Genomic DNA, 90,952 nt, shown 5'->3' on the forward strand with positions numbered 1-90,952 from the left:
AATATGAATTCCAGCCAAAATAGCGGATATCCTCATGCACAACAGGCTCATTTTTGCTCTGCTCAGTCAGCCTTTTAAGCGCTATGCTCATATCTGCGCAGCAATGGTGATATTGCTGGCATCCAGCCTTTCATATTCTCATGCAGCACCGCCCCATCTGGCTGGCACCGATCAAAAACCGGCAAAGCCCGATCTCTCTCAAAGAACACAGATACGGTTTTTGACGGGCACAGATTTTGCGCCCTTTAACAGCCTTTCACCGCAAGGGCGCTTAACCGGCTATAACATTGATCTCATTCGTGCAATTTGTCAGGAACTGACAATTACCAGTCGTTGTCAGATTGAAGCACGGCCGTGGAACGAGCTCATTCCCGCCATGCAAAACAATGAGGCTGACGCACTGATTGCCGGACTGGTTCCCGATCGCGAGAAGCGGGCAGTTTTTAATTTCAGCCGTGCTTATTTCAGCCTGCCAGCGCGCTTTGTGGCAGCAAAAACCACTCAAACGAACGGAAAACCGTTTTCACCGGATGACAAAACGGTTGGCGTCCTCAGCGGCACTGCCCATGAGGCATTGCTGAAAACCTATTTTCCCAAGGCGAAGGGCAGCTCTTATGCGAATGCGGAGCTGATGTATAAGGATCTGAAAGACGGCAAAATTCAGCTCATTTTCGGCGATGCCATGAGCCTGTCGCTCTGGATGAACCCTGCTGCCGCAGCATCTGAAACGGGCAGCCAACAAACAGGAGCCTGTTGTCAGTTTGTTGGCGGGGCTTATCCCGCTCCGGAATTTCTGGGAGCCGGTATGACGATTGCAGTGCGCAAGCAGGACACGGATTTACGCATTGCCTTTAACAGCGCGATCAACGCGCTCGAACGCAATGGCTTTTTGGATGATTTGTATTTGCGCTATTTTCCGGTCGACTTTTATTAAGGGAAAATGAGCACATCCCGGAAAAAAGATGCGCTCATCACCATATTACAGCTTGCGGAAACGCACGCGCGCACTGCGTTCAATTGCAGCCACACTCAGCTCGTCAAGGTTCCACAAATCACGCATCAGCTGCAAAAATGCCAGCTCTTCCTGCTCAACATGCAGATCGGCAGCGGCAACCTCAACAGCCAGCGCATAGGCTGTTTCATAAAGCTTTTCCGGCAGAGCCTGATGCGCAATATCCAGAATACGATCCAAGCCATCATCTTTGGTCAGTAATTCATAGCAACGCTCGGCGATTTCCGGCACTCTTTGGTCGTCGAAGCCGGTAAAAACCGGCAGACGATGCACCAGATTGCCAATCGAGGACAATTCCGCATCTGTCATCCGCGTATCCGCAGCCGATACCGTTACCATAATATAGATCAGCGCATCCTGCGGCGTGATTTTCATTTTTCAGAACTCCTGCATGGGCTTTTTCATGACTTTGAAACTATTCTATAGGGCTTAACAAGTGCTCAATTCCGCTTTTACAGGCGGATAATGCACCAACCAGCCCCCAATTTTCATATTACCCCTATACGGCAAGGATAAAGTGCAGCAAATCCCCCATACGCCTGTAAAGAAAGCAAAGCACATCATTGACGAAACTCGCATCTCACCATAGACCTGACTATTCGCACCGGTAAAAAGTGCGGATGTTTAAAACCAACACCTCCTATCAGGAAAGATATTATGACAACCGACCATTCAAACCACATCGACCTTGCGCCCGACCTTATTGCGGCAGCTGCACAGGCGAAAGCGTGGCCCTTTGAAGAGGCGCGGAAAATCATAAAACGGTACGAGAAAACCGGCTATCCTGAAGTCGTGATTTTTGAAACCGGCTACGGCCCGTCCGGTTTACCGCATATCGGCACATTCGGTGAAGTTGCGCGTACATCTATGGTGCGTCACGCCTTCCGTGTACTGACCGAAGATAAGGTGAAAACCAAGATCATCTGCTTCTCAGATGATCTTGACGGTATGCGCAAAATTCCGGAAAACGTGCCGGATCGTGCAGCCCTTGAGCCATTCTTGCAGTTGCCGCTGTCGGCTGTGCCCAACCCGTTTGGCGGTGACTTCAAAAGCTTTGCCGATCACAACAACACCATGTTCTGTCGCTTCCTCGACACGTTCAGTTTTGATTATGAGTTCGCCAGTGCGACCGACTATTACAAGTCCGGTCGCTTTGATGAAGTTCTGTTGCGTGCTGTTGAGCGTTATGACGACATTATGGCCGTGATGTTGCCGACACTGGGTGAAGAACGCCGTGCGACCTACAGCCCGTTCCTACCGATTTCGCCAACCACTGGCCGCGTGCTTTATGTACCGATGAAAAAGGTTGACCCACAAGCAGGCACCATCACTTTCGACGATGAAAACGGTGTTGAAACCACACTGCCGGTGACTGGTGGCAATGTGAAGCTGCAGTGGAAGCCGGATTTCGGTATGCGCTGGGCAGCACTTGGCATTGACTTCGAAATGTTTGGTAAGGATCACCAGACCAATCAGACGATCTATGACAAGATTTGCGAAATTCTTGGCGGTCGTGCGCCGGAGCATTTTGTCTATGAACTGTTTCTCGATGATCTCGGCCAGAAAATCTCTAAGTCAAAAGGCAATGGCATCAGCATTGATGAGTGGCTGACCTATGCACCGACCGAAAGTCTCGGCCTGTATATGTTCCAGAAGCCGAGAACAGCGAAGAAGCTGTATTTCGATGTGATCCCGAAGGCGGTAGATGAATATTTCACCTATCTGGCGGCTTATGAAAAACAGGATTGGGCTGCCCGCCTGAACAATCCGGTCTGGCATCAGCATTACGGTAATCCGCCGAAGGTTGATCTGCCGGTGCCGTTTGCCATGTTGCTGAACCTTGTCAGCGCATCCAATGCGGAAAATGCCAGCACCTTGTGGGGCTTTATTTCCCGCTATGCACCGGGTGCCTCTCCGGCAACCCATCCGGAGCTCAATGCTCTGGTGGAATATGCCATCCGTTACTTCAATGATTTCGTGAAACCGAGCAAGAAGTTCCGCGCACCGGATGAAGTTGAACAACAGGCATTGCGTGATCTGGATACAGCACTGGCCGCTCTGGATAGCGGTGCAGACGGTACCACAATTCAGAATGCCATTCTGGATGTGGCGCGCGTTATCGAGCGCTATCAGGATCACAACAAGAAGAGCCCTGACGGCGGCCCTGGTGTCTCCGTCTCGTTCTTCCAGATGCTCTATGAAGTACTGATCGGACAGGAACGCGGCCCGCGTTTCGGTTCATTCGTAGCACTTTACGGCATTGATGAAACACGTGGCCTGATTGCCGAGGCGCTGAAACGCGCCTGATATAATCCAAACAAATAAAAAGCCGCGTTTTTCTGAAACGCGGCTTTTTTGTTTTTATTATTGCGGCACAGGCGGAAACGGTAAATTCGGTTCCGCGGGCTGACTTTCCGGTTGCGGCTGAACCGGCGGAGTACTGTCAGGCACTAAACCCTCCAAAGGTATCGGAGCCACTCCCGTCGCAGCGCCAGATGCGCCGTTCAGTGATGGCGGCAGCTCAGCGACCGGCTTACGCCCGAAAACGCCGAGCAGCATTTTCTCAGCCTGTGTCTGGCTGTCTGCATATTGCCCGCCGAAGGTTGCCCGCGCCCAGCCATTTTCCACCAGCCAGCGGGCAACATCCGTACCGGCCAAGGTGCATTGCGTGCGGATTAGCTCCTGATTTTGGTCAATACCTTCAACATCACAGCTGACCGCACGGCCACGCAGCCATGACCGGAAAGCTGTGCGCGCCTGCATACCGCATTGCCAGACGTCACCGTTAATATCCGAACAGGATCCGTCCGGCTCAACAATATCAATGCCGTTGAGTTCAATCGTGCGATTGCCGACAGCCAGTCGTCCAGCAGCGAGCGCCACGGGGCGGTAGAATAAGCCACCCTCAGCGGCTTTGTCTTCGGACGGCACGCTCTCAGCTGGTTTTTGCTCTACAGGCGCAGCAAGCCCGAGATCACTCAGTGGCGGACGCGGTTCAATGCGCTCCAGCGGCTTGTCTTGCATGCTTCCTGAAACATCCGGCAAAGGATTGCCAGTCGCAGTATCTTCACTGGTCGTTCCGGACGGCAACCGTTCCGGTGGCATATCTTCCGGCAGATCAAAATTTTCAACAACAATGGCCGGTTCACCACTACCGGCTTCACGGTCAAGTGCGCCATAAAACGGAGCGACATAGGCTGCGAATAAAGTAGCACCAACACTGAAAGCGAGGATCGGCGGCAAAATTGTACGAAGGGTTGCCGGTTTACGCATACTCACTCCTGTTCATTGTCATGCTTATTCTGCTGTGTATTAAGAGATTTTTGAATAGCCAGCAATTGCGCGAATGTAATCATATCTGTTTCGGTAATTTCAAGGATTTTAGCCAGAGATTCCGTTGACGGCCAGCGCGGGCGCCCGTCTGATGCAAAGCGCTTGGACTTGTTGAATATTGTCGGATCAAGACCCGCACGCCGCGCCAGACCGGACGGGGTTAATTGCGCCCGTTTTGCCAGTACATCTATGGCCGACCAAAGTTCCGCGTGGGTAAACATAAGCCATCCGAAGGAATAAAATCCTTCTAAGTATACCTCAGTCCGTACATCAGAACATCAACAAAAACGAAAATGGCGCAGAGATATCCGCGCCATTTTATCATTCCCGATCAAAACTGCGTGTTAGAGCATTTCCATTTTAATCTGAATCATCAGAAATGCTCTATCTATTTGTTTTTACGCATTTCCGGACGCAAAACCGGTTCCCACTTTTGCTCAAGATGCTTTAAGCAGCCTTTTCAGCCTGCTTATACGGATTGAAACGCTGATAGAAAGTCTCACCGCTCTCAGCCATATCGGTCAGAAGTTTCGGTGCCTTGAATTGCGCGCCGTAATCCTTCTGCAGCTTCTTCGTCAACTTGACGAAAGCTTTTGCGCCCATACCGTCGATGTAAGACAAGGTGCCACCGGTATAAGGTGCAAAACCGAAGGCGAGAATAGAACCGACATCGGCTTCACGCGGATCGGTCACAATTCCCTCTTCCATCACACGGGCGGCTTCCAGAGCGATTGTGACGAGGAAACGCTCTTTCAGCACTTCCACATCTACCTTGTCTGCATCCTGCTGCGGATAGAGCGTGCTCAGCTCCGGCCACAGATGCTTCTTGGCAGGTTTCGCCGGATAATCATAAAAGCCCTTGCCGTTCTTGCGGCCAAGGCGGTCATATTTATCCACCAGCGTGTTGACCAGTTCGACATGGCGCGGATCAACGGCCTTGTCACCCAGATCAGCCAGTGTGACTTTGAGAATTTTCTGCGACAGATCAATCGCCGTCTCATCATTAAGCGCCAGCGGGCCAACCGGCATACCGGCCATTTTGGCGGCATTCTCGATCATCGCAGGCGGTACGCCTTCCACCAGCATATTATAGGCTTCAGACATATAACGCAGTACACAGCGATTGACGTAGAAACCGCGTGTATCATTGACCACAATTGGCGTTTTCTTGATGGCACGCACATAATCCAGCGCCGTTGCCAGAGCTTTTTCACCTGTTTTCTTGCCCATAATCACTTCAACCAACATCATCTTATCGACAGGCGAGAAGAAGTGCAGACCGATGAAGTTTTTCGGGCGCTGAGAAACTTTGGCAAGGCCGGTAATCGGCAGGGTCGAGGTATTGGACGCAAAAATTGCATTCTGCCCCAGCACCGCTTCCGCCTGTTCTGTTGCCGCCTGTTTTACACCACGATCTTCAAACACTGCTTCAATCACCAGATCGGCACCATCCAGCGCCGCATAATCGGCAGACGGCGTGATGAGTGCCAGCAGCTTGTCTTTATCTTCTGCTGTCATCCGGCCTTTCTGCATCTCTTTGGCAATCAGGTCGGCAGAATGCGCTTTACCCTTTTCTGCCGCTTCCAGATTACGGTCGATCAGCACCACCGGAATACCGGCCTTGGCAGTGACAAAAGCAATACCGGCACCCATGAAACCAGCGCCGATAACACCGATTTTCTTGAACTTGGTTGGCTTAATATCAGCTGGCCGACGCGCGCCTTTGTTCAACTCCTGCAAGGAGACGAAGAGCGAGCGGATCATCGATTGCGCTTCTGTGGTCTGCAAAATATGCGTGAAATAGCGCTGTTCAATCTTCAGGCCGGTATCGAACGGCACCAGCAGACCTTCATAAACGCATTTCAGAATGGTCAGTGCCGCCGGATAATTACCAGAGGTTTCGCGACGCAGAATAGCCGTCGCTGCAGGCCAGAGATTGGCACCGGCAGCAGAATAAATCGCACCGCCCGGCAGTTTAAAGCCCTTCTCATCCCAAGGCTGAACAGGCTTCAACCCGTTGCGGATCATCTTTTTAGCGGTTTCCACCAGCTTCTTCGCTGGCGCCACTTCATGCACCAGACCCATGCCTTTGGCACGCGCTGCGGTCAGGCTCGAACCGGTGGTCATCATCTGCAAAGCATCTTGTTGATTAACCAGACGCGGCACACGCTGCGTGCCACCGGCACCCGGAAACAGGCCGACTTTGACTTCAGGCAGCGCCAGTTTCACGCCTTCCGCATCGGAAACAACACGACCATGACAGGCCAGCGACAGTTCCAGCGCCCCGCCCATGCAAGTACCGTTGATTGCCGAAACCCAAGGTTTGCCGCTGGTTTCCAGCTTGCGGTAAAGGCCGGTCATACGACCGACATTATCAAAGAGGTTCTGAACAGCCTTATCGGCATCCTGCTTCTGCTCTTTCTTAAAGCGTGCGAGCATTTCCTGCATCATGGTGAGATCGGCACCGCCGGAGAATGTATCCTTGCCGGAGGTAATCACCGCACCTTTAATTGCGGCATCCGCAACAACCTGATCAATAATCTGATCAAGCTCAGTCATCACCTCAACGGTCAGCACATTCATGCTTTTGTCAGGCATATCCCATGTGACAACAGCAATACCGTCAGCGCCGGTTTCAACCTTAAAATTCTTGTAATTTGTCATTGGTCTACCCTCCCTCACACACGCTCAATGATGGTTGCCGTACCCATACCTGCACCGATACACAGGGTAACCAGTGCCGTATTGAGATCACGTCGTTCCAGTTCATCAAGCACAGTGCCGAGAATGATTGCACCGGTTGCGCCCAGAGGGTGCCCCATAGCAATCGCGCCGCCATTTACGTTGATTTTATTGTGAGGAATATTGAAGGCCTGCATATAGCGCAGCACCACAGCCGCGAAGGCTTCATTGAGCTCGAACAGATCAATATCCGAGAGCTTCATCTTGGCGCGATCCAGCAGCTTTTCTGTCACATCCACAGGGCCTGTCAGCATCAATGCCGGATCGGAACCGATATTGGTGAAAGCGCGGATACGGGCACGCGGCTTGATATCCAGCATTTTACCGGCGCGTTTGGAACCGACCAGTACACCTGCTGCGCCATCAACAATACCTGATGAATTACCGGCATGGTGGACGTGATTGATAGTTTCGACTTCCGGATGCGCCTGAATACCGACAGCGTTAAAGCCACCCATTTCACCCGGCATGACGAAAGACGGATTAAGGCCGGACAGCGCCGCCAGATCGGTAGTCGGACGCATATGCTCGTCATGGTCAAGAATGGTCAGACCGTTGATGTCTTTCACCGGAATGACGGAGTTTTTGAAATAACCCTTCTTCCAGCTCTCCCCTGCACGGCGCTGGCTTTCCACTGCGTAAGAATCCACATCCTCACGGGAGAAACCATATTTGGTGGCGATCAGATCAGCAGATACGCCCTGCGGCATGAACCAGCCCGGGAAACCGACCGACGGGTCCATATACCATGCACCGCCGGACATCCCCATGCCAACACGGGACATGCTTTCAACACCACCGGCAATCACCAGCTCATCGGTACCACCTGCAATTTTGGCAGCAGCAAGATTAACCGCATCAAGACCGGAGGCACAGAAGCGCGAAATCTGCATACCCGGTGCTTTGAAGTCATATCCGGCTTCAAAGGCACTTGATCGCGGAATAACCGCACCGGCTTCGCCCACCGGATCGACACAACCGAAAATAATGTCATCTACTTTTGCAGTATCAATACCGTTACGGTCGCGCAGAGCTTCCAGCACTTTAGCACCAAGACGTACCGCAGGCACTTCATGAAGACTGCCGTCTTTCTTGCCGCGGCCGCGCGGTGTGCGCACATGATCATAAATAAAAGCATCAGCCATAGTTCAATTAACTCCCAAATTCGCAAGTGTTTTAAGAAGCGCTCGGAGCAGCTCTTAAAAAGCACCTTCCGGTAGTGTCATCAGAGTTTCAGCGCCGGTCTGGATGCGAGCCAGACGCAACTGTGTTTCCGGCATGATACGCTCCATATAGAAACGGGCTGTGACAAGTTTAGCCTCAAAATAGGCTTTGTCACCATCACCGGCATTCAGCTTCGCCTGTGCGGCTTTTACCATTTTTGCCCACATATAACCAAATGCAACCAGACCAAAGAGATGCATATAATCTGTTGAAGCGGCACCGGCATTGTCAGGATTAGCCATCGCATTCTGCATCAGCCACATGGATGCTCCTTGCAGATCGTTCAGACCTTTTTTCAGATGCTTGGTGTAGAAAGACAGTGCTTCATCTGCACGGTTTTCTTCGCAGAAATCACCGATTTCTTTGAAATAGGCCATCAAGGCACGACCACCATTGGCAGGCAGCTTGCGCCCCACCAGATCAAGCGCCTGAATACCGTTGGCACCTTCATAAATCATGGTGATGCGGGCATCGCGCACATATTGGCTCATGCCGTTTTCTTCAATATAGCCATGACCACCAAAGACCTGCTGCGCCATGACCGCATGATCAAAACCTTTATCGGTCAGCACACCTTTCAGCACCGGCGTCAGCAGCCCTACCTGATCATCTGCCAGTTGGCGGGCAGTTTCATCCGCAGAGTGATGGGCGATATCGGATTGCAGCGAGGTTGAAAGCAACAAGGCACGACCGGCTTCGTTAAAAGCACGGATGGTCAAAAGCGTGCGGCGGATATCCGGATGCACGATGATCGGATCGGCTTTCTTGTCCGGATATTTCGCCCCGGTCAGCGCACGACCCTGCAAGCGATCACGGGCATAATCAGCGGCATTCTGATAGGCGGTTTCGGAAATTGCCAGTCCCTGCAGCGCCACGCCAAGACGCGCTTCATTCATCATGGTGAACATGGCACGCAGGCCTTTGTTTTCACCGCCGATCAGGAAGCCCGTCGCCTCATCATAATTCATCACGCAGGTTGAGTTGCCGTGAATGCCCATCTTTTCTTCTATGGAGCCGCAAGCCACGCCGTTGCGTGTGCCCGCCTCACCATTGGCATCAAGATTGAACTTCGGCACGATAAACAGCGAAATGCCTTTATTCCCCTCCGGTGCGCCTTCGATACGCGCCAATACCAGATGGATAATATTATCGGTCATGCCGTGCTCACCGGCGGAGATGAAAATCTTCGAGCCGGTAATCTTGTAGGAGCCATCCGCCTGCGGCACAGCTTTGGTGCGCAGCAAACCTAAATCCGTACCGCAATGCGGCTCGGTGAGGTTCATGGTGCCGGACCAGCGGCCTTCAATCATCTTTGGCAGATAGGCCTGTTTCTGTTCATCTGTACCGTGGGTGATGATGGCGGCAATCGCGCCCTGAGTCAGACCCGGATACATCATCAGCGCCATATTGGCCGAGGACATATATTCACCAACGGCAGCATGCAGCAGATATGGCAGCCCCTGACCGCCGAATTCCTCCGGCGCGGCCAGCCCGACCCAGCCACCGGCGCAATATTGGTCATAAGCTTCTTTGAAACCCTGCGGAACTTTCACAGAAGCATCAGGCAGACGCTCGCAGCCTTCGCGGTCACCACTATAATTGACAGGGAACAATGTCTGCTCGGCGAGCTTTGCGCCTTCCTGCAAAATAGCCTCAACGGTGTCACTGCTCATTTCCGCATAGGATGGCAGATCATTGCGGCTTTGTACGCCCAGAACATCGTTCAGAATAAATTGCGTATCCCGAACCGGCGCGCGATAGACTGGCATGCACTTCCTCCAAGTTTGACGTCGGCAGATAATGCATCTGCCGGAATGCGGGCGGAGGTGCTCATCAAGAAGTCACACCGACCCGCGCGTTTTCATTCAAACATTCAAAGCACAGGATGGCCTGCGCTCTGTGGTGCCATTTGCTCTTCTGTTCAGACACTGATTGCAGCCACCCCTCTCCGGCAGCTTCATTTCAGTCTCCCCGCAAAAAGGTATAGCAACCTATCACGAGACAGGATGACAGTATGCACTATCCGAGTGAAAACCGGCATCTTTGTGAAACCATTGAAGACAAGTCTGGCACCTTCAGGCAGTAGCCTAATAAATTTTGACGTTTGCGTAAACGTCAAAATTCAATTTCAAAAATTTTTAATTCTGCTCTTCATTCACTTTCATGTCAGTGAAGAACAGAATTCCAATAATCGAAGTCGATTTCATACATATTACAGGCTGGCGGCTTTGATTCACAAAACACACAAAACAGTGAAATTTGAGCTGTGATTCCGCAAAATCAGGCTTTTCGCCTGATCCTCGCTCCTTTTTTCAACAGAAATGCGTTATTTTGGACAAGAAAGCGGGACATTTCTGCAACACCGCATAGGGCAAAACATACCGGCAATAAATTAAAACGCGCGATAATTTTTTATCAAAAAGCAATATTACTTAATTCTAAAGTAATTTAATAAACTGATTTTCAATAGATAATTCATTCAGAAAAAATATTTCTTATCCGGAACGACGGAAAATAAGAAATTTCAACGGCTTGGCAAAATAACGTTAGTAAATCCTAAACCGTATTTTTAATCTTTCTATTAATTTTCTTCACGCTATTGTCGGTTCAAATTATTAACGAACGGACTTTTGATATGAAAAAAATCGTAGCCCTTCTCGCCATGACCGTATTGTCCGGTCAGGCTTTCGCCGCAGATGCTATCGTTTCTGCTCCAGAACCAGCACCGGTTGAATATTCAGCATTCAGTTGGACAGGTGGTTATATCGGTGCGCATGCCGGTTACGGCTGGGGTCGCTCACACGACGTACACAATCCAAAAGCAAACGAACAGAAAACCAAAGGCGGTTTTGGTGGTCTGCAGGCTGGTTACAACTGGCAGTTCGACAACAATGTTGTTCTCGGTGCAGAAGCTGACGTTTCTTTCGGCTCAGTTAAGAAAAACTGGGGCGGTGCGAACGTAAACGATCCTTATTATGGCTCTGACAAACTCAGCACCAACGGTACAGTTCGTGCGCGTCTTGGTTATGCTGTAGATCGCTTCCTGCCATACGTAACTGGTGGTTTTGCTTGGGGTCAGACAAAGTATTCTCTCGGCTGTGATACTGCTCGCGTAGGCACAACAATCGGTGGCTGCACTCGAGTTGGCGCATTTGAAGACTCGAACAAGAAGACTGTAACTGGCTGGACCGCTGGTGCGGGTCTCGAATATGCAGTTACCGACAATTGGACTGTTAAAGGTGAATATCTGTACAAAGACTTCGGTAAAAATGGCGTTCGTTTGACAGATATCAACTTCCCAACTTCAGATGTGAACAACCGTAACTTTAAAACTAAAGTTAACGAAGTTCGTCTCGGTGTAAACTACAAGTTCTAATCTGCTGATCGTTAACGATCACAAGCGGAACTGAAAGCCCTGCCTCTATGAGGCGGGGCTTTTTCATTGAGCGCGCTACATTTCTTTAAATCAGCGTCAGCTAAAAAAGCGTAATTGTTTCAAATCACAAAGCGTGCAGCACCTTATGCCGCCACACCCATCCTGTTTCAGCAGGTCAATTACAGCCATCAAGCCCCTGAAACATATAAAGTTAATAAATATCACTGAAAATTAACCGCTTATTTACCACGTTTCGACAAAACTGTTTTCACGGCAAAGTCTGTGTTTCGTGTGATTTCTCAACATCACCAAACAAAAGTTTTGCTTCAGCATTCCGCAAACCCGGCGGATGAAAGCAAAACGGACAATGTGGCCAGCCTCCAGAACATGGCGGCACAGTTTGAAGAGTGTAAACGGCGATGACAAACCAGCGGTCTCCTCTCGATAACCTGAACATGCGCCGTGAGCGTCGTCCGCTTGCATCGCTGGATGAACTGAACCGCACTTTGTCCGCGCTGGAAAATCATCTTCTCGACAAACAAAATCCGGATAGCTTTACCGCTCCGCAATCTGCGGCCGATGAAATTGCGGAAACGGATGCACTTGAATTTTTGCGCCATGAGCAAGCAGCACAGCATCGTGCGCCGCAAACACCGGCAGCCGCTGATAATCCTCACAAGGAAGCGCTTGCAGCCATCGCCGATGAATTGCAGCGCCTGCGTGCCCGTACTGAACTGAGACAGGCAGCGGCTATTACTGAAAAACTGCATACTACTGATGCAAACACACATAATGCTGTGCGTGTTTCAGCTGCCGAGCGTTTTATCGCCGGCACCAGCAGCTACACATCCATTCCGAGCCATACCGCAGATACCGATGGTGTTATGCGTCGCGATTTTGAAGAACTGAAGCGCACAGTGGAAACACTGGCGCGTGAAGAGTCTCTGCGTCGTATGAGCCATCGCTGGGACGCACTCGATGAGCGTTTCGATAATTTTGAACAGAAACAGTCTGAAAAACTGCATTCCAGCCAGTCTGTGTCGATTGATCCGGCACTGGATGCAATCAGCGCGCGCCTTGAAGAACTGCGCAATGCTGTTGAACATTTGCCGGACAATCAGGGCAATGCCCTGCGTCAGCTGGATGAACGGCTTGACGAAATCAGCCGCGCTATTCTCGCAACCAGCTATCAGCGTCAGCAGCCGGAACAGGAACGCGCTGTATTCGAAGAGCTTGACCGCCGTTTTGCCGATCTGACCAATCATCTGGATGAGCAGTATCACAGCAGCACTCAGAAAAATGCGCTGAATGACGACCGGTTTATTCAGGCGCTTGAAAACCGCCTTGATCATATTACCCGACAGGTCACTGAACAGACTGCAGCCATTCAGGCCGTGCCTGCTGCTGCTCCGCTCGCAGATCAGCAGTTGTTGCGTAATCTTGAAAAGCAGCTTGGTTTCATCACAGAGCATTTAAGCAAGCCTGAAAGCCTGATGCCGGAACTGGCTGAGATTAAGCCGCGTCTGGATGTGATTGAGCGCGCGATCGACATTAATCGCGACACCGTTCTCAGCGCTGCCCGCGAAGCTGCGGAAGAAGCGATCCGTCAGGTTGTCGATAAAGGCTCTGCCCGCGACACCGGCTTTGCGCGCCAGCTTGCAGATGACCTCAAAGCGCTGGAACAGCTGACCCGCGATACTGACGAACGTAACAACCGCACCTTTAACAAGGTTCATGATACATTACTGAAAATTGCTGACCGTCTGGGGCAGATCGAAAAAGACAATCTTCAAAAGCCACCGCATGCACAGGCTGCTCGTTCTGCCGGACAGCGCGAACAGGACAATGCAAACCGCTTTACCAGCCAGTTTTCTATTCCCGAATGGGGCAATGACACTGAGCAGCCTTCAGGCAGTGCATTCGCGGAATTGCGTGGCAATACGTCCCGCGCAACGCCTTTTGCACCCGTGCCCTCACCTGCCGCTGCCGCAATTGAAGCCGCACGCGCCGCGGTAAAATCTGCCGCAAATCCGGCCGGAGACAGGGCAGGCGATCGGGTGAGTGCCGTTGCAGACACTGAAAGCACCAAAGAAACACCACGCAAATCCCTGCTCGGCGGTCTTGCACAGGCCGTGCGCCGCACAAAACCAACTGAACAAGCACCAGCAGATACGACCGGCGCATTTCAGATCGAAGATAATGATCTGCTGACACTCGACACTGTTCAGGAAATGCATATTCCGCAAATTAAAGCGGAAGAAGAACGCACAGATCAAACACTTGCAGCAATGCCTGACCTCAACGCCATCATCCGCCGTGTTCGCGATGAGCAGCGTGATCGTGGCACAGAGCAGGTTTCCGGCAGCGGCAAATCCGATCTCATCAGCGCTGCACGCCGCGCAGTACAGGCTGCAGCGGATGAAACCGGCCGTCTGCGCGATCAAAATCTGAGTGACGGTAATCTGAACGGTGATATTACAGGCGATGAAGATCGTTTATCCGGTACAGACAAGCCAAAGCGCTCCCTGCGCAAGCCGCTTTTGCTGGCAATCGGCGCGGTTATTATTGCAGTAACCGGCATGCAGCTTGGTAACAGCTATATGGCAGCCAATGCAGACCGTACAGCACCGCAGTCACCGGATCTGGCGAGCATCCAGCCTGCACCTGCCAGCACAGAGCCGCTTATTATTGAAGATAAAAAGCCTGTCCTGCCAACGATCACCACGCTCGACACCAAAACAGATATGGCAGATCAGAACGGCTCAGCACTTCAGATCACCAGCCTGAACCATGCCCCGCTTTCAGATATGCCTGAGGCGCAGCCGCTTGGCTCACGTCCGTTCCCGACACAACCTTTATCTGCCACCCCGATGGCTGGCAGCACTCAGGCCATCATCAAGCCGGTTGTTATTACACCGCCGGTCACATCTACGCTTGATATGCAGCCAATGCCTGCACCTGCCGACAGCAACGAACTGGCCGCTTATGTTGCACCGGAACGCATGCCAGCGGCCACAGCAATGCCGGATCAAAGCACCACTCAGAGCTTGCCGCAAAGTGTTGAAACGTCTGCACCTGTTCAGCTATCAACCGTCCCTGCTGTTGCCAAAGAAGCGGGTCCGATTGCCCTGCGCAATGCAGCTGAGGGTGGCGATGCACGGGCACTCTACGAAATCGGCATGCGCTACACCGATGGCCGCGGCGTTGCCAGCGACTTTGCAGAAGCTGCCAAATGGTATGCGCTGTCTGCCGAGCGTGGCTTTGCACCGGCGCAGTATCGTCTTGGTAATTTTAATGAAAAAGGCCTCGGCATGCCACGCGATGCAGCCAAGGCAACAAAGCTTTATGAACAGGCCGCCGCACAAGGTAATGCCAGCGCAATGCATAATCTTGCTGTGCTCTATGCAATGGGCACCGGCGGAAGCGCTGGCGGTGAAGCCGATAATAACAATGCTGCAAAGTGGTTCTTTAAGGCCGCCGAACTGGGCGTAAAAGACAGCCAGTATAATCTCGGCATTCTGACCGCCAAAGGTCTGGGACGCACGCAAAATCTGGAAGAAAGCTATAAATGGTTTGCTCTGGCCGCTGAGGCCGGTGACACGGATGCAGCAGAAAAGCGCGATCAGGTTGCCAAATCTCTCAAGCCTGAGCAACTGGAACGCGCCATCAATCTGACAAAGCTCTGGAAGCCTAAAGATATGATTGAAGAAGCCAATTCTGCCAGTATTCCTGATGCATGGAGCGACGACAAAGCCGTCACCACCGCCTCAGTGGATATGAAAAAGGCTGTGCGCAATATTCAGCTGATCCTGCAGAAAAACGGTTATGACGCAGGCACACCGGACGGCGTGATGGGCAACAAGACCAGACAGGCTATTTCAGCTTTCCAGAAAGCCAACGGTATGAAGCCGACAGGCGAAGTCGATCAGCCACTGGTTGAAGCCTTGCTGTCCAAAAACAGCTGATTTGTTGAAGCGACAATCAAAAATCATGCCCCTCTGCACGCATTGCAGCGGGGCATTTTTTGTATTGCCCTCACATAAAATTGCGACCTAACTGCAACACCTGCCCGACACAATATGCCCTCGTCATAGACGCTGCTGGTTTCGCATCATCTTATGCACAGTGATGGTTTGACTTGGCGTCGCCAAAGGCGCAGAAAATTAACAGTTTTTTGCGACGATTACTGCGTTGCATGCAAGTAGCACGCAAAAAGCGACACCAGCATAAGTAATAATCAGGTTTAACGTCGCAAATGGCGCTTAAACATATAATTCTGTCAGGTCACGGATAATAACCGCCCGCCGCCATCGAAAAGCTGCAAAGTCTGCTGATAGGCCGGGTATTATTTTCGGGAGCACTCTGCGGGGAGCTTAACTGTAAACCGGACACGGTGTTACAGGCGATCTTCCGGCAGTGTCATATAAGCGGTAATGCGAAGTGGGTATTTATCTGCCAATAGCTGAAATTTCGGTCAACATGCTGGTACTTCTCGGCATGGGGGCTGCTGTCGGCTTTTTGTCCGGCCTGTTCGGCGTTGGCGGCGGATTTCTGATTACCCCGCTGCTAATTTTCTACAATATCCCGCCAGCTATTGCCGTTGCCACCGGTGCCAATCAGGTGATTGCATCTTCGGTTTCAGGTGCACTGACCCATTTCAAACGCCGGACGCTGGATTTTAAACTGGGCATATTGCTGGTGATCGGCGGTCTCGTCGGCTCTCTGGTCGGTATTTATATATTTTCGCTGTTGCGTGATCTCGGTCAGCTCGATCTGATTATTTCGTTGCTTTATGTGGTCTTTCTCGGATCAGTCGGCGGCCTGATGGCTGTTGAAAGCTGGCGCACCCTGCGCCGGAATAAAGACGGCAAAGCGCCGGATGTGCGCCGCTCAGGCCAGCATAACTGGATCCACCGCATGCCGTTTAAAGCGCGCTTCCGCGCTTCAATGATCTATGTCAGCATCATTCCTGTTCTGATTATCGGCTTTTGTATCGGCCTGCTTTCATCTGTCATGGGTGTCGGCGGCGGCTTTATCATGGTTCCGGCGCTGATTTATCTCCTGCGCGTACCTACCAATGTGGTTGTCGGCACCTCGCTGTTCCAGATCACTTTTGTAACCGCCTTTACAACCGTTATGCAGGCCACCAACAACCATACGGTTGATATTGTGCTGGCCTTTCTGCTGATGGTCGGCGGGGTGATCGGCGCTCAATATGGCGCACGAGCCGGTCGCAAACTGCGCGGTGAGCAATTACGCATGTTGCTGGCACTGCTGGTGCTCGCTGTTGCCCTGCGACTGGCTTTTGGCCTGTTCATCCAGCCGGACAATCTTTTCTCCATCGGCTTTGCGGATGAGTAAGATGAAACAACTGCTCCGCAAAACTCTGTTCGCAACTGCCATGTTCACCGTCCTGATGCCTCTTCAGAGCGCGAATGCAGCTCCGAATGGCAAAGAACGCGGGCAGGAAACCGTTGCCGCAGCCAATCTGCAGGAACCACAGCAGCTGCCGGAAACCATCGAGATTGGTCTTTCAACAGAAACGATTGCCATTGCTTCGAACTTCAGCGGAACAAATCTGACGATTTTTGGTGCGCTGGACAATGCCGACCCACTGATCCGCAGACAGGGACGCTACGATATTATCGTGGTTCTGGAAGGCCCGCAGCGCAATCTGGTTGTACGTGAGAAATCGCGTTATCTCGGCGTTTGGGTCAATGCGGACTCTGAGACTTTCCTGTCTGTACCGCTGTCCTACTCACTCGCCTCCACAAGGCCGCTGCAGGATATTACCGACGAGAAAACCTACAGACAGCTTTCACTCGGCGTGAATTACTTTTCACTGAACCCTGAGTACGGCACACTGGCCGATCCGAATGCCATACGTTTCGGACAGGAACTGCGCAGCCTCAAGTCGCGTCAGGGGCTTTATTCACAAAAAGTCGGTTCGGTGGAATTTGTCTCACAAACTTTGTTTCGTGCGACACTGGCACTTTCAGCCAATGTGCCGGTGGGGCGGCATAAAGCCCGCGCATTGCTCTTCCGGCACGGCGTGTTTATCGGTGAAGCCAATACCCATCTCAATATTGTCAAAGCCGGTCTTGAGCAACAGATTTTTGAAGCAGCACATCAATACAGCTTCTTATATGGTTTGTTTGCCGTTTTTCTTGCCGGTTTCACCGGTTGGCTCGGACAATTACTGTTCCGCAAAGACTGATTTAATCAGGCCGCAAAAACCGTTGTTGGATAGAGAATATCCGCGCTTCGCCGCGCAGATGCACATCAAAGCCTGACGCGGAAAACAACCGGCTGAAAGCCTTGTCCAGTACATTGAGTTTGCCCGTATAAGCCCCGAAGGCCGGCATAATCAGGCGGTGCCCGTCACTGACAAAACAGGAGCGGCGCACACTGCGTCCCTGCCGCACGATCTTAGCTGCCGGATGCAGATGTCCGGCAATTTCGCCAGCCCCTGCATTTGCAAGCGGCTCATGCCGGAAAACCAGTTCCCCAAGTCTGAACTCCGCCATACCGTCGCCTTCAAGACCGGACGGATGCACCGGATCATGATTACCTTCAATCCATAGCCACTGACGGTTCTGCATCATCTGCCGCAACAATGCAGCAGCCTCATCAGACAAACGCCCTGCGCCCTGACAATCATGAAAACTGTCGCCGAGACTGATCACACAAAGCGGTTGATAATAATCAACCAGTGTTTTCAGCTGGACCAATGTTGCCAACGTATCATAAGGCGGCAGCATCATACCGCGCTTTGCAAAGAATGAGCCTTTTTCCAGATGCAGATCAGAGACAACCAGTGTCCGGTATGACGGCAGATATAATGCTCCGCGCGGATCAAGATGGCAGAGCATGTCATTAACGAGAATGTCTGTGCCGCCCTGATGGGTTTGCCTTGTATGTTCCATCACAGTTCCAGTGCCTCGCGGGTCATATCTTCCAGCAGATCATCACCGCTGCCTGCCACCCGTTCCTTGCCGATTTCCAGCATCACAGGCAAAGCCAGAGGGGAAATATGCGGCAGATCACGATGGACAATATGATTGCGGATACGTTGCAGCATGGTTCCAAGGCGGGCAATATCCAGCAAGCCTGCGGCCGCTTCCGCCCGCGTGGCCTGTAACAGAATATGATCCGGCTCGTGGCTGCGCAACACATCATAGATCAGATCGGTGGAAATCGTCAGCTGCCTGCCGGTCTTTTCCTTGCCCGGATGGCGGCGCTCAATCATACCTGAAATCAGCGCACAATTGCGGAAGGTGCGCTTCAGCAGATAGCTCTCATTCAGCCACGCCTCCAGATCATCGCCAAGCATATCCTGATCAAACAGCGCATCCAGTGATAATTCGCCATCATCCATCATCGCATTCAGATCACGCGCCGCCCACAACCCCAGAGAATAGTCTGTTGCGACAAATCCCAGCGGACGCACCCCTGCCCGCTCCAGACGCCGTGTCAGCAACATACCCAGCGTCTGATGCGCCAACCTACCTTCAAACGGGTAGCACACCATGTAAAAACGGTTTTGCCGCGGAAATGTCTCAACCAGCAATTCATCAACAGCGGGCAGCAATGAACGATCACGCTGCAATTGCAGCCAGTCCCGCACCTGATCCGGCAATTGCTGCCAGCGCTCAGCATCGGCCAGCATCGCGCGAACCTCTGAGGCCAGATAGGTTGAGAGCGGAAATTTTCCGCCCGCATAGACCGGTACCTTCGCATCCTCACCGGAAGCCTGAGACACCAGACATTCATTGTCGCGGATACCTTCAAAGCGCACTGTCTGACCGGCAAAAAAGAACGTATCGCCATAGTTCAGTGTTTCGAGAAAATATTCTTCAATGCGCCCTAATATCCGTCCGCCGCGCATGGGCGTAGCGGCACTGCCTGCCAGTTTACGTCCCTTACGGATCATGCGGATATTCAGCTCCGGTGCCTCAACAATCGTACCGATATTAAGACGGTATTGCTGGGCAACTTTACCATTGCTGACCCGCCAGCGGCCATCCGGCATTTGGCGGATTTTTGCAAAACGCTCATAGACCCGCAACGCATAACCGCCGGTCGCAACAAAATCCAGAACACGTCCGAACTCAAGGCGGGATAATTGCTGATAAGAGGCTGCAGAACAAACCTCTGTATAAAGGGCATCCGCATGAAACGGCTCAGCACATGCCATGCCGAGAATATGCTGCGCCAGCACATCCAGCGCACCATCAGCCAGAGGCGGCGTGTCCTGCGCCCCTTCCATATTGGCCACCAGTGCTGCATTGCATTCCAGCACCTCAAAACGATTTGCAGGCACCAGCACAGCACGGCTCGGCTCATCCATGCGATGGTTGGAGCGGCCGATACGCTGTGCCAGCCTGCTCGCCCCTTTCGGTGCGCCTATGTGAATGACCAGATCGACATCACCCCAGTCAATTCCCAGATCAAGGGTCGAGGTTGCCACAACAGCCCGCAGAGCATTGCGGGACATTGCCTCTTCCACGCGACGGCGCTGTGTGGCGTCAAGCGATCCGTGATGCAGGCCGATCGGCAAAGTCAGTTCATTGATGCGCCAGAGTTCCTGAAAAATCCGCTCTGCCTGCGATCTGGTATTCACGAAAATCAGTGTTGTACGGTATTTCTGGATCAGCTGATAAACATCGCCAAGCGCATAGCCTGCACTGTGACCGGCCCAGGGTATCCGCTCACCGGATTCCAGAATTCTGATTTCCGGTTTTGCCCCGCCATGAACAGTAACCAGCCCCGCCAAAGCTGGCACATCCCTCTGGGCAACCAGCCAGCGGCGCAAATCATCCGGTTCCGCAACTGTCGCCGACAGGCCGATGGTCTGCATTTGCGGTGCAAGATTGCGCAGCCGTGCCAATCCCAGCGCCAGCAGTTGCCCGCGCTTTGAAGTGACCAGCGCATGCAGTTCATCAAAAATAACAAACCGCAAATCCGCAAAGAAATCAGCCGCATCTTTGGCGGCCAATAACAGCGCCAGCTGCTCCGGTGTGGTGAGCAATATATCCGGCGGCAGGCGCTTCTGCCGCTGGCGTTTATGCGCTGGCGTATCCCCTGTGCGGGTTTCAATAATCACCGGCAGTGCCATTTCCTCAACCGGCGTTGCCAGATTGCGCTGAATATCAACGGCCAGCGCTTTGAGCGGTGAAATATAAAGCGTGTGAATACCGGAGCGGCGTGGCTGGTTGCGGGCACCGCTCTGCGCCCGCAAGGTCAGATCAGTCAAAGCAGGCAAAAACCCCGCCAGCGTTTTACCGGCACCCGTAGGTGCAATCAGCAAGGTTGACTGACCGGTCAGGCTGCGTTCCAGCAGTTCACGCTGATGCTGACGTAACTGCCAGCCTTTATCAGCAAACCACTGCGCAAAGACAGCGGGCAGCAAATCCGTATCTGAATGATTATGCGCTGCGGATATCGGTTTCACACGGTCAATTTAGTGCGCAACCTGAACAGTGTGAAGTCCTATTCAGACAGGAGGTGCTCTGGTTCAGAGTTTTTGTGCGACGAAAACATAACCGTCGAGATAGGCGCCACGATCAAGACGCAAGGCAATATGCTGATAGTCCAGCACTTCAAAACGGCTGGCCTGCAATAAGTTCTGAATATATCGGGCAGAATGGGTAAAACGTAAGGAAGGTTGCAAAATCATATCATCACATGAGCCGTCTGAATTGGGCAATTCAGGCCGGTCATGCGTTTCCACCGAGAAGGCAAACACCCCTCCTCTCCGCAGACACTCCGCCGCCAGAGTAAACGCCCGTTCCAGCTGGCCGATATAAATAAACAAATCCACAGCAAGGATCATGTCCGGTTGCGGCAGTGCCTCATCAACAAGATCGGCTTTGCGGCTCAGATTAATATCGGCCTTGATCAGCCGCGTATAAATCTGCTTATCCTCTGCCTTTTTCAGCATGGCTTCCGAAAGATCGGCACCGCTCAGCAAACCGCAATGCTGATGGATTTCCTCGCCCATCAGGCCGGTGCCGCAGCCCAGATCCAGCACATGCTGATAATGGCGCTCAGGAAAATGTTTTGTAATCAGCTCCGCCAGCTTTTGTGGCCCGCAATAATGAAGTTTATCGACCAGAGCCTCATCGAAATCCGGCGCATAAGCATCAAACAACGCCTCAATATAGGCGGGCGGCGCTGTATCCGGTGTTTCTCCCAGACCGCATTGTGCCAGTTTCAGCCCCGCACCAAAACGATCCTTGGGATCCAGTTTCAGAAGCTTGTGCCAGAGTGCTACGGCCTCGTCTGTTTCCCCGGCATTTTCATGCATCTCGCTAAGCACAAACATGCCGGCCGGCCACTGCAAAAACTGTGCATTCAGATAATCAAGCGACTGGCGCATCAGGTCAGCCGCTGCGGAATGGTCTCCCGCCTCAGACATCATGACCGCATAATGAGCACGGCGATCCGCTATCAGATCACCGGAAGAGAAAAATGCCCGCGCCATTGTTACCGCATTTGTTGCAGAGCACGCGATATGCAGTGATGCGGGGCATTTGACAAGATATTTTTACGCTATCGCCCGCCGCATAAGCATTTTTCTGCTTTGCCCCTGCCTTGTTAAAAACGGCTGCTGATCTATCTTTGATCCATGCGCCCAGAAGAATTACTGTATCCGGCTCCGCAGGGGCTTTACTGTCCGGCAGGCGATTTTTATATCGATCCCGTGCGCCCTGTTGACCGCGCTTTGATTACGCATGGTCACGCCGACCATGCGCGTGCAGGGAGCCGCCATGTACTGGCCACCAGCCAGACACTGGACATTATGCGCATTCGGTTTGGTAAAAATTTCGCACAAACCAGCCAGATTGCTGATTACGGCAAACCTCTCGATATCAATGGCGTTAAGGTCACCTTTTATCCCGCCGGCCATGTACTGGGCTCCGCACAAATTGCAGTGGAATATAAAAACCTGCGCATTGTTGCTTCGGGCGATTACAAGCGCGTTGCGGATAAAACCTGCCTGCCGTTTGAACCCGTTGCCTGCGATATATTTATAACTGAGGCAACTTTCGGATTGCCGGTCTTCCGACACCCGCGACCGGAAGATGAGACAGCCAAACTGCTGCACTCTTTGCAAATATTTCCGGAGCGCAGCCATATTGTCGGAGCCTATGCGCTTGGCAAAGCACAGCGTGTCATCAGTCTCGTGCGGCAGGCCGGTTATGATGCGCCAATCTATATCCACGGGGCATTGGAAAAATTATGCAGTTACTATCAGTCACAGGGCATTGTTCTCGGCGATTTGCGTCCTGCAACACTGGAAACTGCCGCCGACAAACAGCATTTCGCCGGAGCTCTCATCCTTGCGCCACCGTCAGCTCTGGCTGACCGCTGGTCACGACGTTTCAATGATCCTGTCAGCTGCTATGCATCCGGCTGGATGCGTATCCGCCAACGCGCCAAACAATCAGGCATTGAGTTGCCGCTCATCCTTTCCGACCATTGCGACTGGGATGAATTGACCAATACAATCACCGAACTATCCCCCGCGCAGGTCTGGGTAACACACGGGCGCGAAGAAGCGCTGGTACGATGGTGCGCGCTCAACAACACCCCTGCGAAACCTCTGCATCTGGTGGGTTATGAAGATGAGGGCGATGTATGAAGGCCTTTGCCGAACTGCTTGACCGGCTGGTGCTCACGCCGCGCCGCAATGAAAAACTGGTCTTGCTCGCCGATTATTTTCGCACACGGGCCGATCCCGACCGCGGTTATGCGCTGGCAGCACTCGCAGGCACCCTTGAGTTAAACACCGTTAAACCCGCTTTATTACGCGCACTGACAATGGCGCGTGTGGATAGTGAACTATTCGCCTATTCCTATGATTATGTCGGCGATCTGGCAGAAACGATCTCGCTGATCTGGCCCGAGAATAAAACGGCGCATCGCCTTAATGACCAGTCTCTCGGCGCAGTAATCAGCGCCTTACAACAAAGCTCGCGCAGTACCGCTCCGCAACTGGTTGAAAATTTGATGGATACGCTGGATGTGTCTGAGCGCTATGCTCTTCTTAAACTGGTAACCGGCGGTCTGCGCATCGGCGTCTCAGCACGACTGGCAAAACAGGCACTTGCTGACTTTGGCAAAGTTGATCTGAGTGAGATTGAAGAATTATGGCACGGACTAAAACCACCTTATGTAAACCTGTTCAGCTGGCTTGAAGGCAAAAGTGACAAGCCGGAAAATCTTCACCCTGCCCCTTTTCGCCCTATGATGCTGGCAACACCGCTGGATGAAGCGGAAGCAGAAATGCTGATACCGGAGGTTTTTGCAGCCGAGTGGAAATGGGATGGTATCCGCGTCCAGGCCGTTTCAGAAACCGGCGTTAAAAAACTCTACTCACGAAGCGGAGATGATATTACGCATGCTTTTCCCGATATTGTCAGCGCTATGGATTTTGAAGGTGCGCTGGACGGGGAGCTCCTGATCCGCCACGCAGACGGGGAAACCGAACCGGCCTCGTTTAATGCTTTGCAGCAAAGGCTGAACCGTAAAACCGTCTCTGCGAAACAATTGCAGGACTATCCGGCATTCATCCGCGTTTATGACCTTCTGCATCAGGGCGCCCGCAAACATGGTCAGGATTTACGCGGTCTGCCGTTTGATGCAAGGCGGCGCCATCTTGAAATTTTTATCAAGGCGCTTGATCCGTTATATTTTGATTTGTCACCGCTACTTGATTTCCAGACACCGGCAGAGCTGAAGCATTTGCGCACGACCCGGCCCCATGCGGTGATTGAAGGACTGATGCTGAAACGTCATGACAGTGTTTACAGTGCCGGTCGCCCCAAAGGCCCGTGGTTTAAGTGGAAGCGTGATCCGCATGTTATTGATGCCGTTCTGATTTATGCCCAGCGCGGACATGGCAAGCGCTCCAGCTATTATTCAGACTTCACTTTTGCTGTCTGGTCAGACGGCAGTGAAGATGCGCAATTGCTGCCGGTCGGCAAAGCCTATTCAGGCTTCTCTGATGAGGAAATGAAGCTGCTCGACAGATTTGTGCGGGAGAATACCATTCAGCGTTTTGGTCCCGTTCGGGCTGTACGGGCAGAGCGTCAGCATGGCCTTGTGGTAGAAGTCGCCTTTGAAGGGCTGAACCGCTCCACACGTCATAAATCAGGATTGGCAATGCGCTTTCCGCGCATTTCAAGACTACGCTGGGACAAGCCACCGGCAGAGGCGGATATTCTGGAAAATCTGATGCGCTTATTGCCGGAGAAACCGGCAACAGCATGATTATTCGACCGCTTTTACACGAATTGCATAAACATCAATGCTTTTGCCTGTGCCGCTGATATCACTCGTCAGAACAAGACGACCGGAAGCATTTGCAGTCTGCGTTTCAGGAACAGCAAGATCAAACAACAAGCTGCTCTGCTGATCTGTCACATCATAGCGTTTACGCCCGCAATCACCCAGTGTGCCCAGATCACAGCTGACCGACATCTGCACTGTTCCGCCATCGTCACTGCGCAGGATCACTTCAAATGTCGCCTGTTTGCCTTCAAGCTGATCAAGCACACCTTGACCGATATCAAAGCTGGCAGTGTCCGTTGCAGTTGGAGATTTGATACGGGCATAACGCGCATTACCGGAACCACCTATTTCAACTGTCGCTCTGCCCTGCACAGAAATACGATCAGGCTGAGCCGGCGTAAAGATTGTGACCCAATCCTTGCTGTCTGCATCAGTGCCTTCCAGCGCCGGCCCGACATTGCCGGACTGCGAAAGGCTTGCATTGCCAACAGGCCCGATCGTTACAAAGCTGTTATAGAGCGACCAGCCGATAAAACCGGCCGTCAACAGAACTGCCACCGGAAGCACAAAAGACAACAGGCGGGATTTTTTACGCTTTTTCGGCTGAACAGGCTGGCTCAAACCCTGCTCGTAGCCAAGGTCAGGCTCTGCTTCCACTTTATTCCGGCGCTTGCCGGATCCTTTAGTTCGGGACTGCGTATTGCCGCGATCAAGCTCAGGCACACCCAGCCCGCCGTCATATTGTGGTGCAGCCGTCAGCATTTCTTCCGCGGAAGCGCGACTGCTTGCATCACGCATTTCCTGTTCAACATGGGAGATTGCAGCCTTCAGCTTCTCACGACGCTCCATACGTTGCGGGTCTGAAAGATTCGCATTCGCTGCCATAGCGCGTTCATGTGCACTCCAGACAGATTCATAAATCCGCTGGCGCATAGCCGGATCAGAAGAATCCGCTTTGGTTAAAGCGTTGCGTATTGCACTTTCGATGCCCTGCAAAACTGTCCCTTCCTTTTACCGGCCGCATTTTCTGATTGCACATTAATGCATGAATAAGCAGATATACGCATTAACTGATTTTTAAGCTTTATAAAATCCCATCACTCGGCCCAATATAAAAAGATTGTATACGATCTTAACATATTGTTCCACAAAGACTATTTTTCAGCCTTTCATTATCCCGCGCTATTGTCCCGCATCATTTCACGACATGAAGCTGAATACAGGCATAAAAATGTAATATCAGGCAGATTTGACAGTAATTATTACACATAAGTCAACCGGCAAGCTCTTGTCTTTCGGGATATAACATTTTTATATTTTTTGCCTTTGACATCACGCCTCTCCTGCTACCAATATGCCGCTTACGTTTACGTCAATTAACAGGACTGCAAAATGGCTCTTCCTGAAATTCTTAAAAATCACCTGCGCTTACCGGCAATCGGTGCTCCCCTGTTCATTATTGCCAATCCTGCACTGGTTATAGCGCAGTGTAAAAGCGGCATAATCGGGGCGTTTCCGGCTTTGAATGCACGAACACCGGCACAGCTGGATGAATGGCTTGCAGAGATTACCGAAGAACTTCAGCGTCATAATCAGGCTCTTCCTGAGCTGCCTGCCGCTCCGTTTGCAGTTAACCAGATAGTGCACCGCTCAAATCTGCGCCTGCAGCAAGATCTTGAACTCTGTATCAAGTATAAAGTGCCCGTTGTTATCTCCTCTCTCGGCGCTGTACCGGAGGTCAATGCCGCGATCCATTCTTATGGGGGCATTGTACTGCATGATGTGATCAATAACCGTCACGCCAATTCCGCAATCCGCAAGGGCGCAGACGGGTTGATCGCGGTTGCAGCAGGCGCCGGCGGACACGCCGGAACCTTGTCACCTTTTGCATTGATCGCAGAAATTCGCGAATGGTTTGACGGCCCCGTAGCACTATCCGGCGCCATTTCCAGCGGCAGTGCCATTCTGGCAGCGCAAGCAATGGGGGCAGACCTCGCCTATATCGGCTCGCCATTCATTGCAACGAAAGAGGCCAATGCCGTTGATGGCTATAAAGAAATGATCGTGCAATCCAGCGCGAAAGATATTGTTTATTCCAATTATTTCACCGGTATTCACGGCAACTATCTGCGTTCTTCTATTGAGGCAGCCGGGATGGATCCTGACCAGTTGCCGGAGGCAGACCCCAGCAAAATGGACTTCGAAAAAGCTACAACCGGTGCCAAAGCATGGAAAGACATTTGGGGCTGTGGTCAAGGCATTGGCGCAATTAAAGAAGTACTACCGGCGGAGGAATTGATAGCAAGCTGGGTGAAGCAATATAAAGAGGCAAAATCCGCGCTTTGCCAAGCTGAGTAAGATCGTAAGTTAGCTTAAAAAACAGTGCTATAGCTGAGATTTACTCCCTGAAGGAAAAAGCAAGATTGTTCATTTTATCAGGGAGTTTTAAATCCCTCGAATGACATAACGGAAACCATTTCTTTTTGCTTTTGCGCCTTGCAATCAGAATGAGATTTCGCTATCACGCGCCCGAACAGACTGCATAAAATCAGCGCATTCTGTACGGGAGCATCTCCCTGCCGCTTTAGCTCAGTTGGTAGAGCACATCATTCGTAATGATGGGGTCACGTGTTCGAGTCACGTAAGCGGCACCATAAAATCAATGACTTAGTATAAATTTCAATACGCTAAAATTAAGCCAACAATCAAATAGCAATCAACATTGAAAAACGAAGACAATTCCAGCAATCAGGGATTATCCGTGATTGCCAGGGACACAAAATAAATTGTCATTTAGCTTGAATTGGTAAAACAGCAGTACTGAGCAGTTGCAGCGTCATCACCTAAACAAGACGCAATGCTTTTATCTTAATACGATTAGCGTGCTTTTTTATCGATAGGTTTACGCCCTGCCCTCATTGGCTTCGGCTCATTTGCGCCGTCAGGCAACATAACCCAGCACGAACAACCCTCTCAACCAATTAGAGAAAATTGCTTCATTACGTGCCGCTGGCGCAATCGATGAAGACGAATTCAGCAGCTTAAAGCTGATGTACTTGCACATACAAACCAGTAAGCGAGAAAGACAATGTTCATACTTAAGCAATAGTTTTTGAGTGTGTTTACAGTAAAGTTTCTTATGTCTTTAACAGTACCCGTTTTTGACATGATCATGACCGGAGCGCCGATCTCAGAAAAGCAGAAAATCCCGCATTTACATAATAGCAAATGCGGGTCTATTGGTACAGTTCAGCAAAAAGATTAGCTGTGTGTTTCTGCTGCCACCCGCTTAGTGCGACGCAATTCACGCGCAAGCGCCATACGCCGTACTAAAACATAGAAAACCGGTGTCAGCACAAGACCGAACAACGTCACTCCGAGCATACCGGCAAAAACAGCAATACCCATGACATGACGCATTTCTGCTCCCGCCCCTGTTGCCAGCATTAGCGGAACAACACCGGCAATGAAAGCCAGCGATGTCATCAGGATCGGTCGCAAACGCAGTCTTGCAGCTTCCAAAACCGCATTGAGCGGATCGACGCCTTCATCCTCTTTGGCTCTGGCAAATTCCACAATCAGAATAGCGTTTTTAGCGGCAAGCCCCACCAGAACCACGAAGCCGATCTGCGTGAAAATATTGTTGTCACCGCCTGTGAGCCACACACCGGCAATCGCTGACAACAATGCCATTGGCGCAATCAGCAAAACCGAGAAAGGCAACGACCAGCTGTTATATTGTGCCGCAAGAATGAGAAAAGCGAGCAATACAGACAGCGGGAAAACATACATGGCTGCATTGCCTGCCTGTTTTTCCTGATAGGCAAGTTCCGTCCATTCAAAAGCCATACCGGCCGGCATTGTTTCCAGAGCAATGCGCTCTATTGCTGCCGTTGCCTGTCCGAAAGAATAACCCGGTGCAGGACTGCCGCTGATATCCGCTGAAGGGAAACCGTTATAATGCATGATACGATCCGGTCCCGAACTATCCTTCACTGTCAGCAAAGCTGATAGCGGGATCATATCTCCGGCGGCATTACGCACTTTCAGGCGTCCGATATCCTGCGGCTGCATACGGAAGGGAGCATCGGCCTGCACCATCACACGATAGGTACGGCCAAAACGGTTGAAATCATTGGCATAGAGTGAGCCGAGATAAACCTGCAATGTTTCAAATATTGTCGTGAGCGGTACGCCTTGTATTTTGGCTTTAACGCGGTCGATATCCACCTGCACCTGTGGTGCATTCACTTGGAAACTGGCCAGCATACCTGCCAGCTCCGGTGTTTGCATCGCCTTGGCCATGATCTCACCCTGCGTTTTTGCTAATGCCTCAAAACCAAGTCCGGCGCGATCCTCAAGCTGAATTTTAAAGCCACCGGTCGAACCGAGACCTGGCACAGGCGGCGGCGGGAAAATACCGGCAAAACCTTCAGGTATCTGACTGAATTTACCCATCAGCCGCCCTGCAATCGCAAAGGCAGACAGAGACGGATCCTTACGCTCATCAAAAGGCTTGAGCATTGTAAACATCACGGCAGCATTCGGAATATTGACCATACCATTCACCGAAAGCCCCGGAAATGCGACAACACTTTCTACCCCCGGCTCTGCCAAAGCGATTTCGGACATGGTTTTGACCATAGCCTCCGTGCGATCAAGCGAAGCGCCGCTTGGCAATTGGGCAATACCAACCAGATAATATTTATCCTGTGCCGGTACAAAGCCAATTGGCACTGTCTGAAAACCAAGCCATGTCGTACCGACCAGCGCCACATAGAACAACAGAACAAATCCGCTGAACCGGATAGCGCGGCGTACCGACCAGACATAGGCATTGGAGGCACGATCAAAAAACAGGTTGAAGCGACGGAAGAACCAGCCGAAAAGCCGGGCAATGATCATGGTAAGTCTGTCGCGTTTCACTTCGCCATGATGCGGTTTCAGCAAAACACCAGCCAGTGCCGGAGACAATGTCAAAGAATTGATTGCGGACAGAATGGTTGAAATAGCAATTGTCAGGGCGAATTGCCGGTAGAACTCCCCCTGCAATCCGGTGAGGAAGGCGGACGGAATAAACACTGCCGACAACACCGAGGTAATGGCGATAATCGGCCCTGTCACTTCATCCATGGCTTTACGCGCAGCTTCTTTGGGCGTTTCTCCCAAGGCGATATGGCGCTCTGCGTTTTCCACAACCACAATCGCATCATCGACCACGATACCGATAGAAAGCACCAGTCCGAACAGCGACAATGTATTTAGCGAGAAGCCGAACAGATACATCAGGGCAAATGTACCGACCAGTGATACCGGTACGGCAACAAGCGGAATAATCGAAGCGCGCCATGTCTGCAAAAACAGCACGACCACAAGAACCACCAGTACGATGGCTTCAAGCAATGTCACGACCACAGCTTCCAGCGAGGCCTTAACGAAAACAGTCGGATCATAGGCGATGCGGGATTCTATACCCTCCGGAAAATCCTTTTCCAGTTCGCTCATCGTATCGCGAACAGCCGCTGATACATCCAGTGCATTCGCGCCCGGACTTTGAATAATCTGAATGGCCAGCGCAGGCTTGCCGTCCAAGAGACTACGCAAGGCATAGGCGTCCGCACCAAGTTCGATACGGGCAATGTCCCGCAGGCGGGTTACCTGTCCCTCAGAACCGGTTTTAACAACAATATCGCCGAACTGCTCCTCATTGGACAATCTGCCAAGCGTGTTGACTGTCACCTGAAATGCTGAGGAAGCATCCGGTTGCTGCCCGACCGAACCGGCAGCAACCTGCACATTCTGTTCCTGAATTGCCGCAATCACATCGGACGCGGTCAGACCGCGTGCCGCAACTTTATTCGGATCAAGCCAGACCCGCATCGAATATTCACCGGCGCCCCAGACCAAAACATCACCAACCCCCGGCACGCGCGCCAGCTGATCACGCACCTGCAAAAGCGCATAATTGGACAAGTACAGCGGGTCATAACGCTGATCCGGCGATACAAGATGCACAACCATCAGAATATCTGGTGAGGTTTTTTGCGTCACCACGCCGATGCGCTGCACTTCCTGCGGCAGGCGCGGCAGCACACGGGCAACACGGTTTTGCACCTGAATTTGCGCCATATCAGGATCAGTGCCCTGCTGGAACGCAATTGTCAGCGTCATACGCCCGTCGGTTGCAGCCTGCGAACCCATATAGAGCATATTCTCAACACCGTTAATCGCCTGTTCCAATGGCGCGGCGACGGTTTCAGCAATCACTTCCGGATTGGCTCCCGGATAGCTCGCCGTGACCTGTACAGTCGGCGGTGTGACCTGAGGATATTCACTCAGCGGCAGTTTCAGCAGGGTCAGTCCGCCTGCAATCAGCATCAGGACAGAAAGCACGACCGCAAAAATCGGGCGATCGACAAAAAAACGCGGGATATTCATCGACGCACCTCCTGTTGAGAAGCTTCTGCCTGAGCGCTGTCAGAAACCCGCTCCGGCACCATTGAAATCATCTGTGGTGTGACCTGCATGCCCGGGCCAACAAGCCCCTTCACGATGATTTTTTCGCCGGCCTGAAGACCAGAAGAAATAACGCGCAAACCATCGACTATCGTCCCGATTTCAACCGGACGAAATTCGGCTTTATTGCCCTCACCTAAAACCAGCACATAACGACGCCCCTGATCTGTACCGATGGCCTGATCATCAATCAGAACTGTTTGCAGTGGCTCTGAGGTCGCCAGTTTTATGCGTGCAAAAAGTCCGGGGGCCAGTATGCCTTCAGGATTTTCAACGACAGCACGGGCACGGATGGTGCCGGTGCGTCTGTCGATACGATTGCTGAGAAAATCCAGTGCCCCGTAATAGGTGAACTCCTTATCCGTCATCAGTGCGATCTGCACCGGCAATGCGGCGTTAGCTTTGCCATGTTCCTGAGCCCAGGCACGCGCGACAAAGCTGAGATATGTTGTCTCATCAATGTCGAAATACACATAGAGCGGATCGGTGCTCACGATGGTCGTAAGCAATGTCGCATTGCCAGCATTTCCCCCTGTTACCAGATTGCCTTCATGCACCAAAACGCGGTCAACGCGCCCGTCAACAGGGGCAGTCACACGGGTAAAGGACAAATCAAGTTCGGCAGCTGCAACCGTCGCCTTAGCGATAGCAACCTGAGCCTTACGCTGACTGCGCGCAGCTTGAGCATCGTCAAAAGTCTTTCGGGAGACTGTGCCGTTTGGCGCAAGACTGGCTGTGCGCTTGAAATTGGTTTCAGCATGCTCCAGCAAAACTTCCGCCTGCTGCAACTCCGCCTTGGCGGCATCAAGAACGACCTGAAACGGTCTGGCATCAATCTCAAACAGAGCTTGCCCCGATTGTACAAGCTCCCCTTCAGGAACACTTACTGTTTCAATTGCACCGCCAACACGCGGGCGCAGTTCCACCAGCCTGCTTGCCTCCAGATGGCCGGTAAATTCTGTAGACAGAGCAACCTTACGTGTTACGACCTCTGCTACCGGCACCTGCGGTGCGGGCATTTCTCCCGATTGTGCGGCAGCATAAGGAATAGCGGCCGACGAGAGAAATGTGAGGAAACGGCTGACATACAGCTCTGCTTTATCGGGATAAAATAATGCCCCGCCGATAATAACGACACCGGTCAAGTACAGTGCCGTAATTTTCTTTTTCATTTCAGCTTACCTTCATAAAGGCATCTTCAGGGGATGCCACGTTCAATTTTTATGAAGGTGGTGTTTCCAACGCTGGAAAGGTCAAGAGCCTTAAAAGCATAACAAAGAATTTCTGTCTTGCTTCGATAAACATCCCTCCCCGCTTTGCTGCGTTCCGGTTTTTCTGCCCTAAACAGCTCTTGACCTTACAAGCGCTGGAAGCCGCATCGTGCCTGCAATGTTGCTCTGTCAGCACAATTCAGTCGCTGTTTTCAGAGGAACCTTGTCCCATTCAGAGAAAGGCAAAAAGATGAATGCCGGTACACCGCAACTCCTCATCTATACAACTCCGACCTGTCCCGATTGCCATGCGCTCAAACGCTGGCTCGCCCAAAAAAAGGTTGCCTATCAGGAACGCGATCTCAGCGATCCGCTGATCGCAGAAGAAGCCAAAACACGTACCGGTGTGCGTGTTGCACCGATCAGCATTGTCGGCGATCAGGTTTTTTACGGCACATTTTTGAGCCAGAAACCCGGTTTGATGAAGGCACTTGGTTTGTCAGATGCACAGATGGAAACATCCGAGGTGCAGCCATGACCTCAAAACGCATTGACATCCGCCAGACCCGCAGCAGCATTACCTGTGCTGGCGGGCAAACTCTGCTGGAAGCAGCTCTTGCAGCAGATATTTCCTATCCTCACGGTTGCAAATCCGGCCGCTGCGGCTCCTGTAAATCCCGCCTTATCGAAGGGGAAGTGGAAATACTTCAGCATTCCCGTTTTGCCCTGTCTGATGAGGAAAAAGCAGATGGTCTGATCCTTGCATGCCGCTCGGTGCCGCTGACAGATATAACTGTCGCGTGGCTGGGCACCGAGCATGAAGAACTGCAACCTGCGCAACGTTTAAAAGGCATTGTTACCCGTATTGAGGATCTCACCCATGATATCAAGCTGGTGCAGGTCACGCCTGAAAATGGTTTGCCGCTGCATTTTTCAGCGGGGCAATATGCTGAACTCAGCTTTAACGGCGCACCTTCCCGCAGCTATTCCATGGCGAACCGCTCCGGTGAGAAACACCTTGAATTTCACATCCGCCATGTGCCCAGAGGCATTACATCCGGCTATGTGCATAAAACCTTGAAAATCGGTGACGCCGTAAAGATGGAGGTCGCTTTAGGGTCTTCGTTCCTGCGTCAGCATCATGGTGACCCGATCCTGTGTATCGCCGGAGGCTCAGGGCTGGCGCCGATCAAATCCATTGTAGAAACCGCTCTTGCTCATGGTATGAAACAGAGGATTCATGTCTATTTCGGCGCACGTTCCGAACACGATCTTTACCTCACTGAGCATTTCCGCAGCCTGACAGAAAAGCACCCTAACCTGTCTTTCACACTGGTCTTATCAGAGACACGCTCTGAACTTTACCGGAGCGGTTTTGTGACCCGCGCGGTTGCAGAAGACATTTCTGATTTCAGCGGCTGGAAAGCTTATGTCGCGGGGCCACCATTGATGGTGGATGCAGCAATGGCTGTTACTTTTGCCCGCGGATTACAAAAAGAAGATATGCATGCTGATATCTTCTTCACGCCGGAAACATTACCAATCGTGGCTGTAGCCGAATAAAATACGACAAAACCCGCTGCGAAATTATCGCAGCGGGTTCTTCATGATGCGGGTATAGCGAACCCTCAACACACGACCAGCTTATTGTCACGGAACCGGTTTTGGTTCAGAAGACGCCTCTTCTGTCCGCATTGCATGATCCGGCATTGTCATACCTTGCATGGAATGCCCTTGCATCCCGCCTTTCATTTCCAGCCGGTTTTGTGCAAATACCAGCCCGACACTCACAGCAAGTGCGCCTGCAATAAGAATAAGGCTCAGCTTGTTCATAATCATTCCCCTGTTTAGTTCACAGCTGCGGGATAACCTGCCTCTTCGAGAACTTTCTGCAGTGCATCAGAACTGACTGCAGTTTCAATTCTTACCAGCCGTGTTGCCGGATCGGTTTCAATCTTCGCATTGGCATCCACCGACTGAATGGCTTTGGTAACGGATTTAGCGCACCCGCCGCAGGTCATATTTTCGATCTTCAGTTCCATGAGACTTCTCCTTTATTTGGCTCTCATGACGTCAAGATGAGGTTTCCAACCATGGAAAGGTCAAGAGTGAAAACAAAGAAATTTTTGCTCTTGACCTTCCAATTGTTGGAAGCCTCATGCTCACACCGAATTTAAATTTTCGGAAAGAAAAGGAGGCGGCTATGAATGCCCCCGTTCGAGCAAAAGACTTATCTGAAACTGTGTCCTTACCTGTTGAAGGAATGACCTGCGCATCCTGCGTCGGCAGTATTGAACGTGCACTCAAAGCTGTGCCCGGAGTTGAAACCGTGTCCGTTAATCTGGCAACAGAGCGCGCGAACATCACAACCGATTCAACTGTCCCTCGCGTGAGATTAATCGAAGCCATCGAAAAGGCCGGCTACTCTGTGCCTGCGCAAATGCCTGCGGCAACCGGCCCTGTAGAACTCTCCGTTGAAGGCATGACCTGCGCATCCTGTGTCGGCCGTGTTGAACGCGCATTGAAAGCTATTTCGGGCGTTACAAATGCTGTGGTCAATCTGGCAACAGAACGCGCAACTATTCACGGAACAGCGAATACCGCAGACCTGATCGCTGCAATTGCTGATGCCGGTTATGAAGCCAGACTGATTGCAGGCTCAGGTAGCCAGAGCAGCAATGAGGATGACGCACGGGCAGAGCGAAAAGAAACTGAACGGCGTGAGCTGACCCGCGATTTCACCATAGCGGCGGTTCTGACGCTTCCTGTTTTCCTGATGGAAATGGGATCGCATATTATTCCGGGTGTGCACGGGCTGATTGAATCAACCATCGGCATGCAATGGAACTGGTATATCCAGTTTGCTCTGACGACTTTGGTGCTCTTCATTCCGGGTATCCGGTTTTATGAAAAAGGACTTCCGGCGCTTATGCGTTTTGCACCGGATATGAACTCGCTGGTGGCTGTCGGAACACTGGCAGCTTACGGCTATTCTCTGGTCGCTACTTTTGCCCCCGGCTTTCTGCCTGCCGGTACAATCAATGTCTATTATGAAGCAGCAGCCGTTATTGTAACGCTGATCCTGCTCGGCCGTTTGCTGGAAGCCCGCGCTAAAGGACGTACTTCCGAGGCGATCAAGCGTCTGGCCGGTCTTCAGGCAAAAACCGCACGGGTGCGCAGGAATGGTCAGGTCGTCGATCTGCCGATTGATGATGTTGTGTCAGGGGATATTGTTGAAGTCCGTCCGGGTGAACGCCTGCCGGTTGATGGCGAAGTCGTCGAAGGCATCAGCTATGTCGACGAATCCATGATCACCGGTGAGCCGATCCCTGTGGCAAAATCCGTTGGCAGTGAGATTGTTGGCGGCACGGTCAATCAGAAAGGCGCCTTTGCCTATCGTGCGACCGCGGTCGGCGGTAACACTGTCCTGTCCCAGATTATCCGTATGGTTGAAGAGGCTCAGGGTTCCAAGCTGCCAATTCAGGCACTGGTCGACAAAGTGACCATGTGGTTTGTACCGGCTGTGTTTGCAGTTGCCGCTCTGACATTTGCCGCATGGCTCATTCTCGGCCCGTCACCGGCACTGACTTTCGCATTGGTGAATGCTGTTGCCGTTCTGATTATCGCCTGCCCGTGCGCCATGGGTCTGGCAACACCAACCTCAATCATGGTCGGCACCGGTCGCGGTGCGGAACTCGGTGTTCTTTTCCGTAAGGGTGAAGCGCTGCAATTGCTCAAAGATGCCAAGGTTGTCGCTCTCGATAAAACCGGCACGCTGACGGAAGGCAAGCCTGCTCTGACGGATCTGGAATTGGCCGGAGGTTTTGATCGCGCCAATGTTTTGGCTCTTGTTGCAGCAGTAGAGGCGAAATCAGAACATCCGATTGCCCGTGCCATTGTCGATGCCGCTGAGAATGAAGGTCTTTCTTTATCACCCGTATCCGACTTTGAATCAGTTACAGGTTTCGGTGTCAAAGCGATGGTGGATAGCAAACGCATTGAGATCGGTGCAGACCGCTATATGACCGAGCTCGGCCATGATGTGGCTGCTTTTGCCAAAGTCTCCGAGCGTCTTGGTAATGAAGGTAAATCCCCGCTTTATGCGGCAATCGACGGCAAGCTGGCAGCCATCATTGCTGTTGCCGATCCGATCAAGGAAACCACACCTGCGGCCATTAAAGCCATGCATAATCTCGGCCTCAAAGTGGCAATGATTACCGGTGACAATGCCCGCACCGCCAAAGCGATTGCAGCACGTCTGGGCATTGATGAAGTTGTGGCGGAAGTATTGCCGGACGGCAAAGTTGAAGCTATCCGCCGCCTGAAGGCTCAATATGGTCAAACTGCCTTCGTCGGCGATGGCATTAATGATGCACCGGCACTGGCCGAGGCAGATGTGGGTCTGGCCATCGGCACAGGAACTGATATCGCCATTGAAGCGGCAGATGTTGTGCTGATGTCCGGCAGTTTGCAGGGCGTGCCGAATGCAATTGCCCTGTCAAAAGCAACCATCGGTAATATCCGGCAAAACCTGTTCTGGGCATTTATCTATAATGCTGCTCTGGTTCCGGTTGCAGCCGGTCTGCTTTATCCGGCCTATGGCATTCTGCTGTCTCCGGTTTTTGCCGCCGGAGCGATGGCACTGTCCAGTGTGTTTGTGCTGGGTAACGCCCTGCGCTTACGTTCATTCAAAATAGCCAGCTGACAAAGCCGTGCAGCCGGTCCTTTTATGCGAACCGGCTGCACATTCTTGGAAGGAGAACCTCGATGAATATTGGTCAGGCAGCAAAAGCATCCGGCGTATCAGCTAAAATGATCCGCTATTATGAGCAAATCGGGCTTGTGCCGGTCGCTGACCGCACATCCGCCGGCTATCGTGATTATTCCAATACCGATATCCATATGCTCCGCTTCATCAGGCGGGCGCGGGATCTGGGGTTTTCAGTTGCAGAAATCAGCGACCTTCTCAGCCTGTGGCGGGATGATTCTCGCAAGAGCGCAGAAGTCAAACAAATGGCGCAAGGCCATATCGACGAACTGGCCATCAAAATCAAAGCGCTGCAGGATATGTCCAACACACTGACAATGCTGGTCAATGCCTGTCAGGGAGATCACCGACCGCATTGCCCGATCCTGAAACGCCTTGAAACCGATCCGGAGGACGAAGATCTGTCTATCTATCCGCGTCGCGGTGCTGTGGATCGCAAGTTACAATAAGTTTCAAATCCAACATGAGAAACTTCGACGTTTTTGTTCAATGAGAGCCAAAACGTCCTTTTCCGAGAATGAATACAATATCCCTCCGCAGTGATGGTGTCGACGGAATTACAACAAATATACGATACCTTACGATCATATGGTTCTGCCAAACGAGAGCGGGTCATGAAGCGCTTTAAATCACCGCGACATTTACGACTTGCATTACTTTCCTCGCAGTAAATTCAACGCCATTAATCACAATGAGTTACGCCAAGCTGCCAACACCACATGGCGTGAAATCGAGTGTCTGAAATCTGCGTGACAGAGTCATCAAAACCCGAATTATGTTCAGATGCAGGTTAAAGGAACGCTACATCCTCGAACACAAAGCATTTCACCGCCAAGTAGTTAAACTTGACGGTGAAATACTTCAACATATCAACATCTCTAAAAATAGTGCGCTCAGAAACGATAGTTCAAGCCCACTTTGATGCTGTGGTTTTGCAATTTATTTTCGGCTTTACGACCGTCGATTTTTGCACCCGTGCCACTTGAGCTGACATTATGAAGTCCGTTGAAACCTGGCGGACATGCTGCAGGCCTGTTAACCCGACCGCATCGAATACGTTCATCATAAGGGGCAACAACACCCGAAGCTGCACCATCGAAATTGAATGTTTTGGCACTAAATCTTGTGTAGTTATAATCAGCCTTTATCGACCATTTATCACTCAAAGCATATTCCATACCAGCACCGAGTGTGAACCCAAGACGAGTTACCTCTTCCTGTTCAGAATAATTGAATTTCGTTCCTGTCCCACCCAACATAGAAGATGTTGCACCGGTTGAAATATATTGATCCCGCGTCTGCACTTCATTCATCAGTGCTATTCCGCCTGTACCGTAAACAAACATCCGGTTGAAGGCGTAGCCAAATTTTGCCTTGGCGGAAGCGGCGACATCATACTGATAGTCCTGCACTGACTGGATGGTGCCGTCCTTATAATCTGCAGATTCAGTTGAATAGGTTGTTTGATTGCCTGAAAATGTTGGCTTTGAAATATCCGCTTCAAAACCTGCAACAAAGCCGTTTGAAAACTGGTGATTATAACCTGCCTGCAAGCCAAAGGAAGCACCGGAGAGATCAAGCGCAGCCGATTCATTGGCGGCAAAGGCATTGGATGTGCCATTCATGGCTTCTGTTGTGCCGCTGAGTTTCGACCAGTCCATGCCAATATTTGCCCCGACAAAGAAGCCTGTCCAATCCGTGGTAACGGCTTCTGTTGCGCTTGTTGTGGTCAGGCCTGAGAACAGCGATCCGTCGCCACTATACACCCCGTCAAGGGATGGCTTGATCGTGAGATCAAATCGGAAAGTACGTCCGGGCGCTGGCATCAGCGAGGCACTCAGCGCATCCATATAGTAGCGGTCAGTAACATTATCGACCGAGAAACGCATATGTACGTTTTCATTCGGCTCATAGGTTGCATAGAGATCAAGCAGCACATAGGGATTCCAGCTGCCGGGGCGGATATTCGTTAAACCGGTTACAACTGTACCATCACCAAGACCCTTCACCATGCGCTTTCCGACATAGGTCATACGTCCGCCAAGAGTCAGTTTGTCGTCCAGAAAACGCCCCCCTAGATGAATGGTCACAGTATCTTTTGGCGGCACCTGCTGAACAGCAAAACTATTATAGATGCCTCCCGGAGCACAGGTTGAATAAAGCGCAGACACTGCCCCCTCTGGTGCACAGAACATGACATGGGTATAATGGTTCCAGGCAAGTCCCCCGAAATACTGGCCAGTGTCATATTCTCCGGACACTTCGAAACCGCGCATATCAGCGTAGTCGAGATTGATGCGTCTCAGCCCACCGGCACCTTCTGCCCGGGTGATGTAATCCTTGACGTGGTTGTCGAAATAAGCGGCATGTAGCCTAAGCTTATCGCCAGCCAGGAAAGCATCATCCGCCATGTAATTCATACCCAGCTCCACGGTGCGATTGCGCTCTGGACGGATAGGGTTTTCATCAGGTTGCACTGTAAAGGACATGCTGGTGGGGGATTCAAAAATGCTCGGCGATCGCAGAACACTGCCCGCCTTGGCATAGAGTTGCAGATTATCGACCGGCTCAATTTTGATTGTGCCAAGTGGCGACCAACCCGATGCTTCAGTCTCCAAGGGTGAACCGAATATCAGATCGCCGGTATTTGAGAGCTTTGGCGCACGATCAAAGGAATGAAAACGGGAGTAACGCAAACTTGGCGAAAGTGTCAGCCAATCAAGAGGTTGCCAGTCCATTGTGGCAAAACCGCTCCACTCCTCGCGGTTACCCATTCGTGGTGCGGGTGTGACATTAGCCGTACCGGCTGATGCAAATTCGTAGCCGCTCGGCAGGCCTACATTCTCTCTGGTGAAAGATGTGCCATAGTTCAATGACAAATCACCAAGGCTCGTTGCGAACAAAGACGTGTTGGAAAGCGTCGCACCCCAGCGTATCTGGCCTGTATAATAATCGACAAGCCCGATCGGGGAGCCTGCTGAATACATAGATGAATTGATACGCAAATCCATTTTTGTGAGAAATGTATCAAGCCGCACATCAAAGAGGTCGCTATCATCAGGCTTCCAGCCATAGCGGCCTGTATAGGTGTCCAGATCAATTTTATTAAGAAAGCCCTGATATGGCACACCGCCAAACAGAGATAATTGGGTTGGCATGATCTCGCCGTATTCGCTGAGATATTTGGTATAGCCAAGCTCCAGCGAATGTCCGCCATCCCAGCGAAAATTCCCTTTTAACATCCAGGATGTATTATCTGTCGATGTATTGAGCACTTCTTCGCCAGGGCGGAATTTGCTGAGGTCGGCATCATATCCATGTGTGCCGGCGTGGTAATTTCCGGTTTTACGTCGGGCGTAGGCTGCGACTATATCGAAATTCTCGGATGTTTTTGCAATGGCAACGCTACCATTGCCTGATGTCGGAACAAATACGCCAGGGCGATCCAAACCAGTATCATTATTGCTGCCTTGTCCCGCAGGCGTGCCGAGAGCAGGAACGCCTGAACTATTGGAAACAAAGCCTCCTTTGAGGCGTGCACCAAAAGTCTCACCGGGCAGAAGAATATCCTCCGCCTTGATTGTGCTGATACGCACCACACCACCCGTTGCGCCGGTGGCATCTGCACCATTGCTTGGCCCTTTTTCAATAGCCATGCCACCAATGAAATCAGGGTCAATATAAGAACGTGATTGCGACCCGTTATAACCGCGATACACAGACACTTCTTGCGAAGCGCCATCCACGATGACCGGTACGCGACCCTGCCCCTGCATACCGCGGATATTGACATCAACACCGCCAGAATTGCGCGATTCTCCGTTCAGAACGCCCGGTATCCCTGAGAAAATATCCCCCGGTGATGTGCCGCGCCGTGCTTCAATCTCATCAGCGGATATATAGGCGCTTGATCCTGGTGTTTGATATGGTGCGTCAGCTGCACTTATACCGGTTCCACCCGAAATTGTAATTGTATCAAGGAGAACAGTGCCCTCATCGACAGCGCCAAGACGATTGCCGGACGTTTGAGCCGGATTGATTATCAATGCAGTTGAAGCACTGCTGAACCGATAAGTCAGGTTTGTTCCTTCAAGAAGTTGCCCCAATCCGCTGGCCGCTGAATATGTGCCCTGTAAGGTGTTTGAACGGATGTTTGATGGTAACGCTCCGTCAAAGGCAACATCTACGCCGGTGACCGCAGAAAAACGGACTAACGCCTGTGCCAATGGCTGTGGAGGAATGGAGAAACTGTAAGGTGTTGTCGCCTGAGCAAAAGCATCCGTCGCCCCATATGGCACCAATGCAAGATATAATGCCGATGCAAGCAGTGTGGTTTTGAAGACCTGCTGGATTTTCGAACCGGATCCGGTTCGTGTTACTAATGCCAGCATAAACGTCTCCTTCAAAAGATTTCGGCCGTATTAAAAGGCGCCTCTATCTATAAGGACGAAGAGCTGGTCGAAAAATCCCGGTCAAAAAATGGAAAAAATAAAATAATTTAAAGCGGGCGTATAAGGGTGAGTAATGGCGTCCAGTTTTCGACGCGGACCGGCAGTGCCTCGGCGAGTTTTTGCGTGAGTTGATCCGCTCTTTCAATATTGATGATCAGAGTTACCGGTCTTTGTGCCAATGCAGCATCAGTGATGATAATTTTTCCGCGTTGCCATTGTTCCAGCTCTTTGACAACCTCGCCAAGCGGACGGGAAATAAAGACAAGACGGCCATCAAGCCACGACAGCCTCGTATCAAGCTCGGCTGGTTCCGGAATGCTGAGATTGTTCCCACGACTTCGCACCGCATAACGCTCTTCAACCTGCACGGACTGCGAAGAGGTCTCCACTCTGACCGAGTGCTCAGAGACGACGACACTCACGCCGTCATCTTCGTGGCGAACGGAAAAAGCAGTGCCAAGCGCTGTGGTGTTCACATGCATCGCGCTGACCGTAAAGGGACGTGCACTATCCGGAGCAACATCGAAAAACGCCTCGCCGGCGATCAGTTTCACCAGACGCTTCTGCTCTGTGAAATGAACTGAAACCGAACTCGCTGACGACAATCGCAGCTTCGATCCGTCAGGCAAAACCGCGGCTTCCACCTTACCGGTTGCACTATAATAATCGGGCCGGTTTACACTGAATTGATAGTACCCACCGCCAGCTAAAAGCAATGCGAGGCCTGTAGCGCCACCCTTCAACAGTTTTCGCCGGGAAAGCTGTGTTTGGGATATATCCGGCACCATACCTGCACTGCTCCACAACTGTTCAAGCCGGGAGTAAGCTTGTGCATGACGGCTATCAGCCTCCAGCCAGACTCTGAAACCTGCCAGTTGAGCCTCTTCAATATGTTCTTCCAGAAGCAATGCAAACCAATGTGCCGCTTGATTGGAAATATTCTCTTCTTCTGACTTAGACACAATTCACTTCCGGCAGATAAAATATCGGAGCATTGAACAGACCCCGCTTAACGTTTGGATACATCCTGAAAGTATGAAGCGGTTTTCCGGCAAGACACGCGAAGCAAAAAATGCCGGTCAGCGACGATCAAAAGATGATTTCTCAACCTGCAAATTTTTAAGTGCTGTAACCATGTGATTGAATGCTGTTTTAGGTGAGATACCAAGCTGTGCACCGATCTGAGCATATGTCATGCCCTCGATACGAGACAAAATAAATACCTGCTGTGCACGTGGCGGCATGTTCGCGATAATCTTCTGTAGCCGCAGGAGCTCTTCACGAGAAATCAGATGCTGTTCGGCAGATGGCGCATTATCCTGAACCCACTCAAGCTCTTGCACATCAACAATGACGGGAGCGAGTTGAAGTCGTCTGCGATAATCAAATGCAATATTCCGGCCGGTGCGTATAAAGTAGCCTTTGAGATCTTTGACATCGCCAAGAATGCCTTTTCGCTCCCACAATCTGACGAAAGTATCCTGCACAAGATCCTGTGTTTCCACGCGGTCTTTAAGGTAGCCGTCAATGACCTTTGTCAGCCTTGTTCGTACGGAGAAAAATACCTCAACGAAATACGACCCATCCTTCTTGTTATGATCGACGGTTTGCAAAGGAGACTCTCTGATACAGATGGGCTTCAATTAATTGTTGACTTATATAATCATGTTTTCCGGAAATTGAAGTCGTTTTCTGCTATTCGAAAAGTTTAATAACGAACAGGAATTATCAAGCACGGTTATTTCGGCTTAACCATTGCCTTGAGCAGATCCGACATTGATAAATCATCGACGCGGCGGGCGCCACATGACGGATACAGCGCCGAAACGGCTCTTTAGCCCCCGAAATAGCGTCGTCTGCAGTAGAATAGTGTTGCCTTTTCGTCGTTCTCACGAATATCGATAACCCGCCCGAAGAAGACGCGGTGCGTCGCCTGCTCAATGGCATTGGTGAGCTCGCATTCGAAGCTTACCGATGCGCCGGCCAGTACCGGCACACCCGTGAGACCCTTCCCCCATTCGCCAAACACAAACCGATCCGCTACTGGCGTCTTGCCGCCAAAGACATCCGAGATGTCCTCCTGACCCGGCGTCAACGTGTTCACGCAGAAGTGGCGCGCGTTGTCAAAAGCAGGAAAACACGAGCTTGTCCGATTGATGCAGACGAGAAGCGTTGCCGGAGTGTCGCTGACGCTGCAGACCGCCGAGGCGGTAAAACCGTAGCGCTTGCCGCCAAAAACAGTGGTAACAACGCTTACGGCTGAGCCGAGCCGCGACATACCATTGCGGAATGCCGCCCTGTCCACAATTTGCAGAGGTTGGTCAAATATATCCATTCGATCCCCATAGAGGGTTGAAGAGTGGGAGTTGGCCGTTAGAGCGATTTACGTCCGGATTGGATCATAGCGCTCGCTCTAGATTCTTTATTTGGTCGCATTATCACGGTCGTCAAGTTGATCCAACTTGACTGTGAAATGCTCTAACGGCCAACTCCGGAGTGCAGATTTCGTGAAACCGCATATTTGTTACTGAACACGAGACATTGCTTGCAGCACTAAAGCGCTGTGTGCCAGACTTGGCACACAGAGGTCGCTCTAACACTTTAAAATCAGAGCATAATTTTACCTTAAACTGTTCCAAATTTAAGGAGTTATGCTCTAGGCCGTGAGTTCTCTGCGGACGATTTCTGCGCCCGCGCTCAAGGCCTGAAGCTTACCCATAGCAATGGGCCGGGAGAGTGGAGCCATGCCGCAATTGGTGCAGGGATAAAGCTTGTCTGCATCGACGAACTGAAGCGCTTTTCGAAGGGTTTGAGCAACTTCCTCAGGCGTCTCGATGGTATTGGATGCCACGTCGATGGCGCCTACCATCACCTTCTTGCCGCGAATAAGCTCAATCAGATCCATCGGGACGTGGGAGTTCTTACATTCCAGCGAGATCATGCCGATGCTGGATTGCTGCAGCTTGGGGAATGATTCCTCGTATTGCCGCCACTCTGAACCAAGCGTGCTCTTCCAATCCGTATTGGCTTTAATGCCGTAGCCGTAGCAAATATGCACGGCAGTCTCACATTTGAGACCTTCGATTGCGCGCTCCAGCGTAGCGACGCCCCAGTCATTCACCTCATCAAAGAAGACGTTGAAGGCAGGTTCGTCGAACTGGATGATGTCGACACCAGCAGCCTCCAGCTCTCTGGCTTCCTCGTTAAGGATTTTGGCGAATTCCCAAGCCAGCTTTTCGCGGCTCTTGTAGTGAGCATCATAGAGAGTATCGATCATGGTCATGGGACCCGGCAGGGCCCATTTGATCGGCTGCGTGGTATGCTGACGCAAAAATCTGGCGTCCTCGACGAAAACCGGTTTCTGGCGCGACACAGCCCCGACGACGGTCGGTACGCTCGCATCATAGCGGTTGCGAATTCGCACGGTCTCGCGCTTCTCAAAATCCACGCCGTCGAGATGCTCGATGAAAGTCGTCACGAAATGCTGGCGTGTCTGTTCCCCATCGCTGACGATATCAATGCCTGCATGTTGCTGGTCGGCCAGCGACAGCCGCAAAGCGTCGCGCTTGCCTTCCAGTAATTCCTCGTCCTGCAGTTTCCAGGGCGACCAGAGTTTTTCAGGCTGGGCGAGCCAGGAGGGTTTAGGCAGGCTGCCTGCGGTCGATGTAGGGAGAAGTGTCTTCAAGATAGGTGACCTCTGTTTCGTTTCAATCAGGCGACGTCGTAAGCGGACCATTGGTCGAGAACGGTCCGGTATGGCTTGATGAAGTTTTCCTCGGTGAATTTGCCCTGCTTCACAGCCAACCGGCTGCGTTCTTCGCGATCGTAGACAATGCGTGTCAGCGAATAATCCTCGTGCTTCAAGTTCGGCCGGTAAACCGCGCCTGCAGCAGCGTTGGCATTGTAGATTTCAGGCCGATAAATCCTCTGAAACGTCTCCATCGTACTGATGGTGCTGATCAGCTCAAGGTTGGAATAATCGCCAAGCAGGTCACCAATAAAATAGAAAGCCAAAGGCGCAACGCTGCCTGCCGGCATGAAATAGCGGACCTGCATCCCCATTTTTGCGAAATACTGATCTGTCGACGAGGATTCGCTCTGCTGGTATTCGGCGCCCATTATGGGATGATGATTGTCAGTGCGATGGTAGATTTTGCTGGTCGAAGCACTAATGCAGATGACGGGCGCTTTGCCGAAGTGGGATGCATATGTCTTTGAGCGCAGGAAAGACTTGAAAAGCTTTCCATGCAGATCACCGAAATTAGCCGGAATACTGAATATGGGCTGGTTCTGATTGTACTCGGGAAGAACGATGCTGAAGTCGTAATCACGCACATAGGAAGAGAAGTTATTCCCAACAATACCGTCGATGCGCTCACTGGTTTTCTGGTCGACGATGGTTGTCTTGAGGATTTCAATCAGCGGGAATTCATCGCCAGCAATCCCCAACGTGACGGAAATGATGTCCAGCTCGACCGAATAGCGATCACCTTGGGGGTTATCCCAATGCGCCAAGGCGTTGAACCGGTTGTCGATCATCCGCAAGGTGTTGCAGAGGTTCTCCCGACGACGATCGCCTCTGGCCAGATTAGCAAAATTGGTGGTGATGCGTGTATTCTCCGAGGGAAGATAATCCTCGTTAAACGGAACGCTCTTGATAGCGAAATTGAAGTTCTGCGACATGTTCTACCCCAATTGAGTTGGGGGGCATGGGTCTGCGGACACATAGCAGTATAGGCCGCGATGCGGCCTCCGCTACGGCACACTGGGACACCCCGCCCGTGGACGTTCTTTCGCCAAGGCAGGTCTCCTGGCTCACGGGTCATCACTTCCGTCCGTCTTCCCGGGTTAAATCCCAGTGACATGCTGGACTTCAGCTCGCCGCTTACAGTTGCGGGGGCAGCGCCGGCTTTTCTGCATGATACAGAGCACCGGTTTCCCTCTTAGCTCCGGCACGCTGCAGGCAACGACCGGAGAACCTAGGCATCTCTACCTAGCTGCAATCGCAACGAAGTGTCAAGAGGATATAAAGATATTTTTATATCTCCAAGTCTCAAAGTGTAGACACGCCTGCGCGAGCGAAGAACATTCAGGACTGGGCCATTGTAAGCTAAAAGCGGCGTCAGCTTTTGGCGTCCTCAGAAGCACAGCAGATAGCCCGCCCCGACCCCAAGTCAGCCATCATTGACACCGTGTGTTAGTAGCAGTTTTCGGGCATGACCGCGGTAGTTCTAATGACCGAGATTGCGCGCAAAGCAGCCATTCGTATGTAGCAGCAAGAAAGTTATGCCAGGGAACTGAAGTACATGACAAAACTGCCCTTTTGCCATGTGTGGTAATATCTGACTTCAAGAATAGTTCGACAATAATGGGTCACATGCGATTTGTAGGCCTCTAGAAATCAGAACACCTGCGCCGACATTCGTTTGGACAATATCTGCGACAGCTCTCGACCATTAGCAGACCGCTAAATGCCGCGAGGCAGACTGCCGCTCACCACCCAAAGCCTCCCCTCGCATACATTCACTCTTAGACGTCGCTGAGCGAGCCAAGTCCATCATCACCGAGATGATCAGTGTAGTCCGGGTCGAGGGCGTCAATTAATTCCGCATTGGCCTCAAAGATTGCCGCTATCTCCTGCGGAGTGAAGAGAGCTTCGACGAAAACGTTAACCGACTCAAGGACGAAGCGACCAACGTAACTAGGATAGCAGAGATAGTCGAAGTCGCGGATCCATGCCTTGATAGCAAGCATCTCCGGCGAGTCCTGCCGCCACTTCTTCCTGTCAGCCTACAAATAGGCAAAGCCTGTGACGAAGATGTCCAATTTCTTCTCCGCCCCCCTTTGCTCAGCACGGAATCCCTGAACTCTCCGACCCAATAGTTATGGTGCTGTTGGAAAAAGTCATAGGCTCTGACGGCACGTTCGTCGTCGTCCATAATCTTCTGACCAAGGTATACATCCTGCGAGCGACTTGGCCATTGCCGCTGCTGTCGTCGAGCAAGCACATACGGATGAAGGGATCGAAAAGGCTCTGCGCTAACGATGCATGATGTAGGCCTTCTCCAGGCTCCTAGGTCTCCAGAAAGATACCATAGCCGTCGCGGTCGCTGGTCAAGATTAGTCTCCGGATTCACTGATCAATCACTCCACTCGCTACGCCGGGCTGGCAAGCGGATGTCGGCGATCCGCCAAGCTTTGATCCCGCGTTATCCTCGTTGCTTGGGCTCACCATTGGGATCCCAGGCAGCGACGGTTTGGCGAGCGGCATTTCGATACTTACCGGTTTCGCCCCAGTCTCACTCGAAGCTCATGGTCTCGCCGCGATAAACAAACTTGCCCGATCAAGGCCTAGAAAGGAATACTTCTCTCCAGCGACGGTGATAACATGCTGGTTCCAGGCGCTTGTGTTTCCGCCGCGGCTGAGTGGACGATATTTGTCATTCAGATAGTTTCCGCACTGCTTGACCTCGGCCTTTTTTACCCTCCCGACCTGCTGCACAGTATTTTATGACAAATGAATGACGCAGCGAGATACAAGCAACGCTATCGATTTTTTTGCGACCGCAATGCAAATTGGACATACTTCATAAAAGTGGAGAGTTTTTCTTGAGTTGAAAGGAAACCTACATGACGAAACGAGCAGAATTTACGAAGGATTTTACACGAAAAGTTGTTCGACTTGCCGAAACCAGTGGACAAGCTCGCAAGGAGGCGACGGAAGATCTTGTTCAATATTGCAAACATCCCGCCTCAAAAAGCTACAACTACATGCCGGCTTCAATGATTTAGCAGATTGCGGATCTGATCACGAATTCCGGTAAATGCAAACTTATTCCGTGAGAACGAGTGTTATTCATGACTATTATCATCAAGTATTGTTTTCACCTAATTTAGAGTGCATTCCCCCACTCTCGACGCCTCGAAAACCAGTCAGTTAGATGAGCCTCCTTATTTAGGAGCATGATAATTATCATTTATAATTTAACATGACTTTTTTAATCATATTAAACTTGATAAACAAACAGGAACACGATATCTACGATAAGCAGCATGGATCAAGTCAACACACTCAACAGGCTGACAGATGTTCCAATGCCAATTCTGTTAAAGTTGTTCTGATCTCAGGAACCTCCCAATGGCATTTCTCAGCCATAGCTTCACCCATCTCTACGGATCTGAGAAAAGTCGTCTTAAACGATTTATCGCTCGTATTGTCGGGAATAATGCAACAGCTGACGATCTGGTGCAGGACGCTTTTTCCAAACTGATTGATGCATCTCACAAGCAGAATATCCATGAACCCTCTGCATATCTGACCCGCGCAGCGCGAAATCTCGCGCTCAATCACCTCCGCCATTTACAGCAAGGCGTTGAGGTTACAATTGACGATCAGATTTATCACGCCATTGCAGACAGAAAACCATCCCCTGAAATGGAGGTGCTATACCGGCAGGAACTGCGACGGTTATTAACCGCCCTCTCAAACCTGCCGCCACGCAGACGTGAGATTTTTATTCTTCATCGCTTTGAAGAGGTAAGTTACAGCGAGATTGCAGAAAGGTTCCAGCTATCGCGCCGCACCGTCATAAATCATATTTTTAATGCCCTTGATGATCTTGATCGGGCATTGGGTTCTGATTTTTTACAATTGCCTCAGTAACTTTCTGCCAGTCAGGTGTCTTATCTCATAGGGTATAACGGCCTCTGCGATGTGCTTATACATTATTTTAAACCGGATACGCCTTTATGGCTGATGAAAACCGATCCTCGCTCGTACGTGAAGCTCTACACTGGTTTGCAGTGCTCAGGGATGACAGCGTCACAGAAGAAGACCATCAGGTTTTCGAACAATGGAAAAGCCAAAGTCCCGAACATGCCACTGCATGGGAGCGAGCCGGTGCGCTTTGGTCTGCCTTTGCACCAGTTGAAACAGAACTGCGTCAGACGCGGCGTAAAAAACTAAGCCGACGCGCTTTCATAGCCTCAGGCATTGGATTGCTCGCGGCTGGCTCAGGCAGTCATTGGTTTTATCAAGCCGGATTATTTGCCGATTTTTCCACTGCCGCCGGTGAAGTACGTACGTTGACTCTGGCAGATGGTTCTGTCGTCGATCTTGGCAGCCGCTCAGCATTATCTATCAATTATTCTGAAACCGGACGCCGGATAACGCTTCATTGGGGAGAAGCTTATTTCACGGTCGCTCCCGAGCAACGGCCGTTCATCGTCGCGGCGAATGGCGGCGAAACAAAAGCACTCGGTACACGCTTTAATATACGAACCGACGATAAGTTGGTCACGGTCGCGGTGACTGAGCATCAGGTAGAAATCTCCCTGCCCGGTTTACCATCCGAACGCCTGAGCAGCGGCTGGCAATTAGCCTATAAGCCGGATGCAATTTTACCGGCACAAGAAGTCGACATCAACAATGTGGAAGCCTGGCGCAAAGGACGTCTCATTTATCACAAAGCGCCTTTGCGCCGTGTTCTCAATGATATTGAGCGTTATCGCGGCGGGTTCATCATTCTGACAGATAACCGGTTAGGCGACATGCAAGTGAGCGCCGCATTCAGCACAGATTCCGTAGATGCCGCACTTGTTTCAATTGCTCAAACACTTCCCATAACCGTCAGACATGCCGGTGGCCTGGTTCTTATTTCCGGCCGGTAGGTGAGAAATAAAAACAAACCGGCTTAGTAACTTTAGCCACCCCGCGTGTCATACCCTATGAGAGCCAATAATCGGCACTCTTACGGATGACATTCGCCAAAGGCGGAAATGTGAGGGGCTTTGACAATGCAGAATATACAGTTAACCGGCACGGTTTTGACGATAAACCGCAAATGTTTAACGCAGCCGGTTGGCAAAAAAGCAGTCTATCTGATGGCAGCACTTATGATGTCCACCAGTCTTTCCGCTGTTATTGCTCCGACCATTGCCAGCGCACAAACATCAGCCAGCGAACATAATTTTTCCATTCGCGGCCAGTCACTTTCCACCGCATTGCTCGAATTTTCCAATGCCAGCGGAATAGATATATTCTTTGACCAAAAAACAATCGGCAACCGTTCTACACAGGGTCTTACCGGAAGATACACACCCCAAGCGGGATTAGAGAAACTTCTTGCGGGAACAGGACTTAGCTATAATTTCAATAATGCCAGATCGGTAACAATCATTGACCGTCTTGCCTCCAGCCACAATACGGTAACTTCTCCCGATGACGGCTCAATTTTACTCAATACAATCACGATTGCAGGGGGCACCACTCCTGAAAACACCCCTTACACAACGCCCGGATCTGCCGCCTATATTTCTGCCGAAGATATCAGCCGGTTACCATCAAGCAGTCAGGGCGATCTTTTTAAATCAACACCGGGGGTTATATCGTCAGGCAGCCGTACCGGTCAGGGATTAAATCTTAATATTCGCGGCCTTCAGGGTATGAACCGCGTTGCAACATTAATCGACGGAACACAGCAATCTACCTCCAGCTATACCGGCTATCGCGGACAAACCAGCAGCGTTTTCGTTGATCCTGATCTGATCGCAGGCATTGATATAACCAAAGGCCCAAGTGACGGCCCGCTGGGCAATGGTGCCATGGGCGGCGTTGTCAATATGAGAACATTAAACGCACGCGACATTGTTGCTGAAGGCAAAGAATATGGCGCGCAGGTTAAAGCAACTATTGGCAGCAATACAAAAACTCCGCCTGCAACGGGCACAGATAAACAGCTGAATGATGCACCCTCATTCTTTAATGGCGATAGTTTTAACGGTTCGGTCGCCGCTGCAACAGTACAGGAAAATTTCGAATTTCTGGCTGCATTAACACGCCGCAAAACCGGTAATTACTTTGCCGGTAAAAAAGGCTCAGACCTTCTTGCAAATAATACAGGCACATTATCTCCGGTGCCGCGTGGCGGTGAAGTCTTTAACACGTCCGAAGATTCATTCTCGGCTCTTCTGAAAGGAAAGGCGCATTTCAGTGAGGATACATCTTTAGAGCTGAGCTATATGCGCTATGAAAGCAAACACGGCGAGCTGGATGATTTTCCCTATATTTATACATTCATCCCACCAAGTCAGAACGCGCTGAACCGCAGAAAAACAGACACATTAACTGCCAGACTAGCCCATAATCCTTCTGACAATCCCCTTGTTGATTTCAACATTTCAACCTGGTTGACAAATGTAAAAAGAGAAGCACCCGCGACCCTTGACGGAAGCGCTGATGTGCTGACCTATGGCACCGAAATTTATAACCGTTCCGAATTGACAACATCACTCGGGCACCTGACATTAAATTATGGTGCACAGGTTTCTTTGGAGGATTCCGAAGGGCAGGAACTTCGCGGCTCCTATTCTTGGGATCCTACACGAACCTATCTCATCAGTGCAGGGCCGACAGGAAAGCGCCGTCTTGCCAGCGTATTCAACCATGCAAAACTTGATGCGACAGACTGGCTGAGTTTTAGTGCGGGTTTGCGCTATGACACATATAAAATTGAGCAAGGCGGTGGCGTTCTGGCGGCCTATGGTGACAAGAGCGGGTCACGGCTTAACCCGTCTTTATCTGTCACGGTGACGCCGTGGGAAGGCATTCAGCTCTATGGTCAATATGTACAGGGCTGGCGCCCGCCTTCCTTACGGGAAACGAGTTATATCAATGGTGAAATCCTCTTCCCAAATCCTGATTTAAAACCCGAAAAAGCTGAGAACTATGAGGCTGGCATCAATGTATTGCGCTCGGATATTCTCTCGGACGGGGACAATCTGAAATTCAAGGCAAGCTACTTCAAAAACAAATACAAAGATTACATTATACGGGATTCAATCAAGCAAAACTGGTCTGAACCGCGTCATTGGGCAAATATTCCAAGCGCAGCATTTGAGGGAATTGAGCTTTCTCTCAAATATAATACTGACCAAATATTCTTTGAAACAGGACTGACAAAATATACTAAAGTCGAGTTCTGCCATCAGCTTACCGGTTGTGCCGCCAAAACAATTGGTATCGACTATGGCGGCAATTACATTCCGCCGGAATATCTTGTTACCCTGACCGGTGGTGTGCACTTGCTTGACCAAAAATTAACGATCGGTGGTCGTGCTACATTTTTCGGTGAACGAGCTGTTAGTGAGGCAATGGGGTTAGGCTATGTCACACCGACACTCTGGCCAAAGAGAACGATTATTGACCTGTTTGGCGATTATAAATTCAGTGAAACTGTTTCGCTCAATGTCAATGTTGAGAATTTGACGAACCAATATTATCTCGACCCGCTCTCATTTACGCGCGCGCCTGCTCCCGGACGCACGATCAGAGCCGGACTGACCACAAAGTTTTAATACCTTAATCAGCTTAGGGCGGGCACACCCCGCCCTAAGTATTAGACCTGCGCCCGAAAAGAAAGCTCCAGCTCTGAATCAGCAAATTTATGAGAGCACGCTATCCCAGCTAAATAAAAAGCATGAGCACTCACTTGTATCATTTTTAAAATATGAGTAATCATCTCATATTATAGCGCAAAATGCCATAAACGGCGAGTGATTGTATCAAGCGGCTTTTTAGAAGCTGCGGCATTGGCGAAAATGTCATGACTTGGGATCTTCAAGAACTGTTCAGAAGGCATGCAGCGGACATTACCCGTTTCCTCCGGCAACGCGGCCATGATTCTGAAACAGCAAAAGACATTACCCAAGATACATTCCTGCGCATTCACAACGCTAAAAAACAAAATAATATCAACAATATACGATCGTATCTGTTCCGGATCGCAGACAATCTCGCCAAAGATTATTTTCGGGCGGCAAAGGTACAGAAACGCTACATCAAGCCTGCAGAAACATTCGATGCGATTGATGAAGTGCCTGATCCTGAGCACATAGCCGACTATCGCCAACGCCTTCAATTGTTAGCAAAAGCAATAGAAACACTGCCTCCACGGCAAAAAGAAGTGTTCCTGATGCACAAATTCGATGGTCTCAGCCATGTTGAAATTGCGCAAAAACTGGGCATTACAAGAAGTGCGGTTGAAAAACTGATCATCAAAGCCCTCGCCCATTGCAGGCATCACCTTGGTGATCTCCTCGAATAAGGATTGTAAGTTTCTTGTATAATAAGAGTGAGGTATTTGGGAGCGGCAAACGTCTTTATAGCAAGCCATCAGTTTTGGACTGGGTTGCAGCCTCATTCACGCGCAAGAAAGTAGTCAGCGGTCACAATGGTTAACTCAAGCGACGACAAAGCTCGAACCTCGCATAGTGAGGCACTGACCTGGTTCGTACGTGTGAATTCCGGTGATGCTACCAATGCTGAAAAAGCAGAACATGCAAGCTGGATGGCCGCGGATCCTGCTAACGAAGCTGAATATCACGCGCTCGGCACAATCTGGAGTGATCTGGATGCTGTCGCCGACCCGCGCAATAAAAATATTCAACAAGTGCCAGCTCAAACGCCTGTTACTTCGCGGAGGGCGTTTCTGTATGGCGGAGCAGCTATTGCCGCAAGTCTCGGCGTTCTTTTCATTGCGCAGCCAGACTTTCTGACCAGCGATTATGCAACCTCAACGGGAGAGCTGCGTAGTGTCACACTATCAGACGGAACAACTGTTGATCTGGATGCAGACACCGCGCTTGCCATCAATTACACGGAACAAACCCGTAAAGTACAGCTCCTGCGCGGACGCGCCTTCTTTGATGTAGCAAAAGATGCCGCACGCCCCTTCACCGTCACCGCAGCCGGAGGCAGCGTGACCGCTTTGGGTACACGCTTCGTCGTGCATGAATGGGCCGCAGAGGTAACTGTCTGGGTTGAGGAAAGCGCGGTCTCTGTTGTTGCTCCGGATAAGAGCGAGAGGATCATCAATGCCGCGCAGCTTACCACTTTCAACGCTGCGGGGTTCGGCCCGATCAATACTGCCGATGTTAATGCAGAAGGCGCATGGAAGCGGGGTAAGCTGATTTTTGAAGACCGCCCTCTCAGGCAGGTTCTTGCCGATATCAACCGCTATCGCAGCGGAACAATCCGTGCAACGGATAGCAATCTTTTAAACATGCGTGTAAGCGGAATTTTTGACATCAACAAACCGGATGGTGTGCTGGATGCGATCCGCAATACGCTTCCGGTTCGTACAACAGAACTCACCCGCTATCTCGTTTTTTTAAGTCCGGCCTGACTTAAAACCAATTCGAAACGAACAAGCACCAGCATGACAACCATGACACGCATAAAATATGATAAATATTTTCAACTTTTATGGTGAGGGAGTCGCAGCCGGGAGTCGTCTTTGCTTGTAAAGGGCATTTTCATGCCGATAAGCGTTATAAAGACGGAGAGTCATCAGAGCATGAACATGGAATCCCCGAGCAGTACATCCCTTCGAACGGGAATGAGAACAGGCAAATTGTTGCTGGCTCTTTTGGCAACCACGGCATTACAGATTAGTCATCCATTTGCCACAGTCGCCTATGCCCAACAGAACAGTGTCACCTATTCCATTCCGGCAGGTTCATTAGGTACTGTGATTTCCGGTTTTGGGGACAGTTCCAACCTTCAGATATTATATCCGGCAGATCTGGTTCGCGGTAAAACCTCTCCCGGCCTTAGTGGAACGATGAGCCGTCAGGAAGCTTTGTCCCGTCTGCTTACAGGCACAGGTCTTCGCTATAATTTCACCAATGCCAATACAGTAACAATTACGGATCGCATCTCATCTGCCCCGAATGAGGCAACCGGTGCGAATGGTGCGATCGTGCTGGACACGATTACTGTCAGCGGCGGAACTTCCAGTATCGCAGATATCCCGTTTAAAACAGCCGGTTCTTCTTCCTATATCAGCGCAGAGCAAATCCAGATCGTACCGCCGTCATCCACCGGAGACATCTTGCGCAATGCTCCGGGCGTGTTTTCTGCCGGAAACCGGACAGGTCAAGCGCTTGACGTCAATATTCGCGGGCTGCAAGGCATGAACCGTGTCGCCACTCTGGTAGATGGTGCGCAACAGAGTTCATCTGCCTATCGCGGCTATAAAGGCATGAGCAGCCGCACTTTTGTTGATCCGGAATTCATCGGTGGCATTGATATCCAGAAAGGCCCGCCAACCGGCGCTCAGGGCAGTGGTTCGATGGGCGGCGTTGTTAACATGCGCACCATCAATGCTGATGATATTATTATTGATGGCAAATCATACGGAGTAAAGGTAAAGGGCGGTTTCTCCGGAAACAGCATCGAACCACGCTCCTATTACATTCCGCCAAACACAGAGGCTCCGCGCTTTGGTGGCAATGACTGGCTGAATGGCAACAGCAATATCGCAAGTGTTGCACTCGCCGCCAAGAATGAAAATTACGAGCTGGTGGGTGCCTTTGCCTCTCGTCGCAACGGCAATTATTTTGCAGGCACAAAAGGCGAGAAACAGGTCAAACGCTTCACTTTCGGTGGCAGGTATAACTGGGGGCCGATGTCCGCCTACAAACCCGGCAGCGAAATCTTCAACACCTCACAAGACACAAAATCTGTTTTGCTCAAGGGTAAGTTTAATTTCGAGCACGATCAGTCCGTGGAGCTCGGCTATATCCGCTATGACAGCACCTATGGTGAAGAATACGGCGATATGAATAATCCCGTCGCCATTGCTGGGTGGCCGCCTTATCAGGCCAATCTGAGCCGCACCAGATCGGACATGTACACGGCTAAGTACACGTGGAATCCGGAAGACAATGACCTTATCAATTTGCAGGCCAATGTCTGGCATACGCGCCTGTCTGACAACTGGGCTGCCGTTGAAATTCTCACCGGTGTACCGGGGGATACCAAAACCGATACAACCGGCGTAGAAATTTCAAACACATCCAATATTGATACCGATTATGGCACCTTTGATCTCAGATATGGTTCCACCTATTCCTATGAAAAAACGGTGCAAAATCCGGATACCAATATAGGGATGGAAGGCAACCGCACCGTCGCAGCAGTCTTTGCCAATGCCGATTATAAACCGGTTGACTGGCTGACACTGACCGCAGGTATGCGTTATCAGGGATATCGTACACAGGATAACAGTCTGAATGCTCCTGTTGAGGGTCTTGACGGCACGCGTCTGACGCCGCTGCTTGGTGTCACGCTAGAACCGCTGGACGGCTTTCAGCTCTTTGCCAATTATGCGCAGGGCTGGCGTCCGCCAAGCATCCGCGAAACCATTTTCAAAATGCCCGGCCTGATAGAACCCAACCCGTTCCTGCGTCCGGAACGATCGGAAAACTATGAAATCGGCGCCAATTATCTTGGTAATGATGTCTTGCTTGACGATGACAAGCTACGCTTCAAACTCGCCTTTTTCGATAATAATTATGATGATTATATCGTCAGATCCTATGGCAACCGTGCAGGGCTTCCGTTCCCTTACAGAGTTTATGCCAATATCGATGGGGCAAAATTCAGAGGTGTCGAACTTTCGATGTCCTATGATGCAGGCATGTTCTTTACAGACGCAAATTTCAACCGCTACACCAATGTTGAATATTGTTTTGCCGCCCGTGCAGGTGAAAGCGCCAAATGTGGTGAAAGCACTCCGCCGGATGACTACCAGAGCGTTTATGTTCCGCCAGTCTATAGCGGATCAGTTACACTTGGCGCCCGCTTCCTCGATGAAAGCCTGACGGTTGGCGGCCGTGTTAATTTCGTCGGTGAACGTGCCATAAAGCGCAGCGGCGTAGGGACTGTAGAGAGCGAATGGCGTTCTTATCAGGTCTATGACACATTCGCTTCCTATAAGCTGAATGATAATTTTTCATTCAATGCGAGCATCGAGAATATCTTTGACCTCTATTATCTTGATGCCATGAGCGAAGCCCTGACACCATCACCAGGTCGTACGTTCCGCTTAAGCGCGACAGCACGCTTCTGATCATCTGACCAATACCAGAACGACAACAGCCTTTTTGGTATTGGTCTACGTTTCATAGACAAAGTAGCACAGTAATATTTTAACGACAGCTCTCATGACACGCCCTGATGCAACCAAGGGCACCAGCACTTCATCACAATTGCACCAATACTAGCTGTTCATGTGCATCGGGTATTGCAGTGCGCCCCGAAAGACGTCTGCTTCCGGGAGCGGAAAATCTCGTACTGATGGCCGACTTGTGGCGCATAGCTGCTTGCACCGAGACACACGCCTTCAAAAAACACGACTTATTTAATGCCTGCACGCATGAAGCTTTGTACAAATTGGCGTTGAAATAGCAGAAAACCAACCAGCAGTGGTGCCGAGGTCATTAAGGCTGCTGCAGAGATAATGCTCCATTGCACACCCTGATCCGGCGAGGAGAACACCTGCAGACCAACCGTCAGCGGTCGTGTTGACACCGAATTGGTAATGACCAGTGGCCAGAGCAGATTGTTCCAGTGGTAGCTCACGGATACCAGCCCGTAAGCCACATAGATCGGTTTTGCCAAAGGTACATAGACTTTGAGCAAAGTGGTGAGCGCTCCTGCGCCTTCCACACGCGCTGCATCATCCAGCTCTTTAGGTACGGTCAGGAATGTCTGACGCAGCAGGAAAATACCAAAGGCTGATGCCATATAAGGCAGCCCCATCGCCACAACCGTGTCCACCAGACCGAGTTTGGCAATGGTGCGGTAGTTCTCCACCAGCAGCACTTCCGGCATAATCATCAGCTGCACCAGTACCAGCATGAAAACAATGGTTTTGCCGCGAAACTCATAACGGGCAAAAGCATAGGCTGCGAGGGTACAGATGACAAACTGGCTGATCAGAATAGTGCTAATCAGCATGAATGTGTTGAGGAAGTAGCGCCCGAAAGGTGCTGCATTCCATGCATTGCTGAAATTTTCGAGCGTCACCGGAGCAAACAACTCAAAACGCGCTTCATATTCCGGCGGATGGAATGCCATCCACACGGCATAGAGCAGCGGCAAAATCCAGAGCAGCGCCAGCATATAGCAGCCGATGGTTTCAACAACACGCCAGAAGGAAAATTCACGCGGCTGATGCGGTAATGTCATTGCACTCATTTGTAATGCACCTTGCGATCAAGAACCCCAAACTGGACAAAAGCGATGAGAGCGAGTGCGAGCAATAGCACAACCGTCAAAGCCGATGCATAGGCCGTATCCCAGAAACGGAATGCAACATTGTAAACATAGTAAAGCAGCAAAGTACTGGCATTATCCGGCCCGCCGCGCGTCATTACAATCACATGGTCAATCAGGCGGAATGCATTGATCACCGCATTAATCAGTACGAACAAAGTTGTCGGCATCAGCAGCGGGAATGTAACGCGACGGAAGAAATACCAGCGCCCTGTGCCTTCAAGTGCAGCGGCTTCTGACAGACTCGGACTGATCTGCTGCAATGCGGCCAGATAAAAGATCATGAAGAAACCGGCTTCTTTCCAGATCGCCAGAGCCATAAGGCTACCCAGCACAGTATCAGGATTACCAAGCCAGTTGGTTTCATGAAAACCGAACAATCCGAGAAACTGATCAATCAGACCATAGCCGGGTGTGTAGAAAAACAACCAGATATTGGCGACAGCAATCATCGGCAAGACTGTTGGCAGAAAGAATGACATGCGCATCAGCGACCGGCCGCGAATGGATGAATTCACGACAATTGCCATCAGCATTGCCAGAGCGATGGATGCAGGCACTGTGCCCAGCGCATAAATCGCATTATTCTTCAACGCTGCCCAGAACACCGGATCATTGATCATCGTTGTATAATGATCAACTCCGACAAATTGCGGCGGACGTTTGCCACGCTGCGTCTGGTAGAAGCTGTTGATGAATGTCATCACCGCCGGAATATGCGTAAACACAGCCAGCAAAACTGTGGCCGGTAGCAGTAGAAGCCAGGGTGTTATCTGGTTTTTCGCCTGATTCACGCGATTTCTCCAGCCTTTGTGACGATGGTGCTGACCAGCGAACCGGCAGCACATCATATTGTCTTTTATGAATAATCAGGCAGTGTATGGCTCCTCCGCCATACACTGCCCCTGCCCCGATATTACTGGTAAGGCTTGAGAATACGCTCAGCCTCAGCCTGTGCATCGCCCAGCGCCGTTTCAACGCTTTTATTACCGGTCAATGCTGCTTCAATCGCATCATCAATCACGCGTGCAACACGCTGATTTTCATAGGTTGAAAGTTCAGGCACCATATATTGAATCTGGTCGTGCGGAACTTTTGCACCCGGAAATTCCGCGACATATTTCTTCATCGCTTCTGTTTCCCATGCATCGTCGCGCGCAGCGATGTAGCCGGTTTTGATGCTCCATTCTGCAGCCTGATCCGCCGAGGACAACCATTTCACAAATTTAAATGCAGCCTGCTGCTTTGCCTCATCCTCAACATTGAAGATATAAGCATTGCCGCCACTGGTCGGTGCGCCATAGGCCTTGTTCTTAGGCAGGATCTGCACACCAAACGGAAATGGTGCATTGTTTTTCACATTGGTCAGATTGCCGCTTGTTGTGGTGATCATCGCGGCGCGGCCCTCAAAGAAGTCCTTCGGATTGGTTGCCCATTCAATCACACCCGGCTTCATCACCTTATGCTTATGCGCCAGATCAACCCAATATTGCATGGCTTCAACAACTTCAGGCGAATTGAAATAGGTTTTCTTGCCATCCGGCTCCGAAATCTTACCACCATTTTGCGCAACATAGCCCTGCAGCAACCAGTAAGATGTCAGCGATGACGGCACCTGCATACCCCAGCGCTCAACATTACCGCCGCTTGAGCGCTTGGTCAGCTTGGTTGCAAAATCGACAACCTCTGCCCAGTCCTGCGGACCTTTTTCCGGATCAAGACCGACTTCCTTGAAAGCGTCTTTATTCCAGAAAAACACTGTGGTTCCGCGCTGGAACGGCACACCCCATGTCTTATCTTCGCTCTTGCTGTTGACCATGAAAACCGGCGTAAAGCCTGCAAGCCAAGCTTTGTCTTCATCGCTCTTTGCCAGATCCTCATAAGGAAGAATGGCATCTTCCTCAATCAGCGTGAACATATCTGTCGAGAGCATAACCGCCACTTCCGGTGCCTGTCCGGATTTAAACGCCGTGAGCGATTTGCTCAGGGTTTCAGGATATGTGCCGGAATAAATCGGCTTCACCTTAATATCCGGATTTTGCCCTTCAAAACGGGTGATCAGATCATCCACAATTTTGGTAACCGGCCCGCCAATCGCCACCGGATAATAAAAACTGATTTCGACCGGTTCGGCCTGAGCTGCGCTCCACCCGCCCAGAACCGCCAACATTGCTGATGTTGCAAGGAGCGTTTTTACAGATCGTTTTGCCTGCATAGTCATAATCATTGCCTCACGTTGGATGGTTATTCCTGAAGTATTGCGGTTTAGACCGGCAGCGCGGCTCGTTCGACGCGATGCCCTGCGGCTTCATCAAAGACATGTACTGCGGATGGTGCCCATGTCAGACCAACCGTGTCACCGGCATTCAGCTGACGCACACCTTCAATGCGCACCTGCAAAGTCTGATCCCCGACCCGACAATCCAGAATACTGTCGGCACCATGATATTCGATTGTTTCAATACGGGCTTTGACACGCCCCTCATCCGCCACGCGGATTTCCTCCGGCCGCAATCCCAGAACCAGCCCGTTTGCCGAGCCTTCAATGATTGCCGGACCATCAACAGCACCGCTGATTGTGGACTTGCCGTCATATTCACCCATGCGGATAACATTCATTGGCGGCGTGCCGATAAAACGCGCGACAAAGGTGGTCGCAGGCTTCAGATAAAGCTCCGCGGGTTTAGCCTTTTGCTCAATCTTGCCGCCCTTCATCAGAACAACCTGATCGGCAAGGCTCATGGCCTCAATCTGATCATGGGTCACATAGACCATTGTCATACCGAGCTGTTGCTGCAGATTGCGGATTTCCTTACGCATCTCATGACGCAACTGGGCATCAAGATTGGACAGTGGCTCATCCATCAGGCACACGGAGGCTTCAGCCACGATGGCACGCCCCAGAGCGACACGCTGCTGCTGTCCGCCGGAAAGCTGCGACGGGCGGCGATCCAACAAATGCGACAGGCCAAGGATGTCGGCGGCACGCTTCAGCCGCTGATCACGCTCACCGGCTGACACTTTGCGTACACGAAGGCCAAAGATAATATTTTCGGCAACTGTGAGATGCGGAAACAGCGCATAGGACTGGAACACCATTGCCAGACCGCGCTTTGCGGGCGCAGCATTGGTTACATCCTTACCACCGATAATAATCTGGCCGGAAGTCACAGAGTCCAGACCGGCAATCAGACGCAGAGATGTTGACTTACCACAACCGGAAGGCCCTAACAGCACAGTCAGCGTGCCGGGTTCCACGGTAAAATTCACATCATTCACTGCGTGGAATGTCGTCCACTTCTTGTTGAGATTAACGATCTCAATACCGGACATCCGCTCCCCCTCCCCAATGCTTATAGCCGCCACGCAAAACACCGCTTGCTTTCAATGACAGCATTTCTCCGGCAACATCTTTTGCAAGATCAACAGAAACCGGCTTTACTCTATAAAAAAATTATTGAACTTTTTATTCACAGTCAATACTTTTGTACAAAATTGAGTGATTTGAATTTGACTCATTCATTGACGGGAGCGAAACATGACTAAATTCAGTATTTTACAAATCTCAGATACCCACCTTTCTCCGCGTACCGAGCATTTCCGCGAGAATAATCGCCTGCTGGCCAAACCGCTGGCGGAATCAAAGCATGACTTCATCATCCACACCGGCGACATCACGCTCGATGGCATCCGCTATGATGAAGACTACGCCCTGTGCCGCGATTTCTTTAAAGAATCGGGCAAGACCATTCGCTTCCTTGCGGGCAATCACGACATTGGCGACAATCCGAACCTCTCCAAACCAGAGAGCGAAAACGGCAGCGCTATCAATGCCGCCCGCTATGCTAAATTTGCTTATTATTTCGGCGCTGACCGCTGGGTTATTGATCAGGGAAGCTGGCGAATACTTGGCCTCAGCTCGATGCTGATCGGCTCCGGCCTGCCGCAAGAGCAAGAACAATATGACTGGATCGACGCACAGATTGCATCATTGGGGGATCGCTATCTGGCAGTCTTCACCCACCAGCCGATCTATATCGACAATACTGACAGCACAGAACTGACCTATTGGACGGTTGATCCGAAAGGTTGGGATCGTCTTGATGGCCTGATCAACCATCCGCAATTGCGTCTGATTGCCAGCGGCCACCTGCATCAGCAGCGCTCGGCCAAACGCGGCAATGTGCATCTCGAATGGTGTTCATCTATTGCATTCACAACCACAGATGAGCTGGTGCCGGAAATGGGCGGCACGCGAGAAGTCGGCTATATGGAACACTATTTTTCCGATGACGGCCGCGTTGAAAGCAAGGTTCTTAAACATGAGGGCTTCGCCAATAACCACCTTGAAGACGTAATCAAAGTGGTTTACCCGCTCATCGGATAAGCTCTTATAAAACAAATAAAAACCCCGCTTTACTCACATAAAGCGGGGTTTTAATATTACAGAGCACAGATACTATTCAGGCTCAGCCCGACTGATGCTTTGTCACCGAGGCCGGCACTTTGGAATGACCGAACCAATTCGGATTGGTGACGCTGGCTTTCCCTGAATCAATCAGTGCATTTTCATCATTGCCGTTGCTTTTATAATCACGATCAGCAAGCGGCTGAATACGGGCAGAACTCTCTGTCTCTTCCAGAATATTCACATATTTCAGATTTTTATCACGACCGATCTCGGCCATTTGCAAGGCAGCAGGCAGTTTGCGCGGCAGATTAATATTCAGCCAATGGCCGTCATGCGCCCAGTCATTTCGGGTTTCCCAGAAATTGCGGATATGGCTGGCCAGCCATTCCAGTGCAGTCGCATCAGCCGGTTCGCAATCGCGCGGCGCAGAAAATGCAACCGATGCAATACCGTTCAAAGCACCTTCGCGGGCAACAGCCATCGTACCCGAATAGGATACATCTTCTGCAACATTGCGGCCCGCATTGATGCCGGAGAGAATAAGATCCGGTAGCTTCTGATCCCGGAACACCCAATGTACCGCAGCAATCACACAATCGACCGGCGTACCCGTGCAGGCATAACGCTTGTCCGCCAGCTTGCTCACAGAAAAACCGGCGGTGAGTGAAACACAATGGCCGTTTGCGCTCCGGTTACCGTCGGGCGCAATGACCCAAACATCATCAGTCAAAAGACGTGCAGCCTTTTCAAGCACCGCAATGCCGGATGCATCAATACCGTCGTCGTTTGAAATCAGAATGCGCATATTCCACCTCTTGAAAACATTTCCCCACTACAGGAGAGTCTCTGAAATTGTGATGGAATATATGATTTATTTGTACATTCTTTGCAAATTAAATAATTTTGTTCAATTATCTTTTTAGACAAATCTTGACCTTTGCGTCAATATCACGCCATTATCACACACAGATGACAGATCGCGTTTTCGTTCGAAAAGAAACTAAAGGTAGGATAATGGCCCGCAACACCAAGCCGAAAACCAAGTTTCAGGCAGATCAGGATGAATTAAAACTGCGGGCAGCCTGGCTTTATTATATTGAAGGGCTGACACAGGAGCAGGTTGCTCAAAATCTGGATATCAGCCGCATCAAAGCTTTTCGCTTACTCGCAGCTACGCGTGAAGAAGGTATTGTCCAGATCTCCCTGAATTCCCATGCAGAACCGCTGATTAGATTACAGCGCGCATTGGAAAAACATCTTGGTCTGTTTGAAGCCATCGTCGTGCCCTCCTCGGATCAGTCAGAAGCCAGTATCTCTTCCGTAATCGGCCACGCCACCGGTCGTTACCTCTCCGACCGCCTGCAGGACGGATTGACCATCGGCGTCGGCTGGGGCGCGACGTTGCAGGCTTGTATGAGCAACCTGAAATGGCGCGAGATCAGTGATCTGTCCGTCATTTCCCTGCTCGGCGGCCTGACCCACTCTATGGCTTACAACCCGTCTGCGGTAGCGTGGCGGCTGGCTGAGTTTTACAAGACTGAGCTTTTTCAGATCACAGCTCCGGTTTTTGTGCCTCATGAAAGGCTCGCGCAGGAATTATGGGAAATAGATGACCTGAAAGCCCTGAGGAATAAAGTCTCGGAGATTGATCTTGCGATCCTCAGTGTTGCCGACGTCAGCAAACAGGCATCCATCTTCCGTCGCGGCCTGTTAACCGCTGAAGATGCCGAGAGCCTGCAGGCAGCCGGTGCTGTCGGCGATGTATTGTGCCAGTTCGTCAATGAGGCCGGTGAGATCGTCGATCATCCGATCAACAAACGTGCTATGGCGATTGATCCAACGGAATTACGTCGCGTGCCAAAAGTGATCATTTCCGCAGGCGGTGTGCGCAAAGCACAGGCGATCCGCGCTAGTATTCTGACGACAAAAGCACAGGTTTTGATCACAGACGAAGCCACCGCGCAGGAATTGCTGACACTGAAAAGCCTGAACTGACGTGCCGGAGGTGAGAACATCTAAATTCAGCTCAACCCGAAAGAAACTCCGCTGACAGATAAAACCCTCTCCACCCTCCGTAGTGAGCTCATGCTGCGACTTTTCATCAGGTTGAAGCAGATAATCTGTCACGCATAAACTGGATAAAATGATCAAGCACACTGGATTGAACCTGCATACGCGGACGGATCAACCAGATATTAAACTTAATCTCAGGCTCAAACTTTTTGACAACCAACTCACCATCACGACAACCGGCTGCACTGATCGGGTCAACCACAGAGACGCCCGCCCCCAAAGCCACAAATGAACAGGCAGTCTCTGACTGACCTGTCTCAATCTGCATTTTGCGTGGTATCTGTAAATCATCAAAAATTTTGTCAATCAGCATGCGTGACTGATCCTGCGGCCCCAAAGATACAAATGGCTGGCCGGCAAGATCCTGTGCTTTGATGCTTTGTTTTTCTGACAATGGGTGTCCAACCGGCAGAATGCATACTGCTTTTAATGTTTGCAGCGGTATGCTTTCAATTTCATCCCTGTCCCCCGGAATAAAACTGATCCCGAAATCCAGCTGATGGCTGGCAACAGCATCAATCAGACTACGTGAGCGCATGCTCTGCAAATGAAAGACAATATTGGGTTTTTCAGCAGCATAATCTGCAACAATTTCCGGCAAGACACGGCGGGCGATTGCCGGAAAGGCACCGAATGTCAGCGCTCCCCATTTCTGTTCTCTTAGAGCAGTAGCAACACGCGAAACGCGGTTTACGCCGGCAAACATTGCTTCAACCTCCACCAGCAGCGCTTCGGCCTCTCTGGTCGGGTGCAAACGCTTTCCTTTGCGCTCAAAAAGGGAAAAGCCGCAATAAAACTCCAACTGATTGATCAGCTGACTGACTGCTGGCTGAGAAATGCAAAGCAATTCTGCGGCCCTGCTGACACTCCCCATCGACATAACGGCTTTAAACGCCTCAAGCTGCCTGATATACACCGCCCCTCCTTATTAGATTTTCTTATAATTATCTTAGAAAATAGTATTATTAATTATATGATATTGTCGATAGGTTTTAAAAAAAGCATTTCGCGGTCGTTCGGTTTTGTGAGGCCAACAATGAAAATGCACATACCAAAAGGGGATTTTTATGCGTGCTAACTTACTTGCCAAACTCTCATTTACCACCGTCCTTTCCGGACTGACATTGTGCATGGCAGCACAGGCTGACCAGCTTGATGACGTAAAAGCCAGAGGGAAATTAATCGTCGGCATTAAGAACGATTATGTGCCTTTCGGATTTTTGACCAAAGAGGATGAACTGAAAGGTTTTGAAATCGATCTGGCGAAACATGTCGCCGGAAAGATTGTCGGTTCTGAAACAGAAATTGAACTTGTGCCGGTTGTGGCTTCCAACCGTATCGAGCTTTTAAATGCCGGTCGTATTGACCTGATTTTGGCAACGCTCGGTGTTAATAAAGAACGCGCAAAAGTTATCGATTTTACCGAAGAATATTACAATATGGCAGGCATTGTGCTGCTTGCTCCCAAAGATAGCACAATCGCCAAATGGGAAGATGTGCGCGGGCAGAAACTCTGCGGCATGCAAGGCAATCTTTACAATCGTACCCTGACCGGAACTTACGGCGCACAAACAGTTCTGCTCACCGGTACCGCGGACATGTTCAAGGCATTTCAGAACGGCCGTTGCAGCGCCGTTGCCTTTGACGGCCCTATCCTCCAGCAAAAATTGTCAGATCCGGAATGGGGCGCAAAGTACAAAATCGCACTGGATACATTTGATTACATTCCGATTGCGGGCGGCGTACGCAAAAACGAACCGCGCTTTCTGGAAGAGGTCAACAAAGCCATTCTCTCCGCAGAAGCAGCAGGTCTGCTCGTTAAAGCAGAAGAAACCTACGACATGGGCTCCAGCGAATACGTGACCAAACGCGCGGCAGACGCCAAAGCTGCCGGTCATTGATCTGCACTGAGAACAAAACCGGTTATCATTCGCGAACATACCTGTGTAGCCAAACTGATAACCGGTAAATTCATCGGAAATAATTCATGATATTCGGTCTCGATTTTGAATGGCTGGCAGATCCGCTCTATCAGAGCTGGTTGTTTGAGGGCTTAAAAACCACGCTCGCAATCACTGCTCTGGGCACAATATTAATGCTGATTATCGGCATTGCCGGAGCAGCGATCATTCATTTTAATGTCCCAGTTGCTCGTTCTCTGACGATTATCATGATCGACTTGTTCAGAAACACGCCGCCTCTGGTGCAGTTGTTTTTTCTGTATTTCATGCTGTCTGATTTAGGCATGTCCTATACAGATTCAGCAACAGGCGAGCAGGTACCGCTCTTATCCGGTTTTGCCTGCGTGGTCATTTCACTGGCCTTGTATAATGGATCAATTGCTATTGAGATTATACGCTCAGGTATCAATTCAGTGCCGCTTCAGACAGTCGAAGGCGGCCGGAGCATGGGCTATAGCCGGTTGCAGATTTTTCGCTGGATTGAACTGCCGATTGCACTGCGCATGACCATCCCCAATATGACCAGCAATGTTGTGAGCCTGATCAAGACATCGGCACAGGCAGCCCTCGTTGCTGTGACTGATATTATGTTTTTTTCCACGCAGATTGCACTGGAAACCTTTCTCAACCTTGAAGTGATGATCGTGCTTTGGCTGACCTATCTAGCCATAACTACCCTGGTCGTTCTGCTTGCCAAACAAATCGCAAAAGCCTTTGCAATTCCGGGATTTGGTGCAGGAGAAGTACAATGAACAGAGATACAATCTCCGCTATTCTTGGTTTCTTCGGGGTTATCATCACGCTGCTGGCCATCCTGTTTATAAGTTACGGACAGGCAAGCGGTGCTGCTATCGGCGTTCTTATCGACCGTTCATCACAGCTACTCACCGGTAGTGCCGGCTTCACCGGTTTTGGCGGCGGCTTCTCCGCAAATGTGATTATCAGCATTTTTTCGATGATGATCGCACTCGTGGCAGGGTTTTTCCTTGGTGGCGCGATGGTATCGCCTAATCGGGCGGTCAGAACCACTGCCATACTGATCATGAATCTGCTGCGCTCCTCACCCTGGCTGGTCGTGCTCTATGCTATGCTTTATCTGCTGCCGTTTCGCATGACATTTTTCGGCATCAGTATCTTTGTGTCGCCGTTTCTCAAAGCTGTCATCGGTCTGTCCCTGCCCGTTACCGCCTATGTTGCGGAGGGGTTCCGGAACGGAATCCGCGCAGTACCGGATGGCCAGTGGGAATCTGCCCGTGCCCTCGGTTATCGCCGCGGTCAGATTTTGCGCTCCATTATTCTGCCTCAGGCACTGCCAATGATGCTGCCCAACCTGATGACGACCTATGCAATGTTGTTTATTGGCACGAGCCTTGTAGTCGTTACCGGCACCTCAGATGTTCTCTCCATTGGCAAAACGGTTATTGCCAGTGACGGCGATGAATATGCGACGGCAATCTACCTCTACATTCTCCTGCTATTTTTTCTCTTCGCCTATCCGTTGGCGACCTGGACGCGTGCTCTTGAGCGCCGCCTGATTAAAGGCAAATGACATGACCACATCCTCCACACCAATCATCAAAGTCGCCGACATCTATAAGAACTATGGTTCTGTTGCGGTGCTGAAGGGCATTTCAATGGAAATTCAGAAGGGTGATGTTGCCTGTATCATCGGCCCTTCCGGCTCAGGAAAATCCACACTTTTGCGTTGCCTGAACGGCCTTGTCCCCGTCAACCACGGCAGCATCCGTGTCGGTAATTTTCAGGTTGAAAAACTGCGCTCTGAAAAAGAGCTGGTTCCGTTGCGCCATCAGGTTTCAATGGTGTTTCAGCAATATAATCTGTTTCCGCATAAGACAGTTCTGCAGAATATTATGATGGCACCCATACAAGTGCTGAAACACAATCCGCACGACGTGCGGGAGCGCGCGGTCAGGCTTCTCGCCAAAGTTCAGCTGTCAGGCAAAGAAAATGCCTATCCGGGAGAATTGTCCGGCGGCCAGCAGCAGCGTGTAGCCATTGCACGGGCGCTGGCAATGCAGCCGGAAATCATCCTGTTCGATGAAGTAACGGCCGCCCTTGATCCGGAAATGGTGCAGGAAGTCCTCAATGTCATTCGCGATCTGGCAGCTGAAGGAATGACCTGTGTGCTTGTTACCCATGAAATGCGTTTCGCGCAGGAAGTGGCTGATCAGGTGTTTTTCACCGATGGCGGCATCATGGTCGAGCGTGGCGAACCGTCAACATTCTTCAGTCAGCCGCGTGACCCGCGTCTCAAGTCTTTCCTGTCCAAAGTTCTCTGATTAATTCTCGGGAGGAATTTATGCAGACTTACAAAATTCTGGTGCCTGATGCGCATCTGCGCGATTTGGCAATTGAAAGTGCCGTTTCCGGTGACCGGTTTGAATATCTGATTTATGACGAAACTGACCCTTCTGCCATTCCGGAACAGCATTGGCGGGAATGCGACGGTATTCTGGTCTGGCACCGTATGCGCATTGCCCCGCAAACAGTTGCCCTGCTGGACAATTGCAAGCTTATTGTCCGCGTTGGTGTGGGCTTTGACAATGTGGATGTCGATGCCTGCCGTAAAGCCGGTATTGCTGTATCCAATGTTCCGAATTACGGCACAACAGAAGTGGCTGATCATGCCATTGCCATGCTGCTTTATCTGACACGCGGTCTCGGTACCTATGAGAAACGCCTTAAAGCTGATCCCGTCAAAGGATTTTTCGCAGAAGGCGCCCCTGTTGTACGGCGGCTGCGCGGATTGACATTCGGCGCCATTGGTCTCGGCCGTATCGGCACTGCAATCGCACGTCGTGCTGCGGCCTTTGATATGAAAATTGCCTACTACGATCCCTATCTGCCTGAAGGGCATGAACTGGGTATCGGTTTTGAGCGCAAGCAAACGCTGGAAGAACTGGTGGCGACATCTGACATTGTCAGTCTGCATGTACCGTTGTCCGCTGAAACCCGTTCCATGATCAATGATACCCTACTGGCACAGTTCCGCGACAATGCTGTTTTCATTAATATTGCGCGCGGTGGTCTGGTGGATATTGATGCGCTTTACCGCGCATTGCAGAGCGGACGACTAGCCGCCGCCGGACTCGATGTTCTGCCGGTTGAACCACCGTCCCCTTCTCCCGCCTTGCTTGAAGCATGGCGCAATGATGAAGCGTGGATTGCAGGACGGTTCATTGTATCGCCCCATGCGGCTTTTTATTCTGAAGCCGGCTATGTCGACATGCGCACATTCTCAGCTGAAATTATGCTGGATTTTCTTCTGCGCAACAAAGTCCGCAACAACGTCAATCCCGGTTGGGAACAATACAACCACTGACATACAGTGTGCCGAGGAGTGTGCCACAATGGCATTTCAAAAAGTAAACGCCCCGTTTCAAAAACTGTCTAGTGCTGCTCTTGATGCATGGCGCACCATCCCGCCTGCAGTCGCCTCCGACTGCCTGAACCGGACGCAGGCAATGAGCGCTGCGATCAAACCCGTCTCGACGGGCATCATACTTTGCGGTCAGGCGCGAACAGTTACCGCTATGGCAGGAGATTGCGGCAGTATCTGTGAACTGATCGGCGTAGCAGAGGCCGGTGAAGTCATTGTGGTTGATGCCGGCGGCGTGGAAGACACTGCCGTATGGGGCGGGATCATGACGGCAGAAGCAGCCCACCGAAAACTGGGCGGTGCAGTCGTGTTCGGGGCTATCCGCGATGTTGAAGAAGTCAGGCAACTGCAATTCAACATGTTCTGTAAGGCGATTGTCCCCCGTGGCCCGCATCATGGTTTTGGCGGTATTATTGACGGCGCTATTTCAATGGCCGGTGCTGTTGTTCACCCCGGAGATATTGTACTTGGTAATGATGATGGCGTGGTGATTGTACCATTGGAGCGGGCGGAGGAAATACTCGCAGCCGCACAAGAGCACCTCGACAAAGAAAAAGCATGGCTTGACGGTATACGGAGCGGACAGACGATCCAGCAAATGTTCAGGATGCAGACCTCTACATCAAAATGAACAGGATTAGCGCTATCCGTCATGCAGGTGACAGAGCCCCTAATGCAACAACCATAAAGGTTAGCAATAAAGCCTCCGCCCCCTGAACAATTTTACTGAAGGGTGACCATCAAACACGGTCACCCCCTTCAGTCCGTTATTTACGGAATATGGTGGAGCCACTTTTCAGTCGAGAACTTCTCGGTAACGAGCTGTTCGGCCGCAGCAAATTCCTCAGCTGTGACTGCACCTTTCACGCCGCCATTGAGCGAGACAAACATATCCATCATACGGTCAATGACTTCGCGACGTGGCAGGCCTGTCTGGCTTCTTACAGGATCGACGCGTTTCACCGCACTTGCCGTTCCCTTATCTGACAGTTTTTCACGCCCGATACGCAGAACCTTCACCATTTTATCCGCATCCATGTCGTAAGCCATTGTGACATGGTGAAGAACTGTTCCGCCGGAATAACGCTTCTGTGCGGCGCCGCCAATTTTACCTTTGGAACTCGATATATCATTGAGCGGTTTGTAAAATGCATCAACGCCCAGTGAATTCAAGGATTTCAATACCCATTCATCAAGGAAAGCATAAGAAGCGGCAAAGTCCATATCCCGAACCAGATCACCGGGTGCATAAAGCGAATAGGTGATTGTATTACCCGGCTCGACAAACATAGCGCCGCCACCGGTAACGCGGCGAACAGTCTCCACACCCATCTCTTTCGCTACTTCCATATCAACTTCATTGCGCAGTGACTGAAACGCACCAATGATGATGGATGGACGTTCCCATTCCCAGAAACGCAATGTCGGCGCGCGCCTGCCGGAAGCCACTTCACGCGCGAGAACTTCATCCAGCGCCAAATGCATTGCCGGTGACAGCGGCGGAATGTCGATGATCTGCCATTCATAATCACGCCAGGTTCTGGCCACGCCGAGCGCGCGCCGAACGGCAATAGCAACGGCCTCCGGACTAAAACCGATCATGACAGCGTCAGGACGCAGCCCTTTTTGCACCGCTTCAGCGATCTCTACCACGGAAGCTGTGACGGGCAAGCCATTGAGCGCATCACGGATATCGTCCAAGGCTTCTGCCGGTTCCAGAAAGAAATCACCGGCAACCTGAACCTCATGCAGCTTGTTATCCTGAACTTCCAGATCAACAACAACCAGCTTGCCGCCGTGAACTTTGTATTCGCCATGCATTTTCATATACCTTTATTAAAGGAAAGAATAAGCCGCCCTTTGTATCTTCAACAAAGAGTAGCTCCCTATTGAAAGCTATATATGATTTGCTTCACAATGAGCATCAATATACGGGGCTGTGATCAGTTCAATACGAAGCCATATATTTACAACATCGAAACTGTTTTAATTCTCGGTGAGTTTAAACCGCGCAACGAGTAAAGTTCTTCCGGAAACGGACTCCACAGCGAGCGTTCCGTTGAGACGGGCAATACGGGTCGTCATACTGCGCATACCAACGCTGAGGCCTGACTGGCGCACTGCTGCAACATCAAAACCAACACCATCATCCTCGATTTCAAGACACAGCTCGGCTTTATTATCCTGAGTAAGACGGAGCCGGACATGTTTGGCATGGCTATGGCGTACAACATTGGTCAGCCCCTCTTCGACCAGTCGTGTCAGCACCAGACATTGCATGGCGTTGGGGCGCGTCAACCATTTATCGGGAAGCTGCCAGTCACTGCGAATATTGAAATGATCAAACAGTGAGGTAAAACGATGGCGCAGCGGTGCAATCCATTCCCGCGGCGTGGCCGGTGTTTCAACCCCTTCGCTCGAACTTGAGTCAATCGTTTGACGCAGATCATCGCGCAGCAGCTTCAGCATGGACAGCACCCGTTCGCGCTGTAACATTGGCGGGCTTTGCTCGACAGACGCCATAATATGCAGCAATGATCCGCCCAATCCGTCATGCAGATCATGTGCCAATTGGAGACGATCTTGCAGACGCGTATTCGTGAGAGCCAATCCGTATTGATGTTTCAAGGTTGTGGCGAGCTCTGCCTGTGCTGTCGTTACAGCTTCCTGAAGCTCCTGATTGAAACGCTCGACACGGTATACAGTTTTGGCATGGCGAAACCCCATAATACCCGCTAAACATAAGGTAATAGCAATATTGGCATAGGGCATGATCGTAGCAGAACCATGCAAAATCTGTGTTATCAGCAAATAATCATGCACACTTATGATGAGCAGTGCCAGCAAACATGCAGCCAGCAGAATATGCTCAGGATTGCGTGTCCGCCACGCGTGAACCGGTATAGCCACGCAATTCGCAGCAAAAACAACAGTGATGACTAAAACCACAATCGCATGTGTAACAGAGGCGTAGGCAACTGGCGTAAATATCAGTGCCAATACCAGCACAGCGGTCAGCGACCACAGAACCCGCTCAATGCGAGGCAGTTTCTGTTCACTCAGCCGCCATGTAAAAATACAAAACGTGGCAATAGACAGCACCAGACCGGTGAGGAAGACAGTCGCGGCACTGGCACTGCTGGCAAAAGGCCACGGGCTGGTAGCCAGAATATTAGAAATGAAGATAAGCCAGAACGATGTTGACAGTGCATACCAGCCGTAAGCTGTCTCATTGCGATGTGCCAGCCACAGAGCCAGAAAGAAAACGCCAAGAACACCCGAAACAATCATGTTGATCGTGAAGAGCGTTCGGTTACGCCACCACAAACCGTCATAGATTTGCTGCATCGCCTGTGCCTCGCCCAGATGAACAGGGCCAAGGCCGAGTTGCTGTCCGGTTGTACTGACAACGCGGATGCGGATCGTGTTTATCCCGTCGCGCAAATGGGCTTCAGGCAAGCGCAACAAGCGCGGCATATTCCAACTGCGGGAAAGCGGCTCAATCAGACTGGCATCCCGCCAGAGTTGTTCATTATTGACAGTGATTTCACCCGCCAGCACGATGGATTCCACCACCAAAGCGACAGGATATGTGCGCGGACTATCGCAGGCACGTTTCCAGTCAATGCGATACCAGATACCATCAAGACCAGCGCGATCATCAGGAGCCATTGCTCCAGGCATATGCTTCCAGCCATCATCAGGCAGTGTGACCTTCTGCCAAGGTCCGTTATCAGGATATTTCCTGCCTTGCAGTGCCGGTGCGGCCTCTATGGCAACGATATCAACAGAGCAATGCTCCTGCGCGAATGCACCGGTGCATAAAAACAACCAGATCGTAAGCAGGCAAAACCATCTCACGCCAGCAATCCACGTTGACGCGCGGTACGGATCGCACGGGTGCGCGACGAGACTGCAAGTTTGCGATAGATATTCTTGACGTGGCATTCAACCGTATAGCGTGAGATCGAGAGTTTTTCGGCAATGTCGCGATTGCCCATGCCTTCAGCCACCAAGCGCAAAATCTGGTGCTCACGCGGGCTTAACTTTTCGGCCTCTGTCGCCGGTTCATCCGCGATGCCCTCCTCCTCTTCGAAGGAAAATTCACTGATGATACGGCGAGCCAGCAAAGGGTCAATCGGAGCACCACCGCGCAAGACACTGCGCAGTGCCAATGCGACTTCCAGATCATCGCGCTCTTTCAGCACATAACCCGTTGCACCGGCACGCAATGCGGCCAGAATGGCTTCCTGCGTTGACCATGCAGAGATGACCAGAATAGCAACGGTCGGATTTTGCTCGTGCATCATGCGGATAAGATCAATGCCACTGCCGTCAGGCAAGCCGAGATCAACCAAAGCCAGTGCCACCAGCTGATCCGTCAGATAGTGCTGTGCCTCAGCAATAGAACTTGCCATCATCAGAGCATCAGCCTGATAGCCCAGTTGCAGCAGCAAGTTTTCCAATCGCTGGCTCACCGCCACATCATCTTCCACGATCAGCACCGGAGCAGGCAGAATAAGATCGGTAGCAAGCTCACTGATTGGCATTGGCTATCTTCTCTCCGGTCACGTTGCGATTAAGTTCTGCCATTGAACCCGCGCACGTTCAATACAGGGCTTTGCAAACTAGAGCGTATCCCAAAAAGTGTAAAACGGTTTTCGGATAAGATACGCGTGAAAACAAAAAGATAGAGCGAACGCAGTGGATCGGATTAAACGCAACACGCTCTAGCAAATTATATCTGCAAACGCCGCCCTTTTGTAATCAGGCGGCGTTTGATGAGACTTAAAACTTTACACTCAGATTGGCATTAACACTGTTCTGCGTGAGCCCTGAGCCAAACTGCCCCTGATAGCTGAGACCGAGCATCGTGTTCTGATTGAGCTGAACGTCAAAGCCGGTTTCAATTAGTGCTGTATCGCGCCCGATTGAGGTGCCGAGCGAAGTGAAAGCGTTGGAGCCGCCCACAAAACTGGCTGTTGTCGCCGGAATAACATCGCCATAAGCATGGCGCCAGCCAAGATCAGCACGCGCTGTGGTCATATAGCCACCCAGATCAAAGCCGGTTGAAACACGCATACCCAATGTGGACAGAGTGGTATCCATCGAACCGGAGTGAACTGATAGCGCTGCACCATTCAGCCCCTTTTCGTCAAAATCACCAGTGCGCACATGTACGTAAGCGAGATTGGCATAAGGCTCGATGAGTGAGCGCGGGCTGATATTGAGCTTGTATCCCAATTCGCCGAAGACCTGAAAAGTGCCTGCACGATAATCGGCAGTGAGCTTGTCGCTAAAATCTGAGAAAGCCACCGAACGGCTCATCTCGACATTATGCCATGCATAGGCAATACCTGACCGCAAACCAATCGCACCACCGGCAGTTGCCCATTCTGTTCCGCCATAGGCACCGAGTGTGTAATTATCGCTGGAACCGGAAGAACCGCGTTCTCCGGTTTTAAAAGTTGAACGGCTGTATCCGGCCATTACACCGAACCGCCAATTGTCATAGACCGCCGCATCAATACCGGTCGTGAACCCACCAAGCGTGGATTTTGTGCGTGCCGCATTACCGTCACCGGACTGGCTTGCCCAGCTACCAAACGCGGAGCCCCATGCTGTATAGCGGGCAAGATCATCCTTGCTGATCGCCTCTTGTGCCACAGCATTGATTGCACTGGCAGCCGCTTTCGGCTGTTCGGCTGGTGCAAAATTCATGACGGAAACAGGGGCCGCAGGCGTACCGCCAAAGGCCTGTTGCAGACGATTATTGACGGCAGAGCGTGTGGCACCACCGGCATTGGCCAGTACACCAGCCGTTGAGGCGTAAGATTCAGCCGATAATTGCGGCAAAGCTGCACGAAGTGCCGAGCCATCGGGAGCCGAGAAATCCAGTGAAGCGATCAGCCCTTGCAGGCCGGATGAAGCAGTATTGGCAGCGGCATCAAGTGCCAGACCTGCACCCAGACCATTTGTACTGCCGGCATAGCGTGAATAAGCACCATCGGCACGCGAAAGCGACACGGTATAACTGTTACTGCCATTGTCGGTGGCTGCTGCACTCAGAGTTGGCGATGCAAGTGATGTCGAAATGGCTTCAAAGGCACCACTCATTGTATCTGCGCTCAGCCATGCGTCTGATGTGACGCTGAAACCGTTCTGATACCAGCCCTTAACGGGCGCAAAAGCAAGAGTGCCATCAAGCGTTGCCTGACCATGCACGATCAGCTGACTCAGCGCCTTCTGATCATTAAAGGCAAGTTGCAGCGTGCCGCTATCAGCCTGAACATAATCGCCGTTAATGGTAATGGCTGTGCCTGCAACCGATGGATTGACGACACCCGCATTGCGGAATTGCTGTGCCGTATCAATCTGATAAAGCCCCTGCCCAGCAAGGGTTGCGCCTTGTGCCACGGCAACATTGAACAGATCATGATTGCCGCTGAATTGCGCAATCCCGCCGTCTATTTGCAGCGCCAAATTGCTACCGGTCATATTGCCATTATAGGTCAACCGGAAATCAGCATCTGCATTGCCGGTTGAGCGACCCTCACGATCGGCCTTCAAACCAAAACTTAAATTTGTCAGACGCAGATCGCCGTTTTCGTCTTCTTCCTCATAGTTGGAGATAATGTCGCCAGTGATATTGGCACCCTGCATAACATTGATCCGGCCAACGAGAGCATTTTCGGACATGAAGATAGCAGCCTGACGGCCTGCAACACGACCGGTGAGATCAAAGGTCGAAACCAGCGCCCCTTCAAGCTCTGGCAAAGTGGCGGCATATTCCTCGGGCGTTGAATTGGGCGCATAGAGAATATAAGAGCCCCGATAACCGGTCGCATCGCCACGCGAATTATGACCAAAGTCAAAGCTCACCGCGATGCCTCTGTCGCCTAATGCCTGCGCATCACCGCGATGGGTGAATGTGTGATCCTTGCCATAGGCAAACATGACAGCGCGCCCGTCTGCACCATCAGCATAGACGCGGGTGCCAGGCAGAATAGTCAGATTATTCGCAGCGCCGTCAACGCGGATGCCCCCACCGCCTGCACCGGCTGACAATAAATCAGCACGCTGAGAAATGGTATTGTTGCTACCATAGACATGGAGACCAAGCCCCAATGTCGCACTGTTATATGTATTGGCAAGATATGCCGTACCGCTCGCATTACGGGCGTAAAACGGGTTATCATTGATGAGTGTCAGCCCGTCGCCATAAACGGAATTGCCATAGAAATTGCGCCGGTCGATGGTGTAACCGATATCCTGTAACGCGGCGATTTCAGCTTCCATCAATGTGCTGTAATTGCGGTAATATTGATGGCTCATCAAACTGTTTTTAAGCTCGATATGACTGAAAACCGGTGAATCTATCGGCCCGTAATCCGTTGCCACCCGCATGGGCAGGCCCTTCATCGCGCCATTTAGCGCCTGAGAAACATGCGTGCCAGTAAAGTAGGCCTGATCATTCCGCACATCAAAAGTATCAAGCCCCTGCTTTTCCGGCGGCACAACGCAAATATTACACAAAATGATCTGATCGGGGGTCGCAGCCTTGTCATTATCGTCGCGCAAATGAGCGCTCCAACTGTTAAAACCATTGGCAAAGGCGAGTATCGGTGCGCCCTCATCGTCCACACCAGTGACATAGGCATTCGCCGCGACACCAAGCGCATGGGCAATTTCATGGATAAGCACAGCGCTCAGAGAGGTTTCACCGGTAAGCGCCATATGGGACGGCGTATAAGGCTGCTGCGCCCAATTGAGCGTGCCAACGATGATATAACCATGTGCACCCGCTTGCAGATTATCAAAAGGCTGATTGGTCAGTGCCGCCTGCACGGTGCTTGGCGAGCCCGGCTGAGCCGTTGCATTCCAGCTGAGAGCTGCAGCCGACACCTCGTCAAATGTTCCGACATTGAGGACGGCAGGGTTTTTACCTGGTACGACGCTGATGATCTCAGACCAATATTGTGTTGCCGCGATAATCTGATTGATCTGCCAATCAGCAAGGTTCCATGTTGATTGCTCATTGTCGCCGTAAACACCGTCGCCAGTATCGAAGATGCGCAGTGTGATAAAAGGCGTGTCGTCAGCACTCTTGATTTCATAAGGCGTGATGGCCGCAGCCGGAGAAGTCATCGATGTGCAAAGCAAGCCTGTCGACAAACATGTCGTTACAGCGAGCATAGCGATAAATCTGGTTGTCATCTTCCCCCCGAAGCCGAACCGGCGCAGACTAAATGCGCTATCCCTGAAAACTGGTAATTGCATAACAAACCAACCGGAAATCACGGCAAGACGCAGACTAGAGCGGGTTGCGTCCAGATTGCGTCTTGCCGTGATTTCCTTGTCAGAATTTCATGCTGAAATTGGCATTCACACCATTTTGGGTGAGGCCCGAGCCAAATTGCCCTTGATATGCGACACCGAGTTTGGTGTTTTTTGTAATCGCAAAATCAAGACTGGTTTCAATCAGCGCCGTGTTCTTGCCAATTGCGTTCCCTGCCGAAACGAAAGCGTTTGAACCGGCAGCAAAACTCGCTGTTGACGTTGGGATCACATCACCGAAGGCGTACCTCCAGCCAAGATCAGCGCGGGCAGTTGCAACCGTATTGCCGATTTCGAAACTGGTCGAAGTGCGAATACCGAGCATCGGCAATGTAGTATCCATCGTTCCGGACTGAACTATCAGCGCTGCACCATTATGCCCTTTTTCTGCAAAGCCATCGGTTCTGACATGCACATAGGCAAGATTGGCATAAGGCTCGATAACAGAGCGCTGGCTGAGATTATGTTTATACCCCAGCTCTCCAAAGGCCTGAAATGTACCGGCATTATAGTCGGCCGACAGACTGTCAGAGTAAGCATTGAAGGCGACCCTGCGGCTCATTTCAATAGTGTGCCATGAATAGCTGAGGCCGGAGCGGAAGCCTACAGACCCTTGCGCTGCATCCCATTCCGTACCCGTGTAAGCACCGAGTGTGTAATTATCGCTGGAACCGGAAGACTGAAGACTTGCCGTTTTAAAGGTGGAGCGACTGTAACCCGCCATGACACCAAGCCGCCAATTGTCATAAATACTGCCATCAATACCGGAAATGAAACCGCCCAGTGTCGATTTGGTGCGTGCAGCGCTGTCATCACCCGACTGGCTTGCCCAGCTGCCAAACGCTGTGCCCCAAGCTGCAGTGCGGCTTAAATCTTCCGAACCGTTTGCCACCGGCGAGACTTTATCAATAGCGCCTGCAGCCTGTGTTGTTTTTCGTTCTGGCGCAAAGGCCTGCACGGAGACCGGATTGACCGGTGTTCCGCCAAATGCCTGCGACAGACGATTATTGACCGATAAGCGGGTAGCTCCGCTGGCATTCAGCAATACGCCACTCGCAGATGCGTAAGCCTCACCGCTCAACTGAGGCAGCGCGGAGCGGATGGTTGAACCATCGGGAGCAGAGAAATCCAGCGCTGCGATCAACTGTTCCAATTGTGGCGAAGGGTTACTGACAAGGTGATCCAGAGCATTGCCGACATTACGGGCATTCCCGTTACCGGCATATTGTTCATAAGCCTGCGCATCACGGCTCAGAGAAACCGTATAGGAAGCGTTACCATTATCAGTCGCGCTGGCAGTGAGCGTTGGTGAGGCAAGCGTGGTCGTGACGTCGGTAAAAGCACCATTCACCGTGCTGGCCTGCAACCATTGATCCGAGGTAAGCGTGAAGCCATTGCCGTAAAAACCGCGCTCGGGCGCAAAAGCGATTGTGGCATCAAGATCGGCACTGCCAGTCACAATAAGACTGCTGATTTGCTTCTCATTGTTAAAGGCAAGCTGTAATCTGCCGTTTCCGGCTTGCTCATAATCCCCGTCAATCGTGATTGCGCCACCGAGCAAAGTCGGGTTGAGCGTGCCCTGATTGTGGAAATAACGATCATCATTGATCCGGTACAAGCCGCTGCCGGCAAGTGTAGCATTCTGTTCTACAAGCACGTCATAAAGATCATGATCACCCGTCAGGGTCGAAGTGCCACCCAAAAACTGCAAAGACAGATTATCGCCGGTAATATTATCAGCGTAGCTGATGTTGAAATCCGCATCAGCAGCACCGGTAGCTTTACCCTGATCGTCAGCTTCCAGACCAAAGCGCAATTCGGTCAGGCGCAGATCATTATTCTCATCCGTTTCCTGATAATGAGAAATGATATCGCCGGTGATGCTTGCTCCCTGCATGACATTAATTTCACCGACATAAGCACTGTCTGCCATATAGATTGCAGCTTTGCGTCCGGCCACCCGTCCACTCAGATCAAAACTTGAGACAAGCGGGCCATTAACCTCGGCAAGCGCTGCTGCATAATAATCGGGATAGTCATCCTCCAGATCACGCTCTTCGGACGTAACAAAATAGGAGCCGCGATACTCATTCTTGTCACCCAGTGAGTTATGACCGAAGTCAAAACTGACCGCGATACCATTTTCACCCAGCGCTTCGACATCGCCGCGTTGTGTCAGGCTATGATCGCGGCCATAGGCAAACAGAACGCCCAGACCATTCAGGCCATTGGCATAGACCCGCGTGCCGGATAAAATCGTCATATCATTGCCGATACCATCAACACGGATACCCGCACCACCTGCCCCTGCAGAGAGCAAATCCGCACGCTGGATGATGGTGTTGTCGCTGCCATAGACATGCAGACCGAGCCCCATCGTGGCCGTGTTATATGTATTGGCAATATAGGCTGTGCCTTGGCTGTTACGGCCAAAGAACGGATTGTCATTAATGAGTGTAGCGCCGTCATTATAGACCGAATAACCAAACAGATTACGGCGATCAATTGTATAGCCAATGTCTTGCAGTGCCGCGAATTCCGCTTCCATCAACGTCATGTAATTGGAATATTGCTGATGGCTCATCATACTGTTTCTCAATTCAGTATGCGAAAAAGGCTGATCCAGACTTCCCGGAGACAGGCTCGAGTCTATGCGTAGCGGAATGCCCGGCATGGCACCATTGAGCACTGCTGATACATGCGAACCGGAAAAATAGGCCAGCCCTGTGCTGACATCAAAAGTGTCGGCGCCTGCCGCCGCAGGCTCACAATAAGTACAGGTAATGATCTGATTGGCTGCCGCAGCCTTGCCGTTGCTGTCGATCAGATGGCTGCTCCAGCTATTGAGTACGGATTCAAACTTCGCCTGCACCAGACCATTGTCTTGCTCTGCATCAACGGATGCCGAGATGCCAAGCGCATGCGCTATTTCATGAATCAAAGTACTGGTCATATCGACCTGAGCAGTCTGGATCAGCTGCGACGGCACAAATGGCTGCTGCCAGTCCCAATCCATCTTGCCGATCGATATCATGCCGTGCGCACCATCAAGGAGCTGATCCGGATCCATCACACCATTGTTCAAAGCCGCTGCGACAAGGGTGCCCGCGCCATTCTCCTCTATGGCGATGGGACTATACGCAAAAGCATTTTCTGCTTCTTCCGTCCCGATATTGATAATGGCCGGATTCATGCCCGGGATGATCTTTATAATATCTGCCCAATATTGTGCCGATGAAGAAATGCGATCCAGCGTCGCCGGATCAAACACCCAGCTCGAAGGCTTCTCACCATCATAAGTACCGTCATTCGGGTAGAACAGACGCAGCTCGAATACCGTATTGCCCTTGGCATCGCGTATTTCATGAGGCGTGAAAGCATAGGCAGAACCGGTACAAAGACCTGACAAAAGACCTGCTGAAAGACATGTACTCGATGCCAAAGCCAATATTGATGTTAGTTTCATTGATCCGCCCCTCTGCCCTGCTCAATATACTGAAGAACATAAAAAGCAGAATTGCAGAAAAAACTATCCCTGAAACTTGGTAGCACTGGTAAAAAGCAGTCTCAAAGGGTTAGCTCAACGCCCGAAGACTGACCAGTTCATACGGCGGCACAGAATTTCCAGTGCACGCGTGCCGAGCAAAGAGTTGCCATGCTGATTAAGCCCCGGTGACCAGACGGCAATGGATGAAATACCGGGAACGATTGCAAGAATCCCCCCGCCCACACCGCTTTTGGCAGGGACACCCACACGAAACGCGAAGTCGCCGGAGCCGTCATAATGACCACAGGTCATCATCAGCGCATTAATACGCAGCGCGCGCTCAACGCTGACAATCCGATGATTGCTCACCGGATCGCGACCGGAGGCAGAAAGAAAAAGCCCTGCACGAGCAAGCTGCTCACAGCTCATCGCCAGCGCACATTGGTGATGATAAACACCCAGCACATGGGACGGCCAGTTATCCAGATTTTTGTTGGCCTTTAAAAGGTTCGCAAGAGCCGCATTATTGAAACCGGTCCTGTCTTCTGCCTTGGCAACCACGTCATCAATATAGATATCGTCGTCCTCGGCAATCGACTGAACAAAGCGCACAATCTCGCCGATAGTTTCGCGCGGCTGGTGTGAACTCAGCAAAATATCCGAGATGACAATAGCACCGGCATTGATAAACGGATTGCGCGGCAGCCCTTTTTCCAACTCCAGCAGAACACTGGAGTTAAAAGGGTCGCCTGACGGTTCACGGCCGACACGCTGCCAGATACCGTCGCCTCTTTTGCCAAGCGCCAGCGTCAGAGCAAAGACTTTAGAAATACTTTGAATAGAAAAGGCTTCTTTTGCGTCACCGGCTGAAATCAGCGAGCCGTCATGAAGCATAATCGCAATGCCGAACTTCGCAGGATCGACCTGCGCAAGCGGCGGAATATAGTCGGCGACTTTACCGCGTGTAACGCTATCTTTGAGTTCAGCCTCGATTTCATCGAGTACGGCGCGCAAACGCTGTTTCACCTATTTTACACCTTTGAGATGTCGCTATTGCGTCAACAATAGTCATGAAAGCGGCGGCGATCCGTTTATTCCGCATCACCGCCTGCTTGTGAGACAGACTGGCTAAACAATGCCAGCCAGCCAGTCTGTCTATTCTCAAATGCGCAATCTGTTAGCGCTTAACATCAAAATTGCGCGTTTCAGGCATCATAAACATTGCCACAAGTGAAATCACACTCGTTGCAACCACATAATACGCCGGAGCGACTGCGCCGAAAATACCAATCAGCCATGTGATGATGAACTGTGTTGTCCCACCAAACAGGGTCGCACCGATCGCATAGATCAGGGAAACACCGGTTGCACGCAGCGCAATAGGCATCATCTCAGGGATCGCAACAAGGCTTGCAGCGCCGGTCATCGAAGTGAGCAATGTAATTGCGGCAGTGACCAACAGCAGTACAGCTGGATCTTTGGATTCCGCCAGCCAGAAGAACAGAGGAATAATAACGATCATCAGCACAATACGCGGCCAGATCATCACGCCCTTTCGGCCATATTTATCCGCAAGATAACCGGCAACCAGAGCAAAAATGAATGTCATTGTACCACCAAGCACGGTTCCCGCCTGTGCAAGAATTGCAGGCAGTTTCAATGTCTGAATGGCATAGGTGGTCATGTAGTTACCCACCTGTGTCGACACTGTGGTAGCGATCATCACCAGAATACCAAGCACCAGATAACGGGTGTGGTTGGTGAAAACTGAGGTCACGATCTGCGTACCGGTTTTATCGCTCGGCTTTTCCAGCGTTTCCGGCAATGCACGACGGATATAAATCGCAATCGGGATCAGAGCCAGAGACACGAGGAACGGAAGACGCCAGCCCCATGAAACCAGATCTTCATGCGGCAGATACCAGGAAACCAGCACACCCATCAGACCACCGGCAACAACGGCGATACCCTGGCTGGCGATCTGCCAGCTTGCATAGAGCCCACGCTTTTCGCGCGGGGCGGCTTCGATGAGCATAGCCGATGCAGGGCCGACCTCACCACCGAGCGCCAGACCTTGCAGCAGACGGCAAAACAGAACGATGATCGGTGCGGCAATACCAATCGTTTCATAGCTTGGCGTTGCTGCCAGTCCCAATGTACCAACTGTGATCAAGGCAACGGTCAGGATCATCGCAGAACGGCGCCCTGCCTTATCTGCAAAAGCACCGATCAGAACGCCGCCGAGCGGACGGGTGAAAAAGCCCACGCCGAAAACCGCAACCGAGGCCAGCAGGCTTGCTGTTTCACTGCCGAGCGGAAAGAAGGTCTGTCCAATATAAACAGCAAAGAAAGAGTAGACGATAAAATCGTAGAACTCGAGGGCGTTACCGGCAACCGCTGCGGCGATTGCCTTGACCGGCGGTTTTTCAGACTGGCCGGACAGATTGTCCGAAGCCGTATGCGGCGCATGCATCGTAGTCGCGCTCATGGTTATCCTCCAACAGATAAAATAGTTTTAGTCTTTACGGCCTGTGGTGCCGTTCAGAAATTCCTCCGTCAAGGCCACCCAATAAGCGGCTCCCTCAACGATATTCGCGTCATTAAAATCGAAACCGTCATTATGCAGCGCACGGCTGACAGGGCCCGGCTGATCGCCGTTACCGAGGAAAATATAAGAACCCGGGCGCTCCTCGAGCATGAAGGCGAAATCCTCGCTGCCAGTCATCGGCGTGGTTTGTGCAACATAGTTACTCTCAGCGGCAAAGCGCTTGCCGACCTGTCGTGCAAACTCTGTTTCTGCGGTGGAATTCTGCAAGGCAGGGTAGCCGCGAACATAATCAATATCAGCCTTCACGCCGAAGCTCTGCGCCTGCGTGGCCACCAGATCGCGAATTCTCTGCTCAAGCAGATCACGCACTTCCGGTTTAAAGCTGCGTACCGTCAATTCAATGCGCGAATTTTCAGGGATCACATTATTCGCAACACCTGCCTGCATTACACCAACAGTCACCACAGCGGCATCAAGCGGATTAACATTACGGGCAACGACGGTCTGTAGTGCCATGACGATGGAGGCAGTTGCAACAATCGGATCGGCCGTCGTATGCGGCTGTGCGCCGTGACCGCCACGACCTGTTATCGTAATGGAAACACTGTCGGACGAAGCCATCATCGCCCCGTCATAAAATTGCAGCTGACCCTGCGGCGAGCCTGGCATATTGTGAATACCGAAAACCGCATCACACGGGAATTTTTCAAACAATCCGTCAGCGATCATGCGGGCTGCACCACTATCAGGGCGCCCGTATTCTTCAGCAGGCTGAAAAAGCAGATTGATGGTTCCGTTAAAGTTGCGACGCTCGGCAAGGGTTTTCGCGGCTGCGAGCAGCATTGTGGTGTGGCCGTCATGACCGCAGGCATGCATCACGCCGGTATTAATGCTGGCATAAGGCAGGCCGGTCGCTTCCAAAATCGGCAGCGCATCCATATCCGCACGCAGGCCGATAGCCGCAGAGCTATCGCCATTGCGCAGCTGACCAACGATCCCTGTGGTACCGATATTACGCTCAACCGTATAGCCCCACGTCTCCAGCAGATCAGCAACAATGCCGCCGGTTCTGATTTCATGAAATGCCAGTTCAGGGTGCTGATGCAGATCACGCCGCAGCGCCGTAAATTCCTCAGCATCACGTTCAATCCGTGTTCTGATGTCCTGCATGATTGCACCCTCCAAGATTTCCAAACCATTACCAATGTTAGCTACGAGGTGCATTTTCATTTGTCCAATGCATAGTAAATTTGATAATCATGCATAAAGCGCATACCAGTTTAGGAAAGTTTCATGAACATCCAGCAGTTACGACATTTTATTGCGTTAGCTGAGAAAGGTTCGTTCACACGGGCAGCCGAGCATGCACATCTGACACAACCGGCTTTGTCGCGCAGCATTGCGCAGCTGGAATCGGAGCTTGGAATGAAGCTCGTTGATCGTATCGGCAAACGCTGTGAAGTGACGGCTTTTGGTAATGTGGTGCTTGATCATGCGCGCAGGGTGCTGTTTGAAACAGAAGAGCTTTATCGTGTTGTCAAACAGCAGCATGAAGGCAGTGCGGGACGGATCAGGATCGGCTTGGGCTCTACGCCGAGTGCCCTGCTCACAGCCCCATTGCTCAGCCGGTTTTCAACGACCAATCCGTCTTTACATATTCTGCTTATGCGCGGGTCTATCCCGCTGCAAGTGCAAGCGCTGCGGGACAGAACTCTGGACATGCTGGTGGTTGAAATCAGAGGGGTGCCGGTGACCGCTGATCTTCAAATTGAAATGCTGCCGGCATTGCGCACAGGTTTTCTTGTCAGCCAAGGTCATCCTTTATTACAGCACGCGCAGGTGAAATTTTCTGATTTGCGCTCATGGCCGCTGGCAACAACAATCCTTGCGCCGGAGCAGATACGCAATATGGTTGCGATCTACGGACCGGAAGCCCATCCTGATGAGAGTGTAACCTTCCATTCCGATGCGATTGATGGTTTATTGCAAACCACATTGAGCAGCCAGACAATTTATTACGGGGTTATCGCTCCGGCATATGAGCTGATAACATCAGGGCAGCTTGTGGAAGTGCCGGTGCGCCCCGCCTCGGACACATCACAATTTGCCATCATCCGCCTGTCCGGCCGCTCCCAACCACCAATGTTTCCTATTATGCGCAGCCTCATTCGTGAGAAAATGGCCGAATGGAGCACGATATAGAAACAGTGGTCCGTATAGCGTTTTCCCCGTCATCACCGCACAACTGATACCTTGCAACAATTGTCGGTGTAATGATGGAAGTCCCTGCTCTGCGTCGTCCGGATCGTAAACCGGTCAAAAGGCTGGTATGAACAAGACAATCATCAAACCAAGACAGGTGACATCTGATGTCCGTTACTATCTACCACAACCCTCAATGCGGAACCTCACGCAACACACTCGCCATAATCCGTGCCAGCGGTGAAGAGCCTGTCATCATTGACTATCTGCAAACGCCGCCCTCCAAAGAGCAATTGTCAGAGCTTATTGCTGCCATGAAAATCTCCGTGCGGGATTTGCTGCGGGAAAAAGGTACGTCTTTTGCTGAACTCGATTTAGCCAATGCGAAATGGTCAGACGATCAGTTGCTGGATTTCATGGTGCAACATCCGATCCTGATGAACAGGCCTGTTGTAACCTCACCTCTTGGCGCAGCCTTGTGCCGTCCGTCTGAGCGTGTCCTTGATCTGCTGGAAAATCCGGTTGCCAGTTTCACCAAAGAAGATGGGGAACAGATTTTTCATACGCGTAGCTTGTCGGCGCACTGATAACTGAGAGAGCCACCTATGGCAGCTCTTTTTCTCTGATCACATTTTTTGTTGTTTCGCTGCTCCGTAAACATGCACCTTCTTTCACATTCAGCGAAGGTTCATGAACTTTGCGCTAACGATTTCATGATGTCGCCGAACTTTGCTGTAAATCTGCAAATTATAACGGCTGTATTGAGCGTTGTTTTCGATCGGAAACTGATAGAATGCAACGTGTGCAATGTCTTGCCTTCCTAAGGAGAGGGATTATGAGTATTCGTTCCAAGCTGCTTGCAACGGTTGTTTTTCCGGCATTTTCAGCTTCCATCATGTTGCAACCGGTTCAGGCGGGCACGTCAGAAGCGCCAATCATCCTTGCGCAAGACAGCAGTGAGCAGTCGCCAGACGATCAAATGCAGCGTCAGCAACAGGCAGAAGAAGCGGAGCGCGCGGCTGAAGAAGCCCGCCGCCAGGCCGAGGAACAACAACAGCGTGCAGCTGAAGAGGAAGCCAACAAAGTAGCTGAACAGCAGCAGCGCGCTGCGCAGGAAGAGGCAGAGCGTCAGGCTGCCGAGCAGCAACGTGCCGCTGAACAACAGCGTGCGGCGGAAGAAGCGCAGAGAAAAGAAGCTGAAGACGCTGCCCGGCAAGCAGCCAAACAACAGAAAGAGGCCGAAGAAGAGGCCAGACGCGTAGCCGAACAGCAGCAGAAAGCGGCTCAGGAAGAGGCTGACCGTCAGGCGGCCGAGCAGCAGCGTGCTGCTGATCAGCAGCGCGCAGCTGAAGAAGAAGCACGCCGAAAAGAAACTGAAGACGCTGCCCGACAGGCAGAAGAGCAGAAACAGGCCGCAGAACAGGCGCAGCGTGAGGCTGCCGAAAAGCAGAAGGCAATTGACGAAGCCGCAGAGCAATCCAAGCCAAAAGAAAATCCGGATCAGAAGCCCGATCCGGTTCAATCTGAAGAGGCTCCCGCTACTCCGGCCGAGCCAAAGCCTGAACCAACTCAACCTGCAGAAGTACCAGCTGCACCGGCTGACCAGAAGCCTGAGACAGCTCAGCCCACTGAGCCGCCTGTTGCACCGGCAGAGCAGCCACCTGTTAAACAGCAGGAAGAGCAACCCGCATCTCAGATGCAGCCTGAGCAACCTGCTCAACAGCCCCCTGCCCCTGAGGAAAAACCGCAGATTGATGAAGCCGCTCCGGTGACACAACCAGATCAGCAGGTACCGACGGAGCAAAAAGAACAGGAAGCACAGCAACCCGCCAATAATCAGACAACAGAACCTAAAGCTGAAATTATTGACGAGCGCACACCTGAGCAAAAGCAGGAAGTTGCGAAAGATCCGGCCAGCACCGATGAAACTATTGTTTTGCCGGTTGAAAACGGTGCAGCCGTTCTTGACAGCGACAAGGATGCGGACAATTCGGGCGGCAATCAGTCACGAGAAGAGCGCCGCAAGCAACGTGAACAACAGCGTGCTGCAGATGAACAAAAGGCTCCGCCACCAGAAAACGATGCCGCCGCTCAGGTTGAAATACCTGCCGATGTGAGTGCAGCTCTGCCTCAGAAGATTGAAGCAAACCTCAAAGAAGAAGGCACGCGCATTAAGGACGCGCCAGCTTTCGTAGTTCCTGACACCACGAACATCGTCAATAACACGGTTGTCAATAATACGGTCATTAACAACACGGTGATTAACAATGTGACGAATGTGAAGGTTGTTGAGCAAATCGACAATCGCGTCATCCTTGAGACAGGTGACCGTATTTTCGTGCGCGGTGATGATCGTCCCCGTCTGCGCCGCGATGCGGAACGCAGCTATTATGATGAATTGCCGCGCGGTCGCTTGCGCGAAACCATTGTCCGTCCCGGCGGCTATGAGATCGTCACCATTTATGACCGTTACGGCGATATTTTGCAGCGCTCACGCATTGACCGTGACGGCAATGAATATCTGATGATCTATGCGCCGGAATATGATGATAATCCGCGCGCTGCGATCTTCGACGTTGGATATGATCTGCCTCCGATGCGGCTGACCATCCCTGTCAACGACTACATTATTGACGTGGCGACCGATCCAGAACGTGACTTCTATGACTTTCTGACCCTGCCACCGGTCGAACGTGTCGAGCGCGTCTATACGGTTGATGAGGTTCGCCACTCTGCCCGTTTGCGTGATAAAGTGCGCCGTATCGATCTTGATACAATTCACTTTACAACAGGCAGTGCAGAAGTCTCACTGTCGCAGGCCAAAACCCTGCGTAAAGTCGCAAACGCAATGCAAAAAGTGCTGGCCAAAGACCCTGGTGAAACCTTCTTCATCGAAGGTCATACGGACGCCGTTGGTTCCGACCGGTCAAATCTCGTCCTTTCTGACCAGCGCGCGGAATCCGTGGCAAGCCTCCTCACGGAAGTCTATGATATTCCTGCAGAAAACCTCGTGACGCAGGGATATGGCGAGCGGTTCCTGAAAATCCGCACACAAGTGGCCGAGCAGGAAAACCGTCGCGTAACGATCCGGCGCGTAACACCATTGGTTCGCCCTGTTGCACGCAAGTAACGGAAAAATATCAAGCCGGTCAGGCGTAAATGCCTGACCGGCTTTTTAAAGTCCCGTGGTGCGAAACTCGGGTAAAATACTCAACAGTGCACCCGCATTCGCTCCGCAAACATACTCACAATTTTTCAGAGAATTGAAATTTGAAGGGGTAATGTTGCTGTAATGGTCAAAGCTTAAAAATCGCTCCAATTCAACATCTGACTTAACAGTAAGATGGTTTTCAAGGAATGGAGCGGTGCTTTGAACATAAAATTGTCAAGAAAATTTACAGAGAGATTATTTGAAATTGTTATAATTTTACTCGGCGTTTATTTCGCTGATTTTGTAAATCACAATGATCATTCAATTC

The 90,952-nt window shown here is 51.3% G+C and carries 65 protein-coding genes, 1 tRNA gene, 1 pseudogene and 1 riboswitch; of the genes and pseudogenes, 32 read left to right on the top strand and 35 right to left on the bottom strand.

Going from position 1 to position 90,952, the window contains the following annotated elements:
• The first annotated feature begins 34 nt into the window (after positions 1–34).
• Complete coding sequence (locus P8H26_RS14205; RefSeq protein WP_289633798.1) at positions 35–934, top strand: transporter substrate-binding domain-containing protein; 900 nt, start codon at positions 35–37, stop codon at positions 932–934.
• A gap of 45 nt (positions 935–979) precedes the next feature.
• On the opposite strand, the gene P8H26_RS14210 is transcribed toward P8H26_RS14205, so the two are convergent.
• On the bottom strand, positions 980–1,387 hold the full coding sequence (locus P8H26_RS14210) for a tellurite resistance TerB family protein (RefSeq protein WP_289633799.1): 408 nt from the start codon (positions 1,385–1,387) through the stop codon (positions 980–982).
• A gap of 282 nt (positions 1,388–1,669) precedes the next feature.
• On the opposite strand from P8H26_RS14210, the gene P8H26_RS14215 reads away from it, so the two are divergent.
• Positions 1,670–3,319 (top strand): lysine--tRNA ligase, encoded by a 1,650-nt coding sequence (locus P8H26_RS14215; protein WP_289633800.1) that lies wholly within the window; start codon positions 1,670–1,672, stop codon positions 3,317–3,319.
• A gap of 57 nt (positions 3,320–3,376) precedes the next feature.
• On the opposite strand, the gene P8H26_RS14220 is transcribed toward P8H26_RS14215, so the two are convergent.
• The 5 genes and pseudogenes from P8H26_RS14220 to P8H26_RS14240 form a co-directional block, all read right to left on the bottom strand.
• Positions 3,377–4,285, bottom strand: coding sequence for a thermonuclease family protein (locus tag P8H26_RS14220; RefSeq protein ID WP_289633801.1), 909 nt, complete (start codon positions 4,283–4,285; stop codon positions 3,377–3,379).
• A gap of 41 nt (positions 4,286–4,326) precedes the next feature.
• A pseudogene (locus P8H26_RS14225) lies at positions 4,327–4,566 on the bottom strand (helix-turn-helix transcriptional regulator); the annotation flags it as partial.
• A gap of 226 nt (positions 4,567–4,792) precedes the next feature.
• Positions 4,793–7,009, bottom strand: coding sequence for an FAD-dependent oxidoreductase (locus P8H26_RS14230; protein WP_289633802.1), 2,217 nt, complete (start codon positions 7,007–7,009; stop codon positions 4,793–4,795).
• A gap of 14 nt (positions 7,010–7,023) precedes the next feature.
• Complete coding sequence (locus tag P8H26_RS14235; protein WP_289633803.1) at positions 7,024–8,232, bottom strand: acetyl-CoA C-acetyltransferase; 1,209 nt, start codon at positions 8,230–8,232, stop codon at positions 7,024–7,026.
• A 54-nt stretch (positions 8,233–8,286) separates the two neighbouring features.
• On the bottom strand, positions 8,287–10,080 hold the full coding sequence (locus P8H26_RS14240) for an acyl-CoA dehydrogenase C-terminal domain-containing protein (protein WP_289633804.1): 1,794 nt from the start codon (positions 10,078–10,080) through the stop codon (positions 8,287–8,289).
• Between the two features lie 866 nt (positions 10,081–10,946).
• Between P8H26_RS14240 and P8H26_RS14245 the strand changes: the two genes are divergently transcribed.
• From P8H26_RS14245 to P8H26_RS14260, 4 genes are all read left to right on the top strand, one after another.
• Positions 10,947–11,687, top strand: coding sequence for an outer membrane protein (locus tag P8H26_RS14245; RefSeq protein WP_289633806.1), 741 nt, complete (start codon positions 10,947–10,949; stop codon positions 11,685–11,687).
• 419 nt (positions 11,688–12,106) lie between these two features.
• Positions 12,107–15,652: a peptidoglycan-binding protein gene (locus P8H26_RS14250; protein ID WP_289633807.1), complete on the top strand. Its 3,546-nt coding sequence runs from the start codon at positions 12,107–12,109 to the stop codon at positions 15,650–15,652.
• Positions 15,653–16,166: 514 nt separating this feature from the next.
• Positions 16,167–17,048: a sulfite exporter TauE/SafE family protein gene (locus tag P8H26_RS14255; protein WP_289633869.1), complete on the top strand. Its 882-nt coding sequence runs from the start codon at positions 16,167–16,169 to the stop codon at positions 17,046–17,048.
• Between the two features lie 10 nt (positions 17,049–17,058).
• The gene (locus P8H26_RS14260; RefSeq protein ID WP_374708309.1) at positions 17,059–17,904 is read left to right on the top strand and encodes a TIGR02186 family protein; all 846 of its coding nucleotides are present in this window, start codon (positions 17,059–17,061) and stop codon (positions 17,902–17,904) included.
• Position 17,905: 1 nt separating this feature from the next.
• On the opposite strand, the gene pdeM is transcribed toward P8H26_RS14260, so the two are convergent.
• From pdeM to P8H26_RS14275, 3 genes are all read right to left on the bottom strand, one after another.
• The gene (gene pdeM / locus P8H26_RS14265; protein WP_374708308.1) at positions 17,906–18,613 is read right to left on the bottom strand and encodes a ligase-associated DNA damage response endonuclease PdeM; all 708 of its coding nucleotides are present in this window, start codon (positions 18,611–18,613) and stop codon (positions 17,906–17,908) included.
• Positions 18,613–21,141, bottom strand: a complete 2,529-nt coding sequence (locus tag P8H26_RS14270; RefSeq protein ID WP_289633808.1) for a ligase-associated DNA damage response DEXH box helicase — start codon at positions 21,139–21,141, stop codon at positions 18,613–18,615. The genes pdeM and P8H26_RS14270 overlap by 1 nt, the downstream gene beginning before the upstream one ends.
• 63 nt (positions 21,142–21,204) lie before the next feature.
• Positions 21,205–22,173 carry a methyltransferase domain-containing protein gene (locus P8H26_RS14275; protein ID WP_289633810.1) on the bottom strand — a complete coding sequence of 323 codons (969 nt, stop codon included), beginning with the start codon at positions 22,171–22,173 and terminating at the stop codon, positions 21,205–21,207.
• A 144-nt stretch (positions 22,174–22,317) separates the two neighbouring features.
• Here P8H26_RS14275 and P8H26_RS14280 point away from each other — a divergent pair, with 144 nt between their 5' ends.
• Together P8H26_RS14280 and P8H26_RS14285 are read left to right on the top strand one after the other, a co-directional pair.
• Entirely contained in the window at positions 22,318–23,334 is a 1,017-nt protein-coding gene (locus P8H26_RS14280) for a ligase-associated DNA damage response exonuclease (RefSeq protein ID WP_289633811.1), read from the top strand.
• Positions 23,331–24,965, top strand: coding sequence for a cisplatin damage response ATP-dependent DNA ligase (locus P8H26_RS14285; RefSeq protein ID WP_289633812.1), 1,635 nt, complete (start codon positions 23,331–23,333; stop codon positions 24,963–24,965). Before P8H26_RS14280 ends, P8H26_RS14285 begins: the two co-directional genes overlap by 4 nt.
• Here the strand turns inward: P8H26_RS14285 and P8H26_RS14290 are convergent, their stop codons facing one another.
• Positions 24,966–25,982, bottom strand: coding sequence for a hypothetical protein (locus P8H26_RS14290; RefSeq protein ID WP_289633813.1), 1,017 nt, complete (start codon positions 25,980–25,982; stop codon positions 24,966–24,968).
• A gap of 396 nt (positions 25,983–26,378) precedes the next feature.
• Here P8H26_RS14290 and P8H26_RS14295 point away from each other — a divergent pair, with 396 nt between their 5' ends.
• Positions 26,379–27,344 (top strand): nitronate monooxygenase family protein, encoded by a 966-nt coding sequence (locus P8H26_RS14295; RefSeq protein WP_289633814.1) that lies wholly within the window; start codon positions 26,379–26,381, stop codon positions 27,342–27,344.
• 220 nt (positions 27,345–27,564) lie between these two features.
• Positions 27,565–27,640 (top strand) — tRNA-Thr (locus P8H26_RS14300).
• Between the two features lie 607 nt (positions 27,641–28,247).
• On the opposite strand, the gene P8H26_RS14305 is transcribed toward P8H26_RS14300, so the two are convergent.
• Positions 28,248–31,424, bottom strand: a complete 3,177-nt coding sequence (locus P8H26_RS14305) for an efflux RND transporter permease subunit (RefSeq protein ID WP_289633816.1) — start codon at positions 31,422–31,424, stop codon at positions 28,248–28,250.
• A complete protein-coding gene (locus tag P8H26_RS14310) occupies positions 31,421–32,674 on the bottom strand; it encodes an efflux RND transporter periplasmic adaptor subunit (protein WP_289633817.1) in 1,254 nt (417 codons plus the stop codon). The genes P8H26_RS14305 and P8H26_RS14310 overlap by 4 nt, the downstream gene beginning before the upstream one ends.
• Before the next feature lie 289 nt (positions 32,675–32,963).
• Here P8H26_RS14310 and P8H26_RS14315 point away from each other — a divergent pair, with 289 nt between their 5' ends.
• Together P8H26_RS14315 and P8H26_RS14320 are read left to right on the top strand one after the other, a co-directional pair.
• On the top strand, positions 32,964–33,251 hold the full coding sequence (locus P8H26_RS14315) for a glutaredoxin family protein (RefSeq protein ID WP_289633870.1): 288 nt from the start codon (positions 32,964–32,966) through the stop codon (positions 33,249–33,251).
• Positions 33,248–34,276 (top strand): 2Fe-2S iron-sulfur cluster-binding protein, encoded by a 1,029-nt coding sequence (locus P8H26_RS14320; RefSeq protein ID WP_289633818.1) that lies wholly within the window; start codon positions 33,248–33,250, stop codon positions 34,274–34,276. Before P8H26_RS14315 ends, P8H26_RS14320 begins: the two co-directional genes overlap by 4 nt.
• 87 nt (positions 34,277–34,363) lie before the next feature.
• On the opposite strand, the gene P8H26_RS14325 is transcribed toward P8H26_RS14320, so the two are convergent.
• Together P8H26_RS14325 and P8H26_RS14330 are read right to left on the bottom strand one after the other, a co-directional pair.
• Entirely contained in the window at positions 34,364–34,546 is a 183-nt protein-coding gene (locus P8H26_RS14325) for a hypothetical protein (RefSeq protein ID WP_289633819.1), read from the bottom strand.
• A gap of 14 nt (positions 34,547–34,560) precedes the next feature.
• Positions 34,561–34,755 (bottom strand): heavy-metal-associated domain-containing protein, encoded by a 195-nt coding sequence (locus P8H26_RS14330; RefSeq protein ID WP_121992388.1) that lies wholly within the window; start codon positions 34,753–34,755, stop codon positions 34,561–34,563.
• Between the two features lie 161 nt (positions 34,756–34,916).
• On the opposite strand from P8H26_RS14330, the gene P8H26_RS14335 reads away from it, so the two are divergent.
• On the top strand, positions 34,917–37,418 hold the full coding sequence (locus tag P8H26_RS14335) for a heavy metal translocating P-type ATPase (RefSeq protein ID WP_289633820.1): 2,502 nt from the start codon (positions 34,917–34,919) through the stop codon (positions 37,416–37,418).
• Positions 37,419–37,480: 62 nt separating this feature from the next.
• The gene (gene cueR, locus P8H26_RS14340; protein ID WP_289633821.1) at positions 37,481–37,930 is read left to right on the top strand and encodes a Cu(I)-responsive transcriptional regulator; all 450 of its coding nucleotides are present in this window, start codon (positions 37,481–37,483) and stop codon (positions 37,928–37,930) included.
• A gap of 444 nt (positions 37,931–38,374) precedes the next feature.
• Here the strand turns inward: cueR and P8H26_RS14345 are convergent, their stop codons facing one another.
• The 7 genes from P8H26_RS14345 to P8H26_RS14375 all read right to left on the bottom strand — a co-directional run bounded on the left by P8H26_RS14345 (position 38,375) and on the right by P8H26_RS14375 (position 47,686).
• A complete protein-coding gene (locus P8H26_RS14345) occupies positions 38,375–41,872 on the bottom strand; it encodes a TonB-dependent receptor domain-containing protein (RefSeq protein ID WP_289633822.1) in 3,498 nt (1,165 codons plus the stop codon).
• 107 nt (positions 41,873–41,979) lie between these two features.
• Positions 41,980–42,894, bottom strand: a complete 915-nt coding sequence (locus P8H26_RS14350; protein ID WP_289633823.1) for a FecR domain-containing protein — start codon at positions 42,892–42,894, stop codon at positions 41,980–41,982.
• Positions 42,895–43,011: 117 nt separating this feature from the next.
• On the bottom strand, positions 43,012–43,545 hold the full coding sequence (locus P8H26_RS14355) for an RNA polymerase sigma factor (protein ID WP_289633824.1): 534 nt from the start codon (positions 43,543–43,545) through the stop codon (positions 43,012–43,014).
• 221 nt (positions 43,546–43,766) lie between these two features.
• A complete protein-coding gene (locus tag P8H26_RS14360) occupies positions 43,767–44,267 on the bottom strand; it encodes a flavin reductase (RefSeq protein ID WP_289633826.1) in 501 nt (166 codons plus the stop codon).
• Positions 44,268–44,588: 321 nt separating this feature from the next.
• Complete coding sequence (locus tag P8H26_RS14365) at positions 44,589–45,617, bottom strand: methionine synthase (protein WP_116087227.1); 1,029 nt, start codon at positions 45,615–45,617, stop codon at positions 44,589–44,591.
• 26 nt (positions 45,618–45,643) lie between these two features.
• Positions 45,644–46,615: a DUF1852 domain-containing protein gene (locus P8H26_RS14370; RefSeq protein ID WP_289633827.1), complete on the bottom strand. Its 972-nt coding sequence runs from the start codon at positions 46,613–46,615 to the stop codon at positions 45,644–45,646.
• Positions 46,616–46,714: 99 nt separating this feature from the next.
• Positions 46,715–46,930: riboswitch (cobalamin riboswitch) on the bottom strand.
• A 531-nt stretch (positions 46,931–47,461) separates the two neighbouring features.
• A complete protein-coding gene (locus tag P8H26_RS14375) occupies positions 47,462–47,686 on the bottom strand; it encodes a hypothetical protein (protein WP_289633828.1) in 225 nt (74 codons plus the stop codon).
• Positions 47,687–48,562: 876 nt separating this feature from the next.
• On the opposite strand from P8H26_RS14375, the gene P8H26_RS14380 reads away from it, so the two are divergent.
• The 7 genes from P8H26_RS14380 to P8H26_RS14410 all read left to right on the top strand — a co-directional run bounded on the left by P8H26_RS14380 (position 48,563) and on the right by P8H26_RS14410 (position 57,846).
• On the top strand, positions 48,563–48,724 hold the full coding sequence (locus P8H26_RS14380) for a hypothetical protein (RefSeq protein ID WP_289633829.1): 162 nt from the start codon (positions 48,563–48,565) through the stop codon (positions 48,722–48,724).
• Between the two features lie 346 nt (positions 48,725–49,070).
• Positions 49,071–49,595, top strand: a complete 525-nt coding sequence (locus P8H26_RS14385) for an RNA polymerase sigma factor (RefSeq protein ID WP_289633830.1) — start codon at positions 49,071–49,073, stop codon at positions 49,593–49,595.
• A gap of 86 nt (positions 49,596–49,681) precedes the next feature.
• Entirely contained in the window at positions 49,682–50,602 is a 921-nt protein-coding gene (locus tag P8H26_RS14390) for a FecR family protein (RefSeq protein ID WP_289633831.1), read from the top strand.
• A 126-nt stretch (positions 50,603–50,728) separates the two neighbouring features.
• Complete coding sequence (locus tag P8H26_RS14395) at positions 50,729–53,287, top strand: TonB-dependent receptor (RefSeq protein WP_289633832.1); 2,559 nt, start codon at positions 50,729–50,731, stop codon at positions 53,285–53,287.
• Between the two features lie 248 nt (positions 53,288–53,535).
• Positions 53,536–54,036, top strand: coding sequence for an RNA polymerase sigma factor (locus tag P8H26_RS14400; protein WP_289633833.1), 501 nt, complete (start codon positions 53,536–53,538; stop codon positions 54,034–54,036).
• 126 nt (positions 54,037–54,162) lie between these two features.
• Complete coding sequence (locus P8H26_RS14405; RefSeq protein WP_289633834.1) at positions 54,163–55,116, top strand: FecR family protein; 954 nt, start codon at positions 54,163–54,165, stop codon at positions 55,114–55,116.
• 171 nt (positions 55,117–55,287) lie between these two features.
• A complete protein-coding gene (locus P8H26_RS14410) occupies positions 55,288–57,846 on the top strand; it encodes a TonB-dependent receptor (protein WP_289633835.1) in 2,559 nt (852 codons plus the stop codon).
• 287 nt (positions 57,847–58,133) lie between these two features.
• Here P8H26_RS14410 and P8H26_RS14415 read toward each other — a convergent pair whose 3' ends face one another.
• From P8H26_RS14415 to P8H26_RS14430, 4 genes are all read right to left on the bottom strand, one after another.
• Positions 58,134–58,976, bottom strand: a complete 843-nt coding sequence (locus tag P8H26_RS14415; RefSeq protein ID WP_289633836.1) for a carbohydrate ABC transporter permease — start codon at positions 58,974–58,976, stop codon at positions 58,134–58,136.
• A complete protein-coding gene (locus P8H26_RS14420) occupies positions 58,973–59,848 on the bottom strand; it encodes a carbohydrate ABC transporter permease (protein ID WP_289633837.1) in 876 nt (291 codons plus the stop codon). Before P8H26_RS14420 ends, P8H26_RS14415 begins: the two co-directional genes overlap by 4 nt.
• Positions 59,849–59,970: 122 nt before the next feature.
• Positions 59,971–61,275 carry an ABC transporter substrate-binding protein gene (locus P8H26_RS14425; protein WP_289633839.1) on the bottom strand — a complete coding sequence of 435 codons (1,305 nt, stop codon included), beginning with the start codon at positions 61,273–61,275 and terminating at the stop codon, positions 59,971–59,973.
• Positions 61,276–61,319: 44 nt separating this feature from the next.
• Positions 61,320–62,387 carry an ABC transporter ATP-binding protein gene (locus P8H26_RS14430; RefSeq protein WP_289633840.1) on the bottom strand — a complete coding sequence of 356 codons (1,068 nt, stop codon included), beginning with the start codon at positions 62,385–62,387 and terminating at the stop codon, positions 61,320–61,322.
• Between the two features lie 205 nt (positions 62,388–62,592).
• On the opposite strand from P8H26_RS14430, the gene P8H26_RS14435 reads away from it, so the two are divergent.
• Positions 62,593–63,441: a metallophosphoesterase gene (locus P8H26_RS14435; protein WP_289633842.1), complete on the top strand. Its 849-nt coding sequence runs from the start codon at positions 62,593–62,595 to the stop codon at positions 63,439–63,441.
• An 82-nt stretch (positions 63,442–63,523) separates the two neighbouring features.
• On the opposite strand, the gene surE is transcribed toward P8H26_RS14435, so the two are convergent.
• Positions 63,524–64,270, bottom strand: coding sequence for a 5'/3'-nucleotidase SurE (gene surE / locus P8H26_RS14440; RefSeq protein ID WP_289633844.1), 747 nt, complete (start codon positions 64,268–64,270; stop codon positions 63,524–63,526).
• A 209-nt stretch (positions 64,271–64,479) separates the two neighbouring features.
• Between surE and P8H26_RS14445 the strand changes: the two genes are divergently transcribed.
• Positions 64,480–65,460: a sugar-binding transcriptional regulator gene (locus P8H26_RS14445; protein WP_289633845.1), complete on the top strand. Its 981-nt coding sequence runs from the start codon at positions 64,480–64,482 to the stop codon at positions 65,458–65,460.
• A gap of 106 nt (positions 65,461–65,566) precedes the next feature.
• Here the strand turns inward: P8H26_RS14445 and P8H26_RS14450 are convergent, their stop codons facing one another.
• Complete coding sequence (locus P8H26_RS14450; protein WP_289633846.1) at positions 65,567–66,454, bottom strand: LysR substrate-binding domain-containing protein; 888 nt, start codon at positions 66,452–66,454, stop codon at positions 65,567–65,569.
• A 151-nt stretch (positions 66,455–66,605) separates the two neighbouring features.
• Between P8H26_RS14450 and P8H26_RS14455 the strand changes: the two genes are divergently transcribed.
• The 6 genes from P8H26_RS14455 to P8H26_RS14480 all read left to right on the top strand — a co-directional run bounded on the left by P8H26_RS14455 (position 66,606) and on the right by P8H26_RS14480 (position 71,530).
• Complete coding sequence (locus P8H26_RS14455) at positions 66,606–67,439, top strand: transporter substrate-binding domain-containing protein (RefSeq protein WP_289633847.1); 834 nt, start codon at positions 66,606–66,608, stop codon at positions 67,437–67,439.
• Positions 67,440–67,525: 86 nt separating this feature from the next.
• Positions 67,526–68,251: an amino acid ABC transporter permease gene (locus P8H26_RS14460; protein ID WP_289633848.1), complete on the top strand. Its 726-nt coding sequence runs from the start codon at positions 67,526–67,528 to the stop codon at positions 68,249–68,251.
• Positions 68,248–69,048, top strand: a complete 801-nt coding sequence (locus tag P8H26_RS14465; protein WP_289633849.1) for an ABC transporter permease subunit — start codon at positions 68,248–68,250, stop codon at positions 69,046–69,048. Before P8H26_RS14460 ends, P8H26_RS14465 begins: the two co-directional genes overlap by 4 nt.
• A gap of 1 nt (position 69,049) precedes the next feature.
• Positions 69,050–69,799, top strand: coding sequence for an amino acid ABC transporter ATP-binding protein (locus tag P8H26_RS14470; RefSeq protein WP_289633850.1), 750 nt, complete (start codon positions 69,050–69,052; stop codon positions 69,797–69,799).
• 20 nt (positions 69,800–69,819) lie between these two features.
• Positions 69,820–70,842 carry a C-terminal binding protein gene (locus P8H26_RS14475; protein WP_289633852.1) on the top strand — a complete coding sequence of 341 codons (1,023 nt, stop codon included), beginning with the start codon at positions 69,820–69,822 and terminating at the stop codon, positions 70,840–70,842.
• A 28-nt stretch (positions 70,843–70,870) separates the two neighbouring features.
• Positions 70,871–71,530 (top strand): RraA family protein, encoded by a 660-nt coding sequence (locus P8H26_RS14480; protein WP_289633854.1) that lies wholly within the window; start codon positions 70,871–70,873, stop codon positions 71,528–71,530.
• A gap of 140 nt (positions 71,531–71,670) precedes the next feature.
• On the opposite strand, the gene P8H26_RS14485 is transcribed toward P8H26_RS14480, so the two are convergent.
• From P8H26_RS14485 to P8H26_RS14520, 8 genes are all read right to left on the bottom strand, one after another.
• A complete protein-coding gene (locus P8H26_RS14485; RefSeq protein WP_289633856.1) occupies positions 71,671–72,720 on the bottom strand; it encodes a biotin/lipoate A/B protein ligase family protein in 1,050 nt (349 codons plus the stop codon).
• 165 nt (positions 72,721–72,885) lie between these two features.
• The gene (locus tag P8H26_RS14490; RefSeq protein WP_289633857.1) at positions 72,886–74,760 is read right to left on the bottom strand and encodes a 7TM diverse intracellular signaling domain-containing protein; all 1,875 of its coding nucleotides are present in this window, start codon (positions 74,758–74,760) and stop codon (positions 72,886–72,888) included.
• Positions 74,757–75,449: a response regulator transcription factor gene (locus P8H26_RS14495; protein WP_289633858.1), complete on the bottom strand. Its 693-nt coding sequence runs from the start codon at positions 75,447–75,449 to the stop codon at positions 74,757–74,759. Before P8H26_RS14495 ends, P8H26_RS14490 begins: the two co-directional genes overlap by 4 nt.
• 238 nt (positions 75,450–75,687) lie before the next feature.
• Positions 75,688–79,116, bottom strand: coding sequence for an autotransporter domain-containing protein (locus P8H26_RS14500; RefSeq protein ID WP_289633860.1), 3,429 nt, complete (start codon positions 79,114–79,116; stop codon positions 75,688–75,690).
• A 142-nt stretch (positions 79,117–79,258) separates the two neighbouring features.
• Complete coding sequence (locus tag P8H26_RS14505) at positions 79,259–82,702, bottom strand: autotransporter domain-containing protein (protein WP_289633861.1); 3,444 nt, start codon at positions 82,700–82,702, stop codon at positions 79,259–79,261.
• A 114-nt stretch (positions 82,703–82,816) separates the two neighbouring features.
• A complete protein-coding gene (locus P8H26_RS14510) occupies positions 82,817–83,749 on the bottom strand; it encodes a glutaminase (RefSeq protein WP_289633863.1) in 933 nt (310 codons plus the stop codon).
• 151 nt (positions 83,750–83,900) lie between these two features.
• Positions 83,901–85,211 carry an MFS transporter gene (locus tag P8H26_RS14515; protein WP_289633864.1) on the bottom strand — a complete coding sequence of 437 codons (1,311 nt, stop codon included), beginning with the start codon at positions 85,209–85,211 and terminating at the stop codon, positions 83,901–83,903.
• A gap of 27 nt (positions 85,212–85,238) precedes the next feature.
• The gene (locus P8H26_RS14520; RefSeq protein WP_289633865.1) at positions 85,239–86,441 is read right to left on the bottom strand and encodes a M20 aminoacylase family protein; all 1,203 of its coding nucleotides are present in this window, start codon (positions 86,439–86,441) and stop codon (positions 85,239–85,241) included.
• Between the two features lie 123 nt (positions 86,442–86,564).
• Here P8H26_RS14520 and P8H26_RS14525 point away from each other — a divergent pair, with 123 nt between their 5' ends.
• From P8H26_RS14525 to P8H26_RS14535, 3 genes are all read left to right on the top strand, one after another.
• Positions 86,565–87,473 carry a LysR family transcriptional regulator gene (locus tag P8H26_RS14525; RefSeq protein ID WP_289633866.1) on the top strand — a complete coding sequence of 303 codons (909 nt, stop codon included), beginning with the start codon at positions 86,565–86,567 and terminating at the stop codon, positions 87,471–87,473.
• 167 nt (positions 87,474–87,640) lie between these two features.
• Entirely contained in the window at positions 87,641–88,060 is a 420-nt protein-coding gene (arsC, locus tag P8H26_RS14530; RefSeq protein WP_289633867.1) for an arsenate reductase (glutaredoxin), read from the top strand.
• A gap of 248 nt (positions 88,061–88,308) precedes the next feature.
• A complete protein-coding gene (locus P8H26_RS14535) occupies positions 88,309–90,603 on the top strand; it encodes an OmpA family protein (protein ID WP_289633868.1) in 2,295 nt (764 codons plus the stop codon).
• Positions 90,604–90,952: the final 349 nt, after the last annotated feature.

It is taken from the genome of Pseudochrobactrum sp. sp1633 (genome assembly GCF_030376605.1).
Taxonomy (GTDB): Bacteria; Pseudomonadota; Alphaproteobacteria; order Rhizobiales; family Rhizobiaceae; genus Pseudochrobactrum.

Coding starts and splice junctions, on each gene's coding strand:
- P8H26_RS14360 (WP_289633826.1), bottom strand. CDS start 44,267: ATGGATATATTTGACCAACCTCTGCAAATTGTGGACAGGGCGGCATTC.
- P8H26_RS14495 (WP_289633858.1), bottom strand. CDS start 75,449: ATGCCAATCAGTGAGCTTGCTACCGATCTTATTCTGCCTGCTCCGGTG.
- P8H26_RS14480 (WP_289633854.1), top strand. CDS start 70,871: ATGGCATTTCAAAAAGTAAACGCCCCGTTTCAAAAACTGTCTAGTGCT.
- P8H26_RS14280 (WP_289633811.1), top strand. CDS start 22,318: ATGCGCCCAGAAGAATTACTGTATCCGGCTCCGCAGGGGCTTTACTGT.
- P8H26_RS14335 (WP_289633820.1), top strand. CDS start 34,917: ATGAATGCCCCCGTTCGAGCAAAAGACTTATCTGAAACTGTGTCCTTA.
- P8H26_RS14255 (WP_289633869.1), top strand. CDS start 16,167: ATGCTGGTACTTCTCGGCATGGGGGCTGCTGTCGGCTTTTTGTCCGGC.
- P8H26_RS14415 (WP_289633836.1), bottom strand. CDS start 58,976: ATGAGTGCAATGACATTACCGCATCAGCCGCGTGAATTTTCCTTCTGG.
- cueR (WP_289633821.1), top strand. CDS start 37,481: ATGAATATTGGTCAGGCAGCAAAAGCATCCGGCGTATCAGCTAAAATG.
- P8H26_RS14250 (WP_289633807.1), top strand. CDS start 12,107: ATGACAAACCAGCGGTCTCCTCTCGATAACCTGAACATGCGCCGTGAG.
- P8H26_RS14425 (WP_289633839.1), bottom strand. CDS start 61,275: ATGACTATGCAGGCAAAACGATCTGTAAAAACGCTCCTTGCAACATCA.
- P8H26_RS14470 (WP_289633850.1), top strand. CDS start 69,050: ATGACCACATCCTCCACACCAATCATCAAAGTCGCCGACATCTATAAG.
- P8H26_RS14330 (WP_121992388.1), bottom strand. CDS start 34,755: ATGGAACTGAAGATCGAAAATATGACCTGCGGCGGGTGCGCTAAATCC.
- P8H26_RS14210 (WP_289633799.1), bottom strand. CDS start 1,387: ATGAAAATCACGCCGCAGGATGCGCTGATCTATATTATGGTAACGGTA.
- P8H26_RS14435 (WP_289633842.1), top strand. CDS start 62,593: ATGACTAAATTCAGTATTTTACAAATCTCAGATACCCACCTTTCTCCG.
- P8H26_RS14390 (WP_289633831.1), top strand. CDS start 49,682: ATGGCTGATGAAAACCGATCCTCGCTCGTACGTGAAGCTCTACACTGG.
- P8H26_RS14325 (WP_289633819.1), bottom strand. CDS start 34,546: ATGAACAAGCTGAGCCTTATTCTTATTGCAGGCGCACTTGCTGTGAGT.
- P8H26_RS14430 (WP_289633840.1), bottom strand. CDS start 62,387: ATGTCCGGTATTGAGATCGTTAATCTCAACAAGAAGTGGACGACATTC.
- P8H26_RS14535 (WP_289633868.1), top strand. CDS start 88,309: ATGAGTATTCGTTCCAAGCTGCTTGCAACGGTTGTTTTTCCGGCATTT.
- P8H26_RS14395 (WP_289633832.1), top strand. CDS start 50,729: ATGCAGAATATACAGTTAACCGGCACGGTTTTGACGATAAACCGCAAA.
- P8H26_RS14245 (WP_289633806.1), top strand. CDS start 10,947: ATGAAAAAAATCGTAGCCCTTCTCGCCATGACCGTATTGTCCGGTCAG.
- P8H26_RS14485 (WP_289633856.1), bottom strand. CDS start 72,720: ATGCATGGCGAATACAAAGTTCACGGCGGCAAGCTGGTTGTTGTTGAT.
- P8H26_RS14235 (WP_289633803.1), bottom strand. CDS start 8,232: ATGGCTGATGCTTTTATTTATGATCATGTGCGCACACCGCGCGGCCGC.
- P8H26_RS14320 (WP_289633818.1), top strand. CDS start 33,248: ATGACCTCAAAACGCATTGACATCCGCCAGACCCGCAGCAGCATTACC.
- surE (WP_289633844.1), bottom strand. CDS start 64,270: ATGCGCATTCTGATTTCAAACGACGACGGTATTGATGCATCCGGCATT.
- P8H26_RS14525 (WP_289633866.1), top strand. CDS start 86,565: ATGAACATCCAGCAGTTACGACATTTTATTGCGTTAGCTGAGAAAGGT.
- P8H26_RS14460 (WP_289633848.1), top strand. CDS start 67,526: ATGATATTCGGTCTCGATTTTGAATGGCTGGCAGATCCGCTCTATCAG.
- P8H26_RS14445 (WP_289633845.1), top strand. CDS start 64,480: ATGGCCCGCAACACCAAGCCGAAAACCAAGTTTCAGGCAGATCAGGAT.
- P8H26_RS14375 (WP_289633828.1), bottom strand. CDS start 47,686: ATGCTTGCTATCAAGGCATGGATCCGCGACTTCGACTATCTCTGCTAT.
- P8H26_RS14520 (WP_289633865.1), bottom strand. CDS start 86,441: ATGCAGGACATCAGAACACGGATTGAACGTGATGCTGAGGAATTTACG.
- P8H26_RS14215 (WP_289633800.1), top strand. CDS start 1,670: ATGACAACCGACCATTCAAACCACATCGACCTTGCGCCCGACCTTATT.
- P8H26_RS14315 (WP_289633870.1), top strand. CDS start 32,964: ATGAATGCCGGTACACCGCAACTCCTCATCTATACAACTCCGACCTGT.
- P8H26_RS14275 (WP_289633810.1), bottom strand. CDS start 22,173: ATGGCGCGGGCATTTTTCTCTTCCGGTGATCTGATAGCGGATCGCCGT.
- pdeM (WP_374708308.1), bottom strand. CDS start 18,613: ATGGAACATACAAGGCAAACCCATCAGGGCGGCACAGACATTCTCGTT.
- P8H26_RS14285 (WP_289633812.1), top strand. CDS start 23,331: ATGAAGGCCTTTGCCGAACTGCTTGACCGGCTGGTGCTCACGCCGCGC.
- P8H26_RS14305 (WP_289633816.1), bottom strand. CDS start 31,424: ATGAATATCCCGCGTTTTTTTGTCGATCGCCCGATTTTTGCGGTCGTG.
- P8H26_RS14400 (WP_289633833.1), top strand. CDS start 53,536: ATGACTTGGGATCTTCAAGAACTGTTCAGAAGGCATGCAGCGGACATT.
- P8H26_RS14345 (WP_289633822.1), bottom strand. CDS start 41,872: ATGCTGGCATTAGTAACACGAACCGGATCCGGTTCGAAAATCCAGCAG.
- P8H26_RS14220 (WP_289633801.1), bottom strand. CDS start 4,285: ATGCGTAAACCGGCAACCCTTCGTACAATTTTGCCGCCGATCCTCGCT.
- P8H26_RS14465 (WP_289633849.1), top strand. CDS start 68,248: ATGAACAGAGATACAATCTCCGCTATTCTTGGTTTCTTCGGGGTTATC.
- P8H26_RS14455 (WP_289633847.1), top strand. CDS start 66,606: ATGCGTGCTAACTTACTTGCCAAACTCTCATTTACCACCGTCCTTTCC.
- P8H26_RS14295 (WP_289633814.1), top strand. CDS start 26,379: ATGGCTCTTCCTGAAATTCTTAAAAATCACCTGCGCTTACCGGCAATC.
- P8H26_RS14205 (WP_289633798.1), top strand. CDS start 35: ATGCACAACAGGCTCATTTTTGCTCTGCTCAGTCAGCCTTTTAAGCGC.
- P8H26_RS14370 (WP_289633827.1), bottom strand. CDS start 46,615: ATGTCGCAGAACTTCAATTTCGCTATCAAGAGCGTTCCGTTTAACGAG.
- P8H26_RS14500 (WP_289633860.1), bottom strand. CDS start 79,116: ATGACAACCAGATTTATCGCTATGCTCGCTGTAACGACATGTTTGTCG.
- P8H26_RS14475 (WP_289633852.1), top strand. CDS start 69,820: ATGCAGACTTACAAAATTCTGGTGCCTGATGCGCATCTGCGCGATTTG.
- P8H26_RS14240 (WP_289633804.1), bottom strand. CDS start 10,080: ATGCCAGTCTATCGCGCGCCGGTTCGGGATACGCAATTTATTCTGAAC.
- P8H26_RS14380 (WP_289633829.1), top strand. CDS start 48,563: ATGACGAAACGAGCAGAATTTACGAAGGATTTTACACGAAAAGTTGTT.
- P8H26_RS14405 (WP_289633834.1), top strand. CDS start 54,163: ATGGTTAACTCAAGCGACGACAAAGCTCGAACCTCGCATAGTGAGGCA.
- arsC (WP_289633867.1), top strand. CDS start 87,641: ATGTCCGTTACTATCTACCACAACCCTCAATGCGGAACCTCACGCAAC.
- P8H26_RS14310 (WP_289633817.1), bottom strand. CDS start 32,674: ATGAAAAAGAAAATTACGGCACTGTACTTGACCGGTGTCGTTATTATC.
- P8H26_RS14505 (WP_289633861.1), bottom strand. CDS start 82,702: ATGAAACTAACATCAATATTGGCTTTGGCATCGAGTACATGTCTTTCA.
- P8H26_RS14410 (WP_289633835.1), top strand. CDS start 55,288: ATGAACATGGAATCCCCGAGCAGTACATCCCTTCGAACGGGAATGAGA.
- P8H26_RS14230 (WP_289633802.1), bottom strand. CDS start 7,009: ATGACAAATTACAAGAATTTTAAGGTTGAAACCGGCGCTGACGGTATT.
- P8H26_RS14515 (WP_289633864.1), bottom strand. CDS start 85,211: ATGAGCGCGACTACGATGCATGCGCCGCATACGGCTTCGGACAATCTG.
- P8H26_RS14385 (WP_289633830.1), top strand. CDS start 49,071: ATGGCATTTCTCAGCCATAGCTTCACCCATCTCTACGGATCTGAGAAA.